Raw genomic sequence first — 115,343 nt, 5'->3', positions numbered from 1 at the left:
CTTCAACAATACTATTTTGTGGATAATCTATGCAAAAATATCCATTATCTATTTCTAGTCCAAAGTCATGCCCATCAATTTGCTCACTTTTATTTAAAATACTTTCAAGTGCTAATTCCTTAAGCTTTAAAAGGTTTTCGGATCGTTTACTCAAAGTGTCTAAATCTGAATAAATTATGTTCACAAAATCTTCATGCTCTTCGTCGCTCGATCTATTTAAAGATGCACCTTCTGATATTACCTGAAATATTTTGCTCTTGTGTAAGAACTCATGAATTCGAGTAGTTTCAGCATATAAATATAGCTTTTGAAATGTGTCAGCTATACGATCTATCAAGGACATACCAGACTTATATGGAAAAGTGAACATTATTCCTTGTTCCAGTGCTGCGCTTATAACTTTATCAAATTCTTTTTCGCACTCCTCATACTCTTCTTCACTACCAGAGCAACCTAAAATGTCTAGATAATCATGAATCTTATTTATTTTTTGCCAAATACTTTCATACTTTTCTTCTTCTCTTGTATTCAGCTTTACCTTTGTTAGAGAAAAAGAGTCTTTTTGACGGATTAAAAGAAAAGTATCTTTTCCTTTTTCTTTGCGGTTTATCTCGTCAGTATAGAATAGTTGACTATAACAACCACCAAAACTTTCATCATAATCAGGGCAAGGGCTAACATTGTCTTCTCTTACGTTTTCTTTGTTTATTTCATCTGCAAGAGACACTTCATTACCAATATAGAAATTTTTCTGTTTTAAACTCTCGTTTTCCTTCTGCAGACTACTTAATTCTGCAAATAGCTCTTTATAATCTGATAAATAAATATACAATTGATCTCTTATGTCACTAAGTTCCTTCTTTGTTTCTAGTATCTGATTTTCATGATGACCTTTCAAATTCTCTATACTGTTTATCAGCATTGTACTTTCTTTTCTTACTCTGTTTAACTCAGCTTCAGTCAAACCCAGTTTTTGATGTAACTCTTTATTTATTTTGTCTGTTAACTTAATTTCATTCTTTGCCTCTTTTAATTGGTTATTTAAGTTCTGAGTTACATCACTTTTGTTCTTAATTTCTAATAATAATATTCCTACTTTATGTTTTAGCTGTTCGATTTCTTGATCATTTTCAGTTAAACTTCTTATACTTTTTTGTAATTTAACTTCAAGCTTTTTAGTTTTTTCTTCTAGGTTTTGCATTTCTCTGGAAAGTTCACTTACTTCCTCTTCTACCATTTTCTTATAGTGTTTTTGTAACTCTATATTTTTTTTAAGATCAAAATTTTCCTGTTGTAGATTTTCTATTTTGCTTTCTAAACTATCTGTTAGAGGATTTATCTTTCAATGTAAGAATATGTGATAGACACAACTTAATCTAACAAGTAAGTTATAAGAACCTTTATTAATCACACGTATATTTATTACAATTTTAGACAAAGAAGATAATAATAATCCTAATATACTTAATCTACGTGTAAGAAACTAGCAGGAAACCCAAAATGCTCCAATAGAAACACCAAATGATTCAAATGAGCTCTTTTGAGCTAAAATAAAGCCAAGTAATACTGAAGAAGAAAAATTCATCATACTTAAAAACCATAAGTATAGTAGTAAATTTTTTAGAAACTATCTTAAGATATCAACTTAATAACCCCAGTTATGGATTAGAAAGTAGAATTAATAAAGAGAGGAATAGGGTAAACTCAGGTATTTTAGCAAAAATTAAGAGGTTACCTATAAAGAAAGATATTTTACTGTTTCATATAAGATATTTGTCACATTGCTGATGAAAAACTTTCAGAAAAGCTTCTATCAAGTGGCAAAAAAAACAAGAATACCTGAAATTACCGTGCCAGAAATACTTACTATAATCTTACTCTACCACCAATCGCCGCGCAAAAATTTCAAGTTTTTTACTTGAGTTATCTTAAATTATTGTACAGTTCTGAGTTTTCAAAACCCCCTTACTATCATAGATTTATTGCTCTAAAACCAGGGTTTTATGGTATTTGGCAATGCTTTTGCAGTGGTTCTGCGAGCAAGCAAACACTCTATAGTGATACAACTGCAATCGCTGTTTGCCACGCAAAAAGGATCGCAAAAAACAAAGTTTTCAAAGAGTTGGCAAATATAGGAAAGACTACCTATGTTCGGTTTTAAATTGCATCTGGTAATCAATGAAATAGGCGAAGTTCAAGTTATTAAGCTAACTAAAGGCAGCGTTGACGACAGAAAACCTGCACCAAATTTGACTAAAAAATTGACAGGACTTTTGTTCGGAGATAAAGAAGAAGGACCTCTTTGAGAAACTCTTCGATAGAGGTCTAAAACTCGCCACTAAAGTGAAAAAAGGCATGAAAAACACACTAATTTCTTTAAAAGAGAAGATTCTATTAAGAAAAATGTTGATTATTGAGACAGTTTTGGTTGTTTGAAAAATAAATTTGAGCTTCGGCACAGATCTCCCATAAGTTTTTGGTACATATTTTTCAACATTAGTTTCGTATTCCATGCAGTCGAAAAAGCCCTCTATTTCTAAGCTTTATTGACTTGGATAATCCATAACTGGGGTTTCAATAGGTTATAAGTGGTGAAAATATGGCTATCTATATAGATATGGCTTTCTTATAACAGTCTGAATACGATAAGATATCTGTTGATGGCTATAGCAGGCAAGTAGCATATTACGATCTGTTCGGATTATTGTAAAAAGAGCTATAAATGATTTATTTGACTAGGTAAAAAGCTCTGTAAGTGGATTGTTAAGTTCTAAACCTGAGAGCACTCCAAGTCCAATCTCACAAGTAAATGCAAAAATGGATGTAAATGGTACGATAATGTTACTTGACATGCTCATTAGAAAAGTTATAGATCAAAAGTATGTTTGTATAGAAGAAAAGTTAGGCAAACTTAGGCAAGCTATAGACTCTCAAGTAAGCGCTCCGCCAGAAAAATCTGTTGCTAATGTAGGTGGTTTTACTATAAATAATTTACCAATTATATTACTTAATTCATACGGTAGTTTATCCCATAGTAATTTGTTCAAAAGAAGTATAATAGAAACCTTCTATCAAGCAAAAGTTGCTAATATTGATACAATCTTGGGATAAGTAATTTTTATGTTTTTTTTGAATTGCTTAAAATTTTGATGAAAAAGATCTCTCTAATTTTATAGGAGCAATATTTGGTAAGCTCACTGCTGAAGACTTGAATAGTACATTATTACGAAATTGTGCACTAATGTATTTAGATGACAGTGTTATAATTAAAAATCTAGAAGAAGATGTTGTCAAAAATAATAAAAAGGTAAAAATAGGTTACAAACAATCAAAGAAAAAGATGAGTATAAAACGTTATCAAAAGATACTACTGTAGAGAATGCACAAAAAATAAGTGTCTCATTTTGGCTGTTCTTGTTACGTCTTAGGAATGGTTATTACGGTTTGTTTGGAAATAGTAGTAGTAGGAATAGCAGTTAACGTTTGTAGTTTATGTTGTTTGATTATTCCTTTGCAGGCATATACCACTATGATAGATCTTCAAGTACACTTGAGAGTAGCAGTGCTCAAGGGATTAATACATCTCTAGAAATCGCGCATCACATTTAGGCTAGACCAAGAAACCATAAAACGCACTCTTCTCGTGTGTGCTGTTTTTGGGTGTTGAAAGTAGCTATATTATTCAAATTTATTGGTATTACATGTTAAGAAATCAATACTTGTTCATCCATGATTATACTGCTACTTTATTCAAACCATTTGTATACCTTTTTAAGTATTAATATCAGGACAGAAAAAGCCTTGGTATTCACTTGAGATTCGCTTAATTTACTCACAATCTCATAATGTGGCACACAAAGTTTTTAATACTCCCTTCATCAATATATTCTGCTAGCGTCCGTCATTACATCTACCAAAGCCAGAAAGACTACCAGCCTGAGAATCTATCAAGACGGATCGTGGCATGCTAAGATTATCAGATCCTAACCTTGCTTTGTCTCTATCATCGGTAATAAAATTATGATCTTCAACTCTGGGGCGTTTTATTTCCTGCTTAAATGGCGATATAGATTGAACCTCAGATCTTCTCTTCAACAAAGAAGTACTACCGCAAACCATATTTTCATCAACATCAATAGCACTGGAAGATAAATTTTCATTAGCAGTAGAAATATATTCAGCTGAGGAATGAAGAGGTGCATTTAATGCATTATCGCCATTCATTTCTATATCATCAATACGTGTAATTTCTTTATTATAGCCATCAGCATTCTCTAGAACCTCTTCAGCAATAGCTCCAGAAAGAAAAGGATAGGTTTCATCATCATTATAAGTGAAAGACACAGCCTTCTCAATCAACCCATCTGACAAGGGATTTAGATTAGGTGAACTTGTACGTAAATTATTCAACTTTACGTTAAAAATTGAATCACTTGACCAGTCATCTAGTGAACCATGTAATGAACCACAAGACGAATTACGTGATGAATTACGTGATGAATTACATGATGAATTACGTGATGAATTACGTGATGAATTACGTGATGAATTACGTGATGAATTACGTGATGAATTGCGAGATGAATTACGGTGTTCACTATATTCCAGATCAAAATAGACATTAACTACGCAAGAATTCTTTATCTCAATTTTGTGTTTTTCATTAATATTTATGTTATTATGAAGGAAAACTTTTACAGTGCTTTTCCAAGCACAATTAGAAAGAGAATTCAAAGCACCCTCACCACTAATAGAATTATCAGATAAATCAATCTCCCGAATTCTCATAAAACCAATACTACTTAACCTTTGTAAACTTTCGTCATTAATATTAGTATCTTTTAAGTTGAGAACATCAAGTTGTTTCATATTAGCAGCGTCCAAGGCGCAAATATCATCTATGGAGAGAGTATTCCCTGATAAGTCAAGTTTAGAAAAACCTCCACAATTAACTCTACCATGCAAGAAATATTTTGCAAAACTTCCACCAGGCATACGTGTATCTACACAGGTAAACTTAGAATTTGCAGAAAAAGTTATTTCCTCATTGTTATCTATAGGTCTAATATTCTCATATGTTTCCACATCAATTTTACATTTAGTAGGAACTCGAATACTCAGAACATCAAGGTTAGACCTGAATAAACTCGCTATACATTCGGGAGGGATATGAGAAAAGACATCTAGATAAAGCGTTTTTAGCTCTTGCGAATTTCTACGGGCAAAAGCTAACACACCTGAACACCCAATGGGATTACCTGTTAAAGTCAAACTAATAAGCTTTGGCCACATCTTATCGACCAAACTTATTACGCCTATATTGCCAATATTATTAGAACTTAAAGCAGCACAGGCAAGTAACGGAAAACTATTTCCTGTTAAAAATCTCACACCTTCGTCACCAAGAGCAGCATTACTAATATAAAGCTTTTCAAGCCTTGGATATTTATGAGAAGCTATAAGTTCTGCACCCTGAGAACCAATAGAATTGTCAGATAAATTTAGGTACTGAAGGGCTTCAAAAGTAAGAATTTTTGAAGTTCTCCAACCTTCATAATTAAATCTGTTATTGTGCATACGAAGCACAGAAAGCTTTTCAAAAAAACCAGCTTCAAGCAAAGATTGTAAACCTCTATTACCAATATTATTATCTCCTAAATTAAGTTCCATATATTCCGGAAAGCAACAACTTTTTAAAACTGTTGCACACTCATCATCAAGCCCGTTACCAGCTAAATTTAATTTTGAAAGATTGCCAATAAATTGTTTAGATAGAGCAAGAAGATCATCTTTGTTAATGGAATTTTTTTCTAAATCAAGCTGAACAACTCCAGAGAAATTCACCTCACCTGACAAGAAATACTTCTTAAAACTCCCCCCAGAGATGCCCATATTCTTAAAAATCAACCTAGAACCATTAGCAAAAGTTACACTTTTAGATGATGGAGGTAAGGGATTATACTGAGTGGAGGTATCAACATTATAAGCTGTTGGAATACAGTCCGAAGCCTTAATATATGAGAGACCTCTCTTAAATAAATAAGATATACCAATATGAGTTATGTCGCAGGATTGTATAGTGATTGTGTTAAATGTGCGCGGAAGATTTTCAGACAAAAACTTTGCACCCTCATCGCCGATTTTACAGTGAGAAAAAACAATCTCCACAAGAGAACCAAGGTTTTTATTAACAAAAAATTTCAAACAATCTAAATGAAGAAAAGAAAATGACAATTCAAATGTTGTGTGATTTTGTCCAAGTGGAATATTATTGGAAAAAGATTTACAAGATGATTGGATCCACTCTGATAACCTGACACTATCATTGATATGATCACCAATAAACCGATGTTTTACGATTTTTTTTTTATTAACACAAGTTTCTGATAGGTTTAAAAACGATGAAGAATTCATCAGTTGGATTGTATTTCCTTCTTGAAAACGAGTACACGTCTCTTCTCGCTGTACTTGAGAATACTCTCTCAAATCACCATCAAGATATATATCTTTGTCTTGACTAATAACAATACTAGGTAAATCAATAGCATTTTTTGAACGATGAATAAGGTCGTTTAAGGATGATTTATCACTGTTTGTCATATTTGAAAGGTTGTCTGTATTAAGGGAGCGATCTTCGACTTGTTGCGCTATAGAATCATGATTGTGCAATCTATCTCCAGATCCAGAGACTATAGTCCTAAATTTCGTGATATCTTTTCCTAGAGGATGATTAAAAAAAGTTACTTCCAATCTTTCAGCAACGACTTTACTTAAAGAATTGATGTTACTATACATTTCTTCAATTGTGCAATTCTCAAAAGAGAATCCTAGTGAAAGAAGACTTGTAAGATGGGATTTGATTAAATCTTTTATGAATGGAAAAGAAACGCGAGTATTTGTTAAGTCAATACAAATAAGCTTTTTAAGATCAAAAACATCAACTAAAGTTTTCAAAATATCATTATCAATGTTTGAATTTGCTAAAAAAAGCGAGGTAATGTTTCTAATATTACCTTGAATTAGACCATTTTTCACCTTCTCAGATCTAATACCACTTAAATCAATCAGTGTAAGACCGTCAAAACCTTGGCATCTACTAAGTAGATTGAAAACTAAGAGATTAAGTTTATTATCACTTAATGAAAGGTGGCGCACATGCTTAATCCAGCTACTATTACCTAATAAAGTTAAATCTTCATTAGCAATTGAACATTTATTTAAATGAAGTTGTGTAAGTTGCTTAATCATAGAATTAGCTAAAGCTTTCATAACCTCACATTTAACGCTGTTGCCACTGAGATCAAGAAAATCAAGGTTTTCTAAATTACCTTGATGAAATAAGCCTTCTATAACATCAACAGTAATCAAAAATGAAAAAGATAAATTAAGAGAGGTAATATTTCTGTAATCAATATTGAGTGGAGTAGAGACAAATGAAACCCTTCTACCCTTAGAGTTACGGCTTAGATCAATAGAGATAAGAGACCTAAGATTAATTTTATATAAAGAATTTACATCCGAAAATTCAATGGAATTATTGCTCAAGTCGAGACTACTAAGTTTTGACAGATTTTTGCTCTGCACTAAAAGTTTAAGACCTTGATCATCAATATTGTTATCATTGAGGTAAAGACGAGTAAGGTTTTGGATATGATTGCTATTAACTAGAGCAACTAGATCTTGATTACTAATAGCATTGTTACTTAAATCAAGACAGGTAAGTGTTATTATACAACCGCTCTCGATCAAAGCTTTCAAGCTCCCTTGCTTAGTTAGACTTCCTCTCAAATAAAGATGAGAAAGATTTTTAAGAGAGCAGAGAGGTGGGTAAATATCACCTAGTATATCGATACTGCTCATATCAAGAGAAGACAATCCCTTAGCACCTTTAAACAAAAACAATTTTACTAGCGCATCTACAGTAATACCTCGGTTACCCCTTATATTTATGGAATAAATATTCTTCCATTTTCTAAGAGAGGAACGAAGTTCACCAAAATCCGGATTAGATACACCTCCCTCGCTACCTTCTCTTGCTACCAAGTTAATCGATTCAAGATAATCTACATCAAGGGAAGAGAAAACAGCACCAAGATCATAATCGTCACTGATTAGTTCTGGACTTAAAGAGATAACACGTACCGTCTTTCTTGCTTCTTCACTTTCTAAGAAGTCTCGCAATTCTTCGTGGGAGATCTGACTTACTCCCCTCAAATCAAGATGATCACCTGTTAGATAGAGATAAAATTGCATAATAATAGGGTAAAAATGACACCGTGCAAAACATACAGAAAAAGATAAAGGGAGTCAAACCAAATCCACAATCAACAAGTCTGACCTCACCTAGAAAAGGTGGAGAAAAAGCTAAATACTCCACCAGTTCAGTCATCCTGTCATTAGACTTCACATTTTACGTTTATAACCACAGTTTGCCTCAGCAGGAACCGTACTAATCAAATCATCCAGAAAGAATTGTAACCGGAAGTCAAATAAACTAGCATAGTCACATTCAACGTGGAACTTCTCTTGTTTCCTGAGGCTTAGAAACTTCAACACTTTCTAGTTTACTAGATAGTGTACCAACATTAGAAGAAACTATATCACTAGCAGGCGGTAAACTACTTGCACTACTGGAAAAGGAATCCCTAATCATTAGGCGTGGAGAAGGGAGATTAAAACCAGCAGAAGAAACAGCTCTAGAACCGGAAAACCGATGAATATTAGGGAGGCTATGGTAGCTAGGGATAGGAGAAGTACCAAAGGGAAAAGGAGGACGTGGGAAAACAGGTCCATAGCTCATGGCAGCGTACGGGAAAGGATACACATAATCTAAATTTAAAGGGAGAGAGTCACAGGAGGTAGACTGATTATAAAACCCCAAACTTTTGGATACGAAACCACCTTGATCATAATTGTAATGGCCTCTCTTATCCCTCAAATTTTCCCGAGAACTAAATTCACCATCTCTCCGAGAATAGCCCCTACTTCTCGAACTTTCCCGAGAACTAAATTCACCATCTCTCCGAGAATAGCCCCTACTTCTCGAACTTTCCCGAGAACTAAATTCACTATCCCTCCTAGGAGGTACCGGGCTTCTCACACTCTCGCGAGAACTAAATTCACCGTCTCTCCGAGAATAGCCCCTATTTCTCGAACTTTCCCGAGAACTAAATTCACTATCGCTCCTAAAAAGTTCTGTACTTCTCAATTTTTTCCCACTTTTCTGAGAGCTGAATTGAATATCACTTGAAGATGGTGCCTCGCTTCTAAGATTATCATCATCTGCTTGAGCAGTGCTAACCGCAAACTGAGTCCTGGAAGAAAGCGGCACAGGTAGAGACTCTCCCCCATTAGCGCTCCTTCCATAGCTACGATCGTGAAGTGCGCAACTAACAGTATCAGACAAATTTACTACCTTCCTATCTGGGAGTTTGGACTGTGTAGAAAACGCTACTACAATCTTATCAAGTCCTTGCGTTCCCAAGGAATTCAACCCAGTCTCCGATCCCTCAGTAACCCTTACTTTCACAGTGGCGTTTACTTCAAAGGAATCGTCTGTAGAAGAGGGTAGAACATCAGCCACTGGGTTTTTAATGCCTTTTTTCTCACTTAGGAAGGAGTCGATAAGTTCAACGACTTCATTAAGAAGTAAAGACAGATCCTCTTGGGAAGAAGATGATCGTGTTGTCAGAGTTGATTGACAGATTATTTCAGAAAGAGCCTTGGCCTCTGCTGAAAATGAGGATAGAGAACCAAGAAAACCCTCTGTGGTGATGTTAGGAACACGCTTCAACTTCCTATCAGGAGAGAGAACAAAGAGAAAATCTGCGGCTTTCATAGATAAAGATCTTATTTTATCCGAGATACTTTCCAACTTTCTCCACAAATAAACTTTATCATAATCATATCCATGATCCAAACTCAAGTGTTTCATCAATGCAGAATGTTTTTCTCTATTGCGCGAAACCGTTAAAAGATTACACAAGGACCTAGAACGATTTAAAACTGGATGGAGCTTAGACAGCATATAGTCTACACTATCGACTGATAAAGAGGTGCTTTTTTTCATAAAATAATAAGACAATAACTTAACACTTCTTTTTACAATAATACTAAAAGCTTTGCAATAATTAATTTTTATTAGAGCGTATCTTGAAAAGCATGAGGAAAATCAAAAGATGATGTAAGTAAAAAATAGGAGGTTAGATTATATCCATGTTATACAAATGACAAAGAGTTAGGAACTTTGGAGCCAAATATTACACAAGGAGAGAGTAGATTAAAAAATGGAGAAAGAAGCAGATTGAAGCAGTGAAAGAGAAACTCATATGGCAATAATTCTTTTAGATATAGAAACTATAAACCGTATAGCAGCGGGAGAGGTGATAGAGAGGCCAGCAAGTGTAGTAAAGTAGTTAGTAGAAAATGCAATAGATGCTGGAAGTTCAGAGATGGAGATCAAAATAGAAAGTGGTGGGCGTAACCTTATAACTGTGACAGATGATGGAATGGAATAGAAAAGGAAGATTTGGAACTTGCATTTATGCGCCACGCTACTTCAAAATTAAGCGATAGTTAGTTAATAGAAATAAGACATCTTGGCTTTAGAGGAGAGGCTCTACCTTCAGTTGCAGCAGTAAGTATAATGAAATTATCATCTAAGGCAAGTGGAGCAAAGGAAGTATGGTCTATAAGGTATGAAGGTGGATAAAAATAGGAGAACTTATGCCTTGTTCTTTATTGCAAGGTACACATATTGAAGTGAGAGATTTGTTTTTTGCTACTCCAAATAGGCTAAAACTTCTGAAAACCGAAAGAGCGGAAACACAAAGCATTGTTGAAATTGTAAATAACTTAGCAATGATTAACTATAGTATTTGATTTACTCTCACTTCCAGTAATAAAAAGCTCTTAAAATATGCTAAACAAACTTCATTCTTTAACAGACTATGTGAAGTAGAAGAAGAATTTCAGAGCAGTTCGCTGGAAGTTAAAGAGGAAAAAGACGGCATCAAACTTACGGGATACATCTGTAAACCAACTATTAGTCGTGGCAATTCAACTCAGATCTATACGTTTGTTAATGGCAGGCCAATAAAAGATAATCTACTTGTTAGTGCAATTAGATTTGCGTGTCACGATTTTATTCCAAACAATAGGTATCCCTTTGCATTGCTGAACTTAGAGATACCATACGATCAAGTAGATGTAAATGTGCATCCAAATAAATCAGAAGTAAGATTTTAGAATAAAAGGTCAACATATGAAATAGTGAGAAGAGAAAGCATTATCGACAAGAATAGGTACGTTCGCAGCAAGTGATGTTGAACCTCAAAGTATTGAAGAATGTGATAGCCAAGAGAAGGTTGATAGTAAAGAGGAAAAATCAAAAAGAGTTTTATGAAAAGAGACCAAGTCTTTTAGAAAATCGTCTAATGAAAGAATTCAATGCACCAGATGAAAGAAGGCAAAGCTTACCAGAAACTTTTAAGCATGGAGAATCCCCACCCCAAAAGGTAACGATGGTTTTAGAAAGGAAGCAAATTGATTTGATAGAGGATCACCCTCTAGGATATGCACGCTGTCAGGTCTACAATACTTACATTATTGCTGAGGCTGAAGATAGGCTGATTATAGTAGATCAACATGCAGCCTATGAGAGATAGATATACGAGTGCTTAACAAGCATAAAAAGACAAAAACTTCTCATTCCTGAAATAGTTGAAATTAAAAACCAAGCTGGAATGGAGATGGTTAAAACTTATAAAGATGAGCTTTTTGAAATGGGTTTTGATATTGAAATACAATCAGAAGATAAAGTAACGATAAAAGAAATACCTGCAATCTTGGGAACAACAGATATAAAAGAGATGCTAGTTGATATAGTAGATAAGTTAATGGAAATAGAAGATACGCTACCAATAGAGGATAAAGTGAACAAAATATCATCCATAATCGCTTGCCACGGAGCAGGAAGAAAAATGAAATTGGAAGAGATGAATAAGATACTAAAACAAATTGAGAAAACTCCATATTCTGATCACGGAAGACCAACGTATATAGAAATGAAACTAAGTGATATAGAAAAATTGTTTGAAAGGAGATGAGTTCGGTTTGTCAAAAAGGTTCCCAATTAAGTATACGTGACAGCTCTTCTCGTTATGGAGTATAAAATGTGAAAAAAGAGAATAAATGCTCTAATTTTTTAGATTATAAAGTAATAGGGCAGGAAGTAATAAATCGTAGGTTAGCAAAGGGATATACTCAAAAAGATTTAGCACAAAAAAAATCGATACAACATATCAGGTAATACTGCAATATGAAAAAGGAACACGTAGAATTTCAATTAAGAAGTTATATGAATTAGCATAAGCATTATCAATAACTGCTAGAGATCTAGCTTGCGGACAATAAGTATCAAATGAGGAAAGGTATGAGGAAGAAGAGATATTAAATCTAGTAAGAAGACATAAAGAGATTAAGTACCAAGAATTACGTGAAACGTTTTATTTATTAACTAAATTCATCCGTATTAGTGAGGAAGAAAGTGGAAAGGCAGTAAAAGTAGAGGTGGCAAAGGGTTTGGTTAAGGAAGGAGTTTCTGCTCATATTATCTCTCAAACGACCAGTTTATCTATTGATGAATATGATAATGATGAGAAAAAATTTCTATTCCGTATAAAGTAGGTCAAAAAATAAAAGAATGGAGATTGATACGAGGATACACTCAAGAAGATTTAGCAAGCAAAGTGGGCGTAATATAAATCAAAGAATATATGAATATGAACAAGGACGAGCTGCTGTTTCACTTGAAATGTTAGATGAAATAGCAAAGGTATTATTAATCAGTATCATAGATCTACTTCCCGAATCAGATGAGGATAGTGAAGCGGAAGAAAAGCTATCAAAGTTGATAGAAGAATACAAAAAGATTGAGAGTCGGGAATTACGCGATATGCTAATCAAGTCTTTATTTTAAGGTATACATGTTTATAGAGAAAAGGTCAGAGAGGAAAAGAAGATTGAAGTTGCAAGGAATTTAGTAAAAGAAGGAATTTCTGTTGATATTATCTTGCAAACGACAGGCTTATCAAATTATATGATTGAGAAATTTTTTTGATTTCATAAAAACTTAGCCAATAGTGGATTTTTTTTGTGATAGAATATATGTTTGCTTCTATAGGAAAAACAGCTTTTAGAGGATTTATCTATGATAATTCATAGCATATTGGCTCAGTAAGCTACGAGCTGGGGAAAAATAGAAGGTTGTAGGATAGTACAAGGGTATACTCAGGCAAAATTAGCAAGCAAAATTGGTTTAACACATGAGGAAATACATAACTTTGAACTAGGGTGCAAGGCTATTACAATCGAAGAATCGTATATAATAGCAGGAGCATTGTCGGTTAATGTTATAGATCTACTTCCAGGACCAACAGTACTAAGAGAAAACAGTTGGTATGAAGATGATGATAAAGAAATAGTCTATCTAACAAAAATACATAGAGAAATTAAGGATCAGGAATTACGCAAGAAGCTGTATCCATTAGTAATGGTTTATATATATTAGCGAGAAAATTAGACAAGAAGAAGCGAAAATAGAAGTAGCAAAAATCTAGTGAAAGAAGGAGTTTCAGTTAATGTTATTTCCCAAGTGACTCTCTTATCTACTTATGAATATGATGATATAGAGAAAGAAATTTGTACTGATTCTATACTCTACAAAGTGGGGAAAAGGATAAAAGAGCAGAGATTAATACGGTAATACACTCAGAAGGACTTGGCAAATAAAATCGGTCAACACCTAAAGAAATATACGACTATTAACGATGATATACAGATATTCCAATTGAAATATTATATAAGATAGCAAAGACATTATCAGTTAACATTAAAGCTCTTGGACTAACAGAATATGAAAATGAGCCAGTTTTTGGGTTTATAGGTAAATGCGAAAAAATTGAGGATCAAGAATTACTGGATACGGTAGCCAGATCTTTATCTGAAGGAATGCAAACTGGTAAAGAAAAGGTTAAAAAAGCAGAGAAAATCAAGATTGCAAAAGATCCAGTTAAGGAAGGTGTTGCTATTGATATTATTGTGCGAGCAAGTGGCCTAACTTCTGATGAGTTGGGTGAGTGTGAAAATCGAATGTGTTTAAGATATAAGTAAAGTTAGTTAATACTTTAACCAGTAGAATTTGCTAACCAACTTTTTTGGCTAAGTTGAATTTTGCTTGGTATAAATTAAGATATGAAATCGCAAAGTTTATCTATTAATTTCTGGTTGTACTTCATCATTGCATTTGCCTCTTGCTGAAGAGATTTGATATTTTTGAGTGTAATATTGTCCATCTCAGTCGATGCTACTTTCAATTGCGATTGTATTCTTATGTATTTATCATCTATTACTTGTTCTAGTTGATAATTAACGCAATCCAATCCAGAAGCAAACATCACATTCAGTAGTGGCTTGATCCACCCTATTTTGCCAAATCTACTTGAGTTAGCATACTTTATACTTCTATTTGTTCCACCAGTACCTATTGATAGCAGTATAATCTCATCATTTGGAAATAACCTTTTACCACTTGCATATGCACAAGCCGCTGGATTATTGGCAAACACTCCGTCATCTATCAACACTCTCTCTGTTTGGCTAATTTTCAGACGTTTTGGTGTGAAGTACGTTGGAGCAGCTGTTGTAGCTCTGAGTGCATCTTTTAACTTAATGTTTTCTTCTTTCCAACTTTTGAAGAAAAATTCACAACTATTGTGAATGTTATAACTGGTGAGCAGTAGATTACTTGCAACATTGGCCATAGTACTTTCACCAAAGTATTTATTGAGAAGAAATTCCATATTTCTATATGAGTACTGAGAACTACTAAGCCAAGAAGCAATTGATTTTCTCCAAAATGATGATTGAAAGATATATGCTCCATACTCTTGGTAAAGTTCAACCAAATCATTGGCAAAGTATTGAAGTTTATTGCTTTTACAAAGTACAGCAACAATAATCCCACCGGTTGAGGTTCCTGCCATTAAATCAATAATCTGGGAAATTGGCTTTTTTGTCCTAGATTCAATTTCTGCTAGAATAATGGCAGGTATTATCCCTCTAATGCCACCTCCATCTACAGATAAAATGTACTTTGTCACTGTAAAATTTATTTGTGTTTGTGAATAGCTTCAAGTTCATTAACTTCTTCAGTGAGGTTTTTCACTCTCTCTTCAAGTCGATAGACTATTTCGATTAGTTCTTGGTTTTTTTCTACAAATTTATCATGGATATGTACACGTAGGTCGAGTTTTGCCAACCACCAGATTAACCCTACAGTCTGTACAACTATTGTTAGTATTACCTTTATTGAGATTTTTTGCTTTTTCATGTAAAAATATGAACTTGTTATGGATAGTTTTGGAAATTTATATGCAGATTATAGAAAAATTATAGCTCTAGTGATTACTTTTTGTTGATTCGTATCGGTCCTCTGCTTCTGCAAGAAGCTTAATGATTTCATTATAAGGTTTGTCCTTATTATGCCGTGATCTTAATACAGCGAATTTCCTTGGTGTTTTTCCATCTGTATCTCTAATGGTAGGGTCTGAACCTTTGTCTAATAAAAATCTCATTTCTCCAATTTGCCTTCATATGTAGCTGCATGTAAAGGTGTCCATCTTTCATATTTCGTAGCATTTATATCAACTCCTTTTTCTACTAGGAATTTTACAACCTCTGCATATCCCTCTTTTGCAGCAGAATGTAGTGCTGTTAATTTAGGAATCTGCACATTAATATCTAATAGATTTTCTACTAAGAATTTTATAGTCTCTAAGTTACAATTTTGAGAGGCATGCGTAATATCGTTTTATAATTATCTGCAGCCTTTGCCTTCATGTAGGAATAGGTAGCAATAATACATACTATTACTGTTATAAGCCACCAAAAATGCAGCTTGTTTTTTGTATCTTGACCCAATTTATCCATATTCAACATCTTTTTAATATTAAATAGATCATTTACTCATTTTTTATTTACATTACTTACTCAAAGATGCTGACAACATAGTAAGGTAACCTGAGCTATTTAATGTATGCTCCGCTCTATTAACTATTCATTCACCATCTACCTCTTGGTTAAAGTCTACAAGATTAAGTTTAGCTTCTGCAAAAATTTGAGGATTACCAGGCATAGTTATATCTAAAGCTTCATTGTTACGCTTCAATTGTTTCAACTTGGCATTTGCTGCACTCAGCGCTGACTCTGCATTAGAGTAAAGTTCCAGCATAATATAACTTGGCTCGCTACTACCAACTGTTTCTTTATTCACTGCTAAAGATGTTACATAATGGATCTATGGCCAAAACATTAGTTTTAAAGCGTTCATTTACAATCTCCTTAATTTCACTTATTTCATCATGATTAAATGATAAGTGCATTTTTGGCGTAATGATTAAGTTGTTAGCAGCTACATTTAAAAGTTCATTATCAAGTTGTTGCAAACGTTCTTTCATATATTCATATTCAATTTCAGTTAGCATGTAGAAGATTTTCAAAGGTCTATTTGGTGTCATACCGAGAAATGATCTACCAGCAGCCATGTAAACAAGCCAAGAGATCAAAAAGTAGCTTTTGCCAATCTTAGGAAGGCCACCAAATACTAACAAACCTCTTTTAGTTAGAATTCTTGGTGAGATTATATCCTCTGGTATTGGCGATCGATCGTCCAGGTATTCTTTCACACTTAAAAAAGGAATTTTTTACCAGTAGTTAAAAAGTTTTGTAGCATATAATAACCTCCTATATGTTGGGCGTGACAGGTTGAATTGCAAAAGCTTTAGTTTTAATTTTTGTAAGAAGTTTTCCTAGATGCGGTTCTTCAACCATATTAAGGCAACCACTTCGATCTTTAGCAGGATATCCCCAAGAATTAATCGTCTGACAGACAAATGAACGAATTTCTGTACCATAATCTTTCTTGATTCCAACCATGCTAATTACTTCATCAACAATGCCAGGAATTTCACTTGCGGTTTTAGCACCTTCACATTGAGGTAGCCAAGTCGAGCGATTGAAATCATTAAGGTATTGTCCAAGAGTTCCAACTATAATGATGTCTTTATTTGGAATATGTTGAAACTGATTGAGCCAAGCCATCATCTCTTGAGTAAGTAATCCGTAAGCAGCTCTCATATCTTGTTTTCCTGATCTTTCAGAAAAAGCTTCAGGTTGCATTTTTGCCCACAATAGACATAAACGCGAGGCTACTGTCATGCTATCGATAAAAATACATCGGTACTTGAGAAACTCTGAAGAAAGCTCTTTGTATTTACTGGATACATGCTCATAGTGTCTTTGGCTATACGCTGAGTCATATTTTAACGCAGGATTAGGACCACCTATGAGACATGCAATATCTCTTGCCTCATTCCAAGTACGAATACTTACATAATCCCCTTGCCAATCTTGAACAGCAAGTAAACCTGCCTCAAAATCAAGACAAATTGTTGGTTCATTTATGGTCTTTAAGAGACTAGTTTTACCTATACCATAAGGACCAAAGATGACCATTTTTATACCTATTTGAACTTTTAGCCGTTCATTGCTGTTCATTATTTTTATTTTTCTCCCAGCACCTAAATATATATGTACGATGACCTAGGCAATTCGTCCGCAATTTGCAAAAAAAAATTTTTGAGCAAATATAATCAAGAGCTTATAACTTCTCTAAAATCGAGAATTTATCGCGTATTCGTTCTAGTGTGCGATAGATAGTTGTCTTTGGTATTTTGGTTATTACAGAAACTTCAGTAATAGTAAATACCTTAAGTAATTGACATAAATTACTATCTTTTTCAGACAAAGTTGAAATTATATTATTTATATCAGTGCGAATTATCGCAATGAGTTTTAGCAAGAGTAAGTTTTTTAAAGAAGCATCAAGTAACGGATTTAAAGACATTAATAAAAGAAATGAAGAAGGAGAAATGATCTTGCATCAAGCAGTAGAAATCTCTGATTACAAAACAGTGAGATTATTAATAATAAAAGGAGCAGAGGTAAATGCAAGAGATAAAAATGGTTATACACCTCTACACTGTGCAGTATTCGCAAAGAGTTTAGAAAATGTAAAAGTGCTGCTAAGGTCGGGAGCAGAAGTAAATTCCACTCAATATGTCAATGGATGTATGCCACTCCACTCTGGGTGTAAGATGGGAGGAACAGGAGTTGAAATAATAAAAGAGCTGGTAAAAGCTGTAGCTGAAGTTAATCAACTGAATAAGTACGGCACAACGCCAATGTATTACATCTGGGAAAGTGAAAAGTATCGTCTATGTGATAGCAAAGAAAGTGAAAAGGCGAGTAAATTTTTGAGAGAAAAAGGAGGAATAACAAAAAGTAGAGAACTGACGTGCTATGGAATAGAGGGGCTAGTGGGAGAAATAGTAGACATGTTGAATGGAAGCTACATGCCGGAGCTAAAAATAATAGAGATAGGAGAAATAAGGAAGAGAGACAAATCGCTAATAAAGAAAGAATGTCAAAATTTAGCAAGCAAGATAATGAGCAAAGTGAACGAAATGATAGATGAGATGGTGAGAAGGAAGGCTTAAAATTTAAAGAAAAGGTGGGGTAAGTTATGGTAAAGATCGGTAAAAAAGAGGAGTCACTATGAGAGAACTCGTTTAAAAATATTTATGAAAGAGACGAAAAAGGAAGAACATCTCTACATTATGCAGTAGAGGTAAAAACAGTGAGGTTATTAACCGAAAAAGGAGTAGATGTGAATACAGAAGATGTAAGAGGACATACAGCACTGCATCTAGCGATAACGGAGAAACGTCTAGAAACAGTTAGAGAATTGATAAAATCAGGAGGGAATGTAAATGCTGAAGAGTATGGCAATAAATGCACTCCGCTGCATCTTGCATGTATGGTAGGAGAAAAAATAGTGGAGGAGCTAGTAAAAGCAGGGGCTGAAATAGAGCAAGCAGATAAATTTGGAATAACAGAGATGGATTATGCGAAAAATAGCAAAGAAATAGCCGAGGTATTAAAGAAAGAAACAGAGAAAATGGAAAGTTTGTTAAAAAAAATAAGAGTCGTATCAGAAAGCGCAACAGCAGTTGGCAAAGGAAGGGCTAGACCAAATTTGAAGGCTGTAGCTGATAAAAGTTGGTCTTTTTCATAAGAGTAAATGGATTGATGGAAAAAAGGAGTGGTAAGGCTCCTTGCACTACAAAAACATTTGCAGGAGAAACTATGAGAAAAAGAACATTAACTTGCCGATACGAGCAAGATGAATTAGCGGAACAACATCTAGCAGACGCCTATGAGCTGTTACTAAGGTATGCGGAAAAAAGAAACAATGAAAAAGAGATAAAGAAAAATGATAATAGTGGCCTTATATGCAAGAGTTTCATCGAAGAGTCAAGAGCAGAACAATACAATAGAGAGTCAAATTGCCGAGCTCAAGCATAGAATTGCTGCAGATAAGCATGAGTTATTGAATGAGTATGAATTTAAGGATGATGGGCTTAGTGGGTGGAGTTTAGAACGTGAAGGTTTAGATGCATTACGTGATAAAGTAGGAGAAGATCAAATTGATAAAATTTATATTCATTCACCTGACCAACTATCAAGAAAATCTGCACATCAAATGATATTACTTGATGAATTTGAAAAAGTAGGAGTAGAAGTAATATTCTTAAATCATAAGACTGAAAATAATCCAGAGTCTAAATTGTTATTGGGAATGCAATGATTAGTGGCAGAATATGAGTGTACAAAGATTATGGAACGTAGTCGTAGGGGAAAACTCCATAGAGCAAAAAAGGCTGTGTAAGTGTAATTGGCATTACACCTTTTGGTTATAATAGTATAAAGCATGTAGATAGAGAAAAGACAAAGTTTGAAATAAATGAAGAGGAAGCAAAATATTAAAGCAGCTATTCATGTGGGTAGGGCAAGAAAGAATAAGTATAAGGGAAGTGATACGTAGACTAAGAGATAAGTCAATTAGAACAAGAACTGGAAAGAAGGTGTGGTGTCCAATAATAATTTGGAAGGTATTAAGAAATACAGCATATAGAGGACAAGCAGCGTTTGGTAAATTAAAGAGGGTTGAAAGAAGAGAAAGAAATAAACAAAAGGTTTCTATCTGTCGCACAGATGAGGACAGCTGGATTTATATACCAGCACCAAAAATAGTTGATGAAGGGTTATTTAATAAAGTACAAAAGCAACTGGATGAAAATAGAAAAAGAGCAAGGATGCAGAGAGAAGGAGGAAAAAGAAATATCTATTACAAGGTCTAGTTGTGTGTCAAAACTGTGGATATGCGTATAGTGGTGCACAATGTGGAGTTGAGGGAAAAAAGTTTAGCTATTATCGCTGTAGTAGTACTATACGTATTACTGATGGTAGGAAGAAGTGTACTAATAAATTGGTCCGTACAGATATGTTAGAAACAGCTATATGGGAAAAGGTGAAAAATTTACTAAAAAACCCAGAGATAGTAAAAAATGAGTATCGCCGTAGAATTGCAGAAAATAAAAATGATGAATCATCAGATAAGAAGCTTGCAAGAAGGGAAAATCAAATAAAACAAGGCATCGAAAAGTTAATGGAAGACTATTATAGTCAAGAAAATGTAGGAGATAAAAGATATATAAGTGAGGAAGAATTTAAACAGACGATGAAAAGAATGAGGGAGCGCTTAAGAGGGATAGAAGAAGAGAAGAAAAAGGTAGTTGATCAAAAAGCAATAGAGAAGGGAATGAACCTTATCATCAACAGTATAAAGAGTCTTTATTACAGTGTAAAATCTAATTTGGAACAGCTAGATTGGCAAACTAAGCGTGGCATCATTAAAGCATTAGTAGAACGAATTCAGATTGATTATGACCAGGTAGAAGTGGCGTTTAGAATCGAATAACCAGCACAGGATGGAGAGATTATTAATTTGCAACATTGTACTGGACGTCATTATAATAAGAGTGTTTATCCTTTAGAATTGATTGAGAGAAAGTTTTTTCTCGACTTGTTGTGTAATTTGATAAAAGTGATCAAAATCTAAGCTTGCACTACCAATTAAAACTCCTAATAGATTTGGAATACTGAGCAAGCTTCCTATATTTTCTGAGCTGACTGAGCCACCATATATAATGTGTTTTTTACCAGCACATAATTTTATTATCTCTATCACCTCAGCAATTGCGTCATTATTTGGCACATTTCCTGTTCCTATTGCCCATATCGGTTCGTATGCTATGGTATATTCACCTTGTGTTGGCAAACGGTTTTTGCATTGATATTCTATTACTTCTTTTGTTTTTTTATTTTTATAATCCTCTGAGTTTTCACCTACACAGATGATTGGGTGTAATCCTGATTCTATTGCTGTTTTCGATTTAAGTTTTATTTCACTATCTTTTTCATGATCCCTTTCAGAATGTCCAAGTATTACGTAACTACATCCTAGTTCCTTCAACATTCCTGCACTAATTTCACCTGTGTAAGAACCGGACTCTCTATGATGGCAATTCTGTCCTCCTATTTTAATATTATTGTTCAACTCTATACTGCTTGGAAATGATGTAAAAGGAGGGCAAATTACCAATTTAGAGGTAATTTCGTTGCTCTTGTTGTTAAGTTCGCCTATAAAGTTAACAAATGAAGAACGTGTTCCATTCATTTTCCAATTTGCTACTATTAAAAAGGACATCAACTTTACTTGTATGGATAAGAGTGCCGGCTGTCGGACTTGAACTAACAACCTACTGATTACAAGTCAGTTGCTCTACCAATTGAGCTAAGCCGGCATTAAATACACTGACAATATACAATTATTGATGAATTTTCGTCAACTAATTTTTAAAATACTGCATACTAAGATCATATGAAAAAATTTTCACTGAAGCCAAAAAAGAGTCTAGGGCAAAATTTTATTTTATCGAATGAGATAACAAAAAGAATAGTTGCCTTAGCTGGTAGCCTGAAAGATTTTAATGTTATTGAAATTGGTCCTGGGTATGGTGCGTTAACAAGAGAAATATTGGCGTATAATCCAAATTTTCTACTTTCTATAGAAAAAGATAGTAGTTTAGTGAAACATCACGAACAATTTCTAAATGAGCATCAGGGAAAATATAGAATTATAGAAGCAGATGCACTTAATGTTGTAGAAAAAGAGCTGGTAGAATGTCCAGTCAAAGTCATTGCTAACTTGCCTTACAATATCTCAGTAGCATTATTTTTAAAGTGGTTAAATAATATAAAATTTTTTACGAATTTGACGTTAATGTTCCAAAAGGAGGTAGCAGAGCGTATTACAGCAGAATCTAATTCTAAAGATTATGGTTCCCTATCAGTGCTAAGCCAGTTACTATGCGACATAAAAAAGGAATTTGATATTGAACCTAAGGAATTTTTTCCAAAACCAAAAGTATATTCTTCAGTAATTACAGTAAAACCTTTACCCTCTCCAAGATTTGCAGTAAATTTAGAAACCTTAACAAAGCTAACACGTACTGTGTTCGCTCAAAGAAGAAAGATGCTGAGAAATAGCTTGCAAAGTATAACTAGTGATGTCTCAACTACTCTTGAGAATGCTAAACTGAGTGGAGATGAACGTCCAGAAAGCTTAAATATTGAGCAGTTCTGTTTGCTAGCAAATAATGTAATTATGCGATAAATATGTTAGGAGCTTTATATCTCTTCTATCCTATTTTGATCTAAAAATAGCTGGATCCAGGCTAATTTTGCAAAAGCTCTATTGCAATTTCATTAATTGGCGTATAGGCTTTAAATAAAGCATATGAAAAAAAATGGAAGCTTGTTATTCGTTTGACGATGTACTTCTCTTACCGTCCTATTCTGATGTATTACCTCGTGATGCAGACACAAGAACTTATTTAACAAATAATGTAGAACTAAATATTCCTCTCATATCCTCTGCAATGGACACTGTCACTGAATCAGGCTTTGCAATAGCTATTGCCCAACATGGTGGAATAGGTTGCATACATAAGAATTTATCAATAGATGAACAAGTGTTAGAAGTAAGAAGAGTGAAAAAATATGAAAGCTGGATCGTGTATAACCCGATTACAATTTCCCCAGATAAAACAGTTGCAGAAGCAGTTGCATTAATGAGAGAGTATAATTATTCCGGCATTCCTGTAGTTGATCAACGCAAGTTGGTGGGAATTTTAACTAATCGAGATGTGAGGTTTATTGAAGACCAGAACATGAATATAAAAGTTTCCGAGGTAATGACAAAGGATAAGTTAGTAACGGTTCGAGAGCAGGCAGTAAACAGCGCCTCAGCAATGAAATTGTTGCATGCAAACAGAATAGAGAAGCTTTTGGTTGTTGATGAAAATTCTTGTTGCATAGGTCTAATCACAGTTAAAGACATCGAAAAATACAATAGATATCCAAATTCATGTAAAGACAGTAAAGGTCGACTCAGAGTTGCCGCTGCAATTGGTACTGGTAAAAAAGACGGTATAGAAAGATGTGAAGCGTTGATCGAAGAAGAAGTTGATGTGGTTATTGTAGATACCGCTCACGGTCATTCCCAGAACGTTATCAGCACTATTAAGGAAATAAAAAAGATGTATCCGAATACTCAATTAATCGGCGGAAATATCACAACAACACAAGCTGCTGAAGCGTTGATTGATGCTGGTGTTGATACAGTGAAAGTTGGAATAGGGCCAGGATCAATTTGTACTACCAGAATAGTTACAGGCGTTGGTATGCCACAGTTCTCTGCGATCAAGAATATTGCAGAGGTTTGTAAAACAAAAAACGTCAGACTAATTGCTGATGGTGGAATAAAATATTCGGGAGATGTTGCAAAAGCTATTGCAGCTGGTGCTGATACTGTGATGATAGGTTCAATCTTTGCTGGTACTGAGGAAAGCCCAGGTGAGATTATTATGTATAAGGGTAGAGCATATAAGGAATATCGAGGAATGGGATCTATTAGTGCAATGAAACGAGGTTCAGCTAGCCGTTATTTTCAAGATTCAAAACTTGATTTAGTCCCACAAGGAGTAGAAGCAAGAGTGCCTTTTAAAGGTCCAGCTTCAGGAGTGATCTGTCAGTTAATTGGTGGGTTGCAAGCTGCAATGGGTTACACTGGCAACCATAATATAGAAGAGATGAAAAAAAACTGCAAATTTGTCACTATTACTTCATCAGGGTTAAGAGAAAGTCACGCTCATGATATAATTATCACACAGGAAGCTCCAAATTACGCTTACCAAGCATCTAATTTGTCATCTGATTCAGAGTAAATACAATCCCCTTTTGAGTGTGTCATTTCAACACTGGTACGCAATTGTATAAACATATTAATATTAAGAGTCAAAAAGACGTCATGTAAGTGGCTGACACTGGAAAATCGATTGTAAATAAACTGACTACATAAAATTTTTGATCAAAATCAGTGCTATAAGTTGGAATAGCAACTTAAGGTAGATTGCCAGCTCAATATATTTTGATAAATCCAAATTATTTTAGCTATAAGAGAGCTTTGCTTTTTTGCTCCATTAGAATTGGCTTACTTTTAGTGATTCATGGAGTTAAAAAAGTCAGCATTGCTCTTTGTTACAAGTAATTTGTCACGTAAAAACTCCATTGCTTCAACAGATCCCATAGGGTTAAGTATCCTACGCAATACCCATATTTTATTTAGTATAGCCTTATCAACTAATAGCTCTTCCTTCCTTGTTCCGGATTTTGTAATATCAATAGCAGGGAATATACGTTTATCAGCAAGTTTTCTATCTAGTATAATTTCAGCATTACCTGTGCCTTTAAACTCTTCAAAAATAACATCATCCATTTTTGAACCAGTTTCTATAAGGGCTGTAGCGATGATTGTCAAAGAACCACCATTTTCAATATTACGAGCTGCTCCAAAAAAGCGTTTTGGTCTTTGCAGCGCATTTGAATCTACACCACCGGTTAGAACCTTTCCAGACGAAGGAATGACTGCATTATAAGCACGTGCAAGGCGAGTTATAGAATCAAGCAAAATCACTACATCTTTTTTATGTTCAACCATTCTTTTAGCTTTTTCTATTACTATCTCAGCAAGTTGGACATGACGGTAAGCAGGTTCATCAAATGTAGAGCTTACCACTTCACCCTTGACAGAGCGTATCATATCTGTCACCTCTTCGGGTCTTTCATCTATAAGTAATACTATTAGTTCTATTTCAGGATGATTTGTAGCTATAGAGTGAGCCATTTGCTGAAGCAATATCGTTTTTCCTGTACGAGGTGGAGCAACTATCAATGCTCTTTGTCCTTTTCCAAGAGGTGTAACTATATCTACAGCACGCATGTTTATATCTTTTTTATTATCTCCGCTACTGTTGTTTTCAAGGATGAGGCTTTTTTCAGGATAAAGTGGAAGCAAATTATCAAAATGTACGTACTTTCTTAATTCACTGATTTCAGTAGAGTTTATACTATGAACCTTAGTTAAAGTAAAATATCTTTCCTTGTCACCAGGTGGCCTTATTTCTCCACATGCCATATCTCCTGTACGTAAATTAAACTTCTTTATTTGGCCATTGGAAATATAAACATCATCGGTACTTGGAGCATAATTTGCACTTGATGAACGTAAGAAACCAAAACCATCAGGTAGTATTTCCACTACTCCACTTCCTGTGGTTATGCCTCCTTCTTCACTTATTTTCTTCATTAAACTGAATATCATTTCCTGTTTTAGCATCCTGCCATTGCCTTTACCACTGGTTGAAATTTTTCTTTCTTCAGCTAGCTCTAACAACTCTTCTGCTGTTTTCTCTTTCAATTCGCTCAGGTCCAACGTTTTCTTGTTCTTTTCAGCAGCTTCACTGGTCATTTGTTTTACTTCGTCAGCATTATGAATTTGTTCGCTTTTTTCAGGTTGACCTACAACCTCTCCTTTTGCTAAGACATCTTCATTGATTGTTGTCATAATCCTCCAAAAATTTTAATTGATGCTTACTAACCTAAAATGTGAATATAAAACAATAAATTAGGCTGAGCTAGTTTTTAATGCGTATTTAGAATCAATTATTATTAAACTAGATACTTTACCTGCATCATACTGATAAAAACTAATAAGTCAATTTAATATTAACAAAGCACAAGAATTTGAGAATCATCAATAGCTATTATTTATATTTTTTAATCTTTGTTTCTTCTCCTCTTCTACTTTTGCTTTTTCTACTTCCGCTTCTAAATTTTCCTGGCTACACAAACCAAGTAGTACAGGATCTTGAGGTTTGATATTGATTATGTTATGATGAGACCTATCTCTTACCTGCTCAACTGTGTAATTTGTTGTACCAACTAGCTTAGCTATCACATTATTGTTCAAGATAGGAAAATTTTTTACCAAATAATAAATCGCATTAGGTTTATCTCTACGTCTTGCTGTAGAAGTAAAGGCAAGAAAGCCAACCGGCTTTGCCCTTTTTTTTATATTTTTTATAATCAAATTTGGTACACGATTTGGATTTTTTTTGCAATTATCGATTTCTTTTTCAGTAATTATTTCAGAAAGAATAGGGTCATACTTTTTAACTTCTATTTCCTCATCAGCTATGTCTTGCACTTTTTTAAGGGATAACTTGCAACATTGTGCTATTTGATCAAAAGTTAAGCCAGTGTTATCAACCAACCAAGCAGCTACTTGCATGAGAAATTGTTCATTTCTATCTTTATTGTCTTTAGAAGATTCCATCGACATCGAAAAAACATCCCCCATTTTAATATTCCTTTACCATTACAGAAATAAAGTATAAACCATTAAAACTAAAAAAGCATTAACTTTGTCATCCAATAGCTTTTTGGTTTATATTTCTTATCTCTTATAATCTGTTCATAATCTTTTGAGGAGGAAAGAAGTAAAAGCAAATTTGTAGGCTAGTATTAAGTTTACGCTCGCAATTTTTCCAAAGTCGCCTACATTTTTCCGACCAGGAAAAGAAGATCTCTCAACAACCCATCTTTTTGGCAATACAGCAAAGGTGTGTAATTCGCTTCACCTCGACAGTTGCACCAATAGTTACTTTCATCTGTGTTGCAAAATTTTCTCCAGTGTAGCATGCATCAACCAGTATGTTTTTAACTTCAGAGAGACTTTTTAGCATTTTTAACCATTGTTAAAGCACTGCTACGATCAGTTATTTCTGACGTTGTTATATGAATTGCGTGTGTCAAACCTTGTGTATCAACTGCGATATGACGCTTTATTACTGAATTTTTTTTGCCAGCATCATAACCTTTTTCTTCAGCAGTACCGGTATTTTTACACTTTGGGCATCAATGATGCAGAAGCTTGTTTTGGTATTCCTACCACTGTTCTCTCCAATCAATTTTTTAAGACAATTTCTAAAACACTTTCTCCATCTTCATTCGTTTTTTTACTCCATTTCTTGAGGTAATCGTAACAATTTCGCCATCTTGGAAACTATTTTGGAAGTATTCGCCACTGACAGCCACTTTTTAGTACGTAAAGCACACCATAAAATAACTCGTATAAACCTAATCTTCTTGGCTTTGTTTTCTTTCCCACGCTTTCTAAAATTAGTCTAATCTTTTCAAATTTTTCACAACTTATGTCACTTGGATATGTATTCCTCATACTTTACCCCATGTCAACTATACCTCATCTTACCATATTCAGAGATCACTTATAGGCTCTTAGAAGTAAAAAAGATAGGCAAAGGGTAAAAAACACAAAGACTATAGCATAAGTAAATACAATTCATTCTACTTATATACTTGTCAGTAGAAATCTCATAGTTTTTGTATTTTTTTTCGTAATGTTCTGTTAACAAAGCCAAAAACTGCATCATAATATAATTTAATGCTAATAGTGGCAAGCATAAATACATCAAGGTGCTACTGGAAATTAACCAAATAGGCAAGAAATAATAACAATAAATTGCTTCAGCAAGAGCTAAAGGAAGCAAAGTATATACTTTAGCCTTAAAAATAATAGATAGCAAATCGTCTCTAAGCTTTATAAACTTTTGCATTAGTGCTTGTTTGTCTTCCCTTACTGGATTCCTACACTTTTCTAAAGGAGAAATATAACTAAACAGTTGCATGTTAAGCTTCAATAAGTGCTTATCAAGCTCATTTCTTAGCTTTCTGACTTCAGAATCGAAAAGTGAGCCATATATTGTGCAATAATTTATATTATTAATTAATTTATCTTTGCGTTCCAAGTCTTCTAGTGAGCTATTTTTCTTTTTCAATACAGAAGTAAGCTCAACAAAATTCTTTCCTATCACTTCCTCTTTAGTGATATTTAACTTTTCAAATAATTTCTTCCTATAATAAAATTCAAGCGCTGTTAAACTAACATCACTTTCAGCACCAACACTAACTTTAACACAAGGATTTCATAATTCCAAAGGTTCAATATATTTTTAGCTCTTAATAGGCTTTATAAATTTGATCAAATCTATTTTTATCTCCACCCTTGTAAGGATGATTTACAAGAATCAACTTCTTATTCTGTTTCTTCAAAATTAAACTAAGCTCTTCACAATTCTTGTCTACAACTTTCTTAGCCTTTATTTCTAATACTTTAAACAAGTCAGCGTTATCATTAAACTCCCGACTAGTTAACTTAAAATGTTGACCCATGACTATATCTCGAATAAACAAGCTATATCCTTAGTATATTTTAAGCAATCATTAAGAGAAAAAACCTTCTTTTTCATCATATAAATACAACTTATCCATTCTCACTACATTAAAGTTATTTTCTTCGAGTTTGATTAGTAAATTATTCACGTCACTATTTGTAATAGTCTTCTTTTCACTATTCGCAATAAACCTACAAGTTGTTTGGTCACTTAAAGATTTTGACCTTCCTGGCCAAACTGCAAGACCCTTTGAGTATATTGCTATCATCCGCAGATTACTCGATTCTAATAATCCTACTATTTGATCAACATTGTTGGATTTATCCCAGGCAAGCGTTATATCACTACCCACTAGCTTTTTAACTTTATAATCTTGTTCGTAATTATCTTGTACTTTATTTATTTTACTATCCGAATCACTGCTAATTATAAGCTCAGATAACGTTGTGGGTTTTTTCCCTAGATTATTTATAACAGCTTTTGCAAATTCTTTGGTACCAACTTTCTGCTTACTCCTTTTCTTCTTATATAAATCGGCAGTGTGTATTCCATCCTCTAAAGTCTTCAGCCACGCATCGTAAATTAGTTTTGCAGTATCTACTTGACCCATGTAAATTAGCATATGCACTGCAGCATTTAAAAGCCCTGAAGGATTAGAAATGTTTTTTCCTGCAATATCAGGAGCAGAACCGTGAACCGCTTCAAACATTGCATATTCATTACCTATATTGCTACTTCCTGCAAGCCCTACAGAACCTGAGGTTTGTGCCACTATATCTGATAATATGTCGCCATATAGATTTTCAGTTACTATAACATCGAAATTCTCGGGTTCTGTGGCAACACATGCCATTCCAATATCAACTATATAATGTTCCGCCTTTATATCCGGATATTCTTTTGCAATACGATCAAACGCTGCATGAAAAGCGCCGTCAGTCATTTTCATTATATTGTCTTTAGTCAGGCAAGTTACTTTCTTTCTGTTATGTTTTTTCGCATATTCAAAAGCGTACCTGCATATTTTTTCTGAGCCAGATCTAGTAATAATTTTAGTGCATTGGTACGAGTCACCAGTGAGCCTATACTCTATTCCGGTGTAAACGTCCTCTTCATTTTCACGTATTACAACAACATCAAATTTATCGAATTTATTTTCTATAACAGGGTGATACGAAATGCATGGTCTAATATTTGCATACAGCCCTAGGTTCTTTCTGAGTGCAACATTTAAGCTTTTGTGCCCTTTACCTTGAGGGGTTGTTGTTGGAGATTTGAGTAATATCTTTGTCCTTTCGATAGATTCCCAACCACCCGGAGAAATTCCATGAGACCATTCCTTACTATAAACACGCTCCCCTATTTCAATAATATCTATTGAGATCTTTGCTTTCGCTTCACGCAGTATCGACAGCACCGCTTCCATAATTTCTGGTCCGATACCATCACCATACGCAACTGTGACTGATGTTGACATAACTTCCTTAACTGTAAATGATTTAATGTTAATTCAAATAATAAAGCGGGTCAACGTTGCTAAAATAGCATATTTACGGTTATTTAATAATGAACTTTTATACTGGTTATAGCATAACAAAATATGGAAAGTGTATGGATACTAAAATAAGTTATGCAGGGATCACAAGACGTATTTTTGCATTTGCAATCGATTATATTTTAGTACAGGGAATGGGGTTTGTTATAGGATTTATCATTGGATTTACTTTGGCATATTCTCTATCACTCAATGTAACTGAAATGATTTTAGATAAAGCAGTAGCTATGCAAGTAATAGGGTTGATATTGGAACTAATATTTTATGTATTTACGATAATAGAATTTGGTGATACTCTAGGACAATTGTTACTTCGCATGCGTGTAAAAGGCGAAAATACACTTGAAAAAATCACTCTAATACAAGCAATAAGAAGAACAGCAGTTTCTGGAGTATTATATTTTATAATCTGCTATACACTATTCGATATTTCTAGTCTATTCATAGTTGTATCAATCTTAATCATATTATTTAAGATCCTTGACCAGCGTAAACAATTTCTTCACGACAAAATTGCAAAAAAAGTAGTAATAGACTATAAACCTAGTTGATATTTTTCTTTAGTTATTACCACCAAGGGTGCTATTCCAACGCGTGACCCACATCTGTACGAACATTGCAATTAGCAGATAATTTGCATAATAGAGGGTTTCGTTCCAGTGCTTGACACTGGAATCCAGTTTTCCATACGATCTCGTTAAAAGCGTTGTAACCACTTTCTATGCTAGTGTACTTTCATCAACCTGAATCCCGTTGTCAGCTACTTTCATGACAAAAAAAGAGGCACTGGTTTAACATGAATCTGAACAGATATCATGTTTTTCTTTAGTTTACTGCTTACAAAGTGACTTTTTTTGTTTCTGCATGAGCTAAATTAACTACCAATATCATACCTGAAGAACCCACCTGACCATTCTAGAAAATTTAACGCTGAGTACACTTGACTTTTAGCTTCTTCCACAGTGTTTCCTTCTCCTACTATATTTAGCACTCTTCCGCCATCGGAAATCCAATCACCACTTTCATCCAACTTAGTACCAGCATGAAAAACTAGCACACCAGGAATGTTTTCAATTTTATCCAATCCTTTAATTACCTCTCCTTTTTGATAATCACCAGGATAGCCTTTACTTGCAACAACTACACAAACTGTAGTTTTGTGATTAAACTCCACCATTTTTGTATTTAACTTGCCTTCTGCAACTGACAACATCAACTTTAACAAATCACAATTTGGATCAAGTCTAGGTAAAATAGATTGTATTTCCGGATCCCCAAACCTAACATTATACTCAACGAGCTTTGGACTATCTTTGCAAATCATTAAACCAGCGAAGAGTACGCCCTTATAGGATGTTCCCATGTTAGTCAGTGCTTGAATTGTAGGATATATTATTTTTTGTATAATTTTTTGCTCCATCTCCTTACTTATAATCGAAGGTGATGAGTATGACCCCATTCCTCCAGTATTTTGTCCCTCGTGATTTTCACCAACTCTCTTGTAATCTCTTGCACACCCAAGGGGGACTACCTTCAACCCATCAATAAGAGCAAAAAAACTTACTTCCTCTCCAATTAAAAACTCTTCTATGATTATTTCTTCACCTGACTCACCAAGATTTTTCTCCACTAGCATTGAATCTATTGCTGAAAAAGCTTCATTTTCTGTGTGGCATATTATGACACCTTTCCCTGCTGCAATTCCATTTGCTTTAATTACAAGAGGAAATTTTATTTTATTACTACGGACAAATTTTTTAGCTAACCTTTCATCAATAAAAGGTTCATACTTGGCGGTAGGTATACCGTATTGTTTACATAGTTCCTTCGTAAAAGACTTTGATGCCTCAAGTTTTGCAGCTGCTTTACTTGGAGCAAAAACGTTTATCCCCTCCGCAGTTAAATCATCAGCAAGCCCATTAATTATCGGCTGCTCTGGACCAATAATCACTAGGTCTATATTTTCTTTCTTACAAAATTGTGTAACATCGACTGAATCTTGAATATTTATATCCACAAGAACTCCAAAATTCTCCATGGCTTGGCGACCAGGAGTAACATATAACTTAGTCAAAGTAGGAGACTTCTTTAAAGCCCAAAGTAAAGCATGCTCACGCCCACCAGAACCTATAACCAAAACCTTCATCTTTACTTCCTCGCTTTTCTATATGTCAAAATTATTGTTTGCCTATAACAGTATCATTACTCATGTATCTTTGCAACACGTTTGGTATTGTAACTGACCCATCGGAATTTTGATAGTTCTCCATTATGGCGACAATTGTTCTTCCTATGGCTAAAGCTGAGCCGTTTAAAGTGTGAACGTATTTTTTTGTTTTTCTATCAGCTTCTAAGAAGTATTTAGTGTTCATTCTTCTTGCCTGGAACGTACCACAATTTGAGCAGCTTGATATTTCTCTGTAGTTATTTTGCTCAGGTAACCATACCTCTATATCATAAGTCTTTTGTGCAGCAAAGCCCATATCACCACTACAAAGCAGCATTATTCTATACGGTAGTTCTAATTTTTTTAATATTTCCTCAGCAGCATTTGTCATGCGTTCAAGCTCATCATTTGACTGGTCTTCAGTTGTGATGCTTACTAATTCCACTTTACCAAATTGGTGTTGCCTTATCATACCTCTTGTATCTCGTCCTGCACTTCCAGCTTCTTTACGAAAACATTCTGAATATGCAGTAAAACGAATAGGTAGTTCTTTTTCTTCTATTATTTTGTCAGCAACTAAATTTGTTAAAACTACTTCACTTGTGGGAATTAATCTTAATTTATCGGTAGTTAAATATGAGTCATCAGAAAATTTTGGTAGCTGACCAACGTTATACATCGCCTCGTTTTTCACCAAGGCTGGGTGATAAACCTCAGTATAGGCAAGTTCATTAACATGTGTTTCCAGCATAAAATTTATTAATGCTCGTCCAAGCTTAGCTAACTGTCCTTTTAATATTGTAAACCTTGATCCAGAAATTTTTGCTACTTGCTCAAAATCCATCAAACCTAACCTTTCTCCGAGTTCATAATGAAATTTTGGCATAAAACTAAATTGCCTTTTTTCTCCATATTTTCTGATTTCTACGTTGGAGCTCTCATCTTCACCTATTGGTACATTTTGTGCAGAAATATTTGGTAAGTTAGATAAAATACCCACTAACTTATTTTTTTCTGTTTGCTCCTTGAAGCTGATTGTCTCTATCTCACTTGTGATACTTTTTGATAATTTTACTTGTTCTTCACATGGGATTTTGTTCATTTTAAGCTTCTTGATTTCTTCCGTGACCTCATTTCGTTGCTTATTTAAAGCTTGCAATTTAGTAGTCAGTAATCTTTTTTTATGGTCTATCTCTAATATTTCTTCTGTAGTAAATTCTTTCACCCCTCTGCTTTTTATTGCTTTTTCAAATCCTTTAGGGTTTTTACGTATATGTTCTATATCATGCATATGTTGTGCTATTACTAACATCATTACTCTACTTCAAAAGCTTTGAATGCTCAATATTTTTACATATAAATGCAAATATTGATTTTACCTTTATAATTTGCTAGAATTGATAAATTTGATCTATAATATGTTGGCCATCATGGAAAGATACAATAAATCTAAAGAGAGTACTCACTTCGCTAAACTTAAGGCTAGTGGAAGATTTGCTGTCTACGCTTTTTGTATATATTTGGCGACTACATTTACCATTGGCTATTTGGGATTGATAATGGAATCTTTCCTCTTAACCTTACCACTTGCTATGTTCATCTCCAACCCTATAGCTTGGATCTTAATGGGAATAGTGCTTGCAGCGACATACAAGATGGTTATTGAACCTTTATTTTACTTGGTAAAAGGTTGTGTTGATGAAAAAGGAACTATAAAGGAAGAAAAGAGTCCAAAAGAGCAAAAATTCACAGTAAGTAAATCACTAGATAGTGGACTAGATACTATATCAAGACAAACAAATGATTCTGATAAGAGGGTAAGTATAAATTCCTATTCTTCATCTACAGATAGTGATATCGCACCAGAAAGTGAACCTGACTCAAGTAACAATAGTCGTAGAAATTCTAATTCTTCAGGAGATAGTGGTTTGGGTGGCAAAGAGTTTCATGGAGATTTACAAACTCTTATGCATCAGACAAATCTCAAAAAATATAATTACTTGTTGCGGCAGCATGATATTGCACATATTGCAAGAGTGAAATATCAATATTCAGAATCCTCCAAGGATAATGTATTTTTCTTTATTCCTGGAGATGTAAACTCATTAAATGAAAAGTTAAAAGAGTACAAAAATGAAGTAAAGGGGAAAAACTCAAAAAAAATATTTACTGCAGTTATTAATATAGGGAATTATCATTGGGTAACATTAGTCGGTAGATATGAATCAAAAAATAAACAATTTATAGCTTACTATTGTGACTCATTTGGCACTCAATTACCAAATAAGATTGATGGAAAAATAAAAGGTGATATAAGTCTTGCTAATGAGATTACTACGGAATGTATGGAGCCTTTAGACAATGAACTCGTAGGGTTGATAAGGGAAAAAGAAAATAATCCAGACAATGTCATCCTTAAGGAAAAAAAAGATGATGTTCAAGAAACATTAAATTGCGCAAGAGAACACAAAAACAAATTAGTTAGTAAGCAAATTGATGAAAATTATATAGTGGGTATATTGCAGGAAACGTTGGAGATAGGAAATGATGACAACATAAGAAGCTCACCAACTAGGCAGCAAGAAGATGGCTATAATTGTGGAGTGTTTGCTTTAGAAAATGCTCATACGATTACGAAAATGTTCAAAGAGGATGAATCATTTGATGAAATTGACAGAGAGTTATCAAAATACAAACCTATTCCAAAACAATTGCGAAAAAAAAGAATAGATTTTACAGAAGTACTTATGAAGGACGAAGAGTGGAAAAAAGCTATTGCTGAAGGTGGAATTTTACATGATGCTCTACAGCAGATTAATCTTGAAGATAGTGAGAAAGAGAAAACACAACCTGCCACAAGTTCATTTGTGCAAGATATTATGATAACATCTTATAACCATGTCAAAAATGCATTTTTTAGCAACTAGAAAGCCTATGTCTCTCCAAGTAGGAAATCTAACTATTGATTCTCCAGTTATTTTAGCGCCAATGTCTGGAGTGAATGACTATCCATTTAGGAGTATTGTAAAGAAACTTGGTGCGAGTTTGCTAGTCTCAGAAATGATTGCAAGCAGAGCTATGATCATGCAAACTCGCCAGAGCATGCAAAAAGCAAAAGTCGATGAACTAACCGCTGTACAACTTGCTGGCTGTGAGCCTGATGTTATGGCGGAAGCTGCAAAGTTAAATGAGGGCATGGGTGCAAAAATCATAGATATAAATTTTGGTTGTCCAGTTAAAAAAGTTGTAAACGGTTACGCAGGGTCAGCACTTATGCGTAATGAAAAAAAGGCTGCTGAGATAATAGAAGCTGTAGTCAAGGCGGTGAGTGTGCCAGTTACAGTAAAAATGCGTACTGGATGGAATGACGAAAATCGTAATGCTCCGCGCTTGGCAAAAATTGCAGAAGATTTGGGAGCAAAGATGATTACTGTACATGGAAGGACAAGAGCACAGCTTTATAATGGTCAAGCAGATTGGAAATTCGTTAGAAATGTTAAAGAGCAGGTAAAAATTCCAGTTATAGTAAATGGAGATATTAAGAGTTTGAATGATGTTCAAAGTGCACTTAAAGACTCTGGAGCAGATGGAGTAATGATAGGTCGTGGTGCTTACGGCAAACCTTGGCTGATTAATCAAGTAATAAACTTTTTGAGTGGAAATAAAGTTTGTGAGCCAACAGCCCCAGAGAGATTAAGCATAATACTCAAGCATTATGACAGTATTCTTGAGTACTATGGAAGCGATACAGGAATAAAGATGGCCCGCAAACATATAGGATGGTACAGTAGCGGGCTTCACAACTCATCTGAATTTCGTGTAAGAGTAAATAACATAATAGACAGCACAGAGGTGAAAGAAAGCATAATTGATTTTTTTAGTTAAAAACAGATTAAACATACTACCTCATTAGCTATATTCAACTTGACTGATCATAGTGCGATACCACCACACTCTCTTCTTCATCAGAATGTAATTGATAACTATTATCACTTAGCAATTTTTCGTCATAAGTCTCAATATCAAAATATTTTTCATATTTATCTATATTTTCACAAAGGGAAAGTGCTTTCACCTTATTCATAATCAAACCCGTACCAGCAGGAATTAACCTTCCTACTATAACATTTTCTTTTAACCCACTCAAAGGATCACTCTTTCCACAAAACGCTGCTTCCGTAAGTACTTTTGTTGTTTCTTGGAAAGAGGCAGCAGAAATAAAGGAATTGGTTTCAAGGCTTGCTCTAGTAATTCCCTGCAGAATAGGAAGATAATGAGCAGGTCGTTTTCCAGAGTTATTCATAGCATCATTTTCTCTATCAATTTCCAACCTGTCGATATTTTCTCCAATTAAGTACATAGTATCACCAGGATCGGTAATTTCTACTTTTTGTAGCATTTGCTTTAAGATCACTTCTAAATGCTTGTTATCTATGCGCACACCTTGCAATCTATAAACTTGCTGTATTTCAGAAATCATATAGTGTGCTAACGCTTCTAACCCAAGCACACGTAGAATATCATGAAGATCAGGATCGCCATCCATCAATAAATCACCTTTACGCACAAAATCACCTTCATTGACTATTACATGCTTACTCCTTGATACTAAATACTCAACTGGAGAAGCTTTCTCATCCACAGGTTTAATTACTATACTGCGTTTTCCTCTACGGTCTTTTTCAGAGAACGTTACATAGCCATCTATTTCACCAACGATAGCATGCTCTTTAGGACGACGTGCTTCAAATAATTCTATAACCCTAGGCAAGCCACCAGTAATATCACGAGTTCTAACTGACTCTCTCGGCGTTCTTGTGATAACATCACCTGCATGAACCTCTTGGCCATCCTGTACATTAAGCACTGCACCAACTGGTATAAAGTAACATGCTTCCACACCACTTGAAAGTGTTATTACTTTTCCATTATCATCAAGCAGTGCAATACGAGGACGTAAATTAGCTACACCAGAGTGCAACTTCCAATCTTTTACTATTCTATTTGATATTCCTGTAGATTCATCCATCACTTCAGTGATTGAAATTCCATCTTTTAAATCCTGGTAAGATATTGTACCACTCTTTTCCGTAATAATAGGCAGTGTATACGGATCCCATTCCGCAACTTTATCACCAATTTTTACTAACTCACCTTCATTTACATAAAGTTTAGCACCGTAAGGCACACTGTGCTTCAATTTTTCACTACCAAGGCTATCAATTAAAACGACTTCACAGGAACGGCTTATCACAATTTTATTTCCGTTTTTATCTATAATTATATTACTATTGTTTAGTTTTATTCTAGCATTCATAGAAGCTATAATATTTGAGGATTCAACACCTCTAGTCATTACCCCACCTATATGGAAAGTACGCATCGTTAATTGAGTACCTGGCTCTCCGACAGATTGAGCAGCGATAATACCAACTGCTTCACCTATTGAAACAATTTTACCAGTTGCAAGGTCTCTTCCATAACACAAAGAACACACACCAGGACTTATTTCACAAGTTAAAGGCGATCTAATTTTTATAGCATCAAGACCTGCAATGTTGATTTGCTTTACTTTATCTTCATCAATTAGTTCCCCTGCTTTTAATAATAACTCTTTGGTTACTGGGTTATATATATCATTTGCAGCTGTTCTACCCAGTACAACACTCTCTAGAGATGCAACTATAGTACTACCTTCAACTATAGCTCTTACAATAAGGCCATTTTTCGTTTTACAGTCACGTTTTGTAACTATGCAATTTTGAGATACATCAACCAAACGACGAGTTAAGTATCCAGAGTTTGCAGTTTTAAGTGCAGTATCAGCTAAACCTTTACGCGCACCGTGAGTAGAATTAAAGTATTCAAATACATTTAATCCTTCGCGAAAATTAGAAATTATAGGTGTTTCTATAATTTCACCAGAAGGTTTGGTCATTAACCCTCGCATTCCTGCTAACTGCTTCATCTGGGAAGTAGAACCTCTTGCACCAGAGCTAACCATCATATATATTGAATTGTATTTACTATTTTCATCATACAGAGATATTGCTTTTAACATATCATTCGCTATTATATCTGTACACTTAGACCACTCATCTATAACTTTATTATACCTCTCACTTTTAGTGATTAGTCCGTCTTGATACTGTGCAGAAAATTTCTTAATTTCACCCCTTGTATAATCAACGTGTGTAGCTTTAGTTTCAGGTATGACCATATCGCAACGACTAAAAGAAGTACCGGAAAATGTAGCATACTCAAAGCCAAGTGTCATCAATTTATCAGAAAATACCACTGTAGCACTTTGACCGCAGCTACGATATACTAAATCAACAATGCTAGTTATTTCCTTAACTGTTAATACCTGATTTATTAAATTGAAGCTTAGATTCTCATGCTTAGGAAAAATCTGCCATAATATTAAACGTCCAGGAGTTGTAGAAATAGTTTTATACTGAGTGTTTCCATCGCTATTGATATATTCCATTTTGTACTTTATATGAGAATGAATATGTAGAGCACCGTTGTCTAAGGAATGCTCAACTTCACAAAAAGCACAGAAAAGTGGTAAATCATCATCATCCTTAAGTTGCTGTAAAGTTAGGTAGTATATACCTAGCACTATATCTTTACTAGGAACTATAATCGGTCTTCCATTAGAAGGACTTAAAACGTTATTAATTGACATCATCAACACTCTAGCTTCAAGTTGAGCTTCCAATGAAATTGGCACATGTACCGCCATTTGATCACCATCAAAGTCAGCGTTAAATGCTGTACAAACAAGTGGATGAAGCTGTATTGCTTTACCTTCAATAAGGACTGGCTCAAAAGCCTGAATACCAAGCCTATGTAGCGTAGGTGCTCTATTTAGCAAAACAGGATGCTCTTTTATTACTTCTTCAAGCATATCCCAAACTTCTGGCTTTTCTGCTCTTATTAACCTACTAGCAAATTTAATAGTTGGAGCCATTCCATATATTTTAAGCCTTGAGTAAACAAAAGGTTTGAATAACTCAAGAGCCATTCTTTTCGGTAATCCACACTGATTTAGTTTCAAAGTTGGACCAACAACTATTACAGAACGTCCAGAGTAATCTACCCTTTTTCCTAAAAGATTCTGACGGAAACGACCTTGCTTTCCTTTTAGCATATCGCTAATAGACTTTTTATATCCAGTAGCACCAGCTTTATTTACCAGAGCATTACGACGACTATTATCAAAAAGAGAGTCAACTGCCTCTTGTAACATTCTTTTCTCATTACGAATCATAATCTCAGGAGGATTTAAACTTAACAACTTTCTCAATCTATTATTTCTATTAATAATAGTTCTATAATGATGATTTAAATCAGAAACTGCAGGTCGACCACTTTCAAGCGATACCAAGGGACGCAAGTCAGGTGGTAAAATAGGTATAGCTGTAAGTACCATCCACTCAGGTCTGTTTCCAGACTTGATAAAATTTTCAACAATACGTAATCTCTTTATAATTTTCTTTCTTCTCACTTCAGAAGCAACAGACTCTAACTCCTGTCTTAAATTCCTCCTAATTTCATGTAAATCAAGGCGTGTTAGCAATTCTCTTATAGCTTCAACACCTTGCATAGCTATAAAGCTATCGACCCCATAGCTATCTTTAGCTTCATTATAAGCTCTCTCACTAATAATTTCACCTTTTTCAAAAGAGGAAACAAGGGGATCTATTACAACATAATTATCGCTATATAAAATACTTTCGATATCTCTAAGAGACACATCTAATAGTGCTCCAATTCTTGAAGGAAGTGACTTCAGAAACCATATATGAGCAACAGGAGATGCAAGCTCTATATGACCCATCCTTTCTCTTCTTACTTTAGAAGATGTAACTTCTACTCCACATTTTTCGCATATACGGCCCCTATGTCTTCTTTTTTTGTACTTTCCACATAAACATTCATCATCATTGACAGGACCAAAAATTTTAGGACAAAATAATCCACCTTTCTCAACTTTGAATGTACGGTAGTTTGCAGTTGAAACATCTGTTATCTCTCCATAAGACATACGTTTAATACTTTCAGGGCTAGCAATGGAAATGCTAACCTCATTAAAAGATTGTGCGATATTAGTGTGAGACATATCTTCAATTACTATGTTATTTTGCTTCAAATTCACATTAAAACACAAGGAACGCAACTCTTTTATCATGACATTGAAGGATTCAGGAATTCCACATTCAAAGTTACTGTCACCTTTTATTACCGATTCATAAATCTTAACCCTGCCATTAATGTCATCAGACTTCACAGTTAACATTTCCTGCAAAGTGTAAGCAGCACCGTAGGCTTGCAATGCCCAACATTCCATTTCACCAAAACGCTGACCACCGAAATGAGACTTTCCTCCAAGCGGTTGTTGAGTAACCAAACTATAAGGACCCACTGAACGTGCATGAATTTTACCATCTACCAAGTGATGCAACTTAAGCATGTACATGTAACCAACTGTAACTTTGCGATCAAACTTCTCACCCGAGCAACCATCATATAATACAACTTGCCCAGAGCTATCCAATCCAGCAAGTTCAAATAGCTTTACTATTTGTTCATCTTTTGGACCTTCAAATACAGGCGCAGTAACAGGAATGCCATCACGCAACTTACGCGCAAATTCAATGAGGTGATTATCATTAATATCACGAATACTATTACAAATAGACAAATTACTGCCACAACTATAAACCTCAATCAGGAAGTGACGTAAACTACTGTATACACCTTTACAAGAGTTAAAATAATTCTCTACTAATGTAGTCAATTCATCATTTAATTCACCCTTATTAGGCTTATCTAAAATAGAAGCCGTTATTTCATCATCATTAATATCCTCAAATTTTTTATTACCAAGATATACTGCCGCAAATTTTACAAAATCATCATCACTAAGAGATCTAATTTCCTCACAAAAAGCACGTTTGATTTGATTGATCTCATCAAGAATATTGCCCACTCTTTCTCCTAATTTTTTACAAGCCCAACCTATATGCGTTTCCAATATTTGCCCTACATTCATTCGTGAAGGAACGCCAAGAGGGTTAAGAATAATATCAATAGGAGTACCATCTTCTAAATAAGGCATATCTTCTACTGGAACAACTCGAGAAATCACACCTTTATTTCCATGTCTACCAGCCATTTTATCCCCTGGCTGCAAACTATGTTTTACAGCAATAAAAACTTTTACTGACATCGACACACCTTGAGGAAGATCATAACCTTCATGTAATTTTTCTATTTTTTTCTTAAAGCTTGCTATTGCACGTGATACTTTTTCATCAAAATCTTTTTTTAAGCTCTCAACTTGCTTAGAAATAGATTGATTCTTCAATCCTATATCCCACCATCCCTCACGTTCAATAAAATTAATACTTTCTCGATCTCGAGAGCCAGAACTAATAAGAATTTTTCTTAATTCATCATAGAAATATTGATTAATAACATTAATTATATGGTCTCGTTCTTTCTCAAAGTCGTTTACCTCTTTTTGTTTAATAAGAAATGCCCTTTCGTTTTCTTCTTCCCCTCTGCGTGTAAAGACCTGCACATCAATCACTATCCCTTCAACATCTGGAGATGTACATAAAGAGGAATCCACACAATCAAATGACTTTTCACCAAAAATTGTCATTAACAATTTTGTCTCAGGAGGCAATGAAAGAGAATGCTTAGGTGTAACTTTCCCCACCAAAATACAACCTGGACCCACTCTCGTACCAACCTTCACTATACCACTATCATCCAAGTGATAAAGATTTTCTTCACTAACACCGGGTATGGCACGAGTTATTTTTTCTGACCCTAAAGGAGTGTCATGTACAACACATTCAAATTCTTCTATATGAATAGAAGTAAATAGATCCTTTTTAACAACTTCACTAGAAATAATGATCGAGTCTTCAAAATTATAACCTTGCCAAGACATAAAAGCGACTAGCAAGTTTTGGCCAAGCGCCAATTCACCGTTATTAATAGCAGGACCATCAGCTATCACATCACCTTCCTTAACACAATCACCTACATGCACCAGTGGTTTCTGGTTAATACAAGTATTATGGTTAGAACGCTGAAATTTCCTTAGATGATAAATATCTACATCCAAGTAGTTAATTCCTCCTTTGTCAAAAGCACGTATAACTATGGAGTTACTATCTGAGCTGTCAACTATGCCACCACGTTTTGCTAAAACTACAGCACCAGAGCCAGAAGCTACGAAAGACTCCATGCCAGTAGCAACCAAAGGAGCATTAGGCTTCAATAAAGGCACAGCTTGACGCTGCATATTTGAACCCATTAACGCTCTATTAGCATCATCATTTTCTAAAAATGGAATTAAAGAAGCAGCAACCGATATTACCTGCTTAGGAGATAAATCAATGTAACTTACCTGATTACTATTTACCATTACAAAGGTACCAGCATACCTACAGTATAACATATCATCAACAAAGCAGTTGTCCTCATCAAGCTTTGCACTGGTATCGGCTATATAATATAAACCTTCATCCATAGCAGACAGATACTCAATTTGATCAGTAACAACCTTATTAACTACTTTCCTATAAGGACTTTCAATGAAACCATATTTATTAATACGAGCGTATATAGCTAAGCTGTTAATTAAGCCTATATTCTGCCCCTCAGGAGTTTCAATAGGGCAAATTCTTCCATAATGAGTTGGATGAACATCACGCACTTCAAATCCCGCCCTCTCTCTTGTCAAACCACCAGGACCTAACGCTGACAACCTTCTTTTATGTGTTACTTCAGATAATGGATTAGTCTGATCCATAAATTGAGATAGTTGGGAAGAGTTGAAAAAATCTCTTAAGACATTAGTTAACACTTTTGGATTTATAAAATCAGATGGAGAGACTTTATCCAAACTAGAAGTAGACATAGAATCAACTACTGCCCGTCCCAGTTTTAATAATCCAGTTCTAAATTGATTTTCTATAAACTCCCCAACTGAACGTACTCTTCTATTTGCTAAATGATCAATATCATCTACAGATCCTTGACCATCACGTAACAACACTATTTTTCTTATAATTTCGATAATGTCTTCATGTGTTAAAGTAGTTAAATTTTCCTCATAATTTAACCCAAGGCAAGAATTAAGTTTTAATCTACCAATGTTAGACAAATCATAATACTCCGGACTGAAGAAAAGATTACGAAAAAACTCCTCTACTATCTTTAAAACAGGAACTTCACCAGGACGCAAAACCTTATATATTTCATATAGAGCGTTCTCATAAGAGATATTTTCATCTAAGAAAAGAGTGTTTAATATGTAAGGTCCAACAGAAACATTATCTATGTTCAGAACTGATATTTTATCTATAGACAATAATTCAAGCTTTTTTATATCCTCTAATTTTATAGATTCACCAGCAGATAAGACTTTTGTAGAACTGGTACTATCTATTAAATCTTCTGCAAGAAATAAACCACATATAGAATCATAAGGAATTAGATACTCTTTCAATCCGTTATCATATAGATTTTTAGCTACTTTTGAAGTAATACGAACATTAGCTTTAAGTAACACATTGCCTTCAACATTCTTTAAATCGAAAGGAAGCCTCACTCCCTTGAATTTATCAGGGGAAAAAGGCACTCTCCAGCCACTTTTATGTTTTATATACTCTATTTTTTCATAAAATTTATTAAGTATGTCATTGTTTGATAAGCCCAAAGCCTTTAATAAAACTGATATTGGCAACTTTCTCTTTCTATCAACACGAAAATACAAATGATCTTTAACATCAAACTCAATATCAAGCCAAGAACCTCTATAAGGAATAACTCTGGCAGAATAGATCAATTTGCCAGAATTGTAAGTTTTTCCCTTATCACTATCAAAAAACACTCCAGGGGATCTATGCATTTGTGAAACGATAACTTTCTCTACGCCATTGATGATGAAAGTACCTTTATCAGTCATCATAGGTAGTTCACAAAAGCGAACCTCCTGCTCTTCAGCAGATTTTATAACAGTTGCAAGCTTAGAATGATCATCATCTTCTTTAATCTCTTGATATTTTTCAAGAGAAACACCATCCTGCATAATAACAAGACGTATAGAAGCAATAACCTGAGCAGAAAAAGTTATACCACGTTTTATACATTCAGATTCACTATACTTAAGATCATCTACCCTACAATTCAAAAATTCGATAGTAGCCCTATGCAAAGGATCAGATATTGGAAAAATTGTATGAAAGATAGCCTCAAGTCTTTCATTACCTTCATTATTAGGAGTAAAAGAATCATATGACCCCTTTTGGACTTTGACCAAATCCAACAAAGAATCTTTTAAATCAATCGACCTGGAATAAGAAACCCTAGGAACAAAAGCACCAGAAGCACACATATGAGAAGAATCAACCATTAAAACACCTTCACTAATTAAAAGAGCTATATCAACATAAAATTAATATACTAACATTTTATTCAAGCTCAACTTTAGTCGCTCCTGCTTCAATAAGTTTTTGCTTTATCTTTTCTGCTTCATCTTTAGAAAAATTAGCAGTCAAATCTTTAGGTAAAGACTCAACTAATTCTTTCGCTTCTTTTAAATTCAATGTAGAATTAACTTCCCTAATAGCTTTAATCACTCCTATTTTTTTGCTTGCATCAATCTCCTTGATTACAACTTTATATTCAGCTTTTTCCTGAGCAACAGGAGCATTAGCATTATCACTAATAGATACCCCAGCACTAATAGCCCCACCAAAAAAAGAACCACTAGGCAACCCTATTTTTTCTTCTAGCACTTTTACAAGTTCAGAAGCTTCCAATAGATTTAAAGATAATATTTTATCAACCAAATCACTTGTTACATTATTCATACTTACCACCATTTAACAACAAATTTATTTTTTAGAACTATAGTAATCCAAAACTCTCATAAGCCTCATAGAAGATGAATTAATAGACAATGCTAACCTAGCAGGAATGTCATAAGATATTAAACGCATAATTTTAACACGCAATTCATCCAGAGAGGGAAGCTTAGCCAATTTGTTAACATCTTCCACTGTTAATAATTCATTTATATGCGCCGCACAAATCACAGACATTTTTTCTTTGTTGGCATTAATAAAATCAACTATTAACTTTGCAGCTTCCACTATAGCACTAGAATATATAATAGCAACAGAACCAGAAAATTTACCTGATAAATAAGAAAATTTACCAGTCCTTTCCAAAGCCAAGCAAGCTAGAGTATTTTTAACTACTAACATCCCACCCATTACAGATTTTAGACTACTCCTAAGAATTAATGAATCGCTAACATTCATAGACTTGAAATTTACCAAAATTAAGAAATCATTATTTACAAACACATTCATTATGTTTTGTATAAATTCATCCTTATCTTTACGCTTCACAATTTCGCTCCCTTAAATTATATCTTCTACTTTGTTTATTTTATGAGCTTTACCCATAGTTGAATTTAAAAAAACGCTTTTAAAGTAAACTCCTTTCACAGAAGCAGGTTTATTGTCTCTGATTACTTTAAGAAAGGCTTTTAAATTTTCCAGCAAATCATCAACATCAAATTTAATACTTCCTAATTTACCGTGAATAACCCCATTTTTATCCGTCCTGAATTTTATTTGACCAGACTTAATGGTTTTAGTAGCTTCCACAATATCAGAAGTCACAGTACCAAATTTAGGGTTAGGCATCAGCCCTTTAGCACCCAATACTTTTGCAATAGGAGTGATTTTTGCCATGAAATCAGGAGTGGTGATGCACCAATCAACATTCAACTTTTTACCTTTTTTTATCTCTTCAACTAAATCTTCTCCTCCTGTAATATCAGCACCAGCTTTCTCAGCTTCTAATAAATGTTTATCTTGAGCAAAAACAGCTACTTTAATATTCTTCCCGATACCTTTGGGCAAAACTACCGTACCACGCACTTGCTCCTCAGATTTACGTGAATCCACACCCAAATTGACTGCGATATCAACTGATTCATTAAATTTTGCTGAAGCAGACTCAACAATCTTCTCCAAACACTGCTTAGGATTATCATTATATGTACTCATTTACCTAACCTTCCACAACTTCTATACCCATAGATTTTGCAGTGCCTATAACCATTTTCACTGCTGAATCTTCATTATCCACTTTCATATCAACCATCTTACACTTTGCCACTTTAATGATAGCAGACATAGACAATTTAGCTACCAATTCTTTACCAGAATTACCAGAACCTTTACTTAATTTAGCTTCCTGCTTAAGCAAATAAGATACAGGAGGACCACTGACAGTAAAGTCATGAGAGCGATCTTCCTTTATGGTAATTCTTACTGTTACTAAATCACCTACTCTATGACTAGCGTTAGCAGCACTAGTAGCTTTATTAAAAGCTTCACAAAATTTAGGAACAGGTATACCACGCGGGCCAAGTACTGAAGCAATTTTCGGTCCTGGAACTGCTTTCCCAGCTTCCATAAGTAAGTTAATCTTAGCAACTATATTACTCATAATTAATCCTCTATTTTCTCTACTTGAGCCAAATCAAGCTCTATTATTGTTGGCTTACCTAAGATTGATACTTCAACACTAATATTTTTTTTCTCGTCATTTACCATATCTACCTTACCAGTAAAATTTTGAAAAAGACCATCATTAATTTTTACTTTTTCACCTTTCTCATAACCATAGCTCAACTTCTTCGTTTCCTGAGCATTATAAAGCGCACTACACATCAAGCGAATCTCATTATCCTCAATCACCTTTGGAACATTACCATTCTTCAAAAATCCATAAACCTTAAGAGATTTTGGTATATTATTAACAAAATTTAATACCTCATCGCATAAATCCATGTATAAAAAGACATAACCGGGAAAGGACTTCCTTCGTTTAGCATTTTTTTTAGATTTTAAATCTATCTCACTTAATTCTTCACAAGGAATAAAAACACTATTAAAATAATTATTAATATTTAATCTCATAGAATTTTCTAGTATATATTGGCGCACTTTCTCTTCATAATTAGAGGCAACTCTTAAAATGTACCACTTATACCGATTAAATTCCTTGCGTTTTAAAATCACCTCATCATCTGAAATCATCTCAAAACGACCAGACTCATCACCACAAAACCCAGTCGTTTGATTCAAAATATCTCTACTTTCATCACACAGATGCATACATATATATACTTCACGCAACTCTTTTATATTAGATTTTACATCACATACTGTCTGATAAGGAATAAACACCTCCCTAAAGTAAAGAGTATTAGTTGCCAACTCGCATATATCCTTCTCATACCCGTAATCGACTTTAATGATATACCATTTATACCTATATTCCATAAATAATTCCAAATAAAGTCTTAATTATGCAAAGAGACATAAAATCCACGAAGCAAAAGAAAATCGAAAAGCATAATATAACAATTATTACAATAAACAGAGATGACAACACTTGCTGTTTTTTTATCCAAGCAATTCTTCTTATTTCTTGCTTTATATCGCAAAAAAAAACATACAGGTTTTTTAACATTTCTACCATAATACTAATGCAGGAGCGATAGGAATTGAACCTACAACCTCTGGTTTTGGAGACCAGTGCTCTACCAATTGAGCTACACTCCTATAATTCAAAGTTTACTCTAAAATTTCCGAAACAACGCCAGAACCAACAGTTCTACCACCTTCTCTTATCGCAAAACGCAATCCTTTATCCATTGCTATTGGTACTTGCAACTCCACTTCTATACTTACATTGTCCCCTGGCATTACCATCTCCTTTCCATCTAGCAATTTTATGCTGCCAGTTACATCCGTTGTCCTTAAGTAAAACTGTGGCTGATAATTTCCAAAAAATGGCGTATGCCTTCCTCCTTCTTCTTTCTTCAATATATACACCTCCGCATTAAATCTCTTATGCGGGGTTATTGTCCCTGGTTTTGCCAGTACTTGCCCTCTCTCCACTTCCTCTCTCTTTGTTCCTCTTAGGAGTATCCCTACATTGAGTCCTGCACTACCCTTATCTAGCAACTTCTTAAACATCTCAACACCAGTACATATCGTCTTTTGCGTCCCTCTCAGACCTATTATCTCTATCTCATCGCCCGTCTTTATCTCCCCCTTCTCTATTCTTCCTGTTACTACCGTCCCTCGGCCCGATATTGAAAATACATCTTCTATTGGTAACAAAAACGGCAAATCTATAGGCCTTGGAGGTACCGCCACATACTCATCTAACTTCTCCATCAATTTATCTATTGATTTCTTTCCATATTCACTACCGTCATCCTCTAATGCTTTTAACGCAGACCCAACTATCATAGGGACTTCATCACCTGGAAATCCATACTTACTCAGCAACTCTCTCACTTCCATTTCTACCAAATCTATCATATCAGCATCAGCAACATCAGCTTTATTTATATATACCACGATATATCCAACACCCACCTGTTTTGCCAGCAATATATGCTCTCTCGTTTGTGGCATCGGCCCATCAACCCCTGACACCACTAATATCGCTGCATCCATCTGTGCTGCACCTACTATCATATTCTTTACATAATCAGCATGTCCAGGACAATCAACGTGCGCATAGTGTCTCTTTTCTGTTTGATATTCAACATGCGCTGTTGCTATTGTTATCCCTCTCTTTCTTTCTTCTGGCGCTTTATCTATTTGATCATATGCTACAAAATTACCATAATGCTTTGTTATCGCCGCCGTTAACGTTGTCTTCCCATGATCCACATGTCCTATCGTTCCCACGTTTACATGCGGCTTTCCAAATGCTTCTACTATCGCTGTCATAATTATTAACCTTTAATTATACTTTAACTTTAACTCATCAACCACATATTGTGGCACCTGTTCATAACAAGAAAAATGCATACTATACTGAGCTCTTCCCTGAGATATAGAACGCAAAACATTTATATAACCAAACATATTTGCAAGAGGAACCGAAGCAGTAATTATTTTGCTATTATTACCTAAATCCAGCATATCAACAATACTACCTCTTCTACTATTTATATCACCCATAACATCACCCATATATTCTTCAGGAGTAATGATTTCTACTTTCATTATAGGTTCTAGCATTTTTGGACCAGCTTTATTTGCCATTTCCTTAAAAGCACCCTTGGCAGCAAGTTCAAAAGCCAAAGGACTAGAATCAACATCATGAAAAGCACCATCAAGAAGAGTAGCCTTAAAATCAATCAATGGAAAGCCAGAAATTATACCACCTTCCTTTATCAACTCTAAGCCATTTTGTACTCCAGGTATATACTCTTTTGGAATAGCACCGCCTACAATTTTACTTTCAAACTGAAAACCAAGACCAGGCTCAAGAGGTTCGAATTTTATTTTAACTTTAGCAAACTGACCAGCACCACCTGATTGTTTTTTATGAGTGTAATCAATTTCAACAGATTTAGTAATAGTTTCACGATATGCAACTTGAGGCGCACCAACGTTAGCTTCAACATTAAACTCGCGCTTCATTCTATCAATAATAATCTCAAGATGCAGCTCACCCATACCTTTCAATATAGTCTGCCCACTCTCCGCATTTACTGACATCCTTAAAGAAGGGTCTTCTGCAACCAATCTATTCAAAGCAACACCCAATTTTTCCTGATCTGAGGTAGTTTTCGGTTCTATAGCAGTTTCAATAACAGGATCAGGAAATTCCATACGCTCTAATAGTATAGGAAAATCAGATGAACATAAAGTATCACCAGTAATTGTTTTCTTTAACCCAACTAAGGCAACTATATCGCCAACTTTAGCCTCGTTTATATCTTCTCTGTTATTTGCATGCATAAGCAACATTCTACCAATTCCTTCGGTTTCATTCTTTCCAGCATTTAACACAGCAGATTTAGATTTTAACTTACCAGAATAAATACGAATAAACGTCAAGCTACCCACAAATTTATCCGTCATCACTTTGAATGCAAGAGCAACGAATCTCTCTTTTTCTGAAGGCTTGACCTCAATCTTCTTTTCTGAATCTTTAGGATCAGTTCCAATAATTACATCAACATCAATAGGAGAGGGTAAAAAATCAACCACACCATCTAAAAGAGATTGCACTCCTTTGTTTTTAAAAGCTGAACCACACAATACAGGAACAAACCTCCCTTTAATGGTCCCATTTCTCACACATTTTTTCAATAAATCAATCGGCAGATCGTTAGATTCAAAGTAAGTATTTATCGCCTCATCATCCATTTCAGCTGCAGCATCTAATAAAAGATTTCGATACTCTTGAGCCTTATCAAGCAAATCAGAAGGAATATCTTCATAAGAAAATTTAGCGCCTAATGTTTCTTCTTGCCATATAATAGCCTTCATAGAAATAAGATCGATTATGCCTTTAAAATCTTTCTCACTTCCTATTGGCAACTGAATAACCAAAGGTGATGCGCCAAGCTTTGTTTTTATCATATCGACACATCGATAAAAATTTGCCCCGATTCTATCCATTTTATTAACAAAACATATACGAGGAACGGTATATTTATCAGCTTGACGCCAAACCGTCTCAGACTGAGGCTCAACTCCAGCAACTCCATCAAATACAGCAACCGCACCATCCAAAACCCTCAAAGATCTCTCAACCTCAATAGTGAAATCAACATGACCAGGAGTATCTATTATATTAATCCTATGATCATTCCAAAAACATGTTGTTGCAGCAGAGGTAATTGTAATGCCACGCTCCTTCTCTTGCTCCATCCAATCCATAGAAGCCGCACCATCGTGCACTTCACCAATCCTATTCTGTTTACCAGTATAAAATAAAATACGCTCTGTTGTGGTGGTCTTGCCAGCATCTATATGAGCCATTATTCCTATATTTCTATACCTAGATATTAAAACTTCCATACCACAGTCAACCAGCTAATATTAAAAACGAAGGTGAGAAAATGCCTTATTAGCTTCAGCCATTCTATACTTTTCTTCACACATCTTAAACGCACCACCACATTTATTATAAGCATCTAATATTTCAGACTGCAAACAATAAATAGTAGTTCTACCGCTCTTTTTTCGAGTAGCAGAAGTTGCTCTAGCAATCCACCTTAATGCCAAAGAAATTGCTCTATCTTGACGAATTTCAACAGGAACTTGATAAGTTGCACCGCCAATACGCCGGGAGCGTACTTCTATAGAAGGGGTAACATTTTCCACCGCTGTTTCGAAGATTGATAAGGCATCTTCGCCTATTTTCTTTTCAGCTAAGGATAAAGCACTATAAGCAATCCTTTCTGCAACAGATTTTTTACCACATTTCATAATTATATTAATAAAACGCATAAGCAAGACACTACCATAACGAGAGTCAGGGCATGTTCTTTTTTTTGCTTTATTACGACGCGCCATAAATTTTAACCAGATTTCTTTACACCATATTTTGAACGAGCTTTCTTTCGATTTTGCACACCACGCAGATCAAGAGCACCTCTTATTATGTGATAACGTACACCCGGCAAATCCTTAACTCGCCCACCACGTATTAAAACAACGGAATGCTCTTGTAAATTATGACCTTCGCCAGGTATATAAGCCGTCACTTCACCGTATCCACTAATCTTCACTCTAGCTACCTTGCGTAGTGCTGAATTAGGCTTTCTAGGAGTTGTAGTATATACCTTAGTGCAAACACCCCTTCTTTGAGGATTGCATTTTCCCAAAGCCGGCACCTTCTTCTTGCGAGTTAACCTTGATCTACCCTTACATATTAATTGATTTATCGTAGGCATATACTGTAAATTTCAAACTCTGAAAACAAACAAGTCCTAGTTATAAAATAATAAACCTCAATAGTCAATATAAAAATAAACATTACTACTCTAATAATCTCAGCCTAATTACTTTAAAGGCTACCGATAATTATATGCTAAAGCGCATATTGGTTTTAATATTAAGAAATTATCACTTGCTGTGGTCGAATTAATATAGATATGGAACAAGTAATATACTGTGATAGCTATCAAAGAATATGCAGAAAATAATCCTTATAATGGAGCCAAGAGCTTCTAACATTAATGCAAAAATACCAACCGAATACCGGTAAAGCCAGATGATTTTTACAATCCTACTCTTGACACTTAGATTTAATGCAGCTACCCTAGCTTCAAAAGTCTATACTCAATTTTGCTGTTCTTGTATACAAGGAATACGTTCTTAGAATAATGAAAACAATCGGAGCCTTAATTAAAGAAGGGTCAAAGCTGCTATCACCACACGGAATTGAATCGCCATATTTGGATTGTGAAATAATCATGCAGTACGTACTTGGAGTAGAAAGATCATTTACAATCATGAATCACACCAATCATGTACCAAGAAACAAAGAACTTCTATTCTGGAATTTAACAAAAAAAAGAGCAGAAAGATATCCAATATCGCAAATAATAGGTAATCGTGAATTCTGGAGTAAAAATTTTATAGTTAACCAACATGTTCTAGATCCAAGACCAGATAGTGAGACAGTAATTTCAACAGTGTTAAAATATTACCAAAATAAGAAGCAAAAAATAAAAATTGCAGATTTTGGCACAGGTACAGGCTGTTTGTTGATCTCCATACTTAGTGAGTATGAATATGCTATTGGAGTTGGTTTTGAAAAAAGCCTGGAAGCATATAAAATTACCTACCAGAATACAAAGAAGCATAATCTTCTCAACAGAGCTAGAATATTTCCAAATTCGTGGACAGAATGTAGAGATTTATTTGATCTCATAATAAGCAATCCTCCATATATCAAAAGAAGCAAGTTAAAAGATCTGCAAGCTGAAGTACAAAAAGAGCCAAGAATTGCTCTTGATGGTGGTATCGATGGATTGAGCTGTTACCTGAGTATTTTTCCAATATTGAAAAAGTGCCTTAAAAAAGATGGGTTTGCGATACTGGAAATAGGCGAAGATCAAAGCAATATTGACAAAATAATACCCTTACATGGACTGGCTTTTCAGGAATACGTATACGACTTGGCTGGAATAAAAAGATGCATTGTTGTAAAGCAAGATAAAGAACATGACTAGTAGAACGCTAGCTTTCTAAGAACCTGTTCATAATACTAAGAAAAGTATAAAGTAAGAAATAGAGTGTATAAATTAGGATATATGAGGAGTGTATACCCAACCATACGCGTCAAGTTAAGGGAAAATGAGCAAATTTAGTGCACTCAAATTTGATATTCTTGTTTTTCTATATTTGTCTTTTAAGGAGAATTTTGACCAGGTTGAGGCGAGTTTTTTTTTGAGGAAAATTTGTATCTTACTGACTACACAATTTAATGTTAAGAATAGCTCTCTAACTTGCCTTTTAAGCTCAATAAATTCCTTTATTAGACTAAGTTCTGTACCCTTTTTTAGTTCTGTACAACCAACCATTCCATGAAATATAATAATTGCGCGCAATTTAGCGTATAGTTTACATAATACTCTGTATGGTTTTCCTTTAAATTCGTCAAGCCTGATGTGACTCTTATACAATTTAAATAATAATTCAATCTGCCATCTTACTCGGTAAATTATTAATACCTGCTCAGCACTAATTTTATTTTCTAGAACGTTAGTTATGAATATTAACCAATCCAGCAATTTTTGATTCTTTTGAGAAGATGTATATCCATTTGATTTTGCTAACCTATTAGCACTTCTTCTAATTATAGACTGTTCTTCAGTTAATTTTTGACATATAATTCTCACTTTAATTTTTATTTCTTTTCCTAACAGCACCTCATTTTCTAGAAACAATTTATCCTCTAAACATTCTAATAACTCTATTTTTTGATTTGTTTATATACCATATATGGTGGTATCAGATTTATAACGACTTATAAAATAAGCTCCGGCTTCATTGATTTGTTTAAAGGAACTTGGCACAAAATAACCCAAATCAGATATTAGTCAATCGTTGCTCGATATATTGCTTAAATGTCTTCTATACAACTGATCTGACCTTATTCCCTCAGTTATATTAAGCTGCTCTAATGTCTGGGTTAGGTAGTCAAAAACTAATTGTAACTTTATTCCATACTTAGTATTACTTTCATAACTACTGTAGCTATTACCATAACCTTTATATATATTTTCCATACCATTAGGTATGGCTGATATAGCTACTATCCAATAGCTTAACACTTCTAAAGTGCTTCAAAGTTCTGCAATCAACCTTTTAAGCTATTTTTAAATAAAACTAAAGACTCATTATACATTCTTTTCATAAATTCCACTGCTTCCTTGGTAAATCTAAAGTCCAGAACTTGCTTTGTTATATTTATCGAGTCTCCACTCAATAATTAACAAATTATCTCTATACTACAATTATCAATCCCTATATTACCCAAGACTATGGCTTTTACAAACGATGAGCCTTTTAGCTTCCTCTTTCTTTTTATGAATCCTGTTGTGGTTGAGATTTTATCTGCTTTTTCATTAAAAAATTCTTTGAGCTTTTTTGAGATGCAAACTATTCTTTTCATTGTATAAGTTCTCCATTTTGTTTGTTAAATTTAGAAGAATTTATATCTTCTTTTTCTTTTCTTTACACCAACTTTACCTCACTTCTTCTTAACTTTACACATATGGTATACCCAAGTGACATAAGTCGAGAGAAGTTTGAGATTATTTCACCAGATCTGGAGTCTTGTGACAAAAAACAAAACCAAGCAAACTTGATTTGCATGATATATTTTGCGGAGTGTTGTACGCCCTAAAAAGGGGTTATCAGTGGATGATGCTACCAAAAGAGTTTCCAAGACGGCGCAATTGTTATGATTATTTTAAAAATGGAGTGAAAAAGTAAAAGGAAATAAAAAAAAGTATTTTGGAGTGCATATTAAAAAATAGTTAGTGTAGTCCGACAAAACAATGTTTGGAAAGAAAAAACCAGCTTTTGCATAATTGACGCTCAGAGTGTAAAGAACGCAGACACTAATGAAGAAAAGGCTACGAATCTGGTAAAAAAATCTCAGGAATAAAATGCCATATTGCACAAGATATAGATGTTTGCTATTTATTCTTAAGATTATTTAAATAGCATTCTACTTTTTTTTAGTATATAGAGATTTTCTAGGAATTATTCTATTGAATTCTATGATACTGTCTTTTGTAACATTGTTATACATACCACAAGAGTGAACTGACGAAATTTGTAAAGGAGTTTTATGGCTTAGCTACATGATACTGACACTCAAGTAATTTTCATCAATGACGCAATTTGCTATGCCTATATCTCACATAGCTTACAACCTGCTTTACTCCTTTTACTTTTCTTGCAATTGCTATTACAGCTCTTAACTCCGCCTTATTTTGAGCTATACCCATCAAATAAACGACTCTATCAACTGTATTAACGCTATAATTAATTGATTTAATATTTCTTTTTCCTAGAAGCCTCGTGCTTATCTCTGCTGTTATCATACCATCCACAGCAACATCTAGCATAGAAGACATTTTAATTGGTGTGACTCTTATTTCATTTATCACTTCTTTAATCTCCTTTTGCTGCCAAGCTATTTTCTCTGCCATGAGTTGCTTTTCATGATTATCAACATTTCCAATGAGTAATACTCTTCCTTCACTCACTTTAACTTTTATAGATGAGAATAGTCCGTGTTTTAAGAGACCCTTATTGATTCTTATTACTATAGTTGTATCATCAATAACGTTTCCCAAGGATTTATCTTGCATTGTTATTGCTGTAGCCGCTGCAGTTGCTGTTACCACTATACCACTCACAAGAGTCGTACAGCCACTCTGTGTAATCAGAAAAATTGCGAGTAAGAAGCTTGCTATTAATCTCACTATTAATCTCCAGAGTTTAGAGCTTTTATTAAAGAATGTTAATAAGCTTTTTTGATTGTGTAAATACTATAAATTGAATAAGCCTTGAATATTTCTAAGACAGTACTTATCCTAATAATATTAGCTAAAGTAATTCAGGCTTAGACCCATAGTGGAGCTAACAAGTATTATAAGTTCGGTCTGTAGTATCTAATCTTTAAATTGCATAAGATGACAGAAGTGGTTATCTATAAGTTAATGAAGGGTTCTTGCGGATATGGCGAAATTGGTAGACGCGCCAGGTTTAGGTCCTGGTGAGCTTGCTCGTGGGGGTTCAAGTCCCTCTATCCGCACTTAAAGTCATGTAACTCAGGTTTTAAGAGAAAATTTATAATTACTAGGTGCACTTTTGTTTGTATAAGAACCTGTTCTTAAGGATTGTATTTAACTTAAATTCTGGTAAAATGGCTTTATTAAAACATAAATAAAATATTGATAACAGGTTGTAATGTCTAGTAATATAACTCAAAATGCAGTTGAAGCAGATACATTAAGTAGTGTATATACCTATAAGGAACTTAGTGTAGATAAACTAAAGTACAAGTATGAAATCACAGTTAGTAGTGATTATATAGAACAAAAAGTAAACTCTAGATTACAAGAAATAGCGAAGGATGCAAAACTGCCAGGATTTAGATCCGGAAAGATTCCTTACGATCTTGTTGTTACAAATTATAAAAACGAAGCTTTGGAATATGTGATAAAAGATACGATTGACTACTGCTCAAGTGATTTAATGAAAAAAATCGAAGTTAAGTCTCACATCCATCCCAAAGTTGATGTTATGTCATTACCAAACTTGGATAAAAAGGATGAAAAAGTCGACTTTCTGTACAAATTATCTTTTGAATCGATGCCAAAAGTGCCAGTAATAGATCTTGATAAAATAAAATTGAAGAAAGTTAGGTCAAAAATCAAAGAAGGAGACATAAAAGAATTTATTGATTCTATAAAAACAAAATTTCCTAACTTTGTCTCTGTTAACGATGCCTCTTATCAAGCAAAAAACGAGGATAAACTGATAATTGACTTTGAAGGGCGAATTAGAAATAAGCTCTTTCAAGGTGGAAGTGGCAAAAATTTTACTGTTAATTTAGGTTCTGGAACATTTATAAATGGTTTTGAAGATCAATTAATTGGCATGAAAAAAGGGGAAATAAAGAGCTTTAAGTTGAGATTTCCTGAAGATTATCAGGTAATTTCCCTTGCGGGGCAGGAGGCTGCTTTTTCTGTTCGAATCAATGATATTCAGATTGCCAAAGATTTTCAAAGTGATGATGAAATAGCTAGGAGAATTGGTTTTGAAGATCATTCTTTGCTAATAAATCATGTAAAAGAAGTAATTGATAATCAGTGTAAAGAAATGGGAGATCTCTTAATCAAGAAAGAGCTATTTGATTGTTTGGATACTAGTTATAGTTTTGATTTGCCTGTAGAAGTAGTAGAACAGGAACAGCAGAGAGTGGAAAGAGAGTTAAATGCTAAAGATGATTCTTGTAAAAAAGCTGAAAGACGCGTAAAGCTTGCAATGCTATTTATGGAGTTCAGTAAAGAACATAAAATATCATTAACTCAAAGTGATATTATGAATGTTATTGTAAATCAATATGTCAGTAAAGATGTATCATTTGACAGAGTATTCAAACATTTTAAATCAGACAGACAATTTCAGGAATTAGTTAGAGGGCAAGCGCTTGAGTATAAAGTTACAGATTATATGATAGAAAAAGCTAGTAAAGAGGAACAGATTGTTTCTGTGAAAGAATTAAAGGAATTATTTGATAATATTTGATAGGAAAAGGTATGACTCTTATACCAATTGTAGTTGAACAAACTAGTCGCGGTGAGCGGTCTTATGACATATATTCAAGGCTAGTAAAAGAAAGAATAATTTTCGTAACTGGCCCTATTGAAGACAACATGGCCAGCGTAATAGTAGCACAGCTTTTATTTTTAGAATCGGAAAATCCCGATAAAGACATTTGTATGTATATTAACTCACCAGGTGGTGTTGTAACTGCTGGTTTATCGATCTACGATACAATGCAGTATATAAATCCAGACGTTTCAACTTTGTGTATAGGTCAAGCTGCATCTATGGGTTCTTTATTGCTTACAGCTGGTGCAGAGGGTAAACGTTACTCGCTACCTCATTCAAGAATTATGATACATCAGCCATCTGGTGGTTATCATGGGCAAGCAACTGATATAGAAATACATGCTAATGAAATTTTGCGAGTTAAGAAAAAATTAAATCAAATTTATGAAAAACATACAGGAAATTCACTAAAGAAAATTGAAGAAATGATGGAAAGAGATAAATTCATGGATCCTGAAGAAGCAATGAAAACTGGCTTAATTGACAGAGTAATAGCTGAGCGTAAAGATATGAAGATTGAAAATATTAAAGTTAAACAAAAGGTAGTTTAATGGATAACAATAATGATTTACACTACTGTTCTTTTTGTAACAAGGCACAAAACGAAGTAGATAAATTGATTACTAACTCTTCAGATGGTTTAAAGGTGTTCATTTGTAATGAATGCATAGAGTTATCCCATAAAGCAATAAGTCAAAAGAAAGAGAGAGCTTTTAATTCAGATCACATATCTGATATGAAGCTATTACTAAAGAAACCTGAAGATATAAAAAATTTTCTTAGTAAGCATGTTGTAGGTCAGGAACATGCGCAACACGTTTTATCTGTGGCTATGTATAACCATTGTCAATCCATGGTGCAACTTCATTCTATAAGTGATATTGAAATTGAGAAGTCAAATATAATGCTTATTGGCCCTACTGGTTCTGGTAAGACTTTGCTAGCAAAAACACTTGCTAAAGTTTCAGATGTGCCATTTGCTATGGCCGATGCGACAACTTTGACTGAGGCAGGTTATGTGGGTGATGATGTAGAAAGCGTGTTGTCACGTCTATTACAAGCTGCAAATTATGATGTTGCAAAGGCACAGCATGGTATAGTATTTATCGATGAAATAGACAAGATCACAAAAAAGTCTGAAAGCTCTTCAATAACCCGTGATGTTTCAGGTGAAGGGGTCCAACAAGCTCTGCTAAAAATCATGGAAGGTACGGTTGCTTATGTTCCTCCACAAGGAGGGAGAAAACATCCGCAACAAGAGTTTGTACAAGTAGACACTAGTAAAATACTATTTATTTGTGGAGGAGCTTTTGAAGGCCTAAATAAAATTATTGAGGCAAGAAAAAAGGGCACATCAGTTGGCTTTGGCGCGGATATAAGTCAGTCTAAAGCACAAAAGAAAAAAAATGCTTTACACGACACTCAACCTGAGGACTTAATCAAATTCGGTTTGATACCCGAATTTGTAGGACGGGTTCCAATAACTGCTGTTCTAGATGAGCTGGATCACGAGGATTTAATACATGTGTTGACAGAACCAAGAAATGCGCTAGTAAAACAATATAAAGCATTGCTTGCATTTAGTAAAGTAAACCTTGAGTTTTCAGATGAAGCAATATCAGCTATTGCTAAAAAAGCTATAAGCTATAAAACAGGTGCAAGGATGTTACGTGCTATCTTAGAGTCACTTTTGCTTGATGTTATGTATATATCCGGCAACGGAGGTTTTGAAGGTAGCACTATAACGGTTACTAAGAAAATGGTAGAATTAGGCAAAGCGACGATTAATCATCATAATAAGGGTAGTGTTATAACGGTTAATGATTAATTTGAGGCATATATTATGAGTATTGGACGTGCTGTAAACTTTAATTCTGCTGTATTACCAGTATTACCTCTAAGAGACGTAGTAATTTTTCCAAATATAATGTTGCCTTTATTCGTAGGTAGAGAAAAATCTGTTCATGCATTAGAGTATGCAATAAGTAGCAGTAGTCACCAAAACGAGATTTTTCTCATAGCACAAAAAGATGGTTCTGTTGATAATCCAGAGCCAGAGAATCTTTATGAAGTAGGCGTGTTAGCAAATATTATACAACCATTAATAAAACTGCCTGACAATGCGGTAAAAGTCATGGTTCACGGGGTAAGAAGGGGAAGAGTTATAGAATATATTAGCTCTCACACTTTCTTAGAGGCCAGAGTAGAGTTGGATAGTCATTATGAGTATGGAGAAAATGAAGATAATATTGATTTAGAAGCCTTAAGGCGTTCTGTTATAGATGCATTCGACAATTGGTGTAAACTAAGCAAGAAAAGTCGGTCCGAGATTATTATTGACCCCATTGATCAAGTTAAAGAGGTTAATCAAATTGTGGATATGATAGCTTCGCACTTAAATATAAAGGTATCAGACAAGCAAAACATACTTGAAGTTTATAACCCAAAAGAGCGTTTAAAAAAAGTTTTTGCTCTTATTGAGAGAGAAATAAGTATTTTGAGTGCACAAAACCGCTTGTATAAGACAATCAAATCACAGATTGAAAGTACTCAAAGAGTTTACTACCTTAATGAGCAATTAAAAGCTATACAGAAAGAATTAGGTGAGTTTGAAAATGGAGATGAAGGGAATATACTCAATGAATTTGAAAAAAAGATAAATGAAACAAAGCTTTCTGAGGAAGCAAAAGAGAAAGCCATAACTGACTTAAAGAGATATAAGAAAATGAATCCTATTTCTCCTGAGGCAACAGTTATATCTAGTTACTTGCATTGGTTGCTTGATTTACCATGGAGAAAGTACAAAGATGCAAAAATTAACTTAAATGCCGCTAAAAAAATCTTAGATGAGAATCATTATGGCATAGAGAAAGTAAAAGATAGAATAATAGAATTTTTAGCAGTATTAAAGAGAGTAAAAGAGATAAGGGGTCCTATACTTTGCTTAGTTGGACCACCTGGTGTTGGTAAAACTTCTTTAGCTAAGTCTATGGCAAAAGCAGTAGGAAGAGATTTTGTTCGCATATCTCTTGGTGGTATACGTGATGAGTCTGAAATACGAGGACACAGGAAAACTTATATTGGCTCAATGCCTGGTAAAATCATTCAACACATGAAAAAAGCTAATTCATGTAACCCGCTTTTCCTTCTTGATGAAATAGATAAGATGGGTTCTGACTCGCGTGGTGATCCTGCATCTGCATTACTTGAGGTTTTGGATACTGAGCACAATAAACATTTTACAGATCATTACTTGGAGGTTGAGTTTGATCTTTCAAGTGTAATGTTTGTAGCAACAGCAAATAGCTTAAATTTACCGCATCCTTTGCGTGATAGGATGGAAATTATACAATTATCTGGGTATACCGAAGACGAGAAGATCAGTATTGCTATACATCACCTTATTCCAAAATTAAAAAAAGAGCATGGTTTGCATCAGAAGGAGTGGGAAATAACCAATGAAGCATTGTACGAGTTGATACGTTTATATACACGTGAAAGCGGCGTGCGAAGCATGGAAAGGGAACTTGAAAAACTAATGAGAAAAGCAGTTAAAGCAATATTAACTGATAAAAATAAGAAAATATCCGTAGAGATTGGTAATTTACAGGATTATCTAGGGGTACGTAAGTATACCTTTGGCATTGCAGAAAATGAGAGTTTGGTAGGGATAGTAACTGGTCTTGCCTATACTGAAACAGGTGGTGATATTTTGATGATAGAGTCAGTCCTAATTCCTGGTAAGGGGGAGATAAAATATACAGGAAAGCTTGGAGAAGTTATGCAAGAGTCTATAAAAGCTGCGTATAGTTATGTGCGATCAAATTGTTTATTTTTCGGTATAAAGCCCAAAAAATTCCAAAATAATGATATACATTTGCATGTACCTGAAGGTGCTGTGCCAAAAGATGGTCCCTCTGCTGGCAGTGCAGTATGTACATCTATTGTTTCTCTCATGACAAATATACCAGTTAACAAAAGTGTTGCTATGACAGGCGAAGTAACATTGCGCGGTAGAGTTTTGGCTATCGGGGGCTTGAGAGAAAAATTGCTTGCTGCGCTAAGAGGATCAATCAAAACTGTGATTATACCAAGTGAAAATGAGAAAGATATACAGGAGATTCCCGCAAATATTAAAGAAGGGATCAACGTAATTTTTGTTAAGAATATTGATGAAGTTATAAAAATTGCTTTAACTCGCCCTATTACTTCAATTGATGGTGATAGTCAAAATATTCTACCTTCCTCCATAGAAAATAAAGATAGTAGCTTCTCTGAGTTAGAAACATTAAAGCACTAAATTGAAAAGTTTTATGCAATTTTCGTTTCTTTTTTTTCAACCTCAAAGCTCTGGTTTGAATACATCAATTACAAGTAACATATACGGCAATTTCATAAGTTCATTTTTCAAGCATATATTGCAATATCTCACTAGCAATTGCAATATCTTGGCGTGGGGTTTTGCCATGTTCTATAAACACTGAGATTGCATAGCGCGGATCATGGTAGGGGCCATAAGCGATAAATAATTTATGACTTTCACCTTTAGAGTTTATCTCTGGTGTACCGGTTTTGCCAGCAATTTGTATACTGCCTAGTCCTTTTCTATAGTTAGCATTCACCACGTCAAGCATAGCTTTTCGAACCACACTAAGATGCTCATGATTCACATCAATATCAAGAAAGTCTTGCCCTGGTTTACTCATCTCAATGTGGGGAATTACCTCCTTTCCTGTTGCAACCCTCGCTGCAAGAACCGCAAGCTGTAGTGGTGTTGTAAGTAAATACCCTTGTCCTATAACTAAGTTAATGGTGTCACCTAAATACCACTCTGAATATAGCTTGCGTGCACGCCAATCCACATCAGGCAACAATCCAGGAGCTTCTTCCTTAAACATTCCAATGAATGGTCCACTTCCTATACCAAATTTGCTAGCCATTTCTAGTAGAGAATCTACATTTATTTTTTTTCCTATATTATAAAAGTAAGTGTTGCATGATAAGGCCATTGCCTCGTTTAAAGATACATATCCATGGACTTTGCTTTTTAGGCAACGAAATTTTCGTTCACCTATTTTCATATATCCCCTACACGAGAACCTTTCTTCTGGTGTTATTATTCCATCTTTTAAACCCGCAAGCGCATCTATTATTTTAAATATTGAACCAGGTGGAATTTGATATGATAATGCACGGTTTACAAGCGGTAATGAAGGATTGTTTAAATTTTTCCAAGTTTCATTTGATAATCTGCTAGTGAAAAGATTATTATCGTAAGAAGGTGAATTATATAATGCTAAAATTTCTCCGTTATTTACATCAATTACCACTGTGGAACCTTGGTGGTCTTTAAATATCTCTGCAATTTTCTCCTGTAAATCAATATCAATTGTCAACTGTATATCTTGTCCGTCCTGCTGCGGTATGCTAGATAACTCTCTCATGATACGCTTCTTAGAATTTATTTCCTGCTCAGATTTTCCGGTCTTGCCTTTTAATACATGATCATATGTATATTCAATTCCACTAACCCCTGCTTCATTTATGTCTTGCTGTCTTTTTGTATATCCTATTATATGAGAACATATCGAACCAAACGGGTAATAACGTTTATAAAGAGCAGTTATTTTTGTATCTGATGATTTTGTTAAATCAGGTTTAATTTCTGATAACATCTGCAAATCAACTTCCCTAGTAAAGGTTTTCTGCCCATCAAATAAGACAATATACGAAATTTTGTTTACTGCGAGTTCAACACTATTCCTATCCAAAATCCTACCTCGTTTAGGCACAATAGTAACAACTTTTATCCTATTATTATCGGATAGCACTTCATATTTTTGTCTATCTCGTACTTGTAAAGTATACAACCTATAACTAAAAATAGCAGAAATAGTAAGCTGAATACCACCTAATATGAATGCCCTGCGGTTGAAGACCTTGTTTTTTGTCCACATAGAATTCCTTTAGAATGCATTTCCTCTCCTTATTGGCATATTTGTAGATTTAACCACATCACAAATCCTCTTTTCCCAATCACTTAAGGTAACAAGCTCATAACCCCATTTTTTTAGTATTTTAATAATCTGAGGTAAAGCTTCAACTGTATTTGATTTGTTATCGTGATCATGCAACAATATAATTGCTCCATTATGTACATTGCTTAAAACTCTTTCAACCAGAATCTCTGATTTATCGCCTTGCCAGTCCAGAGAATCAACTGTCCACATTATGGAATATATATTTAATCGATTAGTATTTTCGATTAAATTATCATTGTAACATCCATATGGTGGACGAAACCATTTTACATTCTGTTCTGTTGCATTTTTAATTGCCACATTTGTCTTTTCCAGTTCTTGCAATTGCTCCTCACTTGAAAGTGATGTCAACTTCCTATGCGACCAAGAATGATTACCTAATTCATGACCTGCTTTATGGATTTTGTTTACTATTTCAGATGTTTTTTTATTTATACGCTCACCAAGCACAAAAAATGTCGCTTTTGCTTTATTGCTCTCCAGAATATTAATAATATCTCCTGCTCTATTATAAGAAGGTCCATCATCAAACGTAAGTGCAACGAACTTATCTTTGTTATTCAATAATTTCTTTATATTACTTAAACTTCTATATGATAGATCCAAATCACAACTGAGCCCACGATATGGTAAGTTAAAGTTACAATCACTACAGAAAACTGCGCTTGAATATAGCAAAAGAAGAGCGATTGTCCTCATAAAAATATATAATCAGTAGAGTGGTAGAGTACTACACTTTTTTGCTAAATTAAACCACTTTTAACAGCTACTATTTACTTCGTTACTTTGTCAATATACTATATTAATAACTTTATATAATATAGTATGATTGCAAATATAAATACCGTTGCACTTCAGGGAACCAGCTCAGTAAATGTTAATGCACAAATTCACATGGCAAATGGTATTCCAGCTTTTAAAGCAACAAGGACAACATTGCAAATTTAGAGTTCAAAAGGGTTATTCCTCGAGAACTACTAAGTCAGAAAGCTGGCGCTGAATTTGTATATAATTTTGATCTTGGAGGTTTTTATGAATAATAGTGAGAAAAAAGAAAAATTGGAAACTCGTATTCTATCAAGTAGAGGAAGATCTTTACTTGACCATGAGCTATTGGAACGTAATCTATCTGCTTGTACAGAAGGAAGAGAAGTCGCCAAAAGGCTAATGGAGCTTTTTAGTAGTTTGGGAAGGGTAATTAATTCTGATTTTTATGAGCTAAAAAATGTTACAGGAATGAACGATGGAGCAATAGCAAGTATCTTTTGTCTAAAAGAGATTTTTGATATGATACTGAAAGGTAAGTTAAAAAAGCTGTCGATTCTTGATAATAGAGAAGAGCTGCTAAAATACTTTAAAGCAGCAATAGGGCAGTCACGAAAGGAAAGCTTACGAGTGGTATACTTAGATCGAAGTGGTCATTTAATATATGAGTAGATTCAAGATTATGGAACTATAGACAGAGTACCTCTATTATATGTGAGGGAAATAATAAAGCAGTGGTTACTGATTGACGCAGCATCTGTTGCAACTTCACACACTCATCCAAGTGGAGATATAGAACCGTCAAAGGAGGATGAGGATAACACACTTACATTAGCTGCAACTTGTGAAAATGTAGGAATGAAATTGATAGATCATATAATCGTAACACAGAAAAGCCACTTTAGTTTTTATGAAAGTGGTTTATTGTAATCTGTAGACCGGAAGGAAAGTTCTCTAGCTTTCCTTCTTTTTTTTTCACTTCATAAATTAAAAAATTCAATATAAGCTTGAACAGCTAGAATTAGTAGTAAAAGGTGGAATTAGGTAAAAAAATAAAGGAACTTAGGTTATACTGTGGTTTTACACAAACTGAACTAGGAAAAAGAACAGGTGTTTCATATAGACAGATACAAAGGTACGAAAATGGTTCAAATTGCATTTTAGTCAGTGGGCTATATGACTTAGCAAAAGCCCTATCAATTGATGTTGCTGATTTCCTTACTGGTATACGTACTGACTCACATGAAGCTTATGATGAAGAAATACTAAAACTAGTCAAAGGATATAACAAAATTAAGAGCAAAAGGTTAAGTAGTGCAGTTTATATATTGGTAAAATCTTTTTCTCAAAGTATACTATCCGGTACGTAAAACGACCGTACAACATCCTATCGATAAGCAAATAGGTGAAAGGATAAGGAAAAGAAGGCTAATATGTGGTTTTAGCCAAAGGGACTTAGGAAAAAATCTTGGAATTTCATTTCAGCATATACAGGGATATGAAACTGGAGAGGTAAGGCTTGTAGTTGATAGATTGTATAATTTGGCAGAAGCTTTGTCTGTTGATATGTCATATTTTTTACCAAGGCTCTGAAGACTTGCATAATAAGGCCTTCCGTAGCGATGTGGGCAGCGAAGAAATATCAAATTAGTAAGAGAATATAGAAAAATTAAAGATGAAACATTGCGTGATACTGTGGATTCAGTGATAAAGGCTCTTGCTAACAAATAGTACAACTTTTAAAGTTCAAGTATTTTTTGTAATATAAAACACTTCTACGAGCAATACTAATTAAAGCAAATTATTTATGGTAAAAAGAACTTTACTTTGTAATAGTTAACCATTTATTTATGATATACAAGTAGCTATGTGAAACATAGCCACTTGTCTCCAATCAAGAACGTCCTCAAGAACGTCCTACGGATGTCGTTTTGTTGTCTTTTAATTTATTCACCCAAGAAAAGGTCTCACTACTTTTAGAATTTTGGTGTAACAGTTTAGACCTGATCTAACAGCTTAATGAAGCAAGATAAAAATATAAATAAATTATAAATGAGTGTCAGAAATGAGTACAACACAAGAAAAACACTAGAACCAAAGTTGGGGTTACTAGAACTTGCAAAGCAATTAGGAGATGTATCCCAAGCGTGTAAAGTAATGGGGTATGCAAGGGATACATTTTACCGCTTCAAAGAGCTATATGAAACAGGAGGGGAAAAGCATTATATGAGATAAACAAAAGCAAACCATTACTTACCAATAGAGTACCAAAGGATACAGAAGAAGCAGTAGTTAAAATAGCAGTAGAGTTTCCAGCATATGGACAAGAAAGAGCAGCTAATGAATTAAAGAAAAAAGGAATTCTAATATCTGCTAGTGGTATAAGGTCAATATGGCAAAGAAACGATCTCGAAAATTTTAAAAAGAGATTGAAAGCCCTGGAAGCAAAGGTGGTCCAAGACGGTATAATTTTAACAGAGGAGCAAGTTGCTGCTTTAGAAAAAAAACTAAGGAACAAAAAGAAGCCAATGTTAGAAACAACACCCTGGATACTTAGGTAATCAAGATGCCTATTATGTAGGCAATATCAAAGGTATTGGAAGAATTTATCAACAAACTTTTATTGACACCTACTCTATAGTGGCCTTCGCTAAGCTTTATACGGAGAAAACTGCTATCACAGCTGCAGATCTTCTCAATGATAGAGTTATACCATTTTTTGATAAACAGAAAGTTCCATTGCTACGCATTTTAACTGATCTTGGTACATAGTATTGTGGTAAACTAGGGAATCATGCGTACCTGTTATGTTTGAGAGTAGAAAATATTGATCATTCTAGAACCAAAGCTTATTCTCCACAGACTAATGGTATATGTGAAAGGTTTCATAGAACTATGCAAGATGAATGTTACAATATTATCTTTAGGAAAAAGATTTATAGTACTTTGGAGGAGCTTCAATTAGATGTCGATCATTGGTTGCATTCTTATAACAGAGATAGACCTCATTCCAGTAAGTATTGCTATTCCTATGCAGACCTTTTTTGATAGTATTCATATTGCTTACCAAAAAAAAAATATTGATAACATTAAAATAGATTCTGATGTCGGTTTTGACTTCTTCGATTCTTCTGTCAGGTCAAGTCTAAACTGTTATAGTTCACTACAACTTTACTTCCTAAAACTACTCCTTCACCACAGCCCACTCAGCTTGCTATAGAGTCTAATAGGGCAGGAATGATAGATGGGTCTTTGGTTGGAGAGATAATAAGTATTGCTGGAATTATAGGATTCATAGCATACAAATATGTTAAGGGTCGTAATTCTGCCCTTGTTTTAGAACTAACTAACTTCAATGATAGAAGGCGATCATCTTTAAGTGGCAATAGCGATGAAGAAATTTTTATCGCTAATAACAGAATGAGACATATATCTATGCGAACTATGGATCAATCTGAAACAGTGCTAAATAGTATAGCGGTGGAGAGTAGTAGTCGTTCAAGAAGCAGCTCATCGTCTTCAAACGGTGGACCAGGATCTTAACTGACTGAGCTAGAGTCTAAAAGTGAAAAAAGCTTATCTTGGGATAGCGATGATATACCGGAATATCACCTTTAGCTATTTGTCTGAATGTTTTTAGTATGTAGACTGTTAGGAAATTTTCTTTTGCTTTTGTGATTTTAATGTTAAAGTATAATTTCTAGGTGAGATAAGTAGCTGCTGTTGTGTGATAAACACAGCAGAGGAAAGTCCGAGCTCCAAGAGAAGGTAGTGACGGGTAACGCCCGCCGGAGGTAACTCCAGTTATAGGGCTACAGAAAATTACCGCCTAAATATTATTAGGTAAGGGTGAAAAGGTGTGGTAAGAGCACACCATGACAATGGCAACATTGGTAGTCAAGTAACCAACACTAGGAGCAAGATTAAATAGAAGTAGGTTTTATGTTTTTCTCATATCTACTCGGGTAAATCGCATGAAGTAAATGGTAACATTTACTCCAGATAAATAGCTACATAAACAGAACTCGGCTTATATTTCACCTAGGCAATGCATGAATGTCAGCAATACTATGTAAATGTGTCAAATATTTCACATACCCTGTACGATCAATTTGACCACCTATATTCCTTTTACTTCTTGGCTTATCTCTTTTTTTTTTATTTCCTTTTGAACTTAACAAAGCTTGAATTTAACCGAGCTTTTCCTTTAACTCGTCATTCTCTATCTCTAAAGTCTTACTTCCTTACCTATAACTTTTTAGCTCCGCTTCCAACCTTTCTATCTTGTGTTGCAAATCTTTGTAAAGTTCTAAAAGACTGACCACGTTACCTCACTTTTAGGATTAGTTTTTATCTTACCAAATCTACCTTTTCGCTTCTTCAATCAACAAGCATAAAATTTCATGCGCTGTCCTTCACTTGTTCTGCTTGATAGTCACTACTGCTTTCACTTATATTAGCACTAGAGTATTCTTCATCGTCAACATACTCTTTTAGAACATATCCTCTACCCCAAACGGTCTCTATGTGGCTTATTCCATCATTTGCACTTTCAAGTTTTTTACGTAATTTACACATAAAAACATCAACTATTTTGTTGTCTGAAGGTTCGTCCAAGCCATTGTAAAGATGGTTTAAAAACATTTCTTTTGTCAACACTGCTCCTTTACGCAATGCCAGCAATTCTATCATGGAATACTCTTTGTTAGTAAGGTGAACTGTTTTGCCTTTTACCTCAACAATCCTGTGATCAAAATTGATATTCATATTACCAATTTTTATCACTGATTCGGGATGACCTTTAGTACGTCGGACTATGGCCTTAATTCTAGCTAATAATTCGCTCTTGTGAAATGGCTTGGTTAAGTAATCGTCGGCACCATACCCAAGTCCTTTAGCTTTATGGTTGGCAGCGGAGATACACGAAAGTATTAAAACAGGAACTTTGATTTTTGCACTTCTTAATCTTAACAGTATATCATATCCATCAATATCACCAGGCAGGTGTATATCTAGAATAACTAGATCGTAATAGTCTCCACCCGAGGAAACCATATTATTGTTATAATCTTCTGCAGAAGTAACAACGTCGCAAAAATGTCCATCAGAAGTTAAGGCATTAACTACAGTACTTGCACTTACTTGATCATCTTCAACTAATAATATACGCATATTTTACACCCCATAAATAATCTATAATTTTAGTAATATATATAACCAAGGAAAGTAACAAATCAAATTTTTATTAATGAATAATAGAAATTACACTTATTAATTAATAGTTAATGTGTCGTTCCAAAATTATACAAATAGATCTAAAATACAGTAGATATACTATTTCTAGTAAAAATTGAATAGAAGCTATTTTTATTAAAAGAATACTTAGGTTAATAGATATTTAAACTATTTTATATATTTATGTTACATTTTTAGTTTACTTATTCTACAGTTTTAAATTATAAGTAATACTTTCAGGAATATTGAGTGGTAATATCAGTTTTAGGTGCTGGCGCATGGGGTACAGCAATTGCTATTTCATTAAGTAGTAAGAAAAATGTAATTTTGTGGACTCGCAATAAGGCCATGTTTGAATCAATTAAAGAGAAAAGAGAAAGTGACAAGCTACCTGATTGTCCAATTCCTGATAAGGTATCAGTAAAATTAGCTATTGAAGATGCAGTGAATGCTTCAGTAATAATTCTAGCTGTTCCCACTCAGTCTCTAAGGGAGATATGTCATCAATTGAATGATTGTAACCTAAAAAAAAATGTAGCAATAATTTTGGCTTGTAAGGGAATAGAAAAATCTACATTAAAATTACCTAGTGAAGTAGTCAATGAAGTTTTACCTAATAATCCTCTTGCTGTTTTTTCTGGTCCTAGCTTTGCTATAGAAGTTGCAAGAAAATTACCATATTCGATGGTTCTTGCATGTCAAAATGAAGTATTAGGTTTAAAATTAGCATCAGAGCTACAGCAAGAAAATATTAAATTGTACCTTAGTAGAGATGTTATAGGAATACAGGTTTGTGCAGCGTTAAAGAATGTTTTTGCTATAGCATGTGGGGTTGTTTTAGGTAGGTTTGGGTTTAATGCTCATGCAGCATTAATTACGAAAAGTATGAGTGAAATTAAGGCTTTATACTCAGCAAAAGTGGGTGAAGGCAATGTAGATATAAATACACTACTTGGACCAGCATGCTTAGGCGATTTGGTTGTGACATGCACATCATTAAATTCAAGAAATCTATCTTTTGGATCTAAAGTAGCTAATAGTAATGGTTCTAGTGCTCAGCAGATTTTATCAGAAGGTAAGTCGGTAATTGAAGGTTTTAACACTGCTAAGTCCGCATTTGATTTAGCAGAAAAGCTAAAGATAAAAATGCCCGTATGTGAAGCGATCTATAGATTGCTATATGAAAATACTTCTATAGAAGATACTATTTCTGTTCTTGTAAATTAGTTTTATATTTCGGTATATTATGAAATTTTTATATAAATTAATATCAACATGGTGGCTATCTGGGACGGTAAAACACATGCCAGGTACTATAGGAAGCTTGGCTGCTTACCCAATTGTTCCTATATTACTCAATAACATAATTTTAGGTACAGCAATTATTTTTTTTTTATTCTTAGTTGGATTATGGTCTACGGGCAATTATATACAATATTACAAAACTCCGCATGATCCAAAAGAGGTAGTAATTGATGAAGTGGTTGGTCAATTGCTGACAGTACTTCTAGTTTCAATATTATTAGAACAAGAAATGAATAGCTCTGTATTGTTGGTGTGCTTTCTCTCCTTTAGGTTTTTTGATACAATAAAAGTGTGGCCTATAAATTTGATTGATAAAAATACAAAAGGTCCTTTAGGTATTATGATAGATGATGTTGTAGCTGCAATTTTCGCCTTTATTTTTGTAGGAGCCTTTTATTGTTTATTGTTGATTTATGCAGAATAAAAAAATTTGTTATTCAAGCTTAATTATTCAGAACCTAAAGGATTATATACTTTATGCAACGAATTTGTCCAAGTGGGAAATACATAACGAATTTGATAATGTTATATTTACAGTAAATGGCACCAGAGAGTCGTTATTTAATTTTGTGTTTTGTGAAGATCAATGTACTGAGCTTTCCATATGCAGAACTCTAGATTATCTCAAAGCACGAAATATAGAAGCAACATGGATAATAAGTCCACGTATAAAAACAGGGGGTATTTTAGAAAAATGGGAAATAAAACACGTTAGCACACCAAAAAAAGTTTTACTCAATATAAAAGATTATTTTTTGCCTAATGATGCTGTTCCAAATTTGAAGTTCAATGTTGTAAATAGTAGTGAGCTCTTAGAGCAATTAGATTTACACACTTCTAAAATTTTTTATCACAGAATTAGTATTGTTAGCACATTTTTTCGCCAATTATCGAATTATGATGATAAGAGCTCAAGGTTAAGATTTTTTCTTGTAATGCTAAATAACGAAATTGTTGGAACATGCGGTCTTTATATTCAAGACAGCATAGCTGGTTTTTATAGCGATGGAGTCTTACCAATTTATAGGGGTCGTGGAATAGGAACTCAAATGGTTTTAGAAAGAATAAAGATAGCTAGGCGATTTGAATGCAAATACATAGTAGCACATTGCATGAAACCTTCTGTAAACCTTTATAAGAGATTAGGCTTTAGGGTATTGGGCAATCTTCACTTACATACCTCTTCAGTATAATCTCTTTGCTGAGAGGTTATAAATTTTTATATTTATTTTTGGAATACTATGTTTTTTTTGTATGAAATAGTTTTACTACTAATTCTAGTATTCTTCTTTTTCTCATATTCTAAATTAAAAATTAGTAATAAAATTAAGGACTTAGAACATCAAAATGTTATCATAAATAATCTAATAGATACTGTAAATGATGGATTTTATATTTGGGACGCAAAAAAACGTATAGAAAAATTTTCTCCCAATTTACTAATTTTGCTTAATACTGTTTTTTATTCATTTAATGAGTTTGTAAATTTTTTTGAGCAATCAGAAAGCTTAATTAAAAGTTTTGCTGAGGCAAAGGAAATAAATAAATCTTTCACTCTAGATTTAAAGTCAAAAGACAGTGAGATTTATTGCACATGTTATGGTAAAAGCATAATAGATTATTCTAATAATGTGATTGGTGTGTTGTTATGGATAAGGAATATCTCCGATTATAAGATAAAAGCTAATGAACTTGAGTTAGAAAATAGTAAGCTTGTGCGAGAATTGGAGAACTATAAAAAAATTTTTGACTCTTTACCATTTCCAATACTGAAGCACAATAAGAATAAAAAAGTAAGGTTTTATAACTTATTTTATGATAAATATATAGGCAGCTCTAAAAAATTTACTGTTGCGAGTGGCTCCCATAACATAAAACCAGGAGAGTGTGTAATAACTTACAAGAATGAACCTAAGGTTTTTAATTTTGTTGAAGTTCCAATGCAAAATTCTAATAGCATAGTAATGTATGGAAAAGATATTAGTGATGAAAAGAAATTACATACTGAGCTAAGCAATTGTTTAGCTGCACAAGAAAGTTTGCTTGAGAAGATATCGATTGCTGTAGCAATATATAGTAAGAATCAAAAGCTAAAATTTTATAATAATGCTTTTATAAAAACTTTTCAGTTTGATCCAGAATTTTTGGAGTCTTATCCAACTTATCACGAGATTATGCTTCACCTATTTGAATCTAAAAAGCTTTTAGGAAAAAAGGATTTTCAAACTATTAATAATCAAAGACATGAGTTGTTTAAAAGATTACTGGAATCATATGGTGAAGCAATACACTTCATCAACGGAAGAACGTTTAGAGTATTAACAATACCCTATGCTTCAGAGAGTCTACTATTTTCTTACGAAGAGTGCCAGAAATAACACTCAAACTCCTTCTCTCTCTACCATAAGCTGTTTTACTTTCGCTATCGCTTTTGCTGGGTTAAGACCTTTCGGGCAGGTTTTTGTACAATTCATTATTGTATGACAACGATACAACTTAAATGGGTCGTTTAAAGAAGCAAGTCTTTCTTCTTTCTTATTATCGCGACTGTCAGCAATCCACCTATAAGCTTGCAGTAATACCGCTGGCCCTAAAAATTTATCACTATTCCACCAATAGCTTGGGCAACCAGTCGAACAGCAAGCACATAGTATACAATCAGATAGACCATCCAATTTTTTCCTATCTTCAGGAGATTGAAAGTATTCTTTATTTTGTAAGGCAGACTTATCTGTTTGTAACCAAGGTTTAATCGATTTGTATTGCTCATAAAATTGGCTTAGATCTGGAACTAGATCCTTTACTATATACATATGAGGTAGTGGATATATTTTTACTTCACCTTTTATATCATGTATAGATTTAGTGCATGCAAGAGTGTTGGTACCATCAATATTCATTGCACAAGATCCGCATATTCCTTCTCTGCAAGAGCGTCTAAAAGTTAAGGTTGAATCTATTTCATCCTTTATTTTTATTAATACATCAAGTACCATAGGGCCACAATTATCCATATCGATAAAAAATGTGTCTATTCTTGGATTTTTATCATCATCAGCAGACCAACGATAAATTTGAAATCTTCTAATATTTTTTGCTCCAGTAGGAGTAGGATAAACCTTGCCCTTTTTATTAACTTTAGAATTTTTTGGTAAAGAAAACTGAACCATATTGCTTACCTTTTACAGCTAAAACCCCTTTTTTGTAAATAACATATTTTGGTATTATCTACCATACTTTTCCTTTTTAAATTCAAGCAAAGCTAAAATCTTGCTCTCTAAACTTTTCATTATAATTTCTTCATCTTCTTTTTGATGATCATAGCCAAGTAAATGAAGCAATCCATGAACTAACATGTGTGCAGTGTGAGTGAGGATAGATATACAGTACTCATGAGACTCTCTTTCTATTGTATCTACTGCAATTGCTATGTCTCCTAGATCACATTCAATAGATAACTGTTCGCATGGAAATGATAGTACATTAGTTGGCTTATCTATTTCTCTAAACTTGAGATTAAGTTGATGTAGCAAGCTATCATCAGCGAGAGCTATTGATATATTTGGTTTATAATGATCTATTTTCAATTCTTTTAGAGAAGCATTAATAATATTTAATACAAAACTCTGTGGGTCCTTCGTAATACTATGCCACCTCTTATCAAGAATATTTACTTCTAACATGAATAAAGCACCAGAAAGGACATTAACCCATCACTTAACATTTGAACCAAAAAAAAGAAGAGTTATAGACCATCGTATCATACACACAACTATACGAATACTATACACTAGAAGTACGTCATCCCAGTGCCCCGATACTGGGATCCAGGAATTCTGATTAGACATCAGGTGAGTAAATATAAAAGCTATATTAAAACACAACATTTTTAACGTGGTTCCATTACATCTGGATCCCAGCGTCAAGCACTGCTTTGTGTTTGATGAAAAATCGGCTACTTCGAAACAAACACTCATACAGCTGTATGTTGTGTGCTGAGGTAATATTGTTTGGCAACAGGTATTACACATCACTCATCCTTATTATTTCATTCCACTCAGTCTCTAAAACTGGAGAAACTGATAAACGTGATTGTTTTAATATAACCATATTTTTCAAAAGTGGGTTTCGTTTTATACTGTTTAACGTCACTTGTTTACTTAAAGGTTTCAAAAGTTTTACATTCACTAGTCCAAATTTAGAATTATAAAAATGATAGTACTCCTTTAATACTTCAACTATTCCAAGTATAACTCTCTCTTTACCTGTATGATAAAAAAACGCAAGATCACCTAATTTCATAGCTCTCATGTAATTTTGAGCTTGATAATTGCATACACCATCCCACTGCGTCACCTGCTCCTTCTCCATTTTTTGCCACGAGTATCCACTTGGCTCTGACTTGAGTAGCCAAAATCGCATTATTTTTTTCTTCTTAAATAAGCTGGTATATCATAAACATTGCTACCCCACTTAACTCTTTCGTTTGTTTGCTCAGTTGAAGCATACTCTTTTGTTTCTAATGTTGGAATTTGATTATAAGGCCATTTAAAATTTTTTTCCTCTGCTGGGATATTGTTTTGATTCACAGATGAATTGTCGTTACAGCTATCAATGCCAGTTGCAAGAACAGAAACTCTAACTCTTCCCTCCATCGCCTGATCAAAAGTGGCACCAAATATTATATTTGCATTTTCATCCACTTCTTCACGCACTCTATTGGCTGCAGCATCAACTTCAAATAGAGTCATATCTCCACCACCAGTAATATTAATCAATATTCCTTGCGCACCTTTCATTGATACATTATCAAGCAATGGATTAGATATCGCAGCCTCTGCAGCACTAATTGCCCTATCTTCTCCTTCCGCCTCCCCAGTACCAATCATTGCTTTACCCATCTCACTCATTACCGTTTCTATATCAGCAAAATCAAGATTAATCAGTCCTGGCATGACCATTAAATCAGTTACTCCTCTTATGCCAATATGCAGAACATTATCAGCGAGTTGAAATGCATCAGCAAATGTAGTTTTCTCGTTAGCAATTCTAAATAAATTTTGATTGGGAATGACAATAAGTGTATCTACGTATTTTTGCAACTCTTCAAGTCCAAGCTCTGCAATGCGCATACGTCGCACACCTTCAAAACCGAACGGCTTAGTTACAACTCCAACAGTCAGTATCTTTTTTTCTTTTGCTCCTTTATCTTTAACCACCGCTCTTGCTTCTCTGGCTGCTTTTGCAATTACCGGTGCAGCACCTGTTCCAGTACCACCACCCATCCCTGCTGTGATAAAGAGCATATGGCTATCCCTTATATGCTCCATAATTTCATCAATTGATTCTTCTGCTGCACCTTTACCAACATCAGGCAAAGCGCCGGCGCCAAGGCCCTTAGTTAAGTTAATACCAAGCTGAATTTTTTTATCACATAATGACTTCTCTAACGCTTGAGCATCGGTGTTTGCTACAACAAAATTTACTCCTTGTAAATTGGATTGAATCATGTTGTTCACAGCATTTCCGCCAGCACCACCAACTCCTACAACTGTAATCCTTGGGTGTAATATAGGCAGCTCTGGTAAACTAAGGTCAATTGACATTTAAACTTTACTCAAATATTAGTGAATTCACTTTCTTAACATTACTAATCAGTAGGTATAATAGTTGCGGTCTTTCAAATAGCACTACTTAGAATGCAAAAAAAGATTGTAAAAAAGGGACAGAAACCTATCCCTTTTGCTTTGTTGAAGTTACCTACTTCTCTGGTTGTTGAACTAATCCATCTACTGCTCGAACTTCAGTCAAGAGCGCTGATCGATTACTATCTTTTAACTCATTAGTGCTATCGTCCATTGCAGGTTTATCACCATCTTTTTCACACTTGTTGAATACTTCTTTAGTGCTATCGTCCATTGCAGGTTTATCACCATCTTTTTCACACTTGTTGAATACTTCTTTTACTGCATCAATTTGACTTGCCTTATCACTTTTTTTATATACATAAATAGGTGCAGTTATTAAAGCTGCTACTGCAGCAAGAACCACCAAACTAGCAATGAATGGATGAGCAACTGCAAATACAGACATTGCAGTAATCGCAGTACTAACAAGTGCTGCAGCTTTTGTTCCAACTATACCAACAAAAGTTGCATAAGCCGGACTTAAGAAATAAGCAGCCGTAAGCGAAGTTACTGTCGCAATTGCTACAAAAGTGGCAGCCGTTCTATACGGATGTTTTGCTACAAGAGCATAAGCGTTATCATAAAACCCCTCAACTTCACATTTAATTGTTTCTACTGTCGCCATAATTATACTCCTAAAATATTAAAATTTAACTAATAGTAGTATACGTCAAAAAAAAGTTTTCTGTCAAGTAGATTAATTTATTTATACATTCTTATTCTGTAATTCAGCACTTCTGCAATGTGTACTTTCTTTACCTCTTCACTTTTTACAAGATCTGCAATGGTTCTTGCTACTCTTAATACGAGTGTGTATCCTCGATTAGAAATATAATTTTCTTTCAATACGTATTTTAGCAATTCTAACCCTTCCTGATCTGGTTCAGTGAATTTATTTAATTCTTCACCACTGACTTCTGCATTGCAACGAATATTAAATTTACTATAACGCTCAGTTTGAATTTTTCTCGCTGCTATCACCCTTCCTCTTATAACCTCGGTACTTTCTCCCTCCACAGAGATTTAAGAAGAAAGTATGCTAACGTTTATCATTTCAATGCTTATATCTATTCTATCAAGCAAGGGCATGATATTTTATTTCTATAATCTGTGCCGCATTTGGAGCTTTGTTGCACGATCTACTTGCATCACCTAAGTAACCGCACCTGCAGGGATTCATTGCAGCTATAAGTTGAAAATTAGCTGGATAAGTAATGTGAGCATTTGCACTTGCAATAGTAACTTTTCTATCTTTAAGTGGTTGACGTAGAGAATCAAGTACAAGCCTTGGAAATTCAGGTAGCTTATCAAGAAATAACACACCATTGTGAGCCATGGTGATTTCCCCAGGCTTTGCATTTTTCCTCCTCCTATCATCGCTAACATCGAGCATGAGTGATGAGGTTCACGAAAGGGAAGAGTTACTTTAAATGTTTCGTTACCGGCTTTTGTTATGCTATAGATAATATTAATATCAATCATCTCTTGTTCAGTCAAATCGGGTAATAGCTCTATAAATCGCTTAGTAAGCATTGACTTTCCAGTACTAGGAGGTCCAACAAGAAGCATATTGTATCCACCTTCTGCTGCAATTTCAGCTGCCCTTTTTGCAACAATTTGACCTTTAATATCCTTTATATCTGGAACTGATTTTTTCTTTGGGTGCAGCGCTATAGTTAAAAGTTACCGACTGAATTAACTACTCATCCTTAAATATGTAACAGTTTAGACCTGATCTAACAGACTAATGAAGCAAGATAAAAATATAAATAAATTATAAATGAGTGTCAGAAATGAGTACAACACAAGAAAAACACTAGAACCAAAGTTGGGGTTACTAGAACTTGCAAAGCAATTAGGAGATGTATCCCAAGCGTGTAAAGTAATGGGATATGCAAGGGATACATTTTACCGCTTCAAAGAGCTATATGAAACAGGAGGGGAAAAGCATTATATGAGATAAACAAAAGCAAACCATTACTTACCAATAGAGTACCAAAGGATACAGAAGAAGCAGTAGTTAAAATAGCAGTAGAGTTTCCAGCATATGGACAAGAAAGAGCAGCTAATGAATTAAAGAAAAAAGGAATTCTAATATCTGCTAGTGGTATAAGGTCAATATGGCAAAGAAACGATCTCGAAAATTTTAAAAAGAGATTGAAAGCCCTGGAAGCAAAGGTGGTCCAAGACGGTATAATTTTAACAGAGGAGCAAGTTGCTGCTTTAGAAAAAAACTAAGGAACAAAAAGAAGCCAATGTTAGAAACAACACCCTGGATACTTAGGTAATCAAGATGCCTATTATGTAGGCAATATCAAAGGTATTGGAAGAATTTATCAACAAACTTTTATTGACACCTACTCTATAGTGGCCTTCGCTAAGCTTTATACGGAGAAAACTGCTATCACAGCTGCAGATCTTCTCAATGATAGAGTTATACCATTTTTTGATAAACAGAAAGTTCCATTGCTACGCATTTTAACTGATCTTGGTACATAGTATTGTGGTAAACTAGGGAATCATGCGTACCTGTTATGTTTGAGAGTAGAAAATATTGATCATTCTAGAACCAAAGCTTATTCTCCACAGACTAATGGTATAAGAAATTAATACCTTTATAATCTGCAAGGCGAAATATGGAAAATGAGTAGCAGTAAAGAATTCACAAATTGAATTCATCCAATCTACAAATATAATATTGTAGAGCTCAAAAAAAACCAACAATTGCAATTGTTGACTCTTCAAGTATAATTTGTTGAGATTTACAAGAACCTTATTAGATGAAAGAGAAAGAAGAACAGTTTAGTTTTACATCAGACAACCTCAGAAAAGCGAAAAAGTCTATAGAGATGTATCCTAAAGGTAGAGAAGGTAGTGCCGTCATGCCTTTACTATACCTGGTTCAAGAACAATGCGGATGGGTTCCTGAATCTGCTATGCGCTGCGTTGCTGACATGCTTCATATTCCACATATTCGTGTATATGAAGTGGCAAATTTTTACACCATGTATAATTTAAAACCAGTAGGTAAACATCTCATACAAATTTGTAGAACAACTCCTTGCTGGTTGTGCAATAGTGAAGAAGTGTTAAATACCTTTAAAAAGAAACTAGGAATCAACATTGGTGAAACTACTAAAGATAACCTATTTACTTTAAAGGAAGTTGAATGTCTTGGTGCATGCGTTAATGCCCCTGTGATACAGATCAATAATGACTTTTATGAGAACCTCACTCCTAAAAAGGTGGAAAATATCATAGCAGAGCTTTCAAGCAAATAGATGGAAAATTTTTCGTTTAGGATAACCAAGCAATCAGGTTCTGCAAGAGTTGGCACAATTAAGACTCCAAATGGAAACATAGAAACACCAGCATTTATATTTTGTGCAACCAAAGCTGCCATTAAAGCTGCAGATATCGAAAGAATCAGAGAAGCAGGTACTCAGATAATACTTTCCAACACTTATCACCTAATGCTTCAACCTGGAGAGGATACTGTGGAAAAACTTGGTGGCTTGCACAAGATGATGGGATGGAGTGGACCAATGCTCACTGATTCTGGTGGATACCAGATATTTAGTTTAGGACACGGGTCAGTTTCGGAAGAAATAAAGGGAATAAGACAGAAGCAAAAAACTCTGATCAAAATTAACGAAGATGGGGCAATTTTTCGTTCTTACATAAATGGTAAAACTTATTGCCTAACTCCTGAAAAATCTATACAGATTCAACAAAAATTAGGTGCAGATTTAATCCTAGTTTTAGATGAATGTACTCCATTCCATGTCAGTAAAGAATACACAAGAAAATCAATGCTCATGAGCCATAGATGGGCTGAACGTTCTTTAAATGAGTTTGAAAAAAATAATGATGGAAAACAGGCGCTGTATGGAATTAGCCAAGGCGGAGTGTATCAAGATTTACGTAGGGAAAGTTGTGACTTTATCAAAAATTTGCCATTTTTTGGTCAAGCAATAGGTGGATCGCTTGGTCAGAGTAAAGAGCAGATGTATGACGTAGTTTCCCTTACTATGAAACGTTTAAAAAAAGAGAAGCCTACTCATTTGCTTGGTATTGGTGGAATTATGGACATTTTTCGTGGAGTAGAGCTTGGTGTTGACACATTTGATTGTGTGCATCCAACTCGCCTCGCAAGACATGGTGGCGCACTTGTTAAAGTAAAAAACAGAGATTCTATTTCTTCAAAGTGTAAAGAGCATATTAATTTGCGAAATCAACGATTCGAACTAGATGATAACCCAATTGAAAATGACTGTTTATGCTTTACTTGCAGAAAACATTCAAGAGCCTATATACACCATTTAATAAAAGCGAAGGAATTGCTGGCTTACACACTCGTTACCATTCACAATATTTTCTTCATGAATAAGTTGATGGAATCAATAAGACAAGCAATATTGAATGATAAGCTAGATCAGGAAAAAAACAATTGGATTAGTGAAATACCGCTACATTGTGAATTATATACCTAGTTCATATTTTGTACATGTGCGTTGCATTTTTTAATCTTCTTTAAAAACTTGACAGTACCTTATATATACGGGCATAGTGGGAATGTAATTTTGTTGTGCATTTATGGTTAAAAATAAAGAAAAACATCAAATGGCGTTCTGCGCTTCAGTCTTTACACTCTCAGCTGGTTTATTATTGATCACAACTGGAATCGCAGCAACTGCTGTACCTGCTATAGCTTCTTGTTTAGTGATAGGAGGAATTTTAACTGCCTTGTCTATTGTGCAGTCAGTAGAAAGCTATTTATTTTTACAAAACAGCAAAAAAAACTTCAATAAAATAATTAGTGGTATACGGAATGAACCAGAAAGCAAACTTTTTATAGAAAGGATTTTGCAACCATTCATTGAACTTGTTAGTGAGTATAAGCAACGTAACTAAAGTACACTAAGCATAGAAACCACTTTATCGTAACTTGGCAATGAATTAATTTCTCCAATCGCAGATAAAGTAATCCTTTCACGCTGAGATAGCAATTCTTCTGCTGCTTTTTTTATATCGTAAATAGTAGTAGCACTAATTTTTTCTATTAATTCGTTTTTACTGATGTATTTATTATAGTTACCGTAGTAGTGTCCTAACGTTTCAGCACGCGAGCTAACACTTTCGCGTGACATTAAAATTTGAGATTTTACCCGTTCTTTTACTCTATTTACTTCTTCTTCCTTTAAATCATCTGTAGACAATTTGTTCAACTCTGTCGTTATAGCTTTCAAAAGCTTATCTAGATTACTGCTATCTGTACCAGCAAAAATCGAAATCATTCCTGTATCAGCATAGCTAGAGTTGAATGAGTAAATGGAATAAGCAAGCCCACGCTTTTCTCTTACTTCCTGAAACAGGCGTGATGACATACCACTTCCCAGTATGGCATCAAGAACTTTGAATGTGTGATATCTGCTATCATCACGAGAAACACTAGGTAGACCAATTAATAAATGTACTTGATCTAATTTACGATGTTCTAAATACTCACCACCTGTATAACTTGCATTCTCGCTTTTTTTTAGCTCTTTTGAATGAATCTTTGAGAGAAAGTCTTTGATTAATTGAACAACTTCCTCATGTTCAACATTTCCTGCAACAGCAAATATAATGTTCTCGCCGAAGTAATGATCATTTATGTAGTTATCTAGATTAGCTCGAGTAAGAGATTTGACAGTATCTTGCGTACCCAAGATTGATCTACCAAATGGTTGATCTTTATAAGCTACTTCAAAATACTTATCAAAAATGATATCGCTTGGCGAATCATTAGTTTGAAAAATCTCTTGTATTACAACACTCTTTTCGCGTTCCAATTCATCCTCTGGAAATGTAGAATTCATTAATATATCTATTAATATATCAATACCAGTCTTTATATCTTTTTTAAGAACCTTTGCATAGTAACTTGTACTTTCTCTACCGGTGCAAGCATTGAAATCTCCACCTATGTCGTCAAAAGCTTTTGCAATTTCAAAAGCAGTTCTTGTCTTTGTTCCTTTGAAAGCCATGTGCTCTAGGAAATGAGATATTCCATTTTGACTTGCACTTTCAGCTCTACTGCCAACACCAACTCGTATATTTAAAGCTACGGAATCAACTTCATGCACTCGCTCAGTTATTATACGTAGACCATTATCTAGTTTTGTTACTTGTGGTATATTCATCTTATATATTCTTCCTTAAATTCTCTTCTACAAAATCCCAATTGATCAAATGATCAAGAAAAACTTTTATGTAGTCAATTCTGCGATTTTGGCAATCCAAATAGTATGCATGCTCCCATACATCCATAGTAAGTAGTGGCACCTGACCATAAATTAGCGGTAGATCCGCATTTGGAGTTTTAGTGATTTTGAGTTTTCCTTTTTCAAGCACTAACCACACCCATCCACTACCAAATTGGCTTACTCCATAATGTGAAAATTCTTCACAAAATTTGTCAAAGCCACCAATGTCATCTTGAATTTTTTTTGCTAGCAGACCATCATCTTTAGGTTTACCACCACCATTTTTTTTTATTGAATTCCAATAAAAAGTGTGGTTCCAAACTTGTGCTGCATTGTTAAAAATAGGAACTTTATTATTATTTCCATGAACTTTCGTTACTAACTCCTCAATTTCCATATGTTGATAATCTGTATTTTCAACCAGTTCGTTGAGTTTATTTAAGTACCCCTTATGGTGCTTATCATAATGAAAATCTAATGTCTTTGCAGATATATAAGGCTCTAAAGCTGTTTTATCGTACGGCAACTCAGGTAAAGTAAAACTCATGCTGACCTCTTTATTTTCGATGGTATGGTAATATGTGCTTTTGCGCAATAGATAATTTAGTTAAGTAGTGATTGCATTTATTCTAAAACAAGCGATACTAGTAAGATAACTATGTTACTATTTTGTAGGGGTAATATTTCGAGTTCATATGGTAATTTTAAGAAACATGTTAAATTAGGAGATGTTCCTACCAAAAGGGTTCTAGGTAACCAAGTTCCACAAAGTAATTTTTATAAGTCCGTTCATTGTATTAATAGTGTTATTGGGCCAGTGAAGAATGTATCTCTTGGTAGTTACAAAAAAAATTCCCATAATTTGATTATTACTTTTGCATTAGCTAGTGTCATTCTGCAACCTTTATATCTAGCATTGGCGTATCTGTTATACTGGCAGGCAAAAGGGTTAGCGAAAGTAACATATAGTTATGATCTTAAGTGCAATGCAAGATCATTGATAGATTATTCATCTATGTTATCAAATAAGGCATGTAATCACAGTGATACATTAGCTACATTTGTTAACGCAGTTTTGAGTTATGCTGTTAGTACTGTCATTTGGCCTGCTGCGCTTGTTATTACACCACTAGTTTGGACTAGTGATAAAGTAGCAAGTAAGTTTAGTGATGCAAAAAGTGAAGGTGGTGGTCCTTTTTTTCAAAATAGATAGCCTACCAAGTACATGTGAAACCATTGTATCCCTGTGGCAAAATAAAGTAGACGAGATAAAGACACCTATAGAAGCAAGAGGATGTCATGCCAGTGCGTGACACTGGCATCCCGATAGAGTGTTGAACATTTTTTTTGCCTTTCGAGAGCGAGTTCTTGCAACCGAAACACTATATGCACATTATCATCATCAATTTCAATGCGTTGAACTAATTTTCTTATTATCTTAAGTTTAGTTTCCCAATCTGCCTGATTAAGCTCTCTCAGAGGAAAAACTTTCTACACTGTTTGTGATAAAATCTAATTCTCTCTATAGCCTCTTTTTATCGATAGCTTCTTCCCTTTGATCTCTGATTCCTTTAACTCCTTTTCCATACTCTCAACTTCTAAGTCATACTTTTCCTTCGTTATATTACCCCTTGCATATACATAAGCTAATCTTTCTATACCTTGTTCTATTTTATCTGCACGTTTTTCAATCTCATCCTTTGCCTGCTTATTTTCATATTTTAAAAATCTAACCTTTGCCATCGCCTCTGGTTCTTTGAGTACCATCTTCATTTCTTTCCATACTTCTTCGAGAATATCAACTCGTATTGATTTGCTGTTACACACCCTATTCCCATCAAAACGAATGTTTTTTTTTAGTCCCCGGAAAAATCTCATTTAGCTTAGCTATAGATGTTTACAAAAGAAATTCAAGTAAGTGAAGAAAGAAAAATTATTTTTGCAATACCGTAGGTACGCTCCACAACTATATTGAAGTTTTTATTGCACTCAAAACCTTCATTTTTCCTCATTTCTAGAATTATTAACGCATTATCATTTAACCAGCCTGAGTGAGCTAACTCGTCTAAAGTAGAGTTAACCAGATTGATATTATAAGGTGGGTCCATAAAAACTATATCGCACTTTGAAATAGGTCTTGGTAATCCGTTAGCATTGCAACAAATTAACGTGATATCGTTCGTAATTCCAAGATCTTCTGCTGTTTTTTTAGGCAGTTGCAAATTGTAATAATCTGAATCTACCATGAATGCATGTTTAGCACCTCGAGAAAGTGCTTCAAATGAAAAAGAGCCACTTCCGCAGAATAAATCAAGTACATTTAGGTTATAAATAGGTTTTCTTGAAGAAAGTATACTAAATATTGCTTCTCGGACACTACTCATAGTGGGCCGTGCAGATAAATTCTTGCCTGTAGTTATTTTTCTTCCACGATATTTACCCGCAATAACACGTAACATATAAAACAAGTTCGAAGTTAACTAATTATTTATAATACACATTTAATGTCAACATAGCTTCAGCAGTATAATAGAAAGAAGGTTGCTTGTGTAGAAACGCAAGATCAATCGCTTTTCTTTGATTTATTTTCTATACTGATTGCACGACCAATCTCGTCTTGTAGATCATCATGGTTGTTTTTTTCATCATGACCCGTCCCTTCAATTCTACTTTCTAACTCTAACTTAATTAAAGTATTGATTTTCTCTATACTATCGAGGAAATTGTGACACTCTTCATCACTATATTCCTCACCGGATGCTTTTTTTTCTATAAATAGAGTTTTTAACCCTATTAGATCAGAACTCTGATCGGCATTCAACACAATATTTCTCTCTATAAAACTAAGATCTGATAGTAACAAACTAACCTCTAATAGATCTTCATTTTCAATGTTTGCAAGATTATCAAGATCGTCTAAAATGGAGAACATCTTAAGCTCTTTCTGTGCAATTTCTTTGTCTTCTTTGTCAAATTCTGACGATAGCCCTTTATCATTTATAAGTCTCTCATTCAGAGCTTTATTTAGCTTTGAAAGACTAACATCACCTTGCTTGGTGCTATCTAGTAACAAATCCACCCTCGCTCTGCGCGCATTTAAAACATCATTGTAATCGTTTAACTTAATATTACCATCTTCGCCTTGCTGAAGACCATAATAACCTAGCCCTTTGAAATTACGATTCTTCATCATTCTCTATGTTCTCATTCCTTTCATTATCTTGACGCTCTCTATCTTCTCCGGCACTTATAACTTCTGTAGTGTTTTTTAGGGTTTCTGGTTCCGTACCTAATTTTCGATTTGATTGATTAGGCTTATTTTCTTTTGATGATTCATCTTCTTCCGGTTCTCTCTTGCGGCCAATAGTATAGTCATGAAGCTTCTCAAGAAATTCCCGTCTATATGTTTTTGCTCTATAGAGTAGATTATGCCGGTAACCATCCTTTTCTCCTGTAGCAGGGTTAATTCCTATAGAGTCTAGACCATGTTCCCAAGTGAACTTCATAGCATCTTCTATTGTATAGCCCAAATGTGATCCTACATATCCTTTATAATATTCTAAATATTTATCAATTCTTCTATGTGCAATATCTTCTTTATCAATTCCAAACGCCCTGTAGATTTTTTCCTCAAGCTTATCAACATCATTTTTAGGTGATGTTGCAAATTTTGTTGCTTCAATAGTAGCACCTACAAGCTTACGTGGCACATTAATAGCATATTTCAGCACACCCCCAACTCCTGGTATTCTATCTAGCAAATTAGCTGTACCTCCAGCTAATCTGTCCGGCACATAAGTAGCCCAATTACCTAAAGACTCTAGCCCTCCACCAATTTTATCTTGCATCTGTTGTTTTAATCCCTGCATTAAACCAGTCAAAGGTGATGCTTGATACATACTAGATATATTGTAAACACCAAACCCACCACCGGCAATGCTTGAGCCCATCTGCTGTACAAACTCCTTCAAAGAAAACATCAAAAACGACAGCAAGAACAATACAAAGATCTCTCCTGCGTTGATTAAATAACCTCCCTGTATGTCTTGCACCCTTTGGTAATCACTATTTTCTTTATAATTTTTGCAATCCTCACAACCTTTACATTTCTGACAGTATTCACTGTTGGGATCATTATATAAATCATCAAGTTTAAGTATTCTACAACCTTGTTTTTTTATCGCACTCCGCACTAAAGATCTTATTTCATTAATTATTTCCCCATAACTATTGCATTTATTTATGTCTTGACAGTAGCGTTTTATTATTTCACTAACATCACCTATCCTTTTCTCTATATTGTTGATCAGTAATATAATGTCTGCCCTCTCTGATGCATGAGATAAACTATTTGTTAAGCGTACTAGATCTTTTGCACTACAGCCATTACTAACTATAATATCACTTTCCGCAATATAGTAATCTGCTGGATTATCTTTAGTTCCAGGAATTGGATTAAAGAAAGGATAATCTATATAACGAAAACCTTTATTAATGTAATCTGGTGGAAGAGGGATATATCCAGCGCCACCAGTAAACTTTACTGTACCACCTATTCTGCTTAGTTTTTCTATACCTTCTATATTCTTATCTACGTTCAATGGAGAAGCCTCTCCAATAGCATAAGGTACAAAAATTTGCCCTGGAGTCCAGCTAAAGTATTCTTTATCAATTATACAAAAACCACTAAATACCCATTTTGGAGCACATAACTTTATTTCGAGCCATTTATTATAGCACACAGTAAAGCCTAACTGTTTATAAAAGGTATTCATTATCATCGCACCAAGTAATGACAGCAGGGTAAATATCATAATTGATTGCAAACAGAAACTAATACAGAATTTTATCCAACCCTCAAATAGACTTTTCAGTGGTGAAAATAAAATAGAGATTAGGAATAGCGGCATTATAGCTACAAGAAAAGCTATACCCATAAAACCAGAAAGGAATATTATGTAAGCATACATACACAGCAGGAAATATAAGATAATCCCTATAAAAATAGCCGGTATCATAAGGAGACTTGCCCACATTTGATAATGTAAAAATGCTGCAAACTTTTTCCAAACAGAGTAAGCAAAAAACTTATTAAACATATCCTCGATGAAGCTAAACAATTTATCTTCATTTCCTTGAGCAACGTTTGAATTACCTCCGGTGTTCATGTTGGGAGCAAAATTAGTAATTATGCTTATCAATTGTTCAAGACCTTTAACAAATAAAACAAGAAAATGATCATAGAAAAATCTAAAACTTCCAGGAGATATAAGAACTACTACTAGGGTGATTTTCATCATTCTGATGAGCATATCATGCTTAGTTTCTCTTATCATTCCAAAAAGATAAAGAAGCGATGAAATCACTATAAATAGAACAAGCAAGGAAAGAACAAAATTGTGAAAGCTCGTACTTTTTTCAGCTATATTTTGAAATATCGCTTGTGCAGCTGCAGGATCATTGCTATCAAAATGCTTTTTACAATTTTCGTTAATCAACAATACACATTTTAGATAGTTATAAACGTAATCAAAAAATCCAAAGTTACTTGGTTTCTGCACTCCGCTCAAAAATTCAAAAGAGTAGCCACCTGCATTATCTAGATAATATCTATCTAATATCTTTACATATATTTTCCATCCTTTTTCTAACCTCACTGTATTACAATTCCTGTCCTGTAATTTGGCTTTATCTCTGTCTAAAGTAAAAAGCCCACTTCCATCTTCCGCTAAGGAATTGTAACCTAGATGTACAGTAGGAGACTCAGGGTTACGCATGGATTTCAAATTTTCGTTAGGACTAGAATCTCTAGGCCTTTTAAATAAAAGATAAGCACCATGTCCGTTAGTAAACCAACATGGAGCACCGCGTTTTTCTCTGTTATCATCTTCACTAATACACTTGCAATTTACAGTACAACTTGCATTAGGATTACTTGAAATTTTTTGTGTACTAGATTTGTAATCATTACAAATTAAGGGAAAGTCAGGCAAACTATTATCGCCTTGTTCACCTTCAAACTTAGTCGCATATTTTAGCTGTTCCAAGCTTTGCAAATTATAACTACCTTTAGATTCTTTCTGATTATCATTACTCCAAGATGTCCATGCACCATTTACTCGTACTACCAAACTATCTCCATTGGTTTCAAATCCAGTATCTTTCCATTTCACCACTTGATTAGGGTGAAAACCATAATTGACTTTACCAGTATCATAGTCAATAATTTCCTGATCTTCGGGAACAAAGGCATCGTGATCTCTTGAAAAATGAGCACTAACTGCAACCGGTTCAGGACCAAAATAATCAGCAGATATACATCTTGGAAAAGGCATATCATTCTTACTACAACCTGTAACCAGCACACAGATTACCAAAATTAATAACCTAAACCAACATTTACCTAAGCGTGATTGCATACCTAAACTTTTTCCAATACAGAACAAATTGCTAAAACCTTACTTCAAATATCTTTTTAATTAGTTACTACATTATCTCATCAATCTTTCTTGACTTGTCCTTTTGTTTTATCAGAATCCTTTTTCTTATCTGGCTGGCTTAGTGTTTCAGATTTGCTCATTTCTCTGCCAGTACTCGCTTTCCCATCTACTTGCTTTGGTGTATCAGGCAATTTAGCTTCAATTTTGCTACGATCTTTACTCACTCCCTGCTTGATGTTATGTATCATATTTTGGGTTCTATCATCAAGGCCAACAGTTGACAGCATAGCTTGTGATGCACTCCTAGAAATATGACTAACACTTTGAGCAACTCCATAACCAGAGCTGAACAACGACTGCGCCATAGTTTCTGATATAGAAACAAAAGCTTCCATTGCACTAGCAACGATGAGATATATAAATGCCTGTATTAGATCTATAGGTAATGCTGCAAAGTGCCCAACAGCCCTTTCTCCAGTACTGAGCGCAACATCAACACTATTACCAGGATCATACCCAAGAGGTAATATTGATTTCATAAGACACAGATCATACGATAAAAAATTTACACTAATTAAGCATTGATAGCATGCAGAAAAATTTGTGAGGTTATATAGAACTGAATACATTAACTGGTTTAAAAGAGACAAGGATGAAAATAAAATGACTGGTTGCAATGAAACATGAGCCAGAGTTTTTATCCAATTATCAAATAATGTTTTAGTTTGTTGAAATAAAATAAATACGATAAATAAAGGTGCTAATGACAATAAAAATGCCACTAAAACAGTAGATATTACATACTTAAACGTAGCACTAATAATGCATCTTAAAAACACAAAAGTAGCATAAAGTATTGCCAAAAATGCAATAAAGCCAAAAGGTCCTGATAGCATTAAAGACAAAAATTTCAGCCATGTTCCTCCTGTAAATAATACTCCCGCTGTTAAATCTAAGAATGCAAAATTTTTACCTCCTTCTCCTACATAGCCAGAAAAACTATCAATTAAATAAATGCTACCATCAACAAAAAGCCCAGACAAAGTTGTACCAAAGAATTCCCAACTTCTATCACTAAAAGCAAAAGCTATAAATACTACTTTGAGTATTCTTATAATAAAATCGAATTTACTTAATTGTATTGTTCCAAGCATATAGCCAATAACAGTAAATGTAACGTATAGAACAAGCAAAGCTCTTATTCCTTGTAGAAGACCCTTTCTATATCCTTCATATGGAATTTTAATTCCGTCTTCACCCCCGTCTTTTATGAAATCAAAAATCTTGTTTACAGTTGATGAAATAAAATCGTTTATTTTTCTTTTTAAAAATAAATTTACTGTGTATTTGTTATCTTCATAATATTTGCCTTCTTTGTCCGTAATATCATCTTTCTTGACGTTTTCTACATTAATACCAAAGTATATCTTTTTAGACTCTTTATCCTTTAAATGACTTCCATCTATTATGTAATAGTCTACATTATCCTCTGTTATTTTAACTAATTCCTTTACTTTTTTGAAATTATTAGTCTCTAGAGCATATGGATCTTCTGGCGGGCTATCACCCAAGTACATATACAATTTTTTGCCACTATCGAAGTTACATGATCTAGTTACTTCAACATGATATCCACCTCTATGAAGAAAGTAATTGCCATTGCTTGCTATAGCAAGCATTACACTACTACCAGGTTTCACCTTTTTATTTATCTCATAGTCATGATTTAACTTTAAGGAAAAATCCCTAAAATCATTACTTATTTTTGAGCATAGTAGGCCATCACTTGTTTCTTTTCTTTTTGGAAAACATTGAACAGTATTCTGATCATCAAGATCGCCAATTTTTGCAACAAGAGCTTCGGCCCAGGAGATATCTCCAGTTTCTTCTTCAATGTTTGATATAAAATCAGTGTTATCTTTATTTTCTTCAATCTTTTTAAGTTTATTTTCAACTCCTTTAAGATGAGAATACATATCACATTTGTTGTTCTTATCATAATTTTTGTACCTTACAGAAGAAACACAATTTCCATTAAAATCTATACCTTGTTTATTATAACATATCTTCTGATAGTAACAATTAAGCTCATAAGAGCCGCACTTGCTTATCTCATTAAAATTACATTTTCTCCCATTACATAATTTATCCAGTCCTATTTTAGTTCGTCGTAAATCTAACAATGCACCATTTATCCATGAATTTTGAATATAATCCTTATTAAAATGTACCTTATTATCATATGGAGTATAGCCATTACTAACCAGCACTCTTCTTTCTTCTATGTTCTCTTTATTAATCTTAGGAAATTCTACTTTAGTCCTCTTACTACCTTCTCCACAAAAGAACGTTCCTCCATTGAGGAGGTCTTCTATTGTAGCTTTGTCTTTTTTATCATTTTCTTCAGCTTTATAGCAATTGTCATCAAAGCTGATACCTTCCCCTTCCGGATTGTCATAATTAATCATTACCTCTCTGGCAACTAAGCTAAAGCTTAACTTATCACCAGGATTTGCTTTAATTCCAGTATCTACATAACGTCTATTGCTATAGAATTCATTATTTCCAAAGCCTATATTCCCACATATTTCTCGTTCATCAAGACCAGCATTATCAATGAACTTATCACTGTAATTCGGCATTAAATCATTAGCACAAAATACAGCGGGTACAAGTACTCTCTTTGGATTTTCCCCTTGTTTAATAGGACAAAAATTTACCAACCCACCAAGAGTAAATTTGACTTTTTCATCCTTGCTAATTACTTGACCAGAATCAACCCAATGAATTTTAACTCCTTCGCCAGCTTCACGAACTGGAACATCTATACTGATACTAGTATTTCTGCTATGCATCCCAGGTTCAACACAATCCATTGTGCAGCCACTAATTATAAGACATAGTATCAACAATAATGATTTTCTGCTCATCATTGATTACCTGTGTTTGTTGGTATTTTAGGTGCTGATCTTTGAGCTGATTGTGGTATTTGAGGTCTTTGACTTGGTGTACCAGATTGCTGACCTGCTCTTCTTTGGATACTTTGTTCATCTAAACCTACTGTTCCCATTAAGCTTTGCTGATATTGCCTTCCTGGTTCGCTTGCCACATAAACACCAAACAACGAATCAGATATTGTTGAAGATGCCTCAACCAAAGCTTTCATAGCATGTCCCAAAATCACAAAAGCCATCATAGCTGTGATGTTAGGTGCATGTTTGGAAGCATAACCATAAATAATACAAGGATTAAAAATCTTTAAGTTAAGATTAAGTATACATGTAGGGCAGACCTCAAAATTAAAGATCGAATACACAATATAATCCATAGCCTGGCTTATTAATGATATAAAAATTAAAAGCACTACCGGATGAATTGCAAATCTTGCTAAATTTTTGACCCAATTGTGAAACATCTGTCTAGTATATCCAAATAGAAGGCAAATAATAAAAAGAGGCGCCAAGGAAAGCAATAATGCAACTATTGCTATAGATGTGATAAAAGAAAATAAGGCGTTAAATATCGATAAACTCACTGTTATCAAACCCCAAATCACCAAGCAAAACGATACAATACCCAAAGGACCAGAGAATATAAGAGATACTATTAGTAACACTGAGTTTGCTGATAAAAACCTATTGAGCGGTAAATCAAGAAATTCAAAAACATTTGATGTTGTACCTCTGAAATTTGCTATTTCTATTAACTGTTTTGGAGCATTAACAAAAATAGAAAATGCATTGTTATAAAAAAAACTCCAACTGTTATCGTTCAGCAATTGGGTAATAACTCCTATCTTTACACATATAATTAAAAATTCATATATAGAAGCATGAGACAATCCAAAAAAGTAATAAAGGGTGTATAAAACTATATATAATACTAATAACGACACTATTGTAGATCTGATGGTATTTGTTCTATTTGATGCTACAAAACTTTGATAAAGAGACTTCACAGGGCTAGTATCAGAGTGAATCGCGTTAGTGTCTTTGTAGCTAGAACCGAAAAATGCAGTTTTTACTTTTTCATCAAAAAAATTATATATCGCACTAAAAGTTCTTACAGGTGGCTCTTTAGTTGTAAGGTTAATGCTAAAATGACCCTCATTTTTCTTATAATCACAGCCATGATCTCTTATTCCGTAATATATAGTGCCACTCTTGTCCTTTAGCTTTTCTTTTAAGCCTTCCATATATTGAGTATTATAAACTTTGCTAATGTCTACAGGTATATCTCCCTGAGTTTCATCGGGCTCACGCTCAGGAAATTCGTCAGAAACACTTATATATAAGCTTTTTTCTAAATTAGGGATTCTTGTTACTCTTATGTTAAAACCACCCCTACCCTTATCATCACCCAAACTAAAAGTTAACTCTGGTTTTGGATGGTTACGATCCATCTTATGATCACAGTTAAGGCATATACCACCTCCTGGAACGCGTTCAAGTTCCCGATTATCCATGTAAACACGTAAAATTTTAATGTAAGTTTTTACCGTTTTTACCTTTGATAAGTCATCAATAACTCTAGCAACATTAGTGCCACCTTCTACATTATTGTATTCAGTATATACGCAATTTTCATCTTCAACGATGGGGTTAAATTTACACACCCTTAAACATAGTAAATTTAAAATGCGCGTATCTATCTTACTTGCAATGCTCTCTGAAAGATTTCTACAGGCACCTACACCGACCTTCTCCTGTCTTATATAGTCGATGGCATTTCTAATTTCCTCTATTTCACTTTGATCTAATTCTGAAGACCAGTACTCTTTTCCATTTAACCATTGTGAATTACCTACTTCATATTTATTAGGACATATTCCACCTTGACACTTCTCTTGATTTAAAATATTTGAAGAATACTCCTTTTCCCCTTCACCGCAATTTTCGTCAATTTTTTTGTAGGTGACCATGCCATTACTGTTTTTACACATTTTATTTCCAACAATACTAAAGCTTATCGCATCGCCAGCTTTAAGCGAAAACGGCAATGTAACGTTTGTTACTCCTTGTTCAATTGCAAAATCTTTATATTGCGAACAAAAATTAACCTTATTAGGTACTATATTAATCTCTGTTACTTTTATTTTATCCGAAATATAGACCCCAGAATCAACCCATTTCTGCTCTGTTGACACTATATCAAATTTCTCACGCAAGCCTGATGGATCTTCTGGCTTAATACACCCGCACCCAGATAATAAAAAGAGTACCACAAAACTTATGCATAGCTTAACCAAGTTTTGGTTGCTCAAATGTTCAAACATCCGTTACTCACCTGCACTCACTCTCTACCTGATTTTATAGATTCACTAGAGGAAGATCCAGATCCCTTACTATCATCTCCACCTCCTCCGGAGGAAGATCCCGATCCCTTATTATCATCTCCACCTCCTCCAATAGCCCCTCTTGCCTTATTTACAGCCGCAGTAGCAGCTTGACCAGCACCTCCAGCAACAGCTTTGGCAGCAGATAAAGCTTTATTCACCATTTGTGCAGGAGTTCCACCTGAACCAAGTGCTGCTCTGTGATTGCCAGCAAGCTCAGCAGCCATGCCGGGAAGAACGTTTAAAAAGTGGTAAAAGAGGAATAATACTAAACACAATTTTAATAATTCTCCGATTAGAGAGCTGCCAAACTCCATGTATGTAAAGTCGAATAGACCAAGTATGCTGCTCTTTTTAAAGCTATAATTTTGCATCATACATGCGAGAGTAGTTTCATTTTTATCACATTCCCCATCTTTCAATTTAAACCACCGTTTTTTCTCACTATATGAGATTTCTGCTTGTTTCTTTTTATATGACTCGTCCAGTTCAAAATTTAAATTTTTAAAATAGATTTTATCACATGCTATGAACATAAAAGATAGAAATGCAAAAAGGATAACTGGGTATAAACTGTAGGTAATTAACTCTTTTAGCCAACCATCAAAATATCCCTTAGTATGTTGAAACAAAACCATAGGAATGAATAAAGGCGATAAGATGATAATTACACTAAGCGCAACTAAAGATAAGATAAATACATAGCACATCCACAAAATAACCATCATCATCAAAATTGCCATAAATATACAGACAAGAGATACTAAGATCTGCCCACCACCGAAAATAATAGCAATCACCGAACCTGCAACTAACAAGACAGGAGCAGCGCCAAGCAAAACCGCTAACGTTACAACACTTCCAGTACCAATTTTGCCACCAATTCCATCTAAAGGGGCACCTAAATAAAATAAAATTCTGCAATCAAGCCTATCCCAAGGTGCAAGATAACTGTAAGATACCCTCTTTCCTGCACGATCGTATTCATAATCTGTACCTGACTCATAATTACATATATTTTTACTTTCAGATGACGCTTTAAGCACTATTTCTGACAAACCATTTGAAAGCTTTGTTAATTCCCCGTAATAATGAGACATAGTGCTACCTGTCGTAAAGTAAATCACTAAAGCGAATTTAATGATCAACATGTACATTTCTTGCGGACTACGCACTCCACCAGACATAACTTTTATAGAGAACAGTATTAAAGCTAAAATTAGAACAACAGTTACAGTATTTTTCAACCTTCCTTGTGCTACAGATAAAAAACTACCCTTCTCCTGTCCTTTTTTTTCTCCATATTCATATTTTAGCTTATCACCACTTGAGTCAATACCTGCAACTAAATTATCTAACGATTCCTTAATGCATTGCACTATCATAGAAGTTATAGGAATAGGAGATAATGACTTACTTCCCGCTTGATTGTAGCAAGCTTCAGAGACATACGAGCTAAAACATCTTTTATTGTCATGACCTACAAAAATTTTTCCTTCTTTTTCTTTTTTCCTGATAAGAGTTCTATAATCGTCATCCCCGTTGATAAAACTCCTTTCTTCACTACCTGTACCATCTTTATTTTTGAATAACATCACAGATTGTTCACACATAGGAGCAATCGGATCAGGTGGTAATTGCGTACATCCTATATCAATTCCTTGCGGCCAAGCAGTTCCAGCTCCCCTAACTCCAGCCAATTCTACACATAACCTACTCATTTTTCTCACTGCCCTGAACGTTGATCCATATATGTCTTCGCTCTGTCCAGATTTAAGCACTTTACATTCTAGATCGCCATCAACCTTCGGAGACCATGACCCACTTTCATATCCAGTATCTTTCTCTCTGACATCAAAGTCTATGTATCCATCTTCCCCTCTGAAATTAAAGTCATTCGTCTTAAAAAGGTTGCCAAATGTTAAAGGATTGCGATGACATACTTCTATGTATTCACTATATTGCACCCCATTTTTTGGCCAGTAGTAGTGTTCCCTATCAACATTAACAACATCCCAATCAGTAAAGTTTAAAATATCTTTCTCTGTTTGTTTTCCATCTTTCCCTGATCTTTGCTGTAATACAGAAAAATATTCATCTTCTGTTCGATAATTTTTATCTGTATCACCACTATAATCTGTATCTTTTAGTTTAAAATTTTTATATCTCCCATCATTATGGTATGCAACTGGATGCCTAACAAAACTATGCTGACAAACAATAAGCCCCCCAATTGCCTTCCAAACTCCAATAATTGCAGCTATCATTCCAGTGATAACAAGAGAAGTAAATAAACCAACAGAAGAGACAATCAAAACAATACCAGTAAATATTGCACCAATAGCAATTGCTATCCCAGTAAATGCTGCACCTGTCTCAAACGCCTTACAGTCAGGATCGGAGGCACGGCTAAAACTACCATTAGAATTAAACCTGCTAACAAATCCCGCCTCTTCAGTACCACTTATCACATCTCCAAATACTGGATATGAGAGTAAAAAATCTATATTTAATAAAAATATCGCAACTAACAGTAATGACAGTTTAGTTTTAAACATTTTTCACCTTTTGATAAAACACAGGCAACCACATCTTTGGATCATCTCCTAGTTCTTTCAATATATCATGTAACAATAGGACACTTTCTGCACGTCCAGATAACACGTTGACCACATCATCCAAATCTTTCAGATCTATTCTAGCTACTACAGCATTAACTCCCTGCTTTACTAAAAAGAATCTAGTACTTGGATCTGTGTGTTTGATCAGTATATACTCACGTTCAGTTAACATAAAAACATCTCGATAGACACTAGTAGCTTTCAGATTTGGCAAAAAAATTTGTGTTGCTGTCTGCTGTACAAGCGTATCACTAATAGCACTTTTACTTGCATCTTCAACGCTCTGAGTAGCAAAAATCACAAAAGCATTTAACTTTCTCAGCACTTTCAACCAGTCTTTTATCTTGGGTGCAAAAACTGGATTATCTATTAACGCCCATGCTTCATCAAGAACAATAATAGATGGAGTGCCATCAAGCGATATACTAATCCTATGAAACAAATAAATCAAGACCGGCCCAAGAGCAACAGGATCTTTTAGCAAACTAGCCATTTCAAAGCCAAACACTCTTGCTTTTGAAAAATCTAGCAAATCTTCTTTATTGTCAAATATTGCAGCATGAGAGCCATCACCATGCCACATAGATATTGCTCCAGCTAGAGTAGCAGGGCCCGCAAGTCCTAAAAATGGTACAAGATTTCTCAAAAATCTGTCTTCTTTTTTTAATTTAAAATTTCCCTCAATTGCATCATTAATTCTAGCAATATCTTCTGAAGTAAATTTATCATTGTACACTAAAATTAAAGATTTTATCCATTCCATCAAAAATGTTTTATTATCAGGAGTACCGTCAAGTTGCAGAGGATTAAAATTTGTCTTAGTTCTTGGTTCTATTATAGTATAGATACCACCAAGTGCTCTTAAAAAAATTTCTGCGCCGCGATCTTTATCAAAAAAGAATATTCTTGGAGAAAATTTCATTGTTTGAGCACATAAAAAATTCATTAAAACAGTTTTGCCAGCACCTGTTGGACCAATTATCATAGTATGTCCAACATCCCTTATATGAAAGTTAAAGAAAAATGGAGTGCCGGATGTTGTATCAAAAACTGTAACAGCATCTCCCCAGTGGTTATTGAATTTTTTACCAGTAGGATAATTATGTTGAGATGCAAAACCAGCCAAATTAAGACTACTTATTGTACCTTTTCTTACTATATAATCAAAATTACCAGGAATTTGCGCCCAAAATGCTGGTTCTAGATTAACCCTCTCACGAACAGGATAAACACCACAATTAGAAAGCTCCGATTCAACCAATGATAAAGCATTGTCCAATGATTTAGGACTTTTTTCTATACATAAGATAGTTAAATGGTGTTCACCAAAAGCAATTTTACCACTCATTGCATCATCAAGCGCATGAGAAATTTCTGCTATTTGAGAAACAGCTTTATCTGCAGATTGTATCATACGATTTTGCTGTATCTGCATTTTTGCAATTGCCATTTGCCTATTTGTAAATTGAAAAGACTGCGTGATAATAAACTCATAAGGAAGTTGTAAAAAAGAATCAAGCATTCCTGCAGAAGTATTATTTCCATATTCTTTGATACTAACTATTCCAGCATATTTGCTTTCATTATGAGTCACAACCTGTATCATCTTATGGCCAAAAAACAACCTATGAACTGGTAAGTATCTTGATATTTCAGTTTTTAGTGGAAAAAGCGTATTTGTAACAAAGCCACAATTTACAATTCTAGACAGAAACTCCATTATTTCACAAAATAGTCCATTTGGAGTTTCTTTTACTCCAAGAACTTTAGGTGAATAATTCCTAAGGCTTGTTACTATACGATTTGTCGTTTCCTCTAAATCTTCATAGGTATCACGCATATCACTTTCCCAAGCATGTTTTGAAGTTACATGCCCAAATTTTTTCAGTAGATGTGATAAAAATTCTACTCCCTTTGTATCTGCCCTACGAATAATTGTAATATATAAATCATTAATAAAAGATTGCCTAGTTGCGTGTTTTTCTCTCCATTTTAGATTTACATGGTTAGCAAAAAAATTTGGTAAACTCTGATTTGCAAATTCATCAGAAAAAATATTTTTCTTACGTCTGATGGTATGAAAGTACAAACTAAATGCTGGAGATGAAATGCTTCTTAGCATCTGATTTCTGATATTATTTTGTATTACCAAGTCTTCATCATCTGCTGTTTCAAACGCAAAGCCATTTAATTTTATAAATTTAACTAACCAATTCTGCTTTGTTATCAAGGTTGTACTATTCCAATAGCAAGAATAAGGTATAAATTCGGCAGCGTGAACCTCTCTACTTAGAACAGATTTATTCTTTGATTGAATAGCTCTAAATTTCAACATTGCATAACATCAAGTAATGTCATAAGAATTTGCTCCATGGTAAAACCGATTTAAACATTTGGAGCATTTTCCCAACTTTACCACAAATAACTCAATAAACAAAGGTTCCTTTGCAGAAGCAATATAGCCAAGTCCATGTATACCTGGCAACATCAGGAGAATTACTCTAAGATCATTTGTATTAATGAAAATTAGCATGCAAATTAGAACGTTTAATATTGCAAACATATAACTCACACCAAAGAGCATTGCAGGTCTTGTAAGACCTTTAAATAATTGATTCGTTTGTATGCTGCCAGTAGACATATCTTTAACCTCCCAACAAGAGCTCTAACACTAATACTACATCATTAATTAAAAATCTATTGAAATGAATAGCACTTTAGGTAAGATAATTAGTTTAAATTCAATGATTATAAGCTGGCCATTTCAAGAAGCAGAAAAAATACTACAAGGATTCCCTAATAAAAAAGAGATAATATTTGAGACTGGTTATGGTCCCTCGGGCTTACCACATATTGGTACTTTTGGGGAAGTTTTTCGTACCACAGTTATTGCAAACGCTCTAAAAAAAATAGCTCCTAGTATAAAAATCAAAATCATTGCAGTTTCCGACGATATGGATGGTTTGCGAAAAATACCAGATAATGTACCAAATCAGGAAATGCTAAGAGAGAATCTGAACAAGCCATTAACCATGATACCTGACCCATTTGGCACTCATGAGAGTTATGGTCATCACATGAATTCGTTGTTGTGTAAATTTCTTGATTTGTTTGGATTTGAATATGAATTTAGGAGTGCAACAGAGTGTTATAAATCTGGAGTTTACGATGAAAAACTTTTACTCCTGCTGAAAAATTATGATAAAGTGATGGACGTAATGCTTCCATCATTTCGGAAAGAAAGGCAGCAGACTTACAGTCCATTCTTGCCGATATGCACAAAAACTTCCCAAGTTTTACAAGTTCCAGTAATTGAAACAAATAAAGATAAAGGAACAATCACGTATGAAGACCGAAACGGGGAAAAAATAGAAGTTCCAGTGACAAAAGGAAAATGTAAACTGCAATGGAAACCTGATTGGGGGATGAGGTGGGCTGCATTCGGAGTTAATTACGAAGCTCATGGAAAGGATTTGACTCCATCTTCTATGCTTTCAAGTCAAATATGTAAAATACTTGGAGAAAAGCCACCGCTTTTGTTTTGCTATGAGTTATTTCTTGATAAAGAAGGAAAGAAGATATCAAAATCAAAAGGAAATGGTATTTCAATTGAGGAGTGGCTAACTTACGCACCCACAGAGAGTTTAGCATTATACATCTTTCAGAGTCCTAAAAAAGCTAAACGTTTATATTTTGATGTGATACCAAAATCAACTGATGAGTATTTAGAGTTTGCTAAGCGTTACAATGAGAGTGAAGAAAAGGATGTAAATAGCCCTGTATGGCACATCCACCAGGGTAAAGTTCCAAACGTAGAAACTTCAGGAATAAATTTTTCGTTACTTTTAAACCTGGCAGCAGCTTGTAATGCTGAAAATAAAGAGATTCTTTGGGGTTTTATATCAACTTATGCACCAAACGTCACACCAGAAAGCAATAAAATGCTAGATAGGCTTGCGGATTTTGCAGTTAGGTATTATCACGACTTTATAAAGCCAACAAAAGCGTATAAAGCTTCAAACGGAAAAGAGAAAGAAGCGTTACTAGATTTAAAGAACAACCTACATTCCCTGCCTATTACAGCCACTGCTGAAGAGATTCAATCTCAGGTTTTCTCCATCGGAAAAAAACATAATTACAACAACTTACGCGATTGGTTTCAGTTTTTATATGAAACATTACTTGGACAAAAAACCGGTCCTAGAATGGGATCTTTTATCAAGCTCTATGGAATAGATAATACAATCTCTCTTATAGAAAGAGCTACTGAACGTACACTTTAGAGTTTACCTTCTTCCATTTGAGCTCTCTAGTTTTATTACTTGATAAACTTTCCCACTTTTCTTATCATACCAACAAGAGTATTTATCCTTGTTTTTTGATACGCGCGGTCTAAACGACAAAATTCAGCAAAAAGACTCAGATATTTATTGGCAAATTACATAGAATTATGGCGGCTTTTTTTTATTTTTTCTACATTTAGCCAAATCGCGCTTGTTAGCACATTATCAATTTACATTATTAAAACTAGTTACAAGGGGATTTTTTTGTCTTTTTTTTTTATTTAGTAAATTTCTTAATATTTATAGCTAAAGTAATTTTGAGAGCCAGTGCGTGACCAACCTGGTCAGTTTTCTAAATACCAGTACTGATATGACAAGAAGAGAGATGACTTGAATGACACCAAATGGACACTTGGACATAGGCTACTTTAGTAATATTTCACCATGCCATTCCAGCACTTGATGCTGGAATCCAGAAGTTTTTTTTTGAGCACAAAAGTTATGCTAAGTTTTTCTTGGTAAGAAACAAGTGTCAGCTACTTGAAAAGGAAGAATGGACTTCTTCCTCCTACTTAACTACACTGTTGCGCCTAACTCTTAATACACTTCTGATTGTACATTAACTACATTTAGCTGGCTGACTAAGACTTGACGTTGTTTTTCAGCAATAGCCTCCTTTAACTCATCACAAGGCTTATACACTTCATACGTAATACTACCAGCAACAAGTCCTGTGAGTACAGCAGCAGCCATAGCACCTACTGATAATGAAACACCAAAAAATATGCATAAGTAACTACTATAGCAGCTACACAAGATGTAATAATAAATATATGAGCACCCAAGTCTACTGCTTTTCCAAACAATCTTTTAGTACAATGTCAGCATTAGCTTTTAATAGAGCTATTACTATCTTGTGATGACCTTTACCAAGAGCTATACACACAGGAGTGTTTCCAGATCCATCTCGCAAATTAACATCTATACCTTGTGCTGCTAATAGAGCTTTTACTACATTTCCTTGATTATATAGACATTCTATATTTAATAATGTTAATCCTTTTTTGTCATAATAATCATAAACACTAAATTTATAATTTATATCAAAACTTTCGTTCTTCCATTCTTCATAAGTAGATGCTTCTTTTTTTGTTTAGTTGCTCTTTTATTTTTTCAACTATGTTATTACCATCCAAATCATTTGCACAATTTACTATACTTAATATCTGTTCGAACAATGCTAAATATATAAAGTTCTCATATAAAAATAATAATATACTTTAATTATTATGTACTTAAGTAATAAAGTCAAGAATTTAATTAATTATCATAAATATTTAAACAAGAAAAGGGGCTTTTGTGCGAGAGTTATTAATCTTCAGCTTAATAGGATAAGATTCGTCAACATTTCTGTAAGTACCTGCTATACAGAATAGTTGCCACCAATAAAGCCTAAACTTACTAAATACATTTCTGTAGATTCAGATCTACTTGACTTTGGTTTGAAGTATCTCACTGTTTTGAACATTTTTTTTAGCTCATTAAAGAAATCTTTATCAGACTCTCCTTGAAAAATTTTTACTATAAATTTACCATCATGATTCAAAAAATGCTTTGCAAAATTGAGTGCCACTTCGCATAAAAGCATAATTCTGATATGATCTAACGATTTTAAACCGCAAGATTCTGGTGCCATATCAGATAAAATTACATCAAATTTGTGATCCTTGAATTTTTCTCTTAAAATTTTAAGTTCGCTGATAATATCACACTGTATACACTCTACTCCACTAATTGCGTTTATTGGTTTTATGTCAACAGCAATCACACTCGCTCCTTTCTTAGATGCAACTTGTGACCATCCACCAGGAAAAGCGCCAAGATCAATAATTTTTTGCCCTTGTTGGAGTAGTTTAAATTTATCGTCTATTTCTATTAACTTATATGCCGAGCGCGATCTATAACCGTCCTTATTGGTTTTTTGCACATACTGATCATTCAAATGGCGATGTAGCCATCTTGTTGAAGATAATTTTCTACCTCTAGCTGTTTTTACTCTGGTCTTTATACTAATAACCTACTTATTATTAATTATATCTTTTAGCTCTTTTTCAACCACTTCTTTTACCAATACATGTAGATACTTATTCAGCCACTCTGAAAGCTGAGGTTTTAAAAGAGATACAACCAATTCTTCTACAGTAAGATCCGCTCTTTTTTGCTGTTTATGCCGTAGTTCTCTTTGCATCTTTTCAAGCAATGTTTTAATTTCCTCCATGTTTTCTTTTAAAACTAAATGCTCGTTACTTTGTTCTTGATAGCTCACTTTATTACTACTCATTTGGATATTATCATACAAATTTTTCCCTTCTGAGTTGTAACTATTAAATAGGTTATTCATTTTCTCACTTTGGCAATTATTCTCTTCTTCACTATTTTCTTTTTCTTCGATGTCTTCTGGGTACTCCTCTTCAAGGCATAGTACATCATCATCTTCATCTATTATTTCTGCTCCATTGCCGCTTAGATTTTTACCCGATATAGCTTTTTTTATATCTTCTAGTACATCTTTTACAGATTGATTATCGCTCATAACATTAAATTTTAAAGTTTATACTATTTATCATAAAAAGCAAGTTGTAAACACTAATTACATAATTGCTTTTTGCCTGAATTAGATCGGAACGTGCTTTAAATAATTCATCTTCAGTATCCAAAAGATCAGTTGTACTCTTTAAATGCAATTTTACTTCTTGCTCAACTCCTTCTAATGCTAAAGCTGCAGCTTTTTCTGCTTCTTGACTTGCTTTAATAATAGCTTTTGCTGTCAGCACGTTATTCCAAGCATTTACAACTGCTTGTTCTATATTTTTTACTGCTTCGTAATAATCGTAAGTGGATTGTTTTGCATCCATTTTAGCTCTACTAACACCAAAAACATTAACTCCTCTTTTAAAGATCGGAATATCAAGAGTAAAGACAACATTTACATTTTCTAGTAACGTGTCTAATTTTATATTGTCCTTTCCAAAATTTTTACTTGCGCTTAGATTCAAAGAAGGAAGCCACTTGGAACTTTCAGCAATCACTTCCATTCCAGCAGCTCTTTTTTTATAAATAGCTTCTTTTAGGGACAAGTTGTTGGTTTTTGCTAACTGAAGACATTTATTTAATTCTGGTATAGAAGGTAGTTTACCATCAGTCTCGTAAAGATTATCAGCATCTTCACCAATTAAATGATAGTAAGCAATATTAGCGAGCTTTAATTCACCTTCAGCATCAATTCTTTTAGATATAGAAGATGAAAATTTTGCTTTTGCAAACAAAACTTCAGAATTAGTAACTTCTCCAAGAGAAAAGCGTTTTTTCATAGCTGACAAGTGTTCTAAAGAAACACGTTCTTTATGTTCCCCCAATTTTAATATTTCTGCCTTTTGTAAAACGTTAACATATGCTTTCACAGCGCTGAGTGCAACTTCTTGCTTAGATTGCTGAAATCTAATTTTTGCTACTTTGAGAAGATGATTTGATCTGCCAAATGTAGCAAAAGTGCCACCAACATCTATTATTCTTTGACTTAATGTTAGACGTTTTCCAGAGTTTTGTAGACCGTTAATAATATTAAAATTACTATCGAAATCATATCGTAAATTGATGTCAGGTAAAAACCCAGCCAATCCAGAAGATTTTAGTTGTTTTTCAGCACTCTTATACTGGCAAAATTGAGACTTTATTTTTGAGCTGTTTTTGATAGCTTTGCTTATAGCTTCCTCCAAATTAATTGCATAGGAACCCATGGTAAAAAAAGCAACTACAAACGTGATAATTAATCGAAACATTTTGCTTTCTAGCATGTTATTTAAGTTATTAGCATAAATTACTTTAATGATCAATAACTAATGTTGTTGACACTATCAAGCAACTTAGTATACCATGACCTAATGTTACGTGTTAATATATGAAAACTTTTTTCTTGAAAGAGAAACAAATTAATAAAAAATGGCTTGTTATAGATGCAGAAGGACTAGTAGTAGGAAGGCTTGCGGCATTTGTAGCAATGTTATTGCGTGGAAAACATAAACCTGAATATACACCTCATATGGACTGTGGTGATAATGTAGTCATTGTTAATGCAGAAAAGGTGCATTTTACCGGAAAGAAACTTAAAGATAAAATATACTATAGGCATACAGGTTATTCTGGTGGTTTGAAGAAAACCACTCCAGATAATATTTTAAATAGCAAATTTCCTGAGTGTGTAATAAAAATGGCAGTAAAAAGAATGCTTGATGATGGTCCTATGGCACGTAGAAGGTTTGAAAATTTGTATGTTTATTCTGGCTCAGAACATAAGCATCAAGGACAGCAACCTAAAAAAATAGATTTTGCCTCTTTAAATCGTAAAAATAAGAAATAATGGAGTAAAAAGTGAAAACAAACAATAATGATCAGCCAAAAAAGGCAATGATTGACTCGCTTGGCCGCTCGTATGCCACAGGTCGAAGGAAAGAATCTGTAGCAAGAGTATGGATGAAGCCAGGCAGTGGAAAATTTAGTGTTAATAAAAAAGATGATTTAATTTCTTATTTTAAAAGAGAATCAGTGTGTCAAATGATTAAAGCGCCATTCATATTAACTTCTATGTTAGATAGGTATGATGTGTTTGCAACTGTAAAAGGTGGAGGACTATCTGGCCAAGCAGGTGCCTTGGCTCATGGAATAAGCAAAGCTTTAAGCGGTATAAGTCAAGATCTACACTCTATATTACGTAAAGGTGGATTCCTAACTAGAGATTCACGTGTTGTTGAGCGTAAGAAATATGGTCAACATAAAGCTCGGAAAAAATGTCAGTTTTCTAAGAGATAATTGTTTCATAATGGTATTTTTTTGTAAATGTTATACGAGTTCTTACAGGGGTTTATGATATTTTCTCTTTTTATGACGAATTTAGTTGACTATTACCATTAGTATAATATGCTGTTTATGCAATTTTTCAATATTAAGGTAATTTATGAGTAAAGAAGATATAGTAAACCAACTGAGTAAAGAGTGTTCTAGTCAAGGTATAGATATAACAAAAGCTAGTTTGGGTAAGCTTCATGATATTTTTATGGAGACAATCAAGAACGATCTAAATCATAAAGGTGAAATACGTTTACATGGAATAGGGACGTTCTCTACTACTATAAGTAAGGAAAGACAATGCCGTAATCCTCAAAATGGTGAGATTATGACCATTCCTGAAAAGAAAAGGGTAAAGTTTAAAGCAAGTCAAGCTCTTTCAAGTACTTTAAATAACAAAGAGAAAGCATCAGCTATTTAGATATAGTCATTTTCATCTTTTTAGTTGCACTGTATAAGCCATGAAGTATAGCCTCGCTGATTAAAGAATGGCCTATATTAAGAGCTGAGATGTGAGGTATCTTTTTTATTCTTTCAGCATGTTTATAATTTATCCCATGCCCTACGTGGCATTCTATTCCTAGCTTATTAATGTATTCTGAAGAGTTAGTAATAAGTTTCAATTTTTCTTCTGATGGATTATCACAGTAATCCCCTGTGTGAATTTCTATTATGTCAGGATTTCTTTCTAGCTTCTCAAGATATTTTAGTTGATTAATATTTGGATCAACAAACAGTGAGACTTTTATGTCAAAGCTGTTCATTTCCTCTATTATACCAGCAAGTTTACTGTTCATATTCACGATATCCAAGCCACCTTCGGTTGTTAATTCTTCTCTTTTTTCTGGTACGATACAAATCGAATAGGGTTTTACTTCTTTTGCTATGTTGAGCATTTCTTCCGTAGCTGCGATTTCAAGATTTAACTCAGTGCTAATGTTTTGTTTTAGATTGAATACATCCTCATCTCTGATATGCCTTCTGTCTTCTCGTAAGTGTACGGTGATAAAATCCGCTCCAGCATCAATAGCTATTTTTGCTGCTTTTAATGGATCTGGATAAGAAGCTCCACGTGCGTTGCGAAGGGTTGCAACGTGATCAATATTAACGCCCAATTTCACAATTTACCTCAAAAATTATTTATAAATTATACATCTTATTAGATCTTATGCATGTCATTGTTTAATGCCATAGCTGAAAGACGGAGCTAGCAGTTATACCAATTCTCATTATTGACAAGTCAAACAAGAAACATTCAAAATTGTTTGATTGTGGAAGTGGAAAGAGAAGTGATAAATTTGCATACACTTGCCTTTTTTTACAGTTAATCTAGTTAATAGAACTACTCTTGGTAATCCAAATAGGATTTTTCTCATAATCAAGTTATAGTAAACGGGGGAAATTTTTCGCATCTAAAAAATTTTAGATTAGGATTGAAATGAATAAGTGGAATGATTACCTAGTTCATATATTAGTAAAAGGAGGTACAATATGAGTAATATAGTTCATTTAAATAAAAACAATAATCGTGATAATTTTAGTGTAAGAGGGTTACAAAGAGCCGTTGATGACATATTTGATAGCTTTTTTACAGGATGGAACCCAGAGCTTTCCAAAAGAGGCAGTAGTCTACTACCAGTTTGTGATTTTTATGAAACAAAGGAAAGCTATTGCCTATCATTAGAATTACCAGGTATTCCTAAAGAAAGTATAGATATTAGTATATCTGGCGATAGCTTAATAGTGAAGGGTGAAAAAACATGTGATAATGAATCAAAAGATAAGCAGTTTTACCATAAAGAAAGGTACTATGGTTCTTTCTATAGATCTATTCAACTTCCAACAAATATAGAGCAAGATAAGGTATCTGCCAACTTTTTAGATGGGGTATTGCATATAACCATACCCAAGTCAGAGAAACACATCAAGAAAATTGATGTAAAGTAACCAGTAAGTAATAGCAAGCTTCCGACCTTGAGGCTTGCTATTTTAATAGCTGTTCAGCAAAGTGCAAAATAAGGTAAACGAGAAAAGACAACTGGATGATTGTCATGAAAGTAGCTGATGCTCACTCCCTTATGAAGGTGTCATCCTAGCACCCAGACACTGATTTTTTTTTAATTCCATAGCTGAGACGGAGCCTACTCCCCTTATCATGAAACTGAAGTCTACACGGTACCACAGTACAACGATATAATAAAATATGAAAAAATACCAATAAAAAAGGCAAAAAAGCCCGTATTAACTTTAACAATTCAAAATGATTTAATGTGAAAACCATAGGCGCCAACTGTTTTTTTAACTAAAAATAACAGTCAAGTATCAGGAACTCTAGACATAAACCCTCCTATATGAATAAAGAGCCAGCAAAAATAAACTTATATATTTTTTGCTGAAATTTGATTATTTAGCGAAAAAACCTTCAGGTGAAGATGGATTTTGGATCCTAAAAGAACCCAATTCTCCACTAGAATGAAGCTACCATAGTCTGTAAAGTAATTTTTTATTTAAACTTCTCGCAATCTTTTTATACACTCATCTTTACCAAGAATTACCATGATATCGATGATTCCAGGGGCATCCATTATTCCAGTTATTGGGGCGCGTAATGAGTGGTATATATCGCTCATTTTTATATTATGTAATTTTGAAAATTCCTTAATCTGAGAAGATAAAAAATTCTTATTCCAATCTTCATCTCCTATACTTGAGAAAAATGCTGCAAGTAACTTAATTATATTGAGGTTAGACTTGACAGTTTTCTCAGCTTCTTCACTAAAATCAACTTGAATATAAAATTTTGCTAAATCAAATAATTCGGTCAGATAGTTTGCTCTTTTTTTCAGCTCTGTCAGTCCCTGAAGTAAATAGCCTTTTTTTTTGTCAGTTAGAGTATTTTCTCTAAGCATTAGAGTCAGAATATCTTCATTGCTCATATTACTAATATAGTGTTTATTCAAATGCTCCAGTTTTTTAAAATCGAGCCGTGCAGGTGAACGACCGATGCTTTCTAAATTAAACCACTCTATTGCTTGCTCATTGCTAATAATCTCATCGTTGCCATGACTCCAGCCAAGTCTTAGCAAGTAATTACGCATTGCCTGTGGCAATATTCCCATCTTTTCATAATCGCAAACACTTGTAGCCCCATGCCTTTTAGATAGCTTATTCCCGTCTTCTCCATGAATTAGCGGTACGTGTGCAAAGCGTGGAACATCAAAATCAAGAGCCTGGTATATTAGTAATTGTTTAAAGGTATTAGTGAGATGATCAGAGCCACGTATAATATCGGTTATTCCGGCATCATGGTCATCAACCACTACAGCAAAAATATATGTTGGAGTATTGTCAGAGCGCAAGATTAATATGTCATCAAGCTGATCGCTATTTATCGTAACTTGGCCGTATATTTTATCGTCAACAACAATATTTTCTGAGTCTGGCACTTTAAAGCGAACAACAGGCTCTGCATTTGATGTCGAATGAGTACACTTATGCTTATATATTTTTCCTTCTTCTCTTGACCTTATTTTCTTCTCCGCAACTTCATTCTCGGGGCAGTAGCAATGATACGCCCTACCCTTTTTAACTAAAAGATTTGCAACCTCAATGTGCTGCTCTATTTTTTTTGATTGATATATTATTTCCCCATCATAGTTTATTCCAAGCCATTTTAACCCATCTATTATTGCATCAATTGCTTCCTGTGTTGAACGTTTTCTGTCGGTATCCTCAATCCTTAGTAAAAACTCGCCACCATGACGCTGTGCATAGAGCCAATTAAATAAAGCTGTGCGAGCTCCTCCAATATGTAAAAATCCTGTTGGTGATGGAGCAAATCTAGTGACTATACCTGGCATATTTGTCTATTGTGATAACGTAACCGATGATAACTAAAATTTGCACTTTCAACAACGTGGAACTATAGTAAACTTGAAAGATCAATTTACATTTATTTTTAACAAACTGCATTGTATAATTTAATATTAGTGAATGCAGTGAGGTTTATATATGGATAATTTATTTAAAATTGCAAGACAAGTTGTAGGAAAAGAGGATAGAAATCAATTTATTGAAGCTTGCAAGAAAAGAGTTGCTTGTGCAGCCAAGCATAGAACTGATGAAAATGGAAACCCATTTCATATAGCAGCAAGTGAAGGGTTTCTGTTATCTGCGTTACAGGAGATCATAAAGTATCTAGAAGAAGATACTGAGAACAAAGTAAAGAAAGCAAAAGAAGCTAAAGATTGGGAAGGAGTAAAAAGATTAGAAAAGGAACTTAAGAATAATAAGAAATATATTAAGGAAGCACTCCTCGATAAAAGCTATATTAAGGATGACGGGAAGAAGGCAGTATCACCCCTTTATTTCTTGGACCCTGCAGAGCGGAAGGAAGTTAAGCAAATTGCAGATATAAAATGTGGCTTTATATGTAATAAGAAGTTTCATATATGCTTATATATAGTAGGAGCTATAGTGTGTGCTGTCACTATGTGTGTATCTTTGTATCTTCTATTTTCGGCTTCTCAATCTCTTGCATTGGCTTCAATAGCAACAATAGCTTCTGGAGGATCTTCATATCTGTTATTTAAGGCATGTAATGAAGTATATGGCCTCTATAACGAAAGTACTATAGTGACAGATCCTGATGTTATGCAACTTTTAGATAGTGGTTTAGCCCCAGTGTAAAGTGTTTGCAGTTAGTAATATAGAAATTTACTTTCTTAACTTAAGAAAGTATACTGACAAGATGATAGGAAAGAAGTATAGTAAGATTTTAGTAGCGAACAGAGGGGAGATTACCTGCAGGATAATCAAAACTGCGCGCAAGATGGGCATATCTTGTGCGTCTGTGTACTCAGATGCAGATGCAAATTCTGTGCATGTAAAGCAAGCAGATGAGTCAAGGCACATTGGACCTTCTCCTGCTTATCTTAGTTACTTAAATATCGAAAAAATATGCGAAGTAGCAGTTGAAATAGGTGCCGAGGCGGTTCATCCTGGCTATGGGTTTTTAGCAGAAAATCCAGATTTTCCCCGTGCTCTGGAAAAACATAACATAGATTTCATTGGTCCCAGTACAGCAACAATAGAAGTTACAGCCAATAAAATAACAGCAAAAGAAGAGGCAAGGAAAGCTGGAGTAAATGTAGTGCCAGGATATATGGGTAAGATCGAAGATGCTGCCCACGCAGCCATCGTTGCTGAAGAGATTGGTTTTCCCGTCATGCTCAAAGCTGCATCAGGTGGTGGTGGCAAAGGAATGCGAATTGTATATTCCAAAAAAGAAATTGAACTAGCATTTACATCAGCAACAAATGAAGCAGAGAAAAGTTTTAAAGATGGTAGTATTTTCATAGAAAAATATATAGAACTACCAAGACACATCGAAATACAAATTATTGCAGATAAATACGGCAATATAGTTTGTCTTGGGGAGAGAGATTGCTCGGTACAGAGGAATAACCAGAAAATAATAGAAGAAACACCAAGCCCATTTATTAGTGAAGAAGTAAGAGAAAAAATGTATGCTCAATGTGTTTCTTTGGCAAAGCAAGTTGATTATTTTTCAGCAGGTACTGTCGAGTTTGTTGTAGATAAGAACCAAAATTTCTATTTTCTTGAGGTAAATACGAGATTACAAGTTGAGCATCCAGTAACAGAATTTGTTACTGGAATAGATATAGTGGAAGAGATGATTAGAATTTCTTGCGGAGAAAAATTAAGATTTGGTCAGAATGATATTAAACTTATTGGCTCTGCAATAGAAAGCAGAATTTGCGCTGAAGATCCATCAAAGAGATTTTTTCCTTCCAGCGGAAGAATCAAATATTACGATAAACCAGATGAAAATGGTCATCTAAGAATAGATGATGGAATAGCTAGCGGTTCAGAAATCAGCATTTTCTACGACTCAATGATTGCAAAAATTATAACCTATGGAAAAGATAGAATAGAGGCGATCAGCAGAATGCAAAAAGCTTTGTCTGAGTGCTATATAGGGGAAGTAATAAACAACATAGAATTTCTAGAATCCATCTTCCATAATCCAAATTTTATTGCAGCAAAGCTCCATACGAGATTCATTCCAGATCATTACCCTAGCGGGTTTCAAGGTGATTTTATTACAGAGGAATATATTAAAATATTTGTTTTTATTGCACTGTATGTTCACTTAGAAAATGAGGGAAAGTATTATAGTAAGTCAATAGATGAAGCATTCATAGTGAAAATAGAAGATAATGAGTACTCCGTAAATGCAAAATATCAAGATAACATATTAACAACAGTATATAACCACAATAAATACTCCGTAGTAGGTAAGTGGAAACCAAGTTACAGGTTGTTATATATAACAATTAATGATGATACCGATATAGAACTTAAAATAGAAAGGCAAGGTAGCAAATACTTTATAAGACACGCAGGTATGAAAGCTAAATGTTGTGTATTGAAACCTCATGTCGCTGAACTAAGCAAATTAATGCTAAACAACAAAACAGAAGGGATTTCAGTAGATGCTGTAAAATCTCCAATATCAGGTTTATTGGTTAAATTACACGTCAATACTGGAGATCAGGTAGAGGTAGGACAACCTCTATTTGTTGTAGAGGCAATGAAAATGGAAAATATAATATGTGCTGAATCAGAAATGGTAATAAAAAATATCCATGTTAAAGAAGGAAAAAATATACATGCTGGTGATTTGGTATTAGATCTGATTTCTTAAATAACGCAAGCAGTATAAACCTGATACAAATAAGATAAATGAAAACATTTGATGGGCTATAGCAATGGCCATTGGTATATGCAGCAACAAAGTGACTACTCCTAGAATCACCTGAATGATGACGGAGAATGACATAACATATAATGGTTTTATACTGGCATTTTTTATTGTGAGTATCGCTGTCAGAACTAATATCAGCAATGCTAATGCCCGGTGTATGAATTGCACTGTTACTCTATTTTCAAAGATATTTAGCCAAGTAGGCTGTAAGTAAAATAAATCTTCTGGAACAATTTGTCCATCCATTAGTGGAAAGGTATTATAAATTAAACCAGCATTTAACCCTGCAACAAATGCACCGAAGATTATTTGTATTGTAACTAGGATTAAAATTATCCATATGCAACATGTAATATTGCTATTAATTTTAATTATCTGTTTTGGTTTGATTTGGTAATCAAAAAATTGATATGACAATAATGCAAAGATAACTAATGCAAGCAGTAAGTGAAGTGCGAGCTTATAGTGACTAACATGAGGATTAGATACCAAACCGCTTTTAACCATATACCAACCAGCAAAAGCTTGTAAAATTCCAAATAATAGTGCTATAGATAACCTTATTACTGCATTTTTAGGTATTCTTTTTTTTAGTATAAAGTATATAAATGGTAAAATAAAAACTAAACCTGTCAGCCTTGCAATTAACCTGTGAACATATTCTATTAAGTATATGGTGCGAAACTCTTTCATACTCATACCATGATCAAATGCTTTATATTCAGGTGTAGCTTCATATTTTAATTTTTCTTTTAGCCAGTCTTGTTCACTCAGCGGTGGCAATGTTCCGGTAATTGGTTTCCATTCCGTGATTGACAATCCTGCTTTTGAAAGTCTGGTAAATCCACCAATTCCCACCATGCAAATCACCATGAGAGAGCAGAGAAAAAGCCAAATAGCTACAGGTTTTGCTTCCATAATCCATGCTGAGTTTTGTTCCATTGCTGAGGGTGAATAATAAATTCCCACAAAGCGAGAAAAGCTGCAATGCCATGTAGTAGACTATAGACGGGAAAAAATATTGATACTATATAAAAATAAAAAGGCATTTTTTGTTGTCCGATAGCTATTATCAAAAAAAATCAAGTTAGTACCGTATACTATTATAAAATAATATAAAAATAATTCATTAAAAATTTGAGTCAGCACCAATGAAAGTAACAAAAAAGGAGTCGTGAAAAATATAAAAGCTAAGGAACCAACAAAAAGGTTTAATAGCAAAACTCCCTTAAGCCCAGTGTTCTTAAAAAGTAATTTTATATTTTTTAAATGAACGATATAAGTTTGCATATAACCTTTAATCCAGCTTGCCCTTTGTTTGATCCAAGCAAACACAGTAGTTGGTGATTCTTCCAATATTTCTGAATCAATAATCCTGGTTTTATGTCCCATTTGTGCAAATCTCAAACCAAGGTCAGCGTCTTCAGTGACATTGTAAGCATCACAAAAAAGCACTTTCTTTAAAATTTCCACTGAAAATGGTTACTGCTA

General features: G+C 34.2%; 97 protein-coding genes, 3 tRNA genes, 1 other RNA gene and 13 pseudogenes (1 of these 114 cut by a window edge). 50 read left to right on the top strand and 64 right to left on the bottom strand.

Features of this window, described 5'->3' with window-relative positions; genetic code table 11:
- Nucleotides 1-1,237: the 5' portion of a hypothetical protein gene (locus tag wTpre_RS05440; protein WP_068652526.1), read on the bottom strand. It extends 221 nt beyond the left edge of the window; only the first 1,237 of its 1,458 coding nucleotides appear in the window; it begins with the start codon at nt 1,235-1,237; its stop codon lies off the left edge, out of view.
- A gap of 534 nt (nt 1,238-1,771) precedes the next feature.
- Between wTpre_RS05440 and wTpre_RS05435 the strand changes: the two are divergent.
- The 3 genes and pseudogenes from wTpre_RS05435 (at nt 1,772) to wTpre_RS05740 (ending at nt 3,376) form a co-directional block, all read left to right on the top strand.
- Nucleotides 1,772-2,550, top strand: a pseudogene (locus wTpre_RS05435) (IS982 family transposase).
- A 210-nt stretch (nt 2,551-2,760) separates the two neighbouring features.
- Nucleotides 2,761-3,111 carry a hypothetical protein gene (locus tag wTpre_RS05430; RefSeq protein WP_068652524.1) on the top strand — a complete coding sequence of 117 codons (351 nt, stop codon included), beginning with the start codon at nt 2,761-2,763 and terminating at the stop codon, nt 3,109-3,111.
- Nucleotides 3,112-3,208: 97 nt separating this feature from the next.
- A complete protein-coding gene (locus wTpre_RS05740) occupies nt 3,209-3,376 on the top strand; it encodes a hypothetical protein (protein WP_157055024.1) in 168 nt (55 codons plus the stop codon).
- Between the two features lie 515 nt (nt 3,377-3,891).
- On the opposite strand, the gene wTpre_RS05735 is transcribed toward wTpre_RS05740, so the two are convergent.
- Together wTpre_RS05735 and wTpre_RS05420 are read right to left on the bottom strand one after the other, a co-directional pair.
- A complete protein-coding gene (locus wTpre_RS05735) occupies nt 3,892-8,181 on the bottom strand; it encodes a hypothetical protein (protein ID WP_179945513.1) in 4,290 nt (1,429 codons plus the stop codon).
- A gap of 328 nt (nt 8,182-8,509) precedes the next feature.
- Entirely contained in the window at nt 8,510-10,069 is a 1,560-nt protein-coding gene (locus wTpre_RS05420; protein ID WP_068652522.1) for a hypothetical protein, read from the bottom strand.
- Nucleotides 10,070-10,328: 259 nt separating this feature from the next.
- Here wTpre_RS05420 and mutL point away from each other — a divergent pair.
- From mutL to wTpre_RS07090, 6 genes and pseudogenes are all read left to right on the top strand, one after another.
- Nucleotides 10,329-12,107: pseudogene (mutL, locus tag wTpre_RS05415) on the top strand (DNA mismatch repair endonuclease MutL).
- Between the two features lie 68 nt (nt 12,108-12,175).
- Nucleotides 12,176-13,120, top strand: a pseudogene (gene wmk / locus wTpre_RS05410) (WO male-killing family protein Wmk).
- A 138-nt stretch (nt 13,121-13,258) separates the two neighbouring features.
- Nucleotides 13,259-13,354: pseudogene (locus wTpre_RS07330) on the top strand (WO male-killing family protein Wmk); the annotation flags it as partial.
- Nucleotides 13,355-13,399: 45 nt separating this feature from the next.
- A complete protein-coding gene (locus tag wTpre_RS07100) occupies nt 13,400-13,570 on the top strand; it encodes a hypothetical protein (protein WP_245609428.1) in 171 nt (56 codons plus the stop codon).
- 48 nt (nt 13,571-13,618) lie between these two features.
- Nucleotides 13,619-13,765 carry a hypothetical protein gene (locus tag wTpre_RS07095; RefSeq protein ID WP_245609427.1) on the top strand — a complete coding sequence of 49 codons (147 nt, stop codon included), beginning with the start codon at nt 13,619-13,621 and terminating at the stop codon, nt 13,763-13,765.
- Nucleotides 13,766-14,010: 245 nt separating this feature from the next.
- On the top strand, nt 14,011-14,172 hold the full coding sequence (locus tag wTpre_RS07090) for a hypothetical protein (RefSeq protein WP_245609426.1): 162 nt from the start codon (nt 14,011-14,013) through the stop codon (nt 14,170-14,172).
- Between the two features lie 74 nt (nt 14,173-14,246).
- On the opposite strand, the gene wTpre_RS05400 is transcribed toward wTpre_RS07090, so the two are convergent.
- The 7 genes and pseudogenes from wTpre_RS05400 to wTpre_RS05370 form a co-directional block, all read right to left on the bottom strand.
- Complete coding sequence (locus tag wTpre_RS05400) at nt 14,247-15,161, bottom strand: patatin-like phospholipase family protein (protein WP_068652520.1); 915 nt, start codon at nt 15,159-15,161, stop codon at nt 14,247-14,249.
- Between the two features lie 8 nt (nt 15,162-15,169).
- Nucleotides 15,170-15,391, bottom strand: a complete 222-nt coding sequence (locus wTpre_RS05395) for a hypothetical protein (RefSeq protein WP_068652518.1) — start codon at nt 15,389-15,391, stop codon at nt 15,170-15,172.
- 67 nt (nt 15,392-15,458) lie between these two features.
- A pseudogene (locus tag wTpre_RS05390) lies at nt 15,459-15,990 on the bottom strand (ankyrin repeat domain-containing protein).
- A 127-nt stretch (nt 15,991-16,117) separates the two neighbouring features.
- Nucleotides 16,118-16,333 (bottom strand): hypothetical protein, encoded by a 216-nt coding sequence (locus wTpre_RS05730; RefSeq protein WP_068652516.1) that lies wholly within the window; start codon nt 16,331-16,333, stop codon nt 16,118-16,120.
- A pseudogene (locus wTpre_RS05380) lies at nt 16,329-16,792 on the bottom strand (AAA family ATPase); the annotation flags it as partial. The pseudogene wTpre_RS05380 and the gene wTpre_RS05730, both read right to left, overlap by 5 nt.
- 11 nt (nt 16,793-16,803) lie before the next feature.
- A complete protein-coding gene (locus wTpre_RS05375) occupies nt 16,804-17,616 on the bottom strand; it encodes an ATP-binding protein (RefSeq protein ID WP_068652514.1) in 813 nt (270 codons plus the stop codon).
- Between the two features lie 103 nt (nt 17,617-17,719).
- Nucleotides 17,720-17,965, bottom strand: a complete 246-nt coding sequence (locus wTpre_RS05370) for a helix-turn-helix domain-containing protein (protein ID WP_245609573.1) — start codon at nt 17,963-17,965, stop codon at nt 17,720-17,722.
- Between wTpre_RS05370 and wTpre_RS05365 the strand changes: the two genes are divergently transcribed.
- The 5 genes from wTpre_RS05365 (at nt 17,907) to wTpre_RS07075 (ending at nt 20,941) form a co-directional block, all read left to right on the top strand.
- The gene (locus wTpre_RS05365) at nt 17,907-18,617 is read left to right on the top strand and encodes an ankyrin repeat domain-containing protein (protein WP_068652694.1); all 711 of its coding nucleotides are present in this window, start codon (nt 17,907-17,909) and stop codon (nt 18,615-18,617) included. The genes wTpre_RS05370 and wTpre_RS05365 overlap by 59 nt on opposite strands.
- An 80-nt stretch (nt 18,618-18,697) precedes the next feature.
- Nucleotides 18,698-19,195 carry an ankyrin repeat domain-containing protein gene (locus tag wTpre_RS05360; RefSeq protein WP_245609570.1) on the top strand — a complete coding sequence of 166 codons (498 nt, stop codon included), beginning with the start codon at nt 18,698-18,700 and terminating at the stop codon, nt 19,193-19,195.
- Between the two features lie 198 nt (nt 19,196-19,393).
- Entirely contained in the window at nt 19,394-19,768 is a 375-nt protein-coding gene (locus wTpre_RS07085; RefSeq protein ID WP_245609424.1) for a recombinase family protein, read from the top strand.
- Nucleotides 19,769-19,958: 190 nt separating this feature from the next.
- On the top strand, nt 19,959-20,321 hold the full coding sequence (locus wTpre_RS07080) for a recombinase family protein (protein WP_245609423.1): 363 nt from the start codon (nt 19,959-19,961) through the stop codon (nt 20,319-20,321).
- A 2-nt stretch (nt 20,322-20,323) separates the two neighbouring features.
- Nucleotides 20,324-20,941 (top strand): recombinase zinc ribbon domain-containing protein, encoded by a 618-nt coding sequence (locus tag wTpre_RS07075; protein WP_245609422.1) that lies wholly within the window; start codon nt 20,324-20,326, stop codon nt 20,939-20,941.
- A 72-nt stretch (nt 20,942-21,013) separates the two neighbouring features.
- Here the strand turns inward: wTpre_RS07075 and wTpre_RS05345 are convergent, their stop codons facing one another.
- Nucleotides 21,014-21,730, bottom strand: a complete 717-nt coding sequence (locus tag wTpre_RS05345; protein ID WP_068652512.1) for a triosephosphate isomerase — start codon at nt 21,728-21,730, stop codon at nt 21,014-21,016.
- Nucleotides 21,731-21,754: 24 nt separating this feature from the next.
- A tRNA-Thr gene (locus wTpre_RS05340) sits at nt 21,755-21,827 on the bottom strand.
- 77 nt (nt 21,828-21,904) lie between these two features.
- Between wTpre_RS05340 and rsmA the strand changes: the two genes are divergently transcribed.
- Nucleotides 21,905-22,699 (top strand): 16S rRNA (adenine(1518)-N(6)/adenine(1519)-N(6))-dimethyltransferase RsmA, encoded by a 795-nt coding sequence (gene rsmA / locus wTpre_RS05335; protein WP_068652510.1) that lies wholly within the window; start codon nt 21,905-21,907, stop codon nt 22,697-22,699.
- Between the two features lie 133 nt (nt 22,700-22,832).
- Entirely contained in the window at nt 22,833-24,311 is a 1,479-nt protein-coding gene (gene guaB / locus wTpre_RS05330) for an IMP dehydrogenase (RefSeq protein WP_068652508.1), read from the top strand.
- Nucleotides 24,312-24,583: 272 nt separating this feature from the next.
- On the opposite strand, the gene rho is transcribed toward guaB, so the two are convergent.
- The 6 genes and pseudogenes from rho to icd form a co-directional block, all read right to left on the bottom strand.
- Nucleotides 24,584-25,990 carry a transcription termination factor Rho gene (gene rho / locus wTpre_RS05325; protein ID WP_068652506.1) on the bottom strand — a complete coding sequence of 469 codons (1,407 nt, stop codon included), beginning with the start codon at nt 25,988-25,990 and terminating at the stop codon, nt 24,584-24,586.
- Between the two features lie 189 nt (nt 25,991-26,179).
- On the bottom strand, nt 26,180-26,785 hold the full coding sequence (locus wTpre_RS05320; RefSeq protein WP_068652504.1) for a cell cycle transcriptional regulator TrcR: 606 nt from the start codon (nt 26,783-26,785) through the stop codon (nt 26,180-26,182).
- A gap of 114 nt (nt 26,786-26,899) precedes the next feature.
- Nucleotides 26,900-27,664: pseudogene (locus tag wTpre_RS05315) on the bottom strand (IS5 family transposase).
- A 49-nt stretch (nt 27,665-27,713) separates the two neighbouring features.
- Nucleotides 27,714-28,319, bottom strand: coding sequence for a hypothetical protein (locus tag wTpre_RS05310; RefSeq protein ID WP_068652502.1), 606 nt, complete (start codon nt 28,317-28,319; stop codon nt 27,714-27,716).
- Nucleotides 28,320-28,464: 145 nt separating this feature from the next.
- Nucleotides 28,465-28,698 carry a hypothetical protein gene (locus tag wTpre_RS05305; RefSeq protein ID WP_157055022.1) on the bottom strand — a complete coding sequence of 78 codons (234 nt, stop codon included), beginning with the start codon at nt 28,696-28,698 and terminating at the stop codon, nt 28,465-28,467.
- A gap of 30 nt (nt 28,699-28,728) precedes the next feature.
- Nucleotides 28,729-30,156, bottom strand: coding sequence for an isocitrate dehydrogenase (icd, locus tag wTpre_RS05300; RefSeq protein WP_068652498.1), 1,428 nt, complete (start codon nt 30,154-30,156; stop codon nt 28,729-28,731).
- Nucleotides 30,157-30,245: 89 nt separating this feature from the next.
- Between icd and wTpre_RS05295 the strand changes: the two genes are divergently transcribed.
- Nucleotides 30,246-30,785, top strand: a complete 540-nt coding sequence (locus wTpre_RS05295; protein ID WP_068652496.1) for an RDD family protein — start codon at nt 30,246-30,248, stop codon at nt 30,783-30,785.
- A gap of 323 nt (nt 30,786-31,108) precedes the next feature.
- Here the strand turns inward: wTpre_RS05295 and purD are convergent, their stop codons facing one another.
- The gene (purD, locus tag wTpre_RS05290) at nt 31,109-32,380 is read right to left on the bottom strand and encodes a phosphoribosylamine--glycine ligase (protein ID WP_068652494.1); all 1,272 of its coding nucleotides are present in this window, start codon (nt 32,378-32,380) and stop codon (nt 31,109-31,111) included.
- A gap of 31 nt (nt 32,381-32,411) precedes the next feature.
- Complete coding sequence (gene serS / locus wTpre_RS05285; RefSeq protein WP_068652690.1) at nt 32,412-33,692, bottom strand: serine--tRNA ligase; 1,281 nt, start codon at nt 33,690-33,692, stop codon at nt 32,412-32,414.
- A 97-nt stretch (nt 33,693-33,789) separates the two neighbouring features.
- On the opposite strand from serS, the gene wTpre_RS05280 reads away from it, so the two are divergent.
- Nucleotides 33,790-35,328 (top strand): hypothetical protein, encoded by a 1,539-nt coding sequence (locus tag wTpre_RS05280; protein WP_245609421.1) that lies wholly within the window; start codon nt 33,790-33,792, stop codon nt 35,326-35,328.
- Nucleotides 35,329-35,335: 7 nt separating this feature from the next.
- A complete protein-coding gene (gene dusB / locus wTpre_RS05275; protein WP_068652686.1) occupies nt 35,336-36,286 on the top strand; it encodes a tRNA dihydrouridine synthase DusB in 951 nt (316 codons plus the stop codon).
- Between the two features lie 34 nt (nt 36,287-36,320).
- Here the strand turns inward: dusB and wTpre_RS05270 are convergent, their stop codons facing one another.
- The 12 genes from wTpre_RS05270 to rpsL all read right to left on the bottom strand — a co-directional run bounded on the left by wTpre_RS05270 (nt 36,321) and on the right by rpsL (nt 52,229).
- Nucleotides 36,321-44,843, bottom strand: coding sequence for a DNA-directed RNA polymerase subunit beta/beta' (locus wTpre_RS05270; protein ID WP_083495776.1), 8,523 nt, complete (start codon nt 44,841-44,843; stop codon nt 36,321-36,323).
- A 58-nt stretch (nt 44,844-44,901) separates the two neighbouring features.
- A complete protein-coding gene (gene rplL, locus wTpre_RS05265) occupies nt 44,902-45,303 on the bottom strand; it encodes a 50S ribosomal protein L7/L12 (protein WP_068652492.1) in 402 nt (133 codons plus the stop codon).
- Nucleotides 45,304-45,327: 24 nt separating this feature from the next.
- On the bottom strand, nt 45,328-45,846 hold the full coding sequence (gene rplJ / locus wTpre_RS05260) for a 50S ribosomal protein L10 (protein WP_068652490.1): 519 nt from the start codon (nt 45,844-45,846) through the stop codon (nt 45,328-45,330).
- 12 nt (nt 45,847-45,858) lie between these two features.
- Entirely contained in the window at nt 45,859-46,512 is a 654-nt protein-coding gene (rplA, locus tag wTpre_RS05255) for a 50S ribosomal protein L1 (RefSeq protein ID WP_068652488.1), read from the bottom strand.
- Nucleotides 46,513-46,516: 4 nt separating this feature from the next.
- On the bottom strand, nt 46,517-46,957 hold the full coding sequence (gene rplK, locus wTpre_RS05250; RefSeq protein WP_068652486.1) for a 50S ribosomal protein L11: 441 nt from the start codon (nt 46,955-46,957) through the stop codon (nt 46,517-46,519).
- Between the two features lie 2 nt (nt 46,958-46,959).
- Nucleotides 46,960-47,796: a transcription termination/antitermination protein NusG gene (gene nusG / locus wTpre_RS05245; RefSeq protein WP_068652484.1), complete on the bottom strand. Its 837-nt coding sequence runs from the start codon at nt 47,794-47,796 to the stop codon at nt 46,960-46,962.
- The gene (gene secE, locus wTpre_RS05240) at nt 47,786-47,986 is read right to left on the bottom strand and encodes a preprotein translocase subunit SecE (protein ID WP_245609420.1); all 201 of its coding nucleotides are present in this window, start codon (nt 47,984-47,986) and stop codon (nt 47,786-47,788) included. The genes nusG and secE overlap by 11 nt, the downstream gene beginning before the upstream one ends.
- Nucleotides 47,987-48,005: 19 nt before the next feature.
- A tRNA-Trp gene (locus tag wTpre_RS05235) sits at nt 48,006-48,078 on the bottom strand.
- Nucleotides 48,079-48,090: 12 nt separating this feature from the next.
- Entirely contained in the window at nt 48,091-49,263 is a 1,173-nt protein-coding gene (tuf, locus tag wTpre_RS05230) for an elongation factor Tu (RefSeq protein ID WP_068651682.1), read from the bottom strand.
- Between the two features lie 12 nt (nt 49,264-49,275).
- A complete protein-coding gene (gene fusA / locus wTpre_RS05225; protein ID WP_068652480.1) occupies nt 49,276-51,351 on the bottom strand; it encodes an elongation factor G in 2,076 nt (691 codons plus the stop codon).
- 21 nt (nt 51,352-51,372) lie between these two features.
- Nucleotides 51,373-51,849 carry a 30S ribosomal protein S7 gene (gene rpsG, locus wTpre_RS05220; RefSeq protein ID WP_068652478.1) on the bottom strand — a complete coding sequence of 159 codons (477 nt, stop codon included), beginning with the start codon at nt 51,847-51,849 and terminating at the stop codon, nt 51,373-51,375.
- 5 nt (nt 51,850-51,854) lie between these two features.
- Nucleotides 51,855-52,229, bottom strand: a complete 375-nt coding sequence (gene rpsL, locus wTpre_RS05215) for a 30S ribosomal protein S12 (protein WP_068652476.1) — start codon at nt 52,227-52,229, stop codon at nt 51,855-51,857.
- A 432-nt stretch (nt 52,230-52,661) separates the two neighbouring features.
- Between rpsL and prmC the strand changes: the two genes are divergently transcribed.
- Nucleotides 52,662-53,513, top strand: a complete 852-nt coding sequence (prmC, locus tag wTpre_RS05210; RefSeq protein WP_068652474.1) for a peptide chain release factor N(5)-glutamine methyltransferase — start codon at nt 52,662-52,664, stop codon at nt 53,511-53,513.
- A gap of 114 nt (nt 53,514-53,627) precedes the next feature.
- Here prmC and wTpre_RS05205 read toward each other — a convergent pair.
- Nucleotides 53,628-54,958, bottom strand: a pseudogene (locus wTpre_RS05205) (IS4 family transposase).
- A 191-nt stretch (nt 54,959-55,149) separates the two neighbouring features.
- Between wTpre_RS05205 and wTpre_RS07325 the strand changes: the two are divergent.
- Both wTpre_RS07325 and wTpre_RS07420 read left to right on the top strand, forming a co-directional pair.
- Nucleotides 55,150-55,281, top strand: a pseudogene (locus tag wTpre_RS07325) (transposase); the annotation flags it as partial.
- 94 nt (nt 55,282-55,375) lie between these two features.
- Nucleotides 55,376-55,476 (top strand): annotated as a pseudogene (locus wTpre_RS07420) (IS5/IS1182 family transposase); the annotation flags it as partial.
- A 206-nt stretch (nt 55,477-55,682) separates the two neighbouring features.
- Here the strand turns inward: wTpre_RS07420 and wTpre_RS05190 are convergent.
- On the bottom strand, nt 55,683-56,282 hold the full coding sequence (locus tag wTpre_RS05190; protein WP_068652472.1) for a BON domain-containing protein: 600 nt from the start codon (nt 56,280-56,282) through the stop codon (nt 55,683-55,685).
- Nucleotides 56,283-56,532: 250 nt separating this feature from the next.
- Between wTpre_RS05190 and wTpre_RS05185 the strand changes: the two genes are divergently transcribed.
- The 5 genes from wTpre_RS05185 (at nt 56,533) to lon (ending at nt 62,500) form a co-directional block, all read left to right on the top strand.
- Nucleotides 56,533-56,614, top strand: a tRNA-Leu gene (locus wTpre_RS05185).
- Between the two features lie 155 nt (nt 56,615-56,769).
- Complete coding sequence (tig, locus tag wTpre_RS05180; protein ID WP_068652470.1) at nt 56,770-58,113, top strand: trigger factor; 1,344 nt, start codon at nt 56,770-56,772, stop codon at nt 58,111-58,113.
- Nucleotides 58,114-58,124: 11 nt separating this feature from the next.
- Nucleotides 58,125-58,751 carry an ATP-dependent Clp endopeptidase proteolytic subunit ClpP gene (gene clpP, locus wTpre_RS05175; protein WP_068652682.1) on the top strand — a complete coding sequence of 209 codons (627 nt, stop codon included), beginning with the start codon at nt 58,125-58,127 and terminating at the stop codon, nt 58,749-58,751.
- Nucleotides 58,751-60,028, top strand: a complete 1,278-nt coding sequence (gene clpX / locus wTpre_RS05170) for an ATP-dependent Clp protease ATP-binding subunit ClpX (protein WP_068652468.1) — start codon at nt 58,751-58,753, stop codon at nt 60,026-60,028. The genes clpP and clpX overlap by 1 nt, the downstream gene beginning before the upstream one ends.
- 15 nt (nt 60,029-60,043) lie before the next feature.
- On the top strand, nt 60,044-62,500 hold the full coding sequence (gene lon / locus wTpre_RS05165; RefSeq protein WP_068652466.1) for an endopeptidase La: 2,457 nt from the start codon (nt 60,044-60,046) through the stop codon (nt 62,498-62,500).
- Nucleotides 62,501-62,600: 100 nt separating this feature from the next.
- Here lon and wTpre_RS05160 read toward each other — a convergent pair whose 3' ends face one another.
- Entirely contained in the window at nt 62,601-64,157 is a 1,557-nt protein-coding gene (locus wTpre_RS05160; RefSeq protein WP_068652463.1) for a penicillin-binding transpeptidase domain-containing protein, read from the bottom strand.
- A gap of 9 nt (nt 64,158-64,166) precedes the next feature.
- A complete protein-coding gene (locus wTpre_RS05155) occupies nt 64,167-64,940 on the bottom strand; it encodes a polysaccharide deacetylase family protein (protein WP_245609419.1) in 774 nt (257 codons plus the stop codon).
- Nucleotides 64,941-65,273: 333 nt separating this feature from the next.
- On the opposite strand from wTpre_RS05155, the gene wTpre_RS07070 reads away from it, so the two are divergent.
- The 7 genes and pseudogenes from wTpre_RS07070 to rnpB all read left to right on the top strand — a co-directional run bounded on the left by wTpre_RS07070 (nt 65,274) and on the right by rnpB (nt 69,054).
- The gene (locus tag wTpre_RS07070) at nt 65,274-65,678 is read left to right on the top strand and encodes a JAB domain-containing protein (protein ID WP_245609418.1); all 405 of its coding nucleotides are present in this window, start codon (nt 65,274-65,276) and stop codon (nt 65,676-65,678) included.
- Nucleotides 65,679-65,936 carry a JAB domain-containing protein gene (locus wTpre_RS07065; protein ID WP_369665143.1) on the top strand — a complete coding sequence of 86 codons (258 nt, stop codon included), beginning with the start codon at nt 65,679-65,681 and terminating at the stop codon, nt 65,934-65,936. It begins immediately after the preceding gene.
- A gap of 104 nt (nt 65,937-66,040) precedes the next feature.
- Nucleotides 66,041-66,376, top strand: a complete 336-nt coding sequence (locus tag wTpre_RS05145) for a helix-turn-helix domain-containing protein (protein WP_068652459.1) — start codon at nt 66,041-66,043, stop codon at nt 66,374-66,376.
- A gap of 19 nt (nt 66,377-66,395) precedes the next feature.
- Nucleotides 66,396-66,599: a helix-turn-helix domain-containing protein gene (locus wTpre_RS07060; RefSeq protein WP_369665142.1), complete on the top strand. Its 204-nt coding sequence runs from the start codon at nt 66,396-66,398 to the stop codon at nt 66,597-66,599.
- 459 nt (nt 66,600-67,058) lie between these two features.
- A pseudogene (locus wTpre_RS05135) lies at nt 67,059-68,079 on the top strand (IS481 family transposase); the annotation flags it as partial.
- Between the two features lie 164 nt (nt 68,080-68,243).
- Nucleotides 68,244-68,549, top strand: coding sequence for a hypothetical protein (locus wTpre_RS05130; RefSeq protein WP_068652457.1), 306 nt, complete (start codon nt 68,244-68,246; stop codon nt 68,547-68,549).
- 158 nt (nt 68,550-68,707) lie between these two features.
- An RNA gene (gene rnpB / locus wTpre_RS05125) (RNase P RNA component class A) lies at nt 68,708-69,054 on the top strand.
- Here the strand turns inward: rnpB and wTpre_RS05875 are convergent.
- Nucleotides 69,044-69,187 (bottom strand): hypothetical protein, encoded by a 144-nt coding sequence (locus wTpre_RS05875; RefSeq protein ID WP_179945512.1) that lies wholly within the window; start codon nt 69,185-69,187, stop codon nt 69,044-69,046. The genes rnpB and wTpre_RS05875 overlap by 11 nt on opposite strands.
- A 220-nt stretch (nt 69,188-69,407) precedes the next feature.
- On the bottom strand, nt 69,408-70,178 hold the full coding sequence (locus wTpre_RS05120) for a response regulator transcription factor (protein WP_068652456.1): 771 nt from the start codon (nt 70,176-70,178) through the stop codon (nt 69,408-69,410).
- Between the two features lie 312 nt (nt 70,179-70,490).
- Between wTpre_RS05120 and wTpre_RS05115 the strand changes: the two genes are divergently transcribed.
- From wTpre_RS05115 to wTpre_RS05100, 4 genes are read left to right on the top strand one after another with little or no spacing between them, the layout of a single operon-like run.
- On the top strand, nt 70,491-71,468 hold the full coding sequence (locus wTpre_RS05115; RefSeq protein WP_068652454.1) for an NAD(P)H-dependent glycerol-3-phosphate dehydrogenase: 978 nt from the start codon (nt 70,491-70,493) through the stop codon (nt 71,466-71,468).
- 19 nt (nt 71,469-71,487) lie between these two features.
- Nucleotides 71,488-71,970, top strand: coding sequence for a phosphatidylglycerophosphatase A family protein (locus wTpre_RS05110; RefSeq protein ID WP_068652452.1), 483 nt, complete (start codon nt 71,488-71,490; stop codon nt 71,968-71,970).
- Nucleotides 71,960-72,739: a GNAT family N-acetyltransferase gene (locus wTpre_RS05105; protein ID WP_068652450.1), complete on the top strand. Its 780-nt coding sequence runs from the start codon at nt 71,960-71,962 to the stop codon at nt 72,737-72,739. Before wTpre_RS05110 ends, wTpre_RS05105 begins: the two co-directional genes overlap by 11 nt.
- 48 nt (nt 72,740-72,787) lie before the next feature.
- Nucleotides 72,788-73,924 carry a hypothetical protein gene (locus wTpre_RS05100; protein WP_068652448.1) on the top strand — a complete coding sequence of 379 codons (1,137 nt, stop codon included), beginning with the start codon at nt 72,788-72,790 and terminating at the stop codon, nt 73,922-73,924.
- Between the two features lie 3 nt (nt 73,925-73,927).
- Here wTpre_RS05100 and wTpre_RS05095 read toward each other — a convergent pair whose 3' ends face one another.
- The 6 genes and pseudogenes from wTpre_RS05095 to wTpre_RS07415 form a co-directional block, all read right to left on the bottom strand.
- Nucleotides 73,928-74,716, bottom strand: coding sequence for a succinate dehydrogenase iron-sulfur subunit (locus tag wTpre_RS05095; protein ID WP_068652446.1), 789 nt, complete (start codon nt 74,714-74,716; stop codon nt 73,928-73,930).
- A gap of 54 nt (nt 74,717-74,770) precedes the next feature.
- Nucleotides 74,771-75,229 (bottom strand): rRNA maturation RNase YbeY, encoded by a 459-nt coding sequence (gene ybeY, locus wTpre_RS05090; protein WP_068652444.1) that lies wholly within the window; start codon nt 75,227-75,229, stop codon nt 74,771-74,773.
- Between the two features lie 340 nt (nt 75,230-75,569).
- Nucleotides 75,570-75,968 carry an EVE domain-containing protein gene (locus wTpre_RS05085; RefSeq protein ID WP_068652442.1) on the bottom strand — a complete coding sequence of 133 codons (399 nt, stop codon included), beginning with the start codon at nt 75,966-75,968 and terminating at the stop codon, nt 75,570-75,572.
- On the bottom strand, nt 75,968-77,152 hold the full coding sequence (gene ftsZ / locus wTpre_RS05080) for a cell division protein FtsZ (RefSeq protein WP_068652440.1): 1,185 nt from the start codon (nt 77,150-77,152) through the stop codon (nt 75,968-75,970). Before ftsZ ends, wTpre_RS05085 begins: the two co-directional genes overlap by 1 nt.
- A 154-nt stretch (nt 77,153-77,306) precedes the next feature.
- Entirely contained in the window at nt 77,307-77,858 is a 552-nt protein-coding gene (locus tag wTpre_RS05075; RefSeq protein ID WP_245609416.1) for a hypothetical protein, read from the bottom strand.
- A 77-nt stretch (nt 77,859-77,935) separates the two neighbouring features.
- Nucleotides 77,936-78,932: pseudogene (locus tag wTpre_RS07415) on the bottom strand (YifB family Mg chelatase-like AAA ATPase); the annotation flags it as partial.
- An 81-nt stretch (nt 78,933-79,013) separates the two neighbouring features.
- Here wTpre_RS07415 and wTpre_RS05065 point away from each other — a divergent pair.
- The 4 genes and pseudogenes from wTpre_RS05065 to wTpre_RS05050 form a co-directional block, all read left to right on the top strand.
- Nucleotides 79,014-79,834: pseudogene (locus wTpre_RS05065) on the top strand (helix-turn-helix domain-containing protein); the annotation flags it as partial.
- Between the two features lie 179 nt (nt 79,835-80,013).
- Complete coding sequence (gene nuoE / locus wTpre_RS05060; RefSeq protein WP_068652438.1) at nt 80,014-80,514, top strand: NADH-quinone oxidoreductase subunit NuoE; 501 nt, start codon at nt 80,014-80,016, stop codon at nt 80,512-80,514.
- Nucleotides 80,515-81,726 carry a tRNA guanosine(34) transglycosylase Tgt gene (tgt, locus tag wTpre_RS05055; protein ID WP_068652437.1) on the top strand — a complete coding sequence of 404 codons (1,212 nt, stop codon included), beginning with the start codon at nt 80,515-80,517 and terminating at the stop codon, nt 81,724-81,726. It begins immediately after the preceding gene.
- 103 nt (nt 81,727-81,829) lie between these two features.
- Nucleotides 81,830-82,147 (top strand): WD_0736 family protein, encoded by a 318-nt coding sequence (locus wTpre_RS05050; RefSeq protein ID WP_068652435.1) that lies wholly within the window; start codon nt 81,830-81,832, stop codon nt 82,145-82,147.
- Here wTpre_RS05050 and wTpre_RS05045 read toward each other — a convergent pair.
- Nucleotides 82,144-83,418 carry a M16 family metallopeptidase gene (locus wTpre_RS05045; RefSeq protein ID WP_068652433.1) on the bottom strand — a complete coding sequence of 425 codons (1,275 nt, stop codon included), beginning with the start codon at nt 83,416-83,418 and terminating at the stop codon, nt 82,144-82,146. The genes wTpre_RS05050 and wTpre_RS05045 overlap by 4 nt on opposite strands.
- A gap of 1 nt (nt 83,419) precedes the next feature.
- Nucleotides 83,420-84,028, bottom strand: a complete 609-nt coding sequence (locus tag wTpre_RS05040; RefSeq protein WP_068652431.1) for a superoxide dismutase — start codon at nt 84,026-84,028, stop codon at nt 83,420-83,422.
- Between the two features lie 135 nt (nt 84,029-84,163).
- Between wTpre_RS05040 and wTpre_RS05035 the strand changes: the two genes are divergently transcribed.
- Nucleotides 84,164-84,694, top strand: a complete 531-nt coding sequence (locus tag wTpre_RS05035) for a hypothetical protein (protein WP_068652680.1) — start codon at nt 84,164-84,166, stop codon at nt 84,692-84,694.
- Nucleotides 84,695-84,993: 299 nt separating this feature from the next.
- Here wTpre_RS05035 and wTpre_RS05030 read toward each other — a convergent pair whose 3' ends face one another.
- The 9 genes from wTpre_RS05030 to wTpre_RS04990 form a co-directional block, all read right to left on the bottom strand.
- On the bottom strand, nt 84,994-85,359 hold the full coding sequence (locus wTpre_RS05030; RefSeq protein WP_068652429.1) for a hypothetical protein: 366 nt from the start codon (nt 85,357-85,359) through the stop codon (nt 84,994-84,996).
- Nucleotides 85,360-85,391: 32 nt separating this feature from the next.
- Nucleotides 85,392-85,940: a 16S rRNA (guanine(966)-N(2))-methyltransferase RsmD gene (gene rsmD, locus wTpre_RS05025; protein ID WP_068652427.1), complete on the bottom strand. Its 549-nt coding sequence runs from the start codon at nt 85,938-85,940 to the stop codon at nt 85,392-85,394.
- A gap of 104 nt (nt 85,941-86,044) precedes the next feature.
- Nucleotides 86,045-86,674 carry a WD_0853 family protein gene (locus wTpre_RS05020; RefSeq protein ID WP_068652425.1) on the bottom strand — a complete coding sequence of 210 codons (630 nt, stop codon included), beginning with the start codon at nt 86,672-86,674 and terminating at the stop codon, nt 86,045-86,047.
- On the bottom strand, nt 86,658-89,900 hold the full coding sequence (locus tag wTpre_RS05015) for a TrbL/VirB6 family protein (RefSeq protein ID WP_068652678.1): 3,243 nt from the start codon (nt 89,898-89,900) through the stop codon (nt 86,658-86,660). The genes wTpre_RS05020 and wTpre_RS05015 overlap by 17 nt, the downstream gene beginning before the upstream one ends.
- An 80-nt stretch (nt 89,901-89,980) precedes the next feature.
- Complete coding sequence (locus wTpre_RS05010) at nt 89,981-92,854, bottom strand: TrbL/VirB6 family protein (protein WP_068652423.1); 2,874 nt, start codon at nt 92,852-92,854, stop codon at nt 89,981-89,983.
- A complete protein-coding gene (locus wTpre_RS05005) occupies nt 92,851-95,196 on the bottom strand; it encodes a TrbL/VirB6 family protein (RefSeq protein ID WP_068652421.1) in 2,346 nt (781 codons plus the stop codon). Before wTpre_RS05005 ends, wTpre_RS05010 begins: the two co-directional genes overlap by 4 nt.
- Before the next feature lie 17 nt (nt 95,197-95,213).
- Nucleotides 95,214-97,814 (bottom strand): TrbL/VirB6 family protein, encoded by a 2,601-nt coding sequence (locus tag wTpre_RS05000; RefSeq protein ID WP_068652418.1) that lies wholly within the window; start codon nt 97,812-97,814, stop codon nt 95,214-95,216.
- The gene (locus tag wTpre_RS04995) at nt 97,807-100,212 is read right to left on the bottom strand and encodes a VirB4 family type IV secretion/conjugal transfer ATPase (protein ID WP_068652416.1); all 2,406 of its coding nucleotides are present in this window, start codon (nt 100,210-100,212) and stop codon (nt 97,807-97,809) included. The genes wTpre_RS05000 and wTpre_RS04995 overlap by 8 nt, the downstream gene beginning before the upstream one ends.
- Before the next feature lie 9 nt (nt 100,213-100,221).
- Entirely contained in the window at nt 100,222-100,518 is a 297-nt protein-coding gene (locus tag wTpre_RS04990) for a type IV secretion system protein VirB3 (protein ID WP_068652414.1), read from the bottom strand.
- Between the two features lie 64 nt (nt 100,519-100,582).
- On the opposite strand from wTpre_RS04990, the gene wTpre_RS04985 reads away from it, so the two are divergent.
- A complete protein-coding gene (locus wTpre_RS04985) occupies nt 100,583-102,160 on the top strand; it encodes a lysine--tRNA ligase (RefSeq protein WP_068652412.1) in 1,578 nt (525 codons plus the stop codon).
- A gap of 597 nt (nt 102,161-102,757) precedes the next feature.
- Here wTpre_RS04985 and wTpre_RS07045 read toward each other — a convergent pair.
- From wTpre_RS07045 to wTpre_RS04965, 5 genes are all read right to left on the bottom strand, one after another.
- Entirely contained in the window at nt 102,758-102,913 is a 156-nt protein-coding gene (locus wTpre_RS07045; RefSeq protein ID WP_245609413.1) for a hypothetical protein, read from the bottom strand.
- A gap of 94 nt (nt 102,914-103,007) precedes the next feature.
- Nucleotides 103,008-103,202, bottom strand: a complete 195-nt coding sequence (locus wTpre_RS07040) for an ankyrin repeat domain-containing protein (protein ID WP_245609568.1) — start codon at nt 103,200-103,202, stop codon at nt 103,008-103,010.
- A gap of 381 nt (nt 103,203-103,583) precedes the next feature.
- Entirely contained in the window at nt 103,584-104,162 is a 579-nt protein-coding gene (locus wTpre_RS04975; RefSeq protein ID WP_068652410.1) for an RlmE family RNA methyltransferase, read from the bottom strand.
- A 75-nt stretch (nt 104,163-104,237) separates the two neighbouring features.
- Complete coding sequence (locus tag wTpre_RS04970; protein WP_068652408.1) at nt 104,238-104,753, bottom strand: PopZ family protein; 516 nt, start codon at nt 104,751-104,753, stop codon at nt 104,238-104,240.
- Nucleotides 104,754-104,757: 4 nt separating this feature from the next.
- Nucleotides 104,758-105,999, bottom strand: coding sequence for a TolC family protein (locus tag wTpre_RS04965; protein WP_068652676.1), 1,242 nt, complete (start codon nt 105,997-105,999; stop codon nt 104,758-104,760).
- A gap of 119 nt (nt 106,000-106,118) precedes the next feature.
- Between wTpre_RS04965 and rplM the strand changes: the two genes are divergently transcribed.
- The 3 genes from rplM (at nt 106,119) to wTpre_RS04950 (ending at nt 107,483) form a co-directional block, all read left to right on the top strand.
- Nucleotides 106,119-106,577: a 50S ribosomal protein L13 gene (gene rplM / locus wTpre_RS04960; protein ID WP_068652406.1), complete on the top strand. Its 459-nt coding sequence runs from the start codon at nt 106,119-106,121 to the stop codon at nt 106,575-106,577.
- 47 nt (nt 106,578-106,624) lie between these two features.
- Complete coding sequence (rpsI, locus tag wTpre_RS04955) at nt 106,625-107,026, top strand: 30S ribosomal protein S9 (protein ID WP_068652674.1); 402 nt, start codon at nt 106,625-106,627, stop codon at nt 107,024-107,026.
- A 145-nt stretch (nt 107,027-107,171) separates the two neighbouring features.
- Nucleotides 107,172-107,483, top strand: coding sequence for an HU family DNA-binding protein (locus wTpre_RS04950; protein WP_068652405.1), 312 nt, complete (start codon nt 107,172-107,174; stop codon nt 107,481-107,483).
- Here wTpre_RS04950 and wTpre_RS04945 read toward each other — a convergent pair.
- Nucleotides 107,476-108,183: a pyridoxine 5'-phosphate synthase gene (locus wTpre_RS04945; RefSeq protein WP_068652403.1), complete on the bottom strand. Its 708-nt coding sequence runs from the start codon at nt 108,181-108,183 to the stop codon at nt 107,476-107,478. The two genes, wTpre_RS04950 and wTpre_RS04945, sit on opposite strands and share 8 nt — an antisense overlap.
- A gap of 370 nt (nt 108,184-108,553) precedes the next feature.
- Here wTpre_RS04945 and wTpre_RS04940 point away from each other — a divergent pair, with 370 nt between their 5' ends.
- Entirely contained in the window at nt 108,554-109,009 is a 456-nt protein-coding gene (locus wTpre_RS04940; protein WP_068652402.1) for an Hsp20/alpha crystallin family protein, read from the top strand.
- Nucleotides 109,010-109,569: 560 nt separating this feature from the next.
- Here the strand turns inward: wTpre_RS04940 and gltX are convergent.
- Complete coding sequence (gltX, locus tag wTpre_RS04935; protein ID WP_068652401.1) at nt 109,570-110,922, bottom strand: glutamate--tRNA ligase; 1,353 nt, start codon at nt 110,920-110,922, stop codon at nt 109,570-109,572.
- Nucleotides 110,923-111,073: 151 nt separating this feature from the next.
- Here gltX and wTpre_RS04930 point away from each other — a divergent pair, with 151 nt between their 5' ends.
- Nucleotides 111,074-111,751 carry an aankyrin gene (locus tag wTpre_RS04930; RefSeq protein ID WP_068652400.1) on the top strand — a complete coding sequence of 226 codons (678 nt, stop codon included), beginning with the start codon at nt 111,074-111,076 and terminating at the stop codon, nt 111,749-111,751.
- 61 nt (nt 111,752-111,812) lie between these two features.
- Nucleotides 111,813-113,792, top strand: a complete 1,980-nt coding sequence (locus wTpre_RS04925; protein WP_068652672.1) for an ATP-binding protein — start codon at nt 111,813-111,815, stop codon at nt 113,790-113,792.
- Here the strand turns inward: wTpre_RS04925 and wTpre_RS04920 are convergent.
- On the bottom strand, nt 113,775-114,770 hold the full coding sequence (locus tag wTpre_RS04920) for a COX15/CtaA family protein (protein ID WP_068652399.1): 996 nt from the start codon (nt 114,768-114,770) through the stop codon (nt 113,775-113,777). The two genes, wTpre_RS04925 and wTpre_RS04920, sit on opposite strands and share 18 nt — an antisense overlap.
- A gap of 84 nt (nt 114,771-114,854) precedes the next feature.
- Entirely contained in the window at nt 114,855-115,325 is a 471-nt protein-coding gene (locus wTpre_RS07035; protein ID WP_245609412.1) for a glycosyltransferase family 2 protein, read from the bottom strand.
- Nucleotides 115,326-115,343 lie beyond the last annotated feature (18 nt).

It is taken from the genome of Wolbachia endosymbiont of Trichogramma pretiosum (genome assembly GCF_001439985.1).
Lineage (GTDB): Bacteria > Pseudomonadota > Alphaproteobacteria > Rickettsiales > Anaplasmataceae > Wolbachia.
Note: the sequence above shows the minus strand (reverse complement) of the source record. Positions and strands in the feature narration are given on the sequence as shown.

Bases quoted from the DNA above. Each gene is read 5' to 3' on its own strand.
- wTpre_RS05370 (WP_245609573.1), bottom strand. From the start codon at position 17,965: ATGTCTTTAAATCCGTTACTTGATGCTTCTTTAAAAAACTTACTCTTG.
- wTpre_RS05105 (WP_068652450.1), top strand. From the start codon at position 71,960: ATGCAGAATAAAAAAATTTGTTATTCAAGCTTAATTATTCAGAACCTA.
- tuf (WP_068651682.1), bottom strand. From the start codon at position 49,263: ATGACAGCGATAGTAGAAGCATTTGGAAAGCCGCATGTAAACGTGGGA.
- wTpre_RS05020 (WP_068652425.1), bottom strand. From the start codon at position 86,674: ATGATGAAGAATCGTAATTTCAAAGGGCTAGGTTATTATGGTCTTCAG.
- wTpre_RS05095 (WP_068652446.1), bottom strand. From the start codon at position 74,716: ATGGTTCAGTTTTCTTTACCAAAAAATTCTAAAGTTAATAAAAAGGGC.
- lon (WP_068652466.1), top strand. From the start codon at position 60,044: ATGAGTATTGGACGTGCTGTAAACTTTAATTCTGCTGTATTACCAGTA.
- rplK (WP_068652486.1), bottom strand. From the start codon at position 46,957: ATGAGTAATATAGTTGCTAAGATTAACTTACTTATGGAAGCTGGGAAA.
- wTpre_RS05395 (WP_068652518.1), bottom strand. From the start codon at position 15,391: ATGAAAAAGCAAAAAATCTCAATAAAGGTAATACTAACAATAGTTGTA.
- wTpre_RS07070 (WP_245609418.1), top strand. From the start codon at position 65,274: ATGAATAATAGTGAGAAAAAAGAAAAATTGGAAACTCGTATTCTATCA.
- guaB (WP_068652508.1), top strand. From the start codon at position 22,833: ATGGAAGCTTGTTATTCGTTTGACGATGTACTTCTCTTACCGTCCTAT.
- wTpre_RS05100 (WP_068652448.1), top strand. From the start codon at position 72,788: ATGTTTTTTTTGTATGAAATAGTTTTACTACTAATTCTAGTATTCTTC.
- wTpre_RS05365 (WP_068652694.1), top strand. From the start codon at position 17,907: ATGAGTTTTAGCAAGAGTAAGTTTTTTAAAGAAGCATCAAGTAACGGA.
- wTpre_RS05010 (WP_068652423.1), bottom strand. From the start codon at position 92,854: ATGATGAGCAGAAAATCATTATTGTTGATACTATGTCTTATAATTAGT.
- rplA (WP_068652488.1), bottom strand. From the start codon at position 46,512: ATGAGTACATATAATGATAATCCTAAGCAGTGTTTGGAGAAGATTGTT.
- wTpre_RS05420 (WP_068652522.1), bottom strand. From the start codon at position 10,069: ATGAAAAAAAGCACCTCTTTATCAGTCGATAGTGTAGACTATATGCTG.
- wTpre_RS05270 (WP_083495776.1), bottom strand. From the start codon at position 44,843: ATGGTTGATTCTTCTCATATGTGTGCTTCTGGTGCTTTTGTTCCTAGG.
- wTpre_RS05375 (WP_068652514.1), bottom strand. From the start codon at position 17,616: ATGAACAGCAATGAACGGCTAAAAGTTCAAATAGGTATAAAAATGGTC.
- rpsG (WP_068652478.1), bottom strand. From the start codon at position 51,849: ATGGCGCGTCGTAATAAAGCAAAAAAAAGAACATGCCCTGACTCTCGT.
- wTpre_RS05155 (WP_245609419.1), bottom strand. From the start codon at position 64,940: ATGAGGACAATCGCTCTTCTTTTGCTATATTCAAGCGCAGTTTTCTGT.
- serS (WP_068652690.1), bottom strand. From the start codon at position 33,692: ATGCATGATATAGAACATATACGTAAAAACCCTAAAGGATTTGAAAAA.
- wTpre_RS04925 (WP_068652672.1), top strand. From the start codon at position 111,813: ATGATAGGAAAGAAGTATAGTAAGATTTTAGTAGCGAACAGAGGGGAG.
- wTpre_RS04995 (WP_068652416.1), bottom strand. From the start codon at position 100,212: ATGTTGAAATTTAGAGCTATTCAATCAAAGAATAAATCTGTTCTAAGT.
- rho (WP_068652506.1), bottom strand. From the start codon at position 25,990: ATGACAACAATCAATGAAGATGTCTTAGCAAAAGGAGAGGTTGTAGGT.
- rplM (WP_068652406.1), top strand. From the start codon at position 106,119: ATGAAAACTTTTTTCTTGAAAGAGAAACAAATTAATAAAAAATGGCTT.
- wTpre_RS05120 (WP_068652456.1), bottom strand. From the start codon at position 70,178: ATGCGTATATTATTAGTTGAAGATGATCAAGTAAGTGCAAGTACTGTA.
- wTpre_RS07090 (WP_245609426.1), top strand. From the start codon at position 14,011: ATGCAAACTGGTAAAGAAAAGGTTAAAAAAGCAGAGAAAATCAAGATT.
- clpP (WP_068652682.1), top strand. From the start codon at position 58,125: ATGACTCTTATACCAATTGTAGTTGAACAAACTAGTCGCGGTGAGCGG.
- wTpre_RS05040 (WP_068652431.1), bottom strand. From the start codon at position 84,028: ATGAGTTTTACTTTACCTGAGTTGCCGTACGATAAAACAGCTTTAGAG.
- wTpre_RS04950 (WP_068652405.1), top strand. From the start codon at position 107,172: ATGAGTAAAGAAGATATAGTAAACCAACTGAGTAAAGAGTGTTCTAGT.
- wTpre_RS04920 (WP_068652399.1), bottom strand. From the start codon at position 114,770: ATGGAAGCAAAACCTGTAGCTATTTGGCTTTTTCTCTGCTCTCTCATG.
- wTpre_RS04940 (WP_068652402.1), top strand. From the start codon at position 108,554: ATGAGTAATATAGTTCATTTAAATAAAAACAATAATCGTGATAATTTT.
- wTpre_RS05320 (WP_068652504.1), bottom strand. From the start codon at position 26,785: ATGGGGGATGTTTTTTCGATGTCGATGGAATCTTCTAAAGACAATAAA.
- gltX (WP_068652401.1), bottom strand. From the start codon at position 110,922: ATGCCAGGTATAGTCACTAGATTTGCTCCATCACCAACAGGATTTTTA.
- wTpre_RS05160 (WP_068652463.1), bottom strand. From the start codon at position 64,157: ATGTGGACAAAAAACAAGGTCTTCAACCGCAGGGCATTCATATTAGGT.
- wTpre_RS04985 (WP_068652412.1), top strand. From the start codon at position 100,583: ATGAATAGCACTTTAGGTAAGATAATTAGTTTAAATTCAATGATTATA.
- wTpre_RS07045 (WP_245609413.1), bottom strand. From the start codon at position 102,913: ATGGCTGCTGCTGTACTCACAGGACTTGTTGCTGGTAGTATTACGTAT.
- wTpre_RS05005 (WP_068652421.1), bottom strand. From the start codon at position 95,196: ATGTTTGAACATTTGAGCAACCAAAACTTGGTTAAGCTATGCATAAGT.
- rpsL (WP_068652476.1), bottom strand. From the start codon at position 52,229: ATGCCTACGATAAATCAATTAATATGTAAGGGTAGATCAAGGTTAACT.
- clpX (WP_068652468.1), top strand. From the start codon at position 58,751: ATGGATAACAATAATGATTTACACTACTGTTCTTTTTGTAACAAGGCA.
- wTpre_RS04965 (WP_068652676.1), bottom strand. From the start codon at position 105,999: ATGTTTCGATTAATTATCACGTTTGTAGTTGCTTTTTTTACCATGGGT.
- wTpre_RS05345 (WP_068652512.1), bottom strand. From the start codon at position 21,730: ATGTCCTTTTTAATAGTAGCAAATTGGAAAATGAATGGAACACGTTCT.
- wTpre_RS05050 (WP_068652435.1), top strand. From the start codon at position 81,830: ATGGTTAAAAATAAAGAAAAACATCAAATGGCGTTCTGCGCTTCAGTC.
- wTpre_RS04990 (WP_068652414.1), bottom strand. From the start codon at position 100,518: ATGTCTACTGGCAGCATACAAACGAATCAATTATTTAAAGGTCTTACA.
- purD (WP_068652494.1), bottom strand. From the start codon at position 32,380: ATGAAGGTTTTGGTTATAGGTTCTGGTGGGCGTGAGCATGCTTTACTT.
- wTpre_RS04930 (WP_068652400.1), top strand. From the start codon at position 111,074: ATGGATAATTTATTTAAAATTGCAAGACAAGTTGTAGGAAAAGAGGAT.
- wTpre_RS05130 (WP_068652457.1), top strand. From the start codon at position 68,244: ATGATAGATGGGTCTTTGGTTGGAGAGATAATAAGTATTGCTGGAATT.
- nusG (WP_068652484.1), bottom strand. From the start codon at position 47,796: ATGGAATATAGGTATAAATGGTATATCATTAAAGTCGATTACGGGTAT.
- wTpre_RS05085 (WP_068652442.1), bottom strand. From the start codon at position 75,968: ATGCGATTTTGGCTACTCAAGTCAGAGCCAAGTGGATACTCGTGGCAA.
- wTpre_RS05015 (WP_068652678.1), bottom strand. From the start codon at position 89,900: ATGCAATCACGCTTAGGTAAATGTTGGTTTAGGTTATTAATTTTGGTA.
- wTpre_RS04970 (WP_068652408.1), bottom strand. From the start codon at position 104,753: ATGAGCGATAATCAATCTGTAAAAGATGTACTAGAAGATATAAAAAAA.
- fusA (WP_068652480.1), bottom strand. From the start codon at position 51,351: ATGGAAGTTTTAATATCTAGGTATAGAAATATAGGAATAATGGCTCAT.
- rplL (WP_068652492.1), bottom strand. From the start codon at position 45,303: ATGAATAATGTAACAAGTGATTTGGTTGATAAAATATTATCTTTAAAT.
- icd (WP_068652498.1), bottom strand. From the start codon at position 30,156: ATGTCAACATCAGTCACAGTTGCGTATGGTGATGGTATCGGACCAGAA.
- wTpre_RS05000 (WP_068652418.1), bottom strand. From the start codon at position 97,814: ATGTTTAAAACTAAACTGTCATTACTGTTAGTTGCGATATTTTTATTA.
- wTpre_RS05045 (WP_068652433.1), bottom strand. From the start codon at position 83,418: ATGAATATACCACAAGTAACAAAACTAGATAATGGTCTACGTATAATA.
- wTpre_RS05295 (WP_068652496.1), top strand. From the start codon at position 30,246: ATGAACTTTTATACTGGTTATAGCATAACAAAATATGGAAAGTGTATG.
- rpsI (WP_068652674.1), top strand. From the start codon at position 106,625: ATGATTGACTCGCTTGGCCGCTCGTATGCCACAGGTCGAAGGAAAGAA.
- wTpre_RS05110 (WP_068652452.1), top strand. From the start codon at position 71,488: ATGAAATTTTTATATAAATTAATATCAACATGGTGGCTATCTGGGACG.
- nuoE (WP_068652438.1), top strand. From the start codon at position 80,014: ATGAAAGAGAAAGAAGAACAGTTTAGTTTTACATCAGACAACCTCAGA.
- wTpre_RS07080 (WP_245609423.1), top strand. From the start codon at position 19,959: ATGTGGGTAGGGCAAGAAAGAATAAGTATAAGGGAAGTGATACGTAGA.
- ybeY (WP_068652444.1), bottom strand. From the start codon at position 75,229: ATGTTAGAAGTAAATATTCTTGATAAGAGGTGGCATAGTATTACGAAG.
- rsmA (WP_068652510.1), top strand. From the start codon at position 21,905: ATGAAAAAATTTTCACTGAAGCCAAAAAAGAGTCTAGGGCAAAATTTT.
- rsmD (WP_068652427.1), bottom strand. From the start codon at position 85,940: ATGTTACGTGTTATTGCGGGTAAATATCGTGGAAGAAAAATAACTACA.
- wTpre_RS05075 (WP_245609416.1), bottom strand. From the start codon at position 77,858: ATGGCGACAGTAGAAACAATTAAATGTGAAGTTGAGGGGTTTTATGAT.
- tig (WP_068652470.1), top strand. From the start codon at position 56,770: ATGTCTAGTAATATAACTCAAAATGCAGTTGAAGCAGATACATTAAGT.
- tgt (WP_068652437.1), top strand. From the start codon at position 80,515: ATGGAAAATTTTTCGTTTAGGATAACCAAGCAATCAGGTTCTGCAAGA.
- prmC (WP_068652474.1), top strand. From the start codon at position 52,662: ATGAAAACAATCGGAGCCTTAATTAAAGAAGGGTCAAAGCTGCTATCA.
- wTpre_RS05030 (WP_068652429.1), bottom strand. From the start codon at position 85,359: ATGAGATTTTTCCGGGGACTAAAAAAAAACATTCGTTTTGATGGGAAT.
- ftsZ (WP_068652440.1), bottom strand. From the start codon at position 77,152: ATGTCAATTGACCTTAGTTTACCAGAGCTGCCTATATTACACCCAAGG.
- secE (WP_245609420.1), bottom strand. From the start codon at position 47,986: ATGTTAAAAAACCTGTATGTTTTTTTTTGCGATATAAAGCAAGAAATA.
- dusB (WP_068652686.1), top strand. From the start codon at position 35,336: ATGTCTCTCCAAGTAGGAAATCTAACTATTGATTCTCCAGTTATTTTA.
- wTpre_RS07085 (WP_245609424.1), top strand. From the start codon at position 19,394: ATGATAATAGTGGCCTTATATGCAAGAGTTTCATCGAAGAGTCAAGAG.